Source organism: Streptomyces lasalocidi (genome assembly GCF_005280215.1).
Classification (GTDB): Bacteria; Actinomycetota; Actinomycetes; order Streptomycetales; family Streptomycetaceae; genus Streptomyces; species Streptomyces longwoodensis.
The window spans coordinates 566900-677533 of sequence record NZ_SZNQ01000001.1 but is presented as its reverse complement, the minus strand read 5'-3'; the positions used below and the strand labels follow the sequence as shown (position 1 = coordinate 677533).

The 110634-nt window shown below is 74.6% G+C and carries 108 protein-coding genes and 1 pseudogene (2 of these 109 only partly in view); 57 read left to right on the top strand and 52 right to left on the bottom strand.

Going from position 1 to position 110634, the window contains the following annotated elements; translation table 11 throughout:
- Window positions 1-299, bottom strand: partial view of a hypothetical protein gene (locus tag E4U91_RS02840; RefSeq protein WP_137305048.1) — the 5' portion only. It extends 196 nt beyond the left edge of the window; only the first 299 of its 495 coding nucleotides appear in the window; the start codon lies at window positions 297-299; its stop codon lies beyond the left edge, outside the window.
- Between the two features lie 438 nt (window positions 300-737).
- Between E4U91_RS02840 and E4U91_RS02835 the strand changes: the two genes are divergently transcribed.
- The gene (locus E4U91_RS02835; RefSeq protein WP_137305047.1) at window positions 738-1190 is read left to right on the top strand and encodes a flavodoxin family protein; all 453 of its coding nucleotides are present in this window, start codon (window positions 738-740) and stop codon (window positions 1188-1190) included.
- Window positions 1191-1235: 45 nt separating this feature from the next.
- Here the strand turns inward: E4U91_RS02835 and E4U91_RS02830 are convergent, their stop codons facing one another.
- Both E4U91_RS02830 and E4U91_RS02825 read right to left on the bottom strand, forming a co-directional pair.
- Window positions 1236-1709: a hypothetical protein gene (locus E4U91_RS02830; protein WP_137305046.1), complete on the bottom strand. Its 474-nt coding sequence runs from the start codon at window positions 1707-1709 to the stop codon at window positions 1236-1238.
- A gap of 104 nt (window positions 1710-1813) precedes the next feature.
- Window positions 1814-2950 (bottom strand): FUSC family protein, encoded by a 1137-nt coding sequence (locus E4U91_RS02825; protein ID WP_137305045.1) that lies wholly within the window; start codon window positions 2948-2950, stop codon window positions 1814-1816.
- A 157-nt stretch (window positions 2951-3107) separates the two neighbouring features.
- Between E4U91_RS02825 and E4U91_RS02820 the strand changes: the two genes are divergently transcribed.
- The 8 genes from E4U91_RS02820 (at window position 3108) to E4U91_RS37995 (ending at window position 8728) form a co-directional block, all read left to right on the top strand.
- The gene (locus tag E4U91_RS02820) at window positions 3108-3707 is read left to right on the top strand and encodes a molybdopterin-dependent oxidoreductase (protein ID WP_137305044.1); all 600 of its coding nucleotides are present in this window, start codon (window positions 3108-3110) and stop codon (window positions 3705-3707) included.
- Window positions 3707-4420 (top strand): FAD-binding oxidoreductase, encoded by a 714-nt coding sequence (locus E4U91_RS02815; protein WP_137305043.1) that lies wholly within the window; start codon window positions 3707-3709, stop codon window positions 4418-4420. The genes E4U91_RS02820 and E4U91_RS02815 overlap by 1 nt, the downstream gene beginning before the upstream one ends.
- Before the next feature lie 159 nt (window positions 4421-4579).
- Entirely contained in the window at window positions 4580-4852 is a 273-nt protein-coding gene (locus E4U91_RS02810; RefSeq protein ID WP_137305042.1) for a DUF6510 family protein, read from the top strand.
- 99 nt (window positions 4853-4951) lie between these two features.
- On the top strand, window positions 4952-6592 hold the full coding sequence (gene pgm, locus E4U91_RS02805) for a phosphoglucomutase (alpha-D-glucose-1,6-bisphosphate-dependent) (protein WP_137305041.1): 1641 nt from the start codon (window positions 4952-4954) through the stop codon (window positions 6590-6592).
- Between the two features lie 114 nt (window positions 6593-6706).
- Complete coding sequence (locus tag E4U91_RS02800; RefSeq protein WP_137305040.1) at window positions 6707-7399, top strand: nucleotidyltransferase family protein; 693 nt, start codon at window positions 6707-6709, stop codon at window positions 7397-7399.
- On the top strand, window positions 7396-7662 hold the full coding sequence (locus tag E4U91_RS02795; RefSeq protein ID WP_137305039.1) for a hypothetical protein: 267 nt from the start codon (window positions 7396-7398) through the stop codon (window positions 7660-7662). Before E4U91_RS02800 ends, E4U91_RS02795 begins: the two co-directional genes overlap by 4 nt.
- On the top strand, window positions 7659-8441 hold the full coding sequence (locus E4U91_RS02790) for a metallophosphoesterase family protein (RefSeq protein ID WP_137305038.1): 783 nt from the start codon (window positions 7659-7661) through the stop codon (window positions 8439-8441). Before E4U91_RS02795 ends, E4U91_RS02790 begins: the two co-directional genes overlap by 4 nt.
- A 116-nt stretch (window positions 8442-8557) precedes the next feature.
- Complete coding sequence (locus E4U91_RS37995) at window positions 8558-8728, top strand: hypothetical protein (protein ID WP_168218057.1); 171 nt, start codon at window positions 8558-8560, stop codon at window positions 8726-8728.
- Window positions 8729-8777: 49 nt separating this feature from the next.
- On the opposite strand, the gene E4U91_RS02785 is transcribed toward E4U91_RS37995, so the two are convergent.
- Window positions 8778-9296, bottom strand: coding sequence for a molybdenum cofactor biosysynthesis protein (locus tag E4U91_RS02785; protein WP_137305037.1), 519 nt, complete (start codon window positions 9294-9296; stop codon window positions 8778-8780).
- Between the two features lie 31 nt (window positions 9297-9327).
- Complete coding sequence (locus tag E4U91_RS02780; RefSeq protein WP_241678494.1) at window positions 9328-10023, bottom strand: hypothetical protein; 696 nt, start codon at window positions 10021-10023, stop codon at window positions 9328-9330.
- A 198-nt stretch (window positions 10024-10221) separates the two neighbouring features.
- Between E4U91_RS02780 and E4U91_RS02775 the strand changes: the two genes are divergently transcribed.
- Window positions 10222-10494 (top strand): hypothetical protein, encoded by a 273-nt coding sequence (locus tag E4U91_RS02775; protein ID WP_137305036.1) that lies wholly within the window; start codon window positions 10222-10224, stop codon window positions 10492-10494.
- A 259-nt stretch (window positions 10495-10753) separates the two neighbouring features.
- Window positions 10754-11530 (top strand): chitosanase, encoded by a 777-nt coding sequence (locus E4U91_RS02770; RefSeq protein ID WP_137310638.1) that lies wholly within the window; start codon window positions 10754-10756, stop codon window positions 11528-11530.
- 86 nt (window positions 11531-11616) lie between these two features.
- Here the strand turns inward: E4U91_RS02770 and E4U91_RS02765 are convergent, their stop codons facing one another.
- Complete coding sequence (locus E4U91_RS02765) at window positions 11617-12939, bottom strand: lipase family protein (protein ID WP_137305035.1); 1323 nt, start codon at window positions 12937-12939, stop codon at window positions 11617-11619.
- Window positions 12940-13305: 366 nt separating this feature from the next.
- Here E4U91_RS02765 and E4U91_RS02760 point away from each other — a divergent pair, with 366 nt between their 5' ends.
- Entirely contained in the window at window positions 13306-16680 is a 3375-nt protein-coding gene (locus E4U91_RS02760; protein ID WP_137305034.1) for a pyruvate carboxylase, read from the top strand.
- A gap of 78 nt (window positions 16681-16758) precedes the next feature.
- Here the strand turns inward: E4U91_RS02760 and E4U91_RS02755 are convergent, their stop codons facing one another.
- The 3 genes from E4U91_RS02755 to E4U91_RS02745 form a co-directional block, all read right to left on the bottom strand.
- On the bottom strand, window positions 16759-19308 hold the full coding sequence (locus tag E4U91_RS02755) for a discoidin domain-containing protein (protein ID WP_137310637.1): 2550 nt from the start codon (window positions 19306-19308) through the stop codon (window positions 16759-16761).
- Between the two features lie 278 nt (window positions 19309-19586).
- Complete coding sequence (locus E4U91_RS02750; protein WP_422070931.1) at window positions 19587-20645, bottom strand: DUF6745 domain-containing protein; 1059 nt, start codon at window positions 20643-20645, stop codon at window positions 19587-19589.
- 116 nt (window positions 20646-20761) lie between these two features.
- Complete coding sequence (locus E4U91_RS02745; protein ID WP_137305033.1) at window positions 20762-21088, bottom strand: hypothetical protein; 327 nt, start codon at window positions 21086-21088, stop codon at window positions 20762-20764.
- Between the two features lie 168 nt (window positions 21089-21256).
- Between E4U91_RS02745 and E4U91_RS02740 the strand changes: the two genes are divergently transcribed.
- From E4U91_RS02740 to E4U91_RS02715, 6 genes are read left to right on the top strand one after another with little or no spacing between them, the layout of a single operon-like run.
- Window positions 21257-22213 carry an STM4015 family protein gene (locus tag E4U91_RS02740; RefSeq protein ID WP_137305032.1) on the top strand — a complete coding sequence of 319 codons (957 nt, stop codon included), beginning with the start codon at window positions 21257-21259 and terminating at the stop codon, window positions 22211-22213.
- Window positions 22210-23442, top strand: coding sequence for an STM4014 family protein (locus E4U91_RS02735; protein ID WP_137305031.1), 1233 nt, complete (start codon window positions 22210-22212; stop codon window positions 23440-23442). The genes E4U91_RS02740 and E4U91_RS02735 overlap by 4 nt, the downstream gene beginning before the upstream one ends.
- A 55-nt stretch (window positions 23443-23497) precedes the next feature.
- The gene (locus E4U91_RS02730) at window positions 23498-24313 is read left to right on the top strand and encodes an STM4013/SEN3800 family hydrolase (RefSeq protein WP_137310635.1); all 816 of its coding nucleotides are present in this window, start codon (window positions 23498-23500) and stop codon (window positions 24311-24313) included.
- Window positions 24310-25725 carry an STM4012 family radical SAM protein gene (locus E4U91_RS02725; RefSeq protein WP_137305030.1) on the top strand — a complete coding sequence of 472 codons (1416 nt, stop codon included), beginning with the start codon at window positions 24310-24312 and terminating at the stop codon, window positions 25723-25725. The genes E4U91_RS02730 and E4U91_RS02725 overlap by 4 nt, the downstream gene beginning before the upstream one ends.
- 9 nt (window positions 25726-25734) lie before the next feature.
- Entirely contained in the window at window positions 25735-26628 is an 894-nt protein-coding gene (locus E4U91_RS02720) for an STM4011 family radical SAM protein (RefSeq protein WP_137305029.1), read from the top strand.
- Window positions 26625-27050, top strand: coding sequence for a hypothetical protein (locus tag E4U91_RS02715; protein ID WP_137305028.1), 426 nt, complete (start codon window positions 26625-26627; stop codon window positions 27048-27050). Before E4U91_RS02720 ends, E4U91_RS02715 begins: the two co-directional genes overlap by 4 nt.
- Window positions 27051-27204: 154 nt before the next feature.
- On the opposite strand, the gene E4U91_RS02710 is transcribed toward E4U91_RS02715, so the two are convergent.
- From E4U91_RS02710 to E4U91_RS02695, 4 genes are all read right to left on the bottom strand, one after another.
- The gene (locus tag E4U91_RS02710) at window positions 27205-28140 is read right to left on the bottom strand and encodes a GNAT family N-acetyltransferase (protein ID WP_137305027.1); all 936 of its coding nucleotides are present in this window, start codon (window positions 28138-28140) and stop codon (window positions 27205-27207) included.
- A gap of 86 nt (window positions 28141-28226) precedes the next feature.
- Window positions 28227-29654 carry a rifampin monooxygenase gene (gene rox / locus E4U91_RS02705; RefSeq protein WP_137310634.1) on the bottom strand — a complete coding sequence of 476 codons (1428 nt, stop codon included), beginning with the start codon at window positions 29652-29654 and terminating at the stop codon, window positions 28227-28229.
- A 217-nt stretch (window positions 29655-29871) separates the two neighbouring features.
- A complete protein-coding gene (locus E4U91_RS02700; protein ID WP_137305026.1) occupies window positions 29872-31050 on the bottom strand; it encodes a YihY/virulence factor BrkB family protein in 1179 nt (392 codons plus the stop codon).
- Between the two features lie 67 nt (window positions 31051-31117).
- Window positions 31118-31837 (bottom strand): FAD binding domain-containing protein, encoded by a 720-nt coding sequence (locus E4U91_RS02695; protein WP_137305025.1) that lies wholly within the window; start codon window positions 31835-31837, stop codon window positions 31118-31120.
- Window positions 31838-32171: 334 nt separating this feature from the next.
- Here E4U91_RS02695 and E4U91_RS02690 point away from each other — a divergent pair, with 334 nt between their 5' ends.
- Complete coding sequence (locus tag E4U91_RS02690) at window positions 32172-33398, top strand: aminotransferase class V-fold PLP-dependent enzyme (RefSeq protein ID WP_137305024.1); 1227 nt, start codon at window positions 32172-32174, stop codon at window positions 33396-33398.
- A 137-nt stretch (window positions 33399-33535) separates the two neighbouring features.
- Window positions 33536-35587, top strand: a complete 2052-nt coding sequence (locus E4U91_RS02685; protein WP_137305023.1) for a discoidin domain-containing protein — start codon at window positions 33536-33538, stop codon at window positions 35585-35587.
- 105 nt (window positions 35588-35692) lie between these two features.
- Here E4U91_RS02685 and E4U91_RS02680 read toward each other — a convergent pair whose 3' ends face one another.
- Window positions 35693-36019, bottom strand: coding sequence for an antibiotic biosynthesis monooxygenase family protein (locus E4U91_RS02680; protein ID WP_067228271.1), 327 nt, complete (start codon window positions 36017-36019; stop codon window positions 35693-35695).
- 224 nt (window positions 36020-36243) lie between these two features.
- Here E4U91_RS02680 and E4U91_RS02675 point away from each other — a divergent pair, with 224 nt between their 5' ends.
- Window positions 36244-37317 (top strand): NAD(+)/NADH kinase, encoded by a 1074-nt coding sequence (locus E4U91_RS02675; protein ID WP_241678492.1) that lies wholly within the window; start codon window positions 36244-36246, stop codon window positions 37315-37317.
- Between the two features lie 49 nt (window positions 37318-37366).
- On the opposite strand, the gene mgrA is transcribed toward E4U91_RS02675, so the two are convergent.
- Complete coding sequence (gene mgrA, locus E4U91_RS02670) at window positions 37367-38410, bottom strand: L-glyceraldehyde 3-phosphate reductase (RefSeq protein ID WP_067228274.1); 1044 nt, start codon at window positions 38408-38410, stop codon at window positions 37367-37369.
- A gap of 373 nt (window positions 38411-38783) precedes the next feature.
- Here mgrA and E4U91_RS02665 point away from each other — a divergent pair, with 373 nt between their 5' ends.
- Entirely contained in the window at window positions 38784-39767 is a 984-nt protein-coding gene (locus E4U91_RS02665) for a glycoside hydrolase family 11 protein (RefSeq protein ID WP_137305021.1), read from the top strand.
- Window positions 39768-39801: 34 nt separating this feature from the next.
- Complete coding sequence (locus tag E4U91_RS02660) at window positions 39802-40794, top strand: polysaccharide deacetylase family protein (protein WP_137305020.1); 993 nt, start codon at window positions 39802-39804, stop codon at window positions 40792-40794.
- A gap of 84 nt (window positions 40795-40878) precedes the next feature.
- On the opposite strand, the gene E4U91_RS02655 is transcribed toward E4U91_RS02660, so the two are convergent.
- On the bottom strand, window positions 40879-41571 hold the full coding sequence (locus E4U91_RS02655; protein ID WP_137305019.1) for a lysophospholipid acyltransferase family protein: 693 nt from the start codon (window positions 41569-41571) through the stop codon (window positions 40879-40881).
- Between the two features lie 169 nt (window positions 41572-41740).
- Between E4U91_RS02655 and E4U91_RS02650 the strand changes: the two genes are divergently transcribed.
- Complete coding sequence (locus E4U91_RS02650) at window positions 41741-42706, top strand: alpha/beta fold hydrolase (RefSeq protein WP_137305018.1); 966 nt, start codon at window positions 41741-41743, stop codon at window positions 42704-42706.
- A 117-nt stretch (window positions 42707-42823) separates the two neighbouring features.
- On the opposite strand, the gene E4U91_RS02645 is transcribed toward E4U91_RS02650, so the two are convergent.
- The gene (locus E4U91_RS02645) at window positions 42824-43639 is read right to left on the bottom strand and encodes an SAM-dependent methyltransferase (protein WP_137305017.1); all 816 of its coding nucleotides are present in this window, start codon (window positions 43637-43639) and stop codon (window positions 42824-42826) included.
- A 252-nt stretch (window positions 43640-43891) separates the two neighbouring features.
- Here E4U91_RS02645 and E4U91_RS02640 point away from each other — a divergent pair, with 252 nt between their 5' ends.
- Window positions 43892-44083 (top strand): hypothetical protein, encoded by a 192-nt coding sequence (locus tag E4U91_RS02640; protein ID WP_067228283.1) that lies wholly within the window; start codon window positions 43892-43894, stop codon window positions 44081-44083.
- Window positions 44084-44092: 9 nt separating this feature from the next.
- Here the strand turns inward: E4U91_RS02640 and E4U91_RS02635 are convergent, their stop codons facing one another.
- The gene (locus tag E4U91_RS02635) at window positions 44093-45268 is read right to left on the bottom strand and encodes a PP2C family protein-serine/threonine phosphatase (RefSeq protein WP_137310633.1); all 1176 of its coding nucleotides are present in this window, start codon (window positions 45266-45268) and stop codon (window positions 44093-44095) included.
- A gap of 217 nt (window positions 45269-45485) precedes the next feature.
- Here E4U91_RS02635 and E4U91_RS02630 point away from each other — a divergent pair, with 217 nt between their 5' ends.
- The gene (locus tag E4U91_RS02630; RefSeq protein WP_137305016.1) at window positions 45486-46964 is read left to right on the top strand and encodes a glutamate-cysteine ligase family protein; all 1479 of its coding nucleotides are present in this window, start codon (window positions 45486-45488) and stop codon (window positions 46962-46964) included.
- A gap of 24 nt (window positions 46965-46988) precedes the next feature.
- Here the strand turns inward: E4U91_RS02630 and E4U91_RS02625 are convergent, their stop codons facing one another.
- A complete protein-coding gene (locus tag E4U91_RS02625) occupies window positions 46989-48563 on the bottom strand; it encodes an outer membrane protein assembly factor BamD (RefSeq protein WP_174867741.1) in 1575 nt (524 codons plus the stop codon).
- A 136-nt stretch (window positions 48564-48699) separates the two neighbouring features.
- On the bottom strand, window positions 48700-49233 hold the full coding sequence (locus tag E4U91_RS02620; protein WP_137305015.1) for a DoxX family protein: 534 nt from the start codon (window positions 49231-49233) through the stop codon (window positions 48700-48702).
- A gap of 220 nt (window positions 49234-49453) precedes the next feature.
- On the opposite strand from E4U91_RS02620, the gene E4U91_RS02615 reads away from it, so the two are divergent.
- Window positions 49454-49921: a flavin reductase family protein gene (locus E4U91_RS02615; protein ID WP_168218237.1), complete on the top strand. Its 468-nt coding sequence runs from the start codon at window positions 49454-49456 to the stop codon at window positions 49919-49921.
- Window positions 49922-49951: 30 nt separating this feature from the next.
- Here the strand turns inward: E4U91_RS02615 and E4U91_RS02610 are convergent, their stop codons facing one another.
- Window positions 49952-50920, bottom strand: coding sequence for an alpha/beta hydrolase (locus E4U91_RS02610; RefSeq protein ID WP_137305013.1), 969 nt, complete (start codon window positions 50918-50920; stop codon window positions 49952-49954).
- A gap of 184 nt (window positions 50921-51104) precedes the next feature.
- Here E4U91_RS02610 and E4U91_RS02605 point away from each other — a divergent pair, with 184 nt between their 5' ends.
- The 7 genes from E4U91_RS02605 (at window position 51105) to E4U91_RS02575 (ending at window position 59071) form a co-directional block, all read left to right on the top strand.
- Complete coding sequence (locus tag E4U91_RS02605; RefSeq protein WP_174867740.1) at window positions 51105-51560, top strand: MarR family winged helix-turn-helix transcriptional regulator; 456 nt, start codon at window positions 51105-51107, stop codon at window positions 51558-51560.
- Between the two features lie 4 nt (window positions 51561-51564).
- The gene (locus E4U91_RS02600) at window positions 51565-52527 is read left to right on the top strand and encodes a GlxA family transcriptional regulator (RefSeq protein ID WP_137305012.1); all 963 of its coding nucleotides are present in this window, start codon (window positions 51565-51567) and stop codon (window positions 52525-52527) included.
- Between the two features lie 243 nt (window positions 52528-52770).
- Complete coding sequence (gene gap, locus E4U91_RS02595) at window positions 52771-53769, top strand: type I glyceraldehyde-3-phosphate dehydrogenase (protein WP_137305011.1); 999 nt, start codon at window positions 52771-52773, stop codon at window positions 53767-53769.
- A gap of 356 nt (window positions 53770-54125) precedes the next feature.
- Window positions 54126-55895 (top strand): helix-turn-helix domain-containing protein, encoded by a 1770-nt coding sequence (locus E4U91_RS02590; protein WP_137305010.1) that lies wholly within the window; start codon window positions 54126-54128, stop codon window positions 55893-55895.
- 194 nt (window positions 55896-56089) lie between these two features.
- A complete protein-coding gene (locus tag E4U91_RS02585; protein WP_137305009.1) occupies window positions 56090-57025 on the top strand; it encodes a hypothetical protein in 936 nt (311 codons plus the stop codon).
- A 49-nt stretch (window positions 57026-57074) separates the two neighbouring features.
- Complete coding sequence (locus E4U91_RS02580; protein ID WP_137305008.1) at window positions 57075-57446, top strand: peptidase inhibitor family I36 protein; 372 nt, start codon at window positions 57075-57077, stop codon at window positions 57444-57446.
- 242 nt (window positions 57447-57688) lie between these two features.
- On the top strand, window positions 57689-59071 hold the full coding sequence (locus E4U91_RS02575; RefSeq protein WP_137305007.1) for an alpha-lytic protease prodomain-containing protein: 1383 nt from the start codon (window positions 57689-57691) through the stop codon (window positions 59069-59071).
- Window positions 59072-59205: 134 nt separating this feature from the next.
- On the opposite strand, the gene E4U91_RS02570 is transcribed toward E4U91_RS02575, so the two are convergent.
- The 5 genes from E4U91_RS02570 to E4U91_RS02550 all read right to left on the bottom strand — a co-directional run bounded on the left by E4U91_RS02570 (window position 59206) and on the right by E4U91_RS02550 (window position 63306).
- Complete coding sequence (locus tag E4U91_RS02570; RefSeq protein ID WP_137305006.1) at window positions 59206-60291, bottom strand: serine hydrolase domain-containing protein; 1086 nt, start codon at window positions 60289-60291, stop codon at window positions 59206-59208.
- On the bottom strand, window positions 60288-61208 hold the full coding sequence (locus E4U91_RS02565) for a DUF6895 family protein (protein WP_137305005.1): 921 nt from the start codon (window positions 61206-61208) through the stop codon (window positions 60288-60290). Before E4U91_RS02565 ends, E4U91_RS02570 begins: the two co-directional genes overlap by 4 nt.
- Window positions 61205-62296, bottom strand: a complete 1092-nt coding sequence (locus E4U91_RS02560; protein ID WP_241678817.1) for a DUF6895 family protein — start codon at window positions 62294-62296, stop codon at window positions 61205-61207. Before E4U91_RS02560 ends, E4U91_RS02565 begins: the two co-directional genes overlap by 4 nt.
- An 83-nt stretch (window positions 62297-62379) precedes the next feature.
- On the bottom strand, window positions 62380-63099 hold the full coding sequence (locus E4U91_RS02555) for a hypothetical protein (RefSeq protein ID WP_137305004.1): 720 nt from the start codon (window positions 63097-63099) through the stop codon (window positions 62380-62382).
- Between the two features lie 21 nt (window positions 63100-63120).
- The gene (locus E4U91_RS02550; RefSeq protein WP_067228308.1) at window positions 63121-63306 is read right to left on the bottom strand and encodes a hypothetical protein; all 186 of its coding nucleotides are present in this window, start codon (window positions 63304-63306) and stop codon (window positions 63121-63123) included.
- Between the two features lie 357 nt (window positions 63307-63663).
- On the opposite strand from E4U91_RS02550, the gene E4U91_RS02545 reads away from it, so the two are divergent.
- Complete coding sequence (locus E4U91_RS02545; protein WP_241678490.1) at window positions 63664-65781, top strand: SpoIIE family protein phosphatase; 2118 nt, start codon at window positions 63664-63666, stop codon at window positions 65779-65781.
- Window positions 65782-65808: 27 nt separating this feature from the next.
- On the opposite strand, the gene E4U91_RS02540 is transcribed toward E4U91_RS02545, so the two are convergent.
- Both E4U91_RS02540 and E4U91_RS02535 read right to left on the bottom strand, forming a co-directional pair.
- A complete protein-coding gene (locus tag E4U91_RS02540) occupies window positions 65809-66126 on the bottom strand; it encodes a hypothetical protein (RefSeq protein WP_137305003.1) in 318 nt (105 codons plus the stop codon).
- Window positions 66127-66136: 10 nt separating this feature from the next.
- On the bottom strand, window positions 66137-66550 hold the full coding sequence (locus E4U91_RS02535; protein ID WP_137305002.1) for an SRPBCC family protein: 414 nt from the start codon (window positions 66548-66550) through the stop codon (window positions 66137-66139).
- Between the two features lie 262 nt (window positions 66551-66812).
- On the opposite strand from E4U91_RS02535, the gene E4U91_RS02525 reads away from it, so the two are divergent.
- The gene (locus E4U91_RS02525) at window positions 66813-67700 is read left to right on the top strand and encodes an oxygenase MpaB family protein (RefSeq protein WP_137305000.1); all 888 of its coding nucleotides are present in this window, start codon (window positions 66813-66815) and stop codon (window positions 67698-67700) included.
- On the opposite strand, the gene E4U91_RS02520 is transcribed toward E4U91_RS02525, so the two are convergent.
- The 3 genes from E4U91_RS02520 to E4U91_RS02510 all read right to left on the bottom strand — a co-directional run bounded on the left by E4U91_RS02520 (window position 67697) and on the right by E4U91_RS02510 (window position 70725).
- The gene (locus E4U91_RS02520; protein WP_137304999.1) at window positions 67697-68371 is read right to left on the bottom strand and encodes a DUF4232 domain-containing protein; all 675 of its coding nucleotides are present in this window, start codon (window positions 68369-68371) and stop codon (window positions 67697-67699) included. The genes E4U91_RS02525 and E4U91_RS02520 overlap by 4 nt on opposite strands.
- Window positions 68372-68527: 156 nt before the next feature.
- Window positions 68528-69055, bottom strand: a complete 528-nt coding sequence (locus tag E4U91_RS02515; RefSeq protein WP_404767389.1) for a hypothetical protein — start codon at window positions 69053-69055, stop codon at window positions 68528-68530.
- A 179-nt stretch (window positions 69056-69234) separates the two neighbouring features.
- The gene (locus tag E4U91_RS02510) at window positions 69235-70725 is read right to left on the bottom strand and encodes an FAD-binding protein (protein ID WP_137304998.1); all 1491 of its coding nucleotides are present in this window, start codon (window positions 70723-70725) and stop codon (window positions 69235-69237) included.
- A 151-nt stretch (window positions 70726-70876) separates the two neighbouring features.
- Here E4U91_RS02510 and E4U91_RS39885 point away from each other — a divergent pair.
- Window positions 70877-71224 (top strand): annotated as a pseudogene (locus E4U91_RS39885) (transposase); the annotation flags it as partial.
- Here E4U91_RS39885 and E4U91_RS02500 read toward each other — a convergent pair.
- Window positions 71225-71599: a winged helix-turn-helix transcriptional regulator gene (locus tag E4U91_RS02500; RefSeq protein WP_137304997.1), complete on the bottom strand. Its 375-nt coding sequence runs from the start codon at window positions 71597-71599 to the stop codon at window positions 71225-71227.
- Between the two features lie 74 nt (window positions 71600-71673).
- On the opposite strand from E4U91_RS02500, the gene E4U91_RS02495 reads away from it, so the two are divergent.
- Window positions 71674-72357 carry an NADPH-dependent F420 reductase gene (locus E4U91_RS02495; protein ID WP_137304996.1) on the top strand — a complete coding sequence of 228 codons (684 nt, stop codon included), beginning with the start codon at window positions 71674-71676 and terminating at the stop codon, window positions 72355-72357.
- A 5-nt stretch (window positions 72358-72362) separates the two neighbouring features.
- On the opposite strand, the gene E4U91_RS02490 is transcribed toward E4U91_RS02495, so the two are convergent.
- The gene (locus E4U91_RS02490; RefSeq protein ID WP_241678816.1) at window positions 72363-72881 is read right to left on the bottom strand and encodes a GNAT family N-acetyltransferase; all 519 of its coding nucleotides are present in this window, start codon (window positions 72879-72881) and stop codon (window positions 72363-72365) included.
- A 179-nt stretch (window positions 72882-73060) separates the two neighbouring features.
- Between E4U91_RS02490 and E4U91_RS02485 the strand changes: the two genes are divergently transcribed.
- Window positions 73061-73414, top strand: coding sequence for an STAS domain-containing protein (locus E4U91_RS02485; protein ID WP_241678489.1), 354 nt, complete (start codon window positions 73061-73063; stop codon window positions 73412-73414).
- Window positions 73414-74346, top strand: a complete 933-nt coding sequence (locus E4U91_RS02480) for an anti-sigma factor RsbA family regulatory protein (RefSeq protein ID WP_137304995.1) — start codon at window positions 73414-73416, stop codon at window positions 74344-74346. The genes E4U91_RS02485 and E4U91_RS02480 overlap by 1 nt, the downstream gene beginning before the upstream one ends.
- A gap of 129 nt (window positions 74347-74475) precedes the next feature.
- Here the strand turns inward: E4U91_RS02480 and E4U91_RS02475 are convergent, their stop codons facing one another.
- The 4 genes from E4U91_RS02475 to E4U91_RS02460 form a co-directional block, all read right to left on the bottom strand.
- The gene (locus tag E4U91_RS02475) at window positions 74476-74844 is read right to left on the bottom strand and encodes an STAS domain-containing protein (protein WP_137304994.1); all 369 of its coding nucleotides are present in this window, start codon (window positions 74842-74844) and stop codon (window positions 74476-74478) included.
- A 5-nt stretch (window positions 74845-74849) separates the two neighbouring features.
- Window positions 74850-76310, bottom strand: a complete 1461-nt coding sequence (locus E4U91_RS02470) for a PP2C family protein-serine/threonine phosphatase (RefSeq protein WP_241678488.1) — start codon at window positions 76308-76310, stop codon at window positions 74850-74852.
- Window positions 76311-76486: 176 nt separating this feature from the next.
- The gene (locus tag E4U91_RS02465) at window positions 76487-76927 is read right to left on the bottom strand and encodes an ATP-binding protein (protein ID WP_241678487.1); all 441 of its coding nucleotides are present in this window, start codon (window positions 76925-76927) and stop codon (window positions 76487-76489) included.
- 196 nt (window positions 76928-77123) lie between these two features.
- Window positions 77124-77645 carry a sigma-70 family RNA polymerase sigma factor gene (locus E4U91_RS02460; RefSeq protein WP_241678486.1) on the bottom strand — a complete coding sequence of 174 codons (522 nt, stop codon included), beginning with the start codon at window positions 77643-77645 and terminating at the stop codon, window positions 77124-77126.
- 147 nt (window positions 77646-77792) lie between these two features.
- Here E4U91_RS02460 and E4U91_RS02455 point away from each other — a divergent pair, with 147 nt between their 5' ends.
- Complete coding sequence (locus tag E4U91_RS02455) at window positions 77793-78917, top strand: MerR family transcriptional regulator (protein WP_137304992.1); 1125 nt, start codon at window positions 77793-77795, stop codon at window positions 78915-78917.
- Window positions 78918-79031: 114 nt separating this feature from the next.
- Here E4U91_RS02455 and E4U91_RS02450 read toward each other — a convergent pair whose 3' ends face one another.
- The 4 genes from E4U91_RS02450 to E4U91_RS02435 are packed head-to-tail and all read right to left on the bottom strand — an operon-like array spanning window position 79032 to window position 83966.
- The gene (locus E4U91_RS02450) at window positions 79032-80036 is read right to left on the bottom strand and encodes a DUF5914 domain-containing protein (RefSeq protein ID WP_137304991.1); all 1005 of its coding nucleotides are present in this window, start codon (window positions 80034-80036) and stop codon (window positions 79032-79034) included.
- Entirely contained in the window at window positions 80033-81037 is a 1005-nt protein-coding gene (locus tag E4U91_RS02445; RefSeq protein WP_137304990.1) for a phytoene/squalene synthase family protein, read from the bottom strand. The genes E4U91_RS02450 and E4U91_RS02445 overlap by 4 nt, the downstream gene beginning before the upstream one ends.
- Window positions 81034-82575, bottom strand: coding sequence for a phytoene desaturase family protein (gene crtI / locus E4U91_RS02440; protein ID WP_137304989.1), 1542 nt, complete (start codon window positions 82573-82575; stop codon window positions 81034-81036). Before crtI ends, E4U91_RS02445 begins: the two co-directional genes overlap by 4 nt.
- Complete coding sequence (locus E4U91_RS02435) at window positions 82572-83966, bottom strand: polyprenyl synthetase family protein (protein ID WP_137304988.1); 1395 nt, start codon at window positions 83964-83966, stop codon at window positions 82572-82574. Before E4U91_RS02435 ends, crtI begins: the two co-directional genes overlap by 4 nt.
- A gap of 322 nt (window positions 83967-84288) precedes the next feature.
- On the opposite strand from E4U91_RS02435, the gene E4U91_RS02430 reads away from it, so the two are divergent.
- Genes E4U91_RS02430 through E4U91_RS02420 form a run of 3 tightly spaced genes read left to right on the top strand, consistent with a single transcriptional unit; the run spans window position 84289 to window position 87862 of the window.
- A complete protein-coding gene (locus tag E4U91_RS02430; protein ID WP_137304987.1) occupies window positions 84289-85485 on the top strand; it encodes a lycopene cyclase family protein in 1197 nt (398 codons plus the stop codon).
- Window positions 85486-85502: 17 nt separating this feature from the next.
- Entirely contained in the window at window positions 85503-86243 is a 741-nt protein-coding gene (locus E4U91_RS02425) for a class I SAM-dependent methyltransferase (protein ID WP_137304986.1), read from the top strand.
- On the top strand, window positions 86240-87862 hold the full coding sequence (locus E4U91_RS02420) for an FAD-dependent oxidoreductase (protein WP_137304985.1): 1623 nt from the start codon (window positions 86240-86242) through the stop codon (window positions 87860-87862). Before E4U91_RS02425 ends, E4U91_RS02420 begins: the two co-directional genes overlap by 4 nt.
- A 55-nt stretch (window positions 87863-87917) precedes the next feature.
- On the opposite strand, the gene E4U91_RS02415 is transcribed toward E4U91_RS02420, so the two are convergent.
- Both E4U91_RS02415 and E4U91_RS02410 read right to left on the bottom strand, forming a co-directional pair.
- Window positions 87918-89294, bottom strand: a complete 1377-nt coding sequence (locus E4U91_RS02415) for a cryptochrome/photolyase family protein (protein ID WP_137304984.1) — start codon at window positions 89292-89294, stop codon at window positions 87918-87920.
- A 115-nt stretch (window positions 89295-89409) separates the two neighbouring features.
- Window positions 89410-89814 carry a winged helix-turn-helix transcriptional regulator gene (locus tag E4U91_RS02410; protein ID WP_137304983.1) on the bottom strand — a complete coding sequence of 135 codons (405 nt, stop codon included), beginning with the start codon at window positions 89812-89814 and terminating at the stop codon, window positions 89410-89412.
- 144 nt (window positions 89815-89958) lie between these two features.
- Here E4U91_RS02410 and E4U91_RS02405 point away from each other — a divergent pair, with 144 nt between their 5' ends.
- Window positions 89959-90846 carry an NADP-dependent oxidoreductase gene (locus E4U91_RS02405; protein ID WP_137304982.1) on the top strand — a complete coding sequence of 296 codons (888 nt, stop codon included), beginning with the start codon at window positions 89959-89961 and terminating at the stop codon, window positions 90844-90846.
- Window positions 90847-90873: 27 nt separating this feature from the next.
- Here E4U91_RS02405 and E4U91_RS02400 read toward each other — a convergent pair whose 3' ends face one another.
- Both E4U91_RS02400 and ctaD read right to left on the bottom strand, forming a co-directional pair.
- Entirely contained in the window at window positions 90874-91227 is a 354-nt protein-coding gene (locus E4U91_RS02400) for a cytochrome C oxidase subunit I (protein ID WP_174867738.1), read from the bottom strand.
- Window positions 91224-92936, bottom strand: coding sequence for an aa3-type cytochrome oxidase subunit I (gene ctaD / locus E4U91_RS02395; protein WP_137304981.1), 1713 nt, complete (start codon window positions 92934-92936; stop codon window positions 91224-91226). Before ctaD ends, E4U91_RS02400 begins: the two co-directional genes overlap by 4 nt.
- A 287-nt stretch (window positions 92937-93223) precedes the next feature.
- On the opposite strand from ctaD, the gene E4U91_RS02390 reads away from it, so the two are divergent.
- From E4U91_RS02390 to E4U91_RS02380, 4 genes are all read left to right on the top strand, one after another.
- Window positions 93224-94078 (top strand): MBL fold metallo-hydrolase, encoded by an 855-nt coding sequence (locus E4U91_RS02390; protein WP_137304980.1) that lies wholly within the window; start codon window positions 93224-93226, stop codon window positions 94076-94078.
- Between the two features lie 116 nt (window positions 94079-94194).
- Window positions 94195-94341 (top strand): hypothetical protein, encoded by a 147-nt coding sequence (locus E4U91_RS37990; protein ID WP_168218056.1) that lies wholly within the window; start codon window positions 94195-94197, stop codon window positions 94339-94341.
- 212 nt (window positions 94342-94553) lie between these two features.
- Complete coding sequence (locus tag E4U91_RS02385; protein ID WP_137304979.1) at window positions 94554-95225, top strand: DUF2278 family protein; 672 nt, start codon at window positions 94554-94556, stop codon at window positions 95223-95225.
- Window positions 95226-95408: 183 nt separating this feature from the next.
- On the top strand, window positions 95409-97121 hold the full coding sequence (locus tag E4U91_RS02380; protein ID WP_137304978.1) for a SpoIIE family protein phosphatase: 1713 nt from the start codon (window positions 95409-95411) through the stop codon (window positions 97119-97121).
- Between the two features lie 53 nt (window positions 97122-97174).
- Here the strand turns inward: E4U91_RS02380 and E4U91_RS02375 are convergent, their stop codons facing one another.
- Together E4U91_RS02375 and E4U91_RS02370 are read right to left on the bottom strand one after the other, a co-directional pair.
- Window positions 97175-98107: an amidohydrolase family protein gene (locus E4U91_RS02375; RefSeq protein ID WP_137304977.1), complete on the bottom strand. Its 933-nt coding sequence runs from the start codon at window positions 98105-98107 to the stop codon at window positions 97175-97177.
- A 55-nt stretch (window positions 98108-98162) separates the two neighbouring features.
- Window positions 98163-98603, bottom strand: a complete 441-nt coding sequence (locus E4U91_RS02370) for an OsmC family protein (protein WP_137304976.1) — start codon at window positions 98601-98603, stop codon at window positions 98163-98165.
- A gap of 70 nt (window positions 98604-98673) precedes the next feature.
- Between E4U91_RS02370 and E4U91_RS02365 the strand changes: the two genes are divergently transcribed.
- On the top strand, window positions 98674-99663 hold the full coding sequence (locus E4U91_RS02365; protein WP_137304975.1) for a GlxA family transcriptional regulator: 990 nt from the start codon (window positions 98674-98676) through the stop codon (window positions 99661-99663).
- A gap of 159 nt (window positions 99664-99822) precedes the next feature.
- The gene (locus tag E4U91_RS02360; protein WP_241678485.1) at window positions 99823-100461 is read left to right on the top strand and encodes an HD domain-containing protein; all 639 of its coding nucleotides are present in this window, start codon (window positions 99823-99825) and stop codon (window positions 100459-100461) included.
- 112 nt (window positions 100462-100573) lie between these two features.
- Here E4U91_RS02360 and E4U91_RS02355 read toward each other — a convergent pair whose 3' ends face one another.
- The 4 genes from E4U91_RS02355 to E4U91_RS02340 form a co-directional block, all read right to left on the bottom strand.
- Window positions 100574-101161 (bottom strand): Rv1733c family protein, encoded by a 588-nt coding sequence (locus tag E4U91_RS02355; protein WP_241678484.1) that lies wholly within the window; start codon window positions 101159-101161, stop codon window positions 100574-100576.
- Window positions 101162-101170: 9 nt separating this feature from the next.
- On the bottom strand, window positions 101171-101989 hold the full coding sequence (locus E4U91_RS02350; protein WP_137304973.1) for a rod shape-determining protein: 819 nt from the start codon (window positions 101987-101989) through the stop codon (window positions 101171-101173).
- Window positions 101986-102360 carry a TraR/DksA family transcriptional regulator gene (locus E4U91_RS02345; RefSeq protein ID WP_137304972.1) on the bottom strand — a complete coding sequence of 125 codons (375 nt, stop codon included), beginning with the start codon at window positions 102358-102360 and terminating at the stop codon, window positions 101986-101988. The genes E4U91_RS02350 and E4U91_RS02345 overlap by 4 nt, the downstream gene beginning before the upstream one ends.
- A gap of 70 nt (window positions 102361-102430) precedes the next feature.
- On the bottom strand, window positions 102431-102742 hold the full coding sequence (locus E4U91_RS02340; protein ID WP_137304971.1) for a TraR/DksA family transcriptional regulator: 312 nt from the start codon (window positions 102740-102742) through the stop codon (window positions 102431-102433).
- A 379-nt stretch (window positions 102743-103121) separates the two neighbouring features.
- On the opposite strand from E4U91_RS02340, the gene E4U91_RS02335 reads away from it, so the two are divergent.
- From E4U91_RS02335 to secD, 3 genes are all read left to right on the top strand, one after another.
- Window positions 103122-104075 carry a HAMP domain-containing sensor histidine kinase gene (locus E4U91_RS02335; protein WP_137304970.1) on the top strand — a complete coding sequence of 318 codons (954 nt, stop codon included), beginning with the start codon at window positions 103122-103124 and terminating at the stop codon, window positions 104073-104075.
- A gap of 2 nt (window positions 104076-104077) precedes the next feature.
- Window positions 104078-104824, top strand: coding sequence for a response regulator (locus tag E4U91_RS02330; RefSeq protein ID WP_137304969.1), 747 nt, complete (start codon window positions 104078-104080; stop codon window positions 104822-104824).
- 525 nt (window positions 104825-105349) lie between these two features.
- Window positions 105350-107554: a protein translocase subunit SecD gene (gene secD, locus E4U91_RS02325; RefSeq protein ID WP_241678483.1), complete on the top strand. Its 2205-nt coding sequence runs from the start codon at window positions 105350-105352 to the stop codon at window positions 107552-107554.
- Window positions 107555-107563: 9 nt separating this feature from the next.
- Here secD and E4U91_RS02320 read toward each other — a convergent pair whose 3' ends face one another.
- Window positions 107564-108529, bottom strand: coding sequence for a YihY/virulence factor BrkB family protein (locus E4U91_RS02320; RefSeq protein WP_137304968.1), 966 nt, complete (start codon window positions 108527-108529; stop codon window positions 107564-107566).
- A 158-nt stretch (window positions 108530-108687) separates the two neighbouring features.
- Between E4U91_RS02320 and E4U91_RS02315 the strand changes: the two genes are divergently transcribed.
- The 3 genes from E4U91_RS02315 to E4U91_RS02305 form a co-directional block, all read left to right on the top strand.
- The gene (locus tag E4U91_RS02315; protein ID WP_137304967.1) at window positions 108688-109497 is read left to right on the top strand and encodes a restriction endonuclease; all 810 of its coding nucleotides are present in this window, start codon (window positions 108688-108690) and stop codon (window positions 109495-109497) included.
- Window positions 109498-109702: 205 nt separating this feature from the next.
- Window positions 109703-110341: a hypothetical protein gene (locus tag E4U91_RS02310; protein ID WP_137304966.1), complete on the top strand. Its 639-nt coding sequence runs from the start codon at window positions 109703-109705 to the stop codon at window positions 110339-110341.
- A gap of 120 nt (window positions 110342-110461) precedes the next feature.
- Window positions 110462-110634: the start of a hypothetical protein gene (locus E4U91_RS02305; protein WP_137304965.1), read on the top strand. 262 nt of this gene lie beyond the right edge of the window; the window shows 173 of its 435 coding nt (coding positions 1-173); it begins with the start codon at window positions 110462-110464; its stop codon lies beyond the right edge, outside the window.

Here is a 110634-nt window from a genome sequence, read left to right as displayed (position 1 = left end):
CGCGCGTGCCGCACCCCCGCCCCGATCCACCGGCTGTCCGGGTCGGGCGGCAGGAAGAACCCCACCCGGTGCGCGGCGGTGTCGACCAGCGTCGGGCCCGGCACCGGCAGCGAGGGCTGCCACAGCAGGTCCAAGGTGAGCAGTCCCAGCCGGTCGGGCACGCTCAGCACGTCCCAGAACCGGCCCGCCCGCAGCAGGGCGACCCCGTTCCCCTGGTCCCAGTCGCGCTTGCAGGCCCGGGGGTCCGTCGCCGCCGCGGCCAGCCACTCCACGCCGCGCATCCACCCTGCATCGCTCATGTTCCGGCTCCGTGTGAGGTCCCTGGGGCGCGGCCGCACGCGGGCCGCGGACGATCGCCGGGTACGCGCCCCCGGCCGCTCGGCGACCCGGCATATGCATGCTGGTGGATATTTCCGGGTGGCGGAAGGGGTGGCGAGGGCTGGCGTTCTGCCCTGTTCCGTTCGGCTTTCGCCCCCGCGTTCGGTGACCGTCACCCGTGCGGGGGGCGTGCGCTGCACACGCCGGAGCCTTGTCGCGCGCACGGCGCCGGTCGCGTCCCGCGCGCCCTTGTGCCGGTCGTGCTCCGTACCCGCAGTGCGGTTGGGCTCCGTACCCGCCGTGCCGGTTGCGCCCCGCGCCCTCCGTGTCGACCGCGCCCCGCGCCCTCCGTGTCGACCGCGCCCCGCGCCCTCCGTGCCGGTTGCGTCCCGCGCCCCCGGCGGGCAGGGTTCCGTGCCGTGGCCACCTTGCTGATCGTGCATCACACGCCCTCGCCCAACTGCCAGGCGCTGTTCGAGGCGGTCGTCTCGGGCGCGACCGCGCCGGAGATCGACGGCGTGCGTGTCGAGCGGCGCGCCGCCCTGGCGGCCACCGCCTCCGACGTCCTGGCCGCCGACGGTTACCTGCTCGGCACCCCGGCGAACCTCGGCTACATGTCCGGAGCGCTCAAGCATTTCTTCGACCAGGTCTACTACCCGTGCCTGGACGCCACCCGCGGCCGTCCCTTCGGCTACTGGGTGCACGGCGGCAACGACGTCACCGGCGCCGTGCGCGGCATCGAGGCGATCACCACCGGCCTGGCCTGGCGGCGCGCCGCCGAGCCCGTCACCGCCACCGGGGAGCCGGGCAAGGCCGACACCGAGGCGTGCTGGGAGCTGGGCGCGACGCTGGCCGCCGGCCTGATGGACTGAGGGTCCCCGGACCGCCCGCTCTCCCGGCCGCTCCCGCCCGCCGGGTCAGTTCCAGAGCTGGAACGTCATCACCGGCCGGTACCCCGCGGGCCGCCCGTCGGGGTAGACCAGGGTCAGCCGCGTGTAGTGGGGCACCCCGGGATGCTTCGTCCAGGAGGCGGCGCGGTCCAGGCGTACCTTCACCGGGTACGAGCGGAAGGTGCCCGCCGCGCAGTAGGGCTTGCAGTCGTTGACCACGTTCACGCCCTGGCCCACCGCCTTGCGCGCGTTCCACTGCGACCAGTGCAGCGAGACCAGGCGGCTGTTGCCGTCGCCGCAGGCCAGGACGAAGTCCGCCGGGCGCACCCGGGCCTTGTCGAAGCAGTCGACGAGGACGGGCAGCGGCGCCTTGCGGGCCACGGCCACCGTCCGCTCGCCGGCCGCGGCGTTGCCCGGCGGGGCGGTGGCGACGCCCGCGAGGGCCGCCAGTGACAGTGCGGCGCAGGCCGCCAGGGTCGTCCTCGTCCTGTGTCCAGCCATGTCGACTCCCGGTTCCGCGATCGCGCCCCCGCGTGGCTCCCCTCTCGACGCTACGACCGCCACCCGGACCGCACCACTCGCACGGACCAACACCGGGCCGCCGATCAGCCGCCCAGCGGCACCAGCTGGTCCGCCAGGCGGCGTGCCTGGGCCAGCAGGGAACCGTAGGACGCGACGTCCTCGGGGTCGTCGGTGAGCACCCCGGGCAGCCGCACCCGCAGTTCCTCCAGCGTGCGGCGCAGCTCCTCCACGACCTGCTCCAGCCGCTCCTCGTCGCCCTGCCCGAACCGGGTCGCGCTGTACAGCCGCAGCGCTTCGGCGGTGCGGCGCAGGAACGCGGCGTAGTATCCGGCGACCGTCCGCCGGGGCCACTCCTCGCGGTGGTCGCGTTCGGTCGCCTCCAGGACGGTCCGGGTGACCCCGGCGGTGTGCACGGCGGCGTAGTCCAGCACCACCAGCGCGTCGTCGTGGCCGTCGCCCTGCGCGGCGACCGTGCGGCGCCGCGGGTTGGCCCGGGCGCTCTCCCGGCCGTGGCCGATCGCGGCGCGCGCCTGCTCGACCAGGCGACCGAGCCTCAGCGCCCGGTCGTGCCACTCGTGGGCGTCGTCGGCGCTCCACTCGCCGCGCTCCATGCCGTCGGCGACCGCGGTCAGGATGTCGTGCGCCTCGTGGGTCGCGTCCCGCAGCGAGGCGCGCGCGTCGCGCAGGTACAGCGGGGGCCGCACCAGCGCGTTCACCGCGATGCCCACCAGCGCCCCGAAGGCCGCCTCCCCGATCCGGGCCGCCGAGGTGGCCAGGCCGACCGGGCCGCCGGTCAGCACGAACAGCGCGCCGGTGGCTGCGTAGATGCCCTGGCTGCCGAGGCGCCGCCAGCTGCCCAGCAGCACGGCGACGGGCAGGACGAGCGCCAGGGCGACCGTCGGCGGCAGCACCAGGCCGACGAGGGTGGCCATGACGGTGCCCACGGCGATCGCGCCGAGCTGCTGGAGTCCGTGCGCGATCGAGCGGTACACCGTCGACTCGACCAGCACGACCGCCACCCACGGCGCGACGAACGCCACCGGCGCCTGGAGCCACCACCCCGCGACCGCCCAGGCCACCCACGCGGCCAGCGCCGCTTTGAGGGACTGCGCCACCAGGTCCCGCTCGCGTCCGGGCCCGGCCCAGGCCCGCCGCAGGGGCCCGAGGCCCGCCTCCACACGCCGTACCGTGCCGTGCGCCGCCTTCCGCGCTTGTTCCATCCGATCCATCCCGACCAAGTGCCACAGGTGGGCCGACGGATGCCTGTGTGTTCGGTCTCGACTGGTGCGTCCTGCCGCGCCGCCCGACACTGGTGGCCGAGCCCCACCGGACCCGGGGATCCGGCCCCGGGGTTCCTGAAGAGCTGGAGAGGACGTCGTGACCTCCTTCTCGCCCGGCTTCCAGGGCCGCGGCCGCCACCCGGCGGACCGGCTGCCGCCCGGCCAGTACCCGACCGAGCAGTTCCCCGTGCTGTCGGCGGGCCCGACGCCGAAGGTGCCGACCGCGACGTGGGAGTTCACGGTCACCACCGAGCGCGGCGCCATCCACCGCTGGTCGTGGGAGCAGATGATGGCGCTGCCGCAGGAGGAGACCGTCCACGACATCCACTGCGTGACCCGCTGGACGAAGTTCGACACCCACTGGCGGGGCGTCCCGCTCGACGTCTTCCTGGCGGACGTCGACACGAGCGCCGACTTCGCCGTGGTGACCAGCTACGGCGGTTACACCACCAACCTGCCGCTCCAGGACCTCCGCGACGGCCGCGCCTGGCTCGTCCACAGCTACGACGGCTACCCGCTGTCGCCGGAACACGGCGGCCCCGCCCGGCTGCTCGTGCCGCACCTGTACTTCTGGAAGTCCGCCAAGTGGGTGCGCGGGCTGCGGCTCACGCACGAGGACGAGCCCGGCTTCTGGGAGGGCGCCGGCTACCACGACCACGGCGACCCGTGGCGCGAGCAGCGCACCTGGGGGGACTGATGCGCCCGATCCCGTGGCGCCCGGCCCGGCTGCTGGAGCGCAGCCCGCAGACGCCCACCGCCCGCACCCTGGTGTTCTCCGTGCCCGGCTGGCCCGGCCACCTGCCCGGCCAGCACGTCGACGTCCGGCTCACCGCCGCCGACGGGTACCGGGCCGTGCGCAGCTACTCGCTCGCCGCGCCGGCCGACGGCGAGCGCGTCGAGCTCGGCGTGCAGTCGGTGCCCGGCGGGGAGGTCTCGCCCTACCTCGCCGACGTCCTGCCGGTGGACGCCCTCGTCGAGGTGCGCGGACCGCTCGGCAACTGGTTCGTCCGGCGGCCGGGAGCGGTCGCCCCGGTACTGCTGGTCGCCGGGGGAGCGGGCGTCGTCCCGCTGGTGTCGATGGTCCGCGCCCACCGGACGGCGGCGCCGCGCGGCCCGCTCCGGCTGCTCTACTCGGTCCGGAGCCCCGACGACCTCTGGTACCGGGAGCAGTGGGCGGACCGGCACGCCGACTTCGACCTCGCCCTGCTGTACACGCGCCTGGCGCCGCCCGGCGACCCCCGCGGACCCGCCCGGATCGCCGCGCGGGACCTCGCGCCCGCGGCCGCCGCCCTCGGGCCCGACGGCACCGCCTACGTCTGCGGGCCCACCGGGTTCGTCGAGTCGGCCGCCGACCTGCTGACCGGCCTCGGCGTGGACCCGGCCACCATTCGCACCGAACGCTTCGGCTGACCCCGCCCGCCCACGACCCGTCCCCGATCGACACGCCTGCCCCTGCGCCACACGCCCGCCCACGACCCGTCCCCGATCGACACGCCCGCCCCGCGCCACACGCCCGCACCCGACCCCGTCCACGACCGACCCCGTCCACGACCGACCCCGGGAGGACCCATGGCCGACACCGCCGCCCACCTCGACGGCAACAGCCTCGCCGGGCCGCTGTCGGAGATCCTCGCCGTCGAGCCCACCGCGGCCTGGTGGCGCTGCCCGGAGTGCGCCCGCGCGGGGCCGCTCGCCGAACTGCACGTCTACGGCCCCGAACCGGGTCTGACCGCCCGCTGCCCGGGGTGCGCGTACGTCGCGCTGCGGCTGGTCCGGGAGGACGGCTACGCATGGCTGACGCTGGGCTCGGCCGCCGGGGCCTTCCGCTTCCCGACGGCGTGATCACCGCCACGCGGGCACCCTCGCACGCGGGGGCCCCGCCGGGGAAGATGAGGGACAGAGCAGGCACACCACGGCACCACCGAAGCGGAGGACGCACCCATGCAGCACGAGCGAGCGGGCAGCCCGGCCGGCCCCGGGGACCTCGTCGACGTCTCCCGGCTGGTCACCGCGTACTACGCGCTGCACCCCGACCCCGCCGACCCCGGTCAGCGGGTCGCCTTCGGCACCTCGGGGCACCGGGGCTCGTCCCTGGCGGGCGCGTTCAACGAGGACCACATCGCCGCCACCAGCCAGGCCATCTGCGAGTACCGGGCGCAGCAGGGCACCGACGGCCCCCTCTTCCTCGGCGCCGACACCCACGCCCTGTCGGAGCCGGCCCGGGTCACCGCGCTGGAGGTGTTCGCGGCCAACGGCGTGACCGTCCTCATCGACGACGCCGACGGCTACACCCCCACCCCGGCCGTCTCGCACGCCATCCTGACCCACAACCGCGGGCGCACCTCGGGCCTCGCCGACGGCGTCGTCGTCACGCCGTCGCACAACCCGCCCGCCGACGGCGGCTTCAAGTACAACCCGCCGAGCGGCGGCCCCGCCGCCTCGGACGCCACCTCCTGGATCCAGGACCGCGCGAACCAGATCATCGAGGGCGGCCTGAAGGACGTACGGCGCCTGCCCTACGCCCGGGCCCTCGCCGCCCCCACCACCGCCCGCTACGACTTCCTCGGCACCTACGTCGCCGACCTGCCCGCCGTGCTCGACCTGGACGCGGTGCGCGCCGCCGGCGTGCGCATCGGCGCCGACCCGCTGGGCGGGGCGTCGGTCGCCTACTGGGGCCGCATCGCCGAGCAGCACGGCCTCGACCTCACCGTGGTGAACCCGTACACCGACCCCACCTGGCGGTTCATGACGCTGGACTGGGACGGCAAGATCCGCATGGACTGCTCGTCGCCGTACGCCATGGCCTCGCTGATCGAGCAGCGCGACCGCTTCCAGATCTCCACCGGCAACGACGCCGACGCCGACCGGCACGGCATCGTCACCCCGGACGCGGGGCTGATGAACCCCAACCACTACCTCGCCGTCGCCATCCAGTACCTGTACCACCACCGCGACCAGTGGCCGGCCGGCACCGGCGTCGGCAAGACGCTCGTCTCCTCCGCGATGATCGACCGGGTGGCCGCCGACCTGGGCCGGCCCCTCGTCGAGGTGCCCGTCGGGTTCAAGTGGTTCGTGGACGGGCTCGCCTCCGGCACGATCGGCTTCGGCGGCGAGGAGTCCGCCGGCGCGTCGTTCCTGCGCCGGGACGGCTCGGTGTGGACCACCGACAAGGACGGCATCCTGCTCGCCCTGCTCGCCTCGGAGATCACCGCGGTCACCGGCCGCACCCCCTCCGAGCACTACGCCGAGCTCACCTCCCGCTTCGGGGAGCCGGCGTACGCCCGCATCGACGCCCCGGCCACCCGCGAGGAGAAGGCCCTGCTCGCCAAGCTCTCGCCCGCGCAGGTCACGGCCACCTCGCTGGCCGGCGACGAGGTCACCGCGGTGCTCACCGAGGCCCCGGGCAACGGCGCCGCCATCGGCGGCATCAAGGTCACGACCGCCAACGCCTGGTTCGCGGCCCGCCCCTCCGGCACCGAGGACGTGTACAAGGTCTACGCCGAGTCCTTCCTCGGCCCCGACCACCTGGCCCGGGTGCAGGAGGAGGCCAAGGGCGTGGTCCTGGCGGCGCTGAGCGGCTGACCGGCGCCCCCGTCCGCCCCCTCGGCGCGGTGTCACGACCCGGTCGCCGGGTACCCGGACCCCTGTCAAGGCCGGTGCGACCGCCCGGCCTAACCGGCAGAAAGCGGAGGGGTCATGGCGCAGCGCGCTGAGGGGGCGGAACTGCCCCGGGGGTCGACGGCACCGGGACTGCGCCTGGCCACGGACGATCCGGAACCGGTGCCGCCCACCGGGCCCGGGCCCACGGCGCAGGAGCTGCCGCCCGACCGCACCCAGGCCATCCTGGAGGCGGCCAAGCAGATCGGCAGCCTCCTCAAGCGGGGCGGGCACCGCTTCGCCCTGGCCGGCAGCGTCGCCGTGCACGCCCTGGGCGGCCAGCGCAGGCTCCAGCACGACGCCGACTTCTGCGTCCTGCGCGAGGACGCCGACGCGGTCGCCCAGACGCTGCGCGAGGCGGGCCTGGTGGTGCGCGAACCCCCGGAGGACTGGCTGGTGAAGACCACCTGCTTCGGGCAGGACGTCGACATCATCTTCGAGCTGGCGCACCGCCCGGTGACCCCTGACCTGCTCGCCAGGGCGCACGAACTGTCGGTGGACTCGGTGCGGATGCCGGTGCTGGCGCCGACCGACCTGATGTGGAGCCTGCTCGCCGCGTTCGGGGAGCACCACTGCGACTTCGGCTCGGTGCTCCCGGTCGCCCGGGTGCTGCGCGAGAAGGTCGACTGGGACGACGTACGGGAGCGGTGCGGGCAGGAGCCGATGGCGGACGCCTTCCTGTTCCTGCTCGAACGGCTCGACATCATCGACGCGCGGAGGGAGTCCCGATGAGCACCCATGACGCGCCCGCCGAACCGCTCGACTACCGGGTCGCGCGGCTCGGCGAGGCCCTCGCCGCGGGCCCGCTCGGCGAGCTGGGCGTGCGGCTGGACGTCCGTGGCGGAACCGTCCTGGTGGAGGGCACGGTGCCGTCCGCCCGCTGCCGCGACGACGTGTGCGGCCTCGTCCGCGGCGAACTCGCGGACGTACCGGTCCACTGCGACATCCTCGTCGCGGACGCCTCCGCCCCCGACCACGCCGAGGAGGTCTCGTGATCCGCGTCGCTGCCGTCGGTGACATCCACCTGGGCCCCGACAGCAGGGGCACGCTGCGGCCGTCGTTCGAGACGCTGCCGGACTGCGCCGACCTGCTGCTGTTGGCCGGTGACCTGACCCGGCACGGCACGCCGGAGGAGGCCGAGGTGGTCGCCGCGGAGATCAAGGACCTGGGCGTCCCGGTCGTCGCCGTGCTCGGCAACCACGACCACCACGACGGCCACCCCGACGAGGTCACCGCGATCCTGCGGGAGGCGGGCGCCCACGTCCTGGAGGGCGAGAGCACGGTGCTGACCTGCGGGGACACCAAGGTCGGGGTGGCCGGCACCAAGGGCTTCGGCGGGGGCTTCGTGGGCCGCTGCGCCGGTGAGTTCGGCGAGCCGGTCATGAAGGAGTTCGTCGCCTACTCCCGGCGCTGCGCCGACGGCCTGCGCGGGGCGTTGCAGGAGCTGGCGGAGCAGGACTGCGACGTGCGGGTGGCGCTCACCCACTTCTCGCCCGTGCCGGACACCCTCGCCGGTGAACCGCTGGAGATCTTCCCCTTCCTGGGCAGCTACCTGCTCGCGGAGGCGATCGACACGGCCGGCGCCGACCTCGCCGTGCACGGCCATGCCCACGCGGGCACCGAGCACGGCATGACCACCGGCGGGGTGAAGGTGCGCAACGTGGCCCAGCCGGTGATCGGACGGGCCTTCCACGTCTACCACCTGCGTCCGCAGGAGCGGGCGGGCTCGGCGGCCGGGGCGGCCTCGACGTCGTCGGCGGGCCGACCGGGCTGAACCGGACCGACCGGACCGGCAGCGGGGCGCGGACCACGCGTGTGACCAGCGGTCCGCGCGGTACTCGCGGGGCGCACGAGACACCACGTCACACCCCGTCCCGAAGGAGTGCCGAGATGACCGTCCCCGAGGAGAACCGGCCCAGGACCGAGTCGACCGACGAGGTGCTGACGTCGGCCGAGGAGACCGAGGAGCAGGGCTCGCCGACCGAGGGTGCCTCGGGCCGCACGATGCGCGAGGCGCTCCAGGAGGCGGGGATCGAGCCCGGCGACTTCGAGGAGCACTGACCCCGCGCCCCGCACAGGGCCACGGCCCGGCGGACGGCTGGCCTCCCGGTCAGTCGCCGGCCGGGCCGTCGTCGTCGGCGGGGACGACGCGGAAGGTGGCCCCGCCCACCGTGAGGACCCCGTCCGACAGTGGGGTGCAGCGCACCCCGCCCTTGCCGCGCAGGGCGCGCTGGGCGCCCGGTCCCAGGGTGGCGTCCATCCAGGCGCAGGGGCGGGCCGGGCGGTTCACCGCGAACCGCACCGGGCCGCGGCCGCAGTCCAGTTCCACGGTGGCGCCGACCAGCGCGTCCACGTCCACGCCCCGCAGCAGGACGTTGCGGCGGGTGTGCCGCAGGTCCGCCGAGGGGGCGATGTCGCGCGGCAGGTTCTCCTCGGCCATGAGGGTCACCGACGCGTCGCGGTGCGCGGGCCGCGCGTAATAGCGGTCGCCGACCAGTCCGAGGTGGCGGCGCACCTCCACCGACTCCACGCGCTCGTCCTCCGGTCCGGCCGAGGGCCCGTCGGCCGGGCGCCCGGCGTACCGGTGCGCCGGCGAGACCAGCAGCTGCACCACCTCGACCCGGATCACGGGCCCACCCTAGACGGCGGGAGCGGGAGGCTCAGCCCTCGCCCGCGGGGGCGCGCTCCGGGCCGGTCACCTGCGTCAGCGGCGTTCCACCCGCCCACAGGCGTAATCGGGCCCCGTCGACGAGGTACGTGTGACCCTGCCGCGAGGCCCACACGACGTCCCGGTGGGAGAACGTGCCCCGGTGCACGACCAGCCGCAGCCACGGCCCGGACCGCCGCCGCGACGGGAGCCGCGCGCGGCACGCGCAGGACGTCTCCTCGTCGGGCAGGGGCTCGGCGACCGGGCGGAACACCACGTCGAGCAGCCGGCCGCGCCGGTCGCGCGCGGCGAGGTGCGGCACGGTGTGCTCCGACGGCGGCAGCACCCGCCAGCCGTCCCGGCGCAGCATCCGGGCCACCGCCACGACCAGTGCCGGGACGTCCAGTTCGGCCAGCTCGCGCGCGGTGTAGTACCCCGCGCTGCGCCGCACGCGCGTGCGGAAACGGCGGCCGGCCACGAAGGCCGTCGCGGTGACCGCGGCGAGGACGGACACCACCGCCGCCGGGCCGACGGTGCGCCAGGCGAGCGCGAGGCCCGCCGTCCCGGCGCACACGACCGCCACCAGTCCGGTGAGCGCGGGCAGCACCTGGCGCAGCCGTGGGCCGTCCCGCCCCGTCGCGCGCGTCGTGCGGCCGCTCCCGGCACGCGTCCGCCCGCCCTCCGGTCCCCGTCCGTCGCCGCCCGCCATCGGCGTCGCCCCCCGCCCCCGGACACGCCCTCGTGTGAGGACGGGATACCCATCGGCACGACGGGATGCCCCGGGAGGGCGCAATCAGGCCAAGGGTTGGCCGAAGTGAACCGGGCCTCGCCGGGGACCGCCCGTCGCGACCGCCCGTCGGGATCATCGGCCGGGCCGTTGTCAGTGGCGCGTGCGAGGCTGCTGGTCATGGACGAGACGGAGTTCATGCGCGGCCGTGTGTACGGCGCCGACCACGACGACGCGAGCCCCCGCCCGGGCCGCGCCTACGCCGAGCTCGTCGGCGGCCCGCTGGACGGCCTGCTGCTCGACGTCACCGGCCGCCCCGACGCCGTGCCCCCCGAGGTCGCGCTGACCACGGAGATAGGCCGCTACGGACCGGGCGGGCGTGCCGTCTACCGGCGTCGCCCGGCCGACGCCCGCCGCTTCGACTGGGTGGAGGACACACCGGGCGCGCCCTGACGGCCGTACCGCACCGGTGCGGGCTTGTTCGATCGTACGAACCTGTGCGCGAGGGGGTGCCACGTGTACACGTCAGCTGATAGGAAACCTTCCTGTCAGTTCGCTCGGCCGCGTCACCGGTCCACCGGTACGGGGCCGCGCGACACCGACTTGGCTCCACCCCCTCCAACCCCCCACCACCCCTGGAGAACCCGTGGTGCGCACACCCGACGACACAGCAGGACCCGCCGGCACCTCCCGTCGCACGGTCATCGCCCTGATGGGCGCCCTGGCCGCGACCCCGCTGCTCGCCTCCCCGGGCGAGGCGGCGACCCGGCCGCTCGCCGCGGTCGGCCTCGACGACCCGGCGAAGAAGGAGATCGCCATGAAGCTGGTGTCGAGCGCGGAGAACTCCTCGCTCGACTGGAAGGCGCAGTACCAGTACATCGAGGACATCGGCGACGGCCGCGGCTACACCGCTGGCATCATCGGCTTCTGTTCCGGCACCGGCGACATGCTCGACCTGGTGCAGCTCTACACCGACCGCAAGCCCGGCAACGTCCTCGCGGGCTACCTGCCCGCGCTGCGCCGGGTCGACGGCACCGACTCCCACTCCGGCCTCGACCCGAACTTCCCGCGCGACTGGCGCAGGGCCGCCCAGGACACGGCGTTCCAGCAGGCGCAGAACGACGAGCGCGACCGCGTCTACTTCAACCCGGCCGTCCGCCAGGGCAAGACCGACGGGCTGCGCGCCCTCGGCCAGTTCGCGTACTACGACGCGATCGTCATGCACGGCGACGGCGACGACCCGACCAGCTTCCGCAACATCCGCAAGCGGGCGCTGCGCAGCGCCAAGCCGCCGGCCCAGGGCGGCAACGAGACGACGTACCTCAACGCCTTCCTCGACGCCCGGGTGTGGGCGATGAAGCAGGAGGAGGCGCACAGCGACACCAGCCGCGTCGACACGGTGCAGCGGGTCTTCCTGCGCAACGGCAACCTCGACCTGAACCCGCCGCTGGACTGGAAGGTCTACGGCGACAGCTACCACATCGGCTGACCGGCCGACGCGGGAGGCGGGGCCGCCGGGGGGGCCCGCGGGGCCACTCACCCGGCGGCCCCGCCGCACGTCACGGGACCCGCACCTCAGGGCCGCAGCGGCAGCGACGCGCAGTTCGAGCCGGCCCGCTCGCCCTCGAGGCGGTCGGTGAGCCAGGAGATGGCGGCGCCCTGGTCGGTCAGCAGCGGCGTGACGTGGTTGATGATCGACCGGCCGAGGTCCGGCAGCACCACCGGCTTGTACGTCACGTCGGCGCCCTTGGCGCACCAGGCCACGGCGAGGTCGCGGGCCTGTCGGTGCGGGACCAGGTCGTCGGCGGTGCCGGTGGCCACCCGCACGGGCGAGGCCGGCTTGAGGGTGCCGATGCGCTGGTCGTCGAGGAACGCCTTCAGCCTCGGCTCGGCGGCGATGATCTCGCTCAGGGACCGCCCGTCGGTGGTCCAGGCGGTGCTGCGCGCGGAGTTGTAGGCGAGGAGCGCGTCGCCCACGCACATGGTCGACAGGTCCTTCAGCGCCGCCTTCCCGGTCGCGTTCAGGTGGGACTCGGCGATCGGCCGCAGCTCCGGGTCGGACTGCAGGAAGCCGTTGACCGACCAGCCGAGGGCGCCGGCCAGGTCGCTGCCGTCGATGGCCTTGGTGACCTCCACCAGGTCGGCCGGGGGAGCGCCGGCGTAGGTGCCGGCGAGGCGCACGTCGGGGGCGTAGGAGGGCTGGAGCTCGGCGGCGGCCGCCGTCGCCCCGCCGCCCTGGCTGTAGCCGTACAGGGCCACGGGGGAGGCGGCGGTGACGGAGCTGCCGGGCAGGGCGCGGGCCGCGCGGGCGGCGTCGAGGACGGCGTGCGCCTCGTCGACCCGGTTGACGTAGGTGTGCAGCCGGTCCGTGGTGCCGAGGCCCGCGTAGTCGGTGACGACGACCGCGATGCCGCGGGCCAGGAGGCGGTAGGCGGCCAGGTCCTCGTACCCGACGGACAGGGTCCCCGCGCCGATCACCAGCGGGTGCTCCAGGCCGAGGGAGGCGGCGCACTGGTCGCCCTGGCCCATGGTGCCGGGGGCGAGCACCACGAGCGGGCGGGGGCCGCCGCCGCGCCAGGCGGCGGACGGTTCGACGTAGGCGCCGGTGACGGCGACGGGCGCGCCGTTGGAGTCGGTGGACTTGTACATCAGCCGGGTCGCCGTGCCCGGGAGGGGCCCGTCCAGGCCCGGCAGGCTCAGCGCCAGGTGCAGGGGTTCACTGCGCACCAGGGCGCCGTCGGCCGACGGGAGGGTGTCCGGCGGGGTGTAGAAGGCCGGGATGGTGACACCGCGTGAGACGACGGCGCCGTTCTGGCCCGCGGCGGCGGGGAGGGCGGTGGTGCCCAGGCAGGCGGCGGTGGTGACGGCCGCGGCCAGGATGCGGGCAGGGGTGGGCATGGCGGGACCTCCGGAACGTGGGGAGGCCGAGCCCGCTTCTGCGGCTCGGTGACGCAACGACCCGGTGGGGCGGGGTCGTTCGCCGGTCCCGTGGGGCGGGGCCGGCGACGGCGCGCGGCACCGGGCGTCCCGGCCCGGACCGCGCACCGTTGTAGACGGAGTGTCAGGACGGTAACGGGGGCGGGGTTACCGGCGGTACTGGTCGGTAGGTTACGGTTCGGTAATGTAACCGTGCGTGAACACCGCGCGGCGCGCGGCCGTACCCGCGGACGAGGGACCCGGCGCGGTGAGTGGCCCGGCTCACATGGCACTGGCCGGGCGACACCGACACGATGGTCCCGTCACCGGCAGGCTGAAGGGATCCGCATGTTCCGCAAGGTGCTGGTCGCCAACCGAGGCGAGATCGCGATCCGGGCGTTCCGCGCCGGCTACGAGCTGGGAGCGCGCACCGTCGCGGTCTTCCCCCACGAGGACCGCAACTCGCTGCACCGGCTCAAGGCCGACGAGGCCCACGAGATCGGCGAGCCCGGACACCCGGTGCGCGCCTACCTCTCCGTCGAGGAGATCGTCGGCGCGGCCCGCCGCGCGGGCGCGGACGCCGTCTACCCGGGCTACGGGTTCCTGTCCGAGAACCCCGAACTGGCCCGCGCCTGCGCCGAGGCGGGCATCACCTTCGTCGGCCCCGACGCCGACATCCTGGAGCTCACCGGCAACAAGGCCCGCGCCGTGGCCGCCGCCCGCGCGGCCGGCGTGCCCGTGCTCGGCTCCTCGCAGCCATCCACCGACGTCGACGCACTCGTGCGCGCCGCGGACGACGTCGGCTTCCCCGTCTTCGTCAAGGCGGTCGCGGGCGGCGGCGGGCGCGGCATGCGCCGCGTCGACCGGCCCGAGCAGCTGCGCGAGTCCATCGAGGCCGCGGCCCGCGAGGCGGCCTCCGCCTTCGGCGACCCCACCGTCTTCCTGGAGAAGGCCGTCGTCGAACCCCGCCACATCGAGGTGCAGATCCTCGCCGACGGCGAGGGCAACGTCATCCACCTCTACGAACGCGACTGCTCCCTCCAGCGCCGCCACCAGAAGGTCATCGAGCTGGCGCCCGCGCCCAACCTCGACCCGGAGCTGCGCGACCGGATCTGCGCCGACGCCGTCCGCTTCGCCCGCGAGATCGGCTACCGCAACGCCGGCACCGTGGAGTTCCTGCTCGACCGCGACGGCAACCACGTCTTCATCGAGATGAACCCCCGCATCCAGGTCGAGCACACGGTCACCGAGGAGGTCACCGACGTCGACCTGGTCCAGGCCCAGCTGCGCATCGCCGCCGGGGAGACCCTCGCCGACCTCGGCCTGTCCCAGGACACCGTCACCCTGCGCGGCGCGGCCCTGCAGTGCCGCATCACCACCGAGGACCCCGCCAACGGCTTCCGCCCCGACACCGGCCGCATCAGCGCCTACCGCTCCCCGGGCGGCTCGGGCATCCGCCTCGACGGCGGAACCACCCACGCCGGTACGGAGATCAGCGCCCACTTCGACTCGATGCTGGTCAAACTGACCTGCCGGGGCCGCGACTTCCAGGCCGCGATCGGCCGCGCGCGGCGTGCCGTGGCCGAGTTCCGCATCCGCGGCGTCGCCACCAACATCCCGTTCCTCCAGGCGGTCCTGGACGACCCCGACTTCCGGGCCGGGCGGGTCACGACCTCCTTCATCGAGCAGCGCCCGCACCTGCTCACCGCCCGCTCCTCGGCCGACCGCGGCACCAAGCTGCTCACCTACCTGGCCGACGTCACCGTCAACAAGCCGCACGGCGAACGCCCCGACCTGCTCGACCCCCTGGTCAAGCTGCCCCCGCTGCCCGAGGGCGAGCCGCCCGCCGGGTCCCGGCAGCTCCTGGTCGACCTCGGCCCCGAGGGCTTCGCCCGCCGGCTGCGCGAGTCGCCCACCATTGGCGTCACCGACACCACGTTCCGCGACGCCCACCAGTCCCTGCTCGCCACCCGCGTCCGCACCAAGGACCTCCTCGCGGTGGCCCCCGTCGTCGCCCGCACGCTGCCCAACATGCTGTCCCTGGAGTGCTGGGGCGGCGCCACCTACGACGTGGCCCTGCGCTTCCTCGCCGAGGACCCCTGGGAGCGCCTGGCCGCCCTGCGCGAGGCCGTGCCCAACCTCTGTCTGCAGATGCTGCTGCGCGGCCGCAACACCGTCGGCTACACGCCGTACCCGACGGAGGTGACCGACGCCTTCGTGCAGGAGGCCGCCGCCACCGGCATCGACATCTTCCGCATCTTCGACGCCCTCAACGACGTCGACCAGATGCGCCCCGCCATCGACGCCGTCCGCGCCACCGGCACCGCCGTCGCCGAGGTCGCCCTGTGCTACACGGCCGACCTGTCCGACCCGGGGGAGCGGCTCTACACCCTCGACTACTACCTCCGCCTCGCCGAGCGGATCGTCGAGGCCGGCGCCCACGTCCTGGCCGTGAAGGACATGGCGGGCCTGCTGCGCGCCCCGGCCGCCGCGACGCTGGTCTCCGCGCTGCGCCGCGAGTTCGACCTGCCGGTGCACCTGCACACCCACGACACCGCGGGCGGCCAGCTCGCCACCTACCTGGCCGCGATCGAGGCCGGCGCCGACGCCGTGGACGGCGCCGTCGCCTCCATGGCGGGCACCACGTCCCAGCCGTCGCTGTCGGCGATCGTCGCCGCCACCGACCACTCGCCCCGCCCCACCGGCCTGGACCTGCGCGCGGTCGGCGACCTCGAGCCGTACTGGGAGAGCGTCCGCAAGGTCTACGCCCCCTTCGAGGCGGGCCTCGCCTCGCCCACCGGGCGCGTCTACCACCACGAGATCCCCGGCGGCCAGCTGTCCAACCTGCGCACCCAGGCGGTCGCGCTCGGCCTCGGCGACCGCTTCGAGGACATCGAGACCATGTACGCCGCCGCCGACCGCATCCTCGGCCGGCTGGTGAAGGTCACCCCGTCCTCGAAGGTCGTCGGCGACCTGGCCCTGCACCTGGTGGGCGCGGGCGTCACCCCCGAGGACTTCGAGGCGACCCCCGAGCGGTTCGACATCCCCGACTCGGTCATCGGCTTCCTGCGCGGCGAACTCGGCACCCCGCCCGGCGGCTGGCCCGAGCCGTTCCGCACCCGCGCGCTGCAGGGCCGCCCCGCGGCCAAGCCCGTCCAGGAACTGGGCGCCGAGGACCGCGAGGGCCTGGAGAAGGACCGCAGGGCCACCCTCAACCGGCTGCTGTTCCCCGCCCCGACACGGGAGTTCGAGACGCACCGCCACACCTACGGCGACACCGGCGTGCTCGACAGCAAGGCCTTCTTCTACGGCCTGCGCCCCGCCAAGGAGTACGCCGTCGACCTCGAGCCCGGTGTGCGCCTGCTGATCGAGCTGCAGGCCGTCGGCGAGGCCGACGAGCGCGGCATGCGCACCGTGATGGCCACGCTCAACGGCCAGTTGCGGCCCATCCAGGTCCGCGACCGGGCCGCCGCCTCCGACGTGCCCGCCACCGAGAAGGCCGACCGCGCCAACCCCGGCCACGTGGCCGCGCCGTTCGCCGGCGTGGTGACCCTCTCGGTCGCCGAGGGCGACGAGGTGGAGGCCGGCGCCACCATCGCCACCATCGAGGCGATGAAGATGGAGGCCGCCATCACGGCCCCGAGGGCGGGCCGGGTCGGCCGCCTGGCCATCACCCGCATCCAGCAGGTGGAGGGCGGCGACCTGCTCGTCGAACTGGCCTGAGGGGGCCGGGGAGGAGCCGGACACGACGAAGGGGGCGCGGGCCGAAGCCCGCGCCCCCCACCGGTCGGGGACCGGGTCCTACGGGAACGAGGTCACCTTCGACGGCACGGTGTCCGTGCCCGAGGTCGGCGCGCCCGTGTCGTTGATCACGTGCGCGTACTGACCCTTGCCGCCGAGCGAGATCACCAGCAGGTCGTGCATCTTGATGCCGGACTTCACCGGCACCTGGAAGCCGTGGTGCTGGACGATCGACGGATCGGTCGTGAAGTTGCAGTAGCTGCCGAGCCCCCACGCCTCGTGCGTGTTCACGGTGTCGGCCACCTTGTAGGCGGCGTAGCCGACGATGCCGTCGTGGGTGATGGCGGCGGCGTTGGGCACGTCGTACGCCTTCTCGTTCTGGAAGAAGATCGTCCGGCCGCGCTCACCTGCCCAGTACACGTCGTACTTGTTGAAGTGCTCGACGAACAGGCCGGTCGCGAGCACGTCGTCGCCGTTGACCCGCAGGCCGTAGTCGGCCCGGTTGGTGTCCCAGCCGACGCCGTCGCCGTGGTCCGCGCGCCACAGCCAGGTGTGGTCGATGATCACGTCGTCGCTGTTGACCACGACCGAGTTGGTGGCCTTGCCGGCGCCCGCTCCGCCGACGCGCACGAACACGTCCTGCATGGTGGTCGGGTTGGCCGCGTGGTCGGCGCTCGCGTCGGCCGGGCCGATCCGCAGCAGGGTGTCGGAGTTGACCGTGCCGGCGTCGATCAGGAAGCCGGCCAGGCGCACGCCGTCCACGTCCGCCACGTGCATCGCGTCCACGCCGCCGTCCGGCACCAGGGTGGCCAGGCCGAGACCCAGGACCACGGTGTTGGCGCGGGTGACCTCGATGGCCCGGTCCAGGTGGTACACGCCGGGCGTGAACAGCAGGTTCAGGCCCTGGGCGAGCGCCGCGTTGATGGTGCTCGCCGTCGCGCCGGGCTTGACGACGTAGAACTGGCTGAGCGGCAGCGACGTGCCGCCGCTGTTGGCCGGCCAGGACACACCGCGCGCGTTGGTGCGCTTGGCGGGCACGAACACCTTGTACTCGCTGCCGTCCAGGTACAGGAACGGCTTCTCGCGGGAGACCGGGGTGGTGTCCAGCGTGGTGTACGGGCCGCTGTCGAAGTTCGTCGCCGGGGCGCCCTGCACACCGGTGAACGTCATGTTCCACACGCCGTTGGTCCAGCCGCCGACCGAGCTGTCGCGGGTGTACCACTGCTGCTGCGAGTACGGTCCGACGGTGCCGTCGACCTTCGAGTCGGCGATGTAGCCGCCGGAGGCCCAGCCGTAGCCGTTCGGGGCGAGGTTGAGACCGCCCTGGACGTGGATGCGGCGGAACGGCGCGGCCTGGGCGACCGCCCAGCGGTCGGTGCCGTTCACGGGCCGCAGGGCCAGGTTCTCCGCCGAACGCCAGAAGTTCTGGGTGGCGTTGCCGTTGAACCAGCCCGCGTCGACGGTGACGTCACCGTTGATCTGCGTGTCGTCCGGGTTCAGGCCGAGGCCCGAGATGGAGGTGTAGAACCCGAGCTGGGCGTTGATCCCGTTGTACGTGCCCGGCTTCAGCAGGAACTGGTAGCGCCCGCTGCCGAACTGGGCCGTCTCCTGCTGGGCGAAGACCTGGTCGAACTTCTGCTGCAGGTTGGGCGTCGAGGGGTCGACCACGATGACGTTGGGCCCGAGGTCGCCGCCGCCCTGGATCGGGCCGCCGCCGTTGCCCGAGGAGCCGGTGTGCACGCCGACCTCCCACAGGGAGTAGCCGTACCCGGTGCCCCGCGCGGTGCCGTTGATCCGCACGTACCGGCCCGAGCCGCTGACGTCGTAGGACGCCTGGCCGCCGGTCCCGCCGGTCACGCTCTTGAGGGTGGTCCAGCTCTGGCCGTCGGCGGAGGCCTGGATCTGGAAGTCCTTGCCGTACGCGGCCTCCCAGTTCAGGTCGACCTTGCACACGTCCTGCACGGAGCCCAGGTCCACCTGCACCCACTGCGGGTCGGCGGGCTGGCTGGACCAGCGGGTCGCGGTGTTGCCGTCGAAGGCGGCGGAGGCGGGGGTGCCGGCGTTCTCCGTCGAGGACGCCGAAGCGGGCTTGCCCTGGGCCGCGTTGGCCGTGCCGCAGGAGGCCGTGGAGCCGCCGGCGGAGCCGTAGACCTGGAACTCCCAGAGGGAGTAGCCGTACGGCGTGGCGCGGTGCACGCCCAGCATGCGGACGTAGCGGCCCTGCCCGGAGACGGTCACGGAGTCGGTGCCGCCGTCGCCGCCGGTGACGGACTTCAGGTCGGACCAGTTCTGGCCGTCGGCCGAGATCTGCAGGACGTAGTCCTTGCCGTAGGCGGCCTCCCAGTTGAGGTCGATGCGGCTGACCGAGGCGCTCGCGCCCAGGTCGACCTGGAGCCACTGGTTGTCGGTCGCGGCCGACGACCAGCGGGTGGTGGTCGAGCCGTCCACGGCGTAGCCGGCGGGCGTGCCGGCGTTCTCGGTGGAGGAGGCCGTGGCGGTGCGGCCCTGCGACAGCAGGGCGTCCGCGGCCACGGCGGAGGGGTGGGTGGTCGGAAGGGAGATCAGCGCTGCGGTGGCGGCGAGCGCGACACCCAGCGATCTCTTTCTCAGTCTCATACGGTGTCCCTGCGGATGCGACGAGTGCGGCAAATGCGACGAACAGGGGTGTGGCAAGCACGAACGGGATCACTAGCCGGAACGGGCGGCCCCACGGCTTAGTTCACGGCTTGATTTAACTGATGACCCCAGTGTCACGGCAAGACGTCGGCAGCAGGAATCTTTGAAACGTTGACCACGGGTGCCGCGCGGCGGCGGCACCCGCGTTCAAGCTGTGGAGGTGTGGGCCCAACGCGCGGACCCCGCACGGGCGTCGGCGGCCCGGCCCCCGCTCAGGTCTGGGTCAGCGGCGCGTACACCGACGCGTCCAGGCCGAACGTCCAGGCCACGCCCTCCCGGGCGGTCCGGGTCGAGGGCGGCACCCGCAGCCAGTACGTGCGGTGTGAACCGTCCGGCTCCGGGGTGGAGTTGAGCACCTCGACCATCACGACCGGCTCGTCCCCGACCAGGTCGATCCGCCACAGCGTGCCGGTCTCGTCCGTGTGCAGCGGGCGGGCCCCGGAGTCGGCCAGGTAGCGTTCGTAGCCGTAGAACTCCAGCATCACCCGGCGCAGTTCGGCGTTCTCCTCGTCCCGGATGCGCTGCGGGGTCAGCGTCCGCAGCTCCTCCAGGAACGCCGCCGGGACCGGCATGCCGCGCCACGCGTGCAGCGCGAAGCCGTCGGGGTAGGCCAGCGCCGGGCCGTCGCCGCGGTCGAGCCGCCCGGCCTCGTCCCGGTGCAGGGCGACCGGGCGCTCGCACACCACGGCCACCTCGGGGTACGGCCACCACCAGCCCGCGGCGCGGCACACCTCGGCCAGTCCGTCGAGCGGACCCTCCCGCGTGGCGAACGCCGCCAGCCACGGCGCGTCGTGCTGCCCCAGGACCGCGTCCAGCAGCACCAGCCGGGTCTCCGCACCGTCACCGAGCTCGTCCAGCACACCCGCGCGGATCCGGTCGACCAGCGTCTGCGTGAAGTCCCACAGCCGGCCACCGGTCGCCGACCAGTGCGCCGCCCAGCCCTGCGGACCCAACTCGGCGTGCAGCCGGGCCCGCTCCCGCGCCCACGGGGTGCTGCGCACCGCCTCGCGCACACTCGGACCCGGGTCCCGCAACGCCCGCACCAGCGTCACCGCCTCGCGCGGGGACGCCGCCCACACCACCCGCTCCGGCCCCGCCAGGCCGGCCCGCCGGTACGCCAGCCGGACCCCGGCCTCGGCCCGCGCCCGATCGGCCGGCGCCGTCGAGGCGGCCCACGCGCGCCACTCGGCGACCGCGTCCAGGTCCACCGCCGTGCCGCTCCCCGGCCCCGCCGGCGATGCGTCCGGCCCCGCCGGCACCTCATCCGTCATCCCTGCCACCGCCACCGCCACCGTCTCCGTCTCCGCCACCGTCCGCGCACCCCTCATCGCCGCCACCGTCTCCCCGTCGTTCACCGACACCCGCGTCACCGTCCGCCGCTCCCGCCTCAGTCCGCCACGATCCGCACCGACCCCGGCACGTACTCGCGCTGCCGGATCACCCGGTACCAGCCCTTCGGCAGGGCGATCGCCGCGTGCTCCTCGTGCACCACCCGGCCGCCCTTGGGCAGGTGCAGCAGCATCGGCCCGAACGGCCCTGCCTCCCGCACCAGTTCGCCCGGACCGACCACCGCGTGGGCGTGGCCGGTCACCTCGCCCAGCGCCAGCACCAGCCGGCCCCGTCCGTCCCTCGCCTCCCGCGGCGCGCCCGCGACATGGGACGGAACCGCCTCGTCGGCCACGGGCACGAGCAGGACGTCTCCCTGCCGGTACATGCGTGCTCCCCTCCGGCGGCGCCCCGTGCGCCGCCCCTCACGACCGCGACAGTAGGGGCCCCCACTGACAACGCCCCCGAAGCCCGCCCCGGCCCGGGCGGTGTCAGTGCCTGTTGGTAGAACTGCGACCACACACACCGCGTCCGTCCATCCCCCGGGAGCAGCCGCATGACCATCGGTGACCACCTGCACGCCTTCCACGGGCTGCCCGCGTTCACCTTCCCCGGCCCCGAGGCGAAGGCGGAACTGCCCGCCCCCGACTCGGTGGCCTGGCGCATCACCAGCGACACCTACGACGCGGACGAGAAGTGGGTGACGGCCTTCGCCCGCTTCCTCGACGCGGTCGACACCACCGGGGTGCGCGCGCTGGTCGTCGGCGCCTGGGAGGAGGCGTACGAGGACGGCCCGTCCGCCGTCGTCGAGGCCCTGGTCGCGGCCCGGGACCGGCTGCCCGCCCTGCGCGCGCTGTTCCTCGGCGACATGGTGATGGAGGAGTGCGAGATCTCCTGGATCAACCAGACCGACGTCACCCCGCTCCTGACCGCCTTCCCCGCGCTGGAGGAGCTCGGCGTGCGCGGCGGGACGGAACTGCGCTTCCCGGCGGTCCGTCACGAGGCGCTGCGCAGGCTGACGATGGAGGCCGGCGGTCTGCCCGCCGACGTCGTACGGGGCGTCGGCGCCAGCGACCTGCCCGCCCTCGAACACCTCGACCTGTGGCTCGGCACCCCGGACTACGGCGGCGACAGCGAGGCGTCCGACCTGGAGCCGATCCTGTCCGGCGCCCGCCTGCCGCGCCTGCGCCACCTGGCCCTGCGCAACAGCGAGATGCAGGACGCCGTCGCCGCCGCCGTGGCCTCCGCGCCCGTGGTCGCCCGGCTGGAGACGCTGGACCTGTCGATGGGCGTCCTGACCGACGAGGGCGCCGCCGCGCTGCTCGGCGGCCAGCCGCTCACCCACCTGAAGAAGCTCGACCTGCACCACCACTACATCGGCGAACCCCTGCTGGAGCGGCTGCGCCGGACCCTGGAACCGGCCGGTGTCGAGCTGGACCTCGACCGCGGCGACGCCGAGGAGGACCAGGACGGCGACGGCACGGTCTGGCGCTACGTCGCCGTGGGCGAATGACCTCCGGCGGGCCGGCCACGGTGCGCTTCGCGGTGGTGGGCAACCCCGGCAACCGCCGGGTCGACCTGTTCGCCGACGCGGTGCGCGCGGCCGGCCTGCCCGGTCCCCGCGTCGTCCCCTGGGCGGACGTCCTGCGCGACGGCGGCGCCGACTTCGCGCCCGAGGAGGTCGTCCGCCTCGACTCGCCGGGGGAGGACGCCCACGTCGACCGGCTGCTGCGCGGCACCGACGAGCCGACCCGCGTCGAGGGCTCGGCCCGCTGGTACACCACGTTCACGTCCGCCCTGCGCGGACTGCGCGGCGGCCGGCGCCTGGACGACCCGGACGACCTGGCGGTGCTGTTCGACAAGCGCCGCTGCCACGCCGTCCTGGCCGCCGCCGGGGTGCCCGTCCCCGCCTCGCCCACCTCCGGTCCCGGCGCCCCGCCGGTCCGCGGCTGGGAGGACGTACGGGCGCTGATGCGCGAGCACCGCATGCCGCGGCTGTTCGTGAAGCTCGCGCACGGGTCGTCCGCGTCCGGGGTGCTCGCCGTGGAGTCGGCGGGCGGCGGCCGCATCCGGGCCACCACCTCCGTCGAACTGGCCCCGGACGGCCGCCTGTTCAACTCCCTGCGGATCCGCCGCTACACCGACGAGCGGCAGATCGCGGCCGTCGTGGACGCGCTGGCCCCGGACGGACTCCACCTGGAGCGCTGGCTGCCCAAGGCGTCCCAGCGGGGCCGCGCCGCGGACCTGCGGGTCGTCGTGGTCGACGGCCGGGCCACGCACGCCGTGGTGCGCACCAGCACCGCACCGCTGACCAACCTCCACCTCGGCGGGCGCCGCGGGGACCTGGACGAGGCCCGCGCCGCCGTGGCGTCGGCGGGCGCCCGCTGGACGGACGTCCTCGCCGTGTGCGAGCGGGCCGCGGCCTGTTTCCCGCGCACGCTGTGCGTGGGCGTGGACCTCCTCCCGGCCATCGGCTGGCGCCGGGTGGCCGTCGGCGAGGTCAACGCCTTCGGCGACCTGCTGCCCCGCCTCACCGGGCTCCCCGGCAGCGGCGCCGAGGGCCGGGACACGTACGCGGCCCAGGTCACCGCGGCACTGCGCCGTCACGGGTCGGCGAGCGCACCCGGCTCGCCGGACCCGCAGGACGCCGACGACCCGAACCGCCCGAACGACCCGCACGGCAAGCACCACCCGCTCCACCCGCACGACATCAGAACGGGATCCGCTCATGCGATCGCCTGACCCGACACCCCCGCACCACCCGCCGAGCGTCCCGCCGCCCCCGCCGCACCCGGACATGAACCAGGTCGTCGGCAGCCACGACCTGCTGCTCGTCACCCTCGACACCCTGCGCCACGACGTCGCCGCCGAACTGGCCGCCGCGGGCCGCCTGCCGAACCTCGCCCGTCACCTCCCCGGCGGCCGCTGGGAGGAGCGGCACGCCCCGGGCAGCTTCACCTACGCCTCCCACCAGGCGATCTTCGCCGGGTTCCTGCCCACCCCGGCGACCCCCGGCCCGCACCCGCGCCTGTTCGCGGCCCGCTTCGCCGGCAGCGAGACCACGGCGGACGGCACGTACGTGTACGACACCCCCGACCTGGTGAGCGGCCTCGCCGCGGCCGGCTACCACACGGTGTGCGTCGGGGGAGTGGGCTTCTTCAACCGGCAGGGCCCGCTCGGCTCGGTGCTGCCGGGCCTGTTCCAGGAGGCCCACTGGGAACCGGAGTTCGGTGTCGCCTCACCCACCTCCTTCGAGGCCCAGGTGGCCTGCGCCGAGCGCGTCGTGTGCCGACTGCCCGCCGACCGGCGCCTGTTCCTCTTCGTGAACGTCTCGGCGCTGCACCAGCCCAACTGGTTCCACCTGCCCGGCGCCACCCGCGAGGCCGGCGACACCCGCGCCTCGCACGCCGCCGCGCTGGAGTACGTCGACCGGCACATCGGCCGCCTGTTCGCCGCGGCGAGCAGCAGGCGCCGCTGCTTCGCCGTCGTCTGCTCCGACCACGGCACCGCCTACGGCGACGACGGCTACACCGGCCACCGCATCGGCCACCCGTCGGTCTGGACCGTGCCGTACGCCCACTTCTTCCTCGACGGGGAGGCGACCACCCCATGACCGCGACGGCGACCGCGACACCGGGGACGGCCACCCCGGCGTCCCCCTACCAGAGCTACGTCTACGCCTACCCGCACAAGACCGCGTACCGCCCGCTGCCCGACCGCCCGGCGCTGCGCACCCTGTGGGCGGACGAGCCCAAGGACGCGCTCTCCCTCTACCTGCACGTCCCGTTCTGCGAGGTCCGCTGCGGCTTCTGCAACCTGTTCACCCGGATCGGCGCCCCCGACGGTCTGACCACCGCCTACCTGGACGCGCTGGACCGCCAGGCGACCGCGGTCCGCGAGGCCCTGGAGTCCAGCGCGGACGGCGCGGACGGCCAGGACGGTGCGGGCGGCGCCGGCGCCCGGGGCGGCGTCCGCTTCGCGACGGCCGCGTTCGGCGGCGGCACGCCCACCTTCCTGACCGCCGCCGAGCTGACCCGGCTGTGCGACATCGCCGAGCACCGCATGGGCGCCGACCTGCGGGCGGTGCCGCTGTCCGTGGAGGCCTCGCCCGCGACGGCCACCGCCGACCGCCTCGCGGTCCTGGCCGAGCGCGGCGCCACCCGGCTGAGCCTCGGCGTGCAGAGCTTCATCGACACCGAGGCGCGCGCCGCCGTCCGCCCCCAGCGCCGGGCGGACGTGGAGGCGGCCCTCGCCCGCGTCCGCGAGGCACGCGTACCGGTGCTGAACATCGACCTCATCTACGGCATCGACGGGCAGACGGACGCCACCTGGCTCCACTCGCTGGACGCGGCCCTGGCCTGGCGGCCGGAGGAGCTGTACCTCTACCCGCTCTACGTCCGCCCCCTCACCGGCCTCGACCGCCGCCGCGGCGGCCCCGACCCGGCCTGGGACGCGCAGCGGCTGCGCCTGTACCGCGTCGGCCGCGACCACCTCCTCGCGCACGGCTACACGCAGCAGTCCATGCGCATGTTCCGCCGCGCCGACGCACCGCCCCAGGGAGCGGACGACTACGCCTGCCAGACCGACGGCATGATCGGCCTGGGCTGCGGCGCCCGTTCGTACACGGCCGGACTGCACTACTCGTTCGACTACGCCGTCGACATGCACGAGATCCGCGGCATCATCGACGACTACGTGTCCCGCCCGGCCGTCGACTTCGCCCGCGCCGAGCACGGCCGGCGGATGACCGCGGACGAGGCGCGCCGCCGGCACCTGCTGCAGTCCCTGCTGCAGGCCGAGGGCCTGGACGCCGGCGACTACCGCGCCCGCTTCGGCGCCGGCCCCGCCGACCACTTCGGCCCCGAGCTCGACCGGTTCGCCGAGCGCGGCTGGCTGGCGGACGACGGACCGGGCTCGCCGCGGCTGCGGCTCACCCCCGAGGGCCTCGCCCACTCCGACGCGATCGGCCCGGAGCTGTTCTCACCGGCGGTACGGGCCGCGATGGCCGCGTACGAACGGAAGTAGCGCCGCCCCATGGACCTGACGATCCTGTACCGCGGGCCGCTGGCCTCGTGCGACTACGACTGTCCGTACTGCCCGTTCGCCAAGCGGCGCGACAGCAGCGAGCAGTTGCGCGCGGACCGGGCCTGCCTGGACCGCTTCACCGGCTGGGCGGCCGGCCAGACCGGCGACCGCCTGTCGATCTTGTTCACCCCCTGGGGCGAGGGCCTGGTGCGGTCCTGGTACCGGCGCGCCCTGGTCGACCTGTCCCGGCTGCCGCACGTGCGGCGCGTCGCCATCCAGACCAACCTGAGCTGCCGCACCGACTGGCTCGCGGACGCCGACCCCGACACCGTTGCGCTGTGGTGCACCTACCACCCCGGCCAGACCCCCTACGACCGCTTCGTCGCCAAGTGCCGTGACCTGGCGGACCGGGGGATCCGCCACAGCGTCGGCGTCGTCGGCCTGCCCGAGCACCTCGACGCGGCCCGCCGCCTGCGCGCCGACCTGCCGGCGCACGTCTACCTCTGGGTGAACGCGGCCGAGGGCCACACCTACGACGACGCCGAGGCCGACCGGTGGACGGCCCTCGACCCGCTCTTCCCCTACAGCCGCCACCCGCACGCCAGCGCCGGGCTGCCCTGCCGCACCGGCGAGTCGGTCGTCTCCGTCGACGGCGAGGGCACGGTGCGCCGCTGCCACTTCGTGCGCACCGAGCTCGGCAACCTCTACGACGGCTCGTACCGCACGGCCCTGCGCCCGCGTCCCTGCCCCCTGGCCGTGTGCGACTGCCACATCGGCTACGTCCACCTCGAAACCCTGCCGCTGTACGACGAGTTCGCGGGCGGCGTCCTCGAACGCGTCCCCGCGCGGCCGGCCCACGGACCCACGTTTGCCGCGCCCCGCGGGGGTATGCGACTACCATGAGTGAAACGAACAACGACACGAGCAAGCAGTCCGCCGCCCGGCAGACGGCGTCCAAGACCCGCCGCACGGCGGGCAAGGCGACCGCCCCGGCCGCCCAGACGGCGAAGAAGACCGCCGACGCCGCCGGTGACGCGGCGTCAACGGCCAAGGGCGGCGCGGCGCGTGCCGCGGACGCGACGAGCGGTGTCGCCCACTCGGCCGCCGACGCCGTGGCCACGGGCCGCAAGGCCGTCATCACCGCCTCGAGTCACGTCGCGGCGACCGCCAAGACGGCCTGGACGGTGATCGCCCACCGCAAGCTGGTCGCCGCGGGCGTCGGCGCCGGCATCACCGCGCTGAGCGCCGCGTCGTACGCGCTGGGCCGCCGCTCCGGCCACCAGCCGCAGGGGCCGCTCACGCGCCTCACCAACGGCCGGATCTGACGTCCTGGCGACGACAGGCGCGCCGGGCCGCACAGCGGCGCCCGCGCCGACCCGGCCCACCGTCGCGTCCTCCCCGGCATGATGTTTTGATGCGGGGGAGGACGCGACGTCGCGTCAAATGTGGATGCACGCAAGCTTTTTGAGCCAGCGCGGCTCACGGGCGGCAGGGCAGGGCGACCTCCCACGTGTCGACCGCGTAGTGGACGGTCATCCCGTGGCGGGCGTAGAGCGCGGGCGCCCCGGTGGTGTTCGCGGTGTCCACGCCCAGCCCCACGGTGTCCCGCCCCCGCGCCGCGAACGCGGCGAACGCCTGGCGCAGCAGCAGCCCTCCGAGACCGCGCCCGCGTGCTTCGCGCAGCACGCCGACACTGCGGATCCAGCCCATCGCGGCACGGTCGTCACGGGCGATCAGGAAACCCGCGTCGCCGAGGTCGTCGGTGGTGACGATCCACACGAGCGACCAGTCGAGCCCGCCCGCGTCGATGTCGTGCAGCCAGGAGGACAGTTCGCGCGCCTGGAAGTCGAAGTGGTCGGCGAACGCGGCCTGGTACAGCGCGTGGACGCGCGCCCGGTCGGCCGGCGCGGTGCAGGCCCGGACGCGTACGCCCGACGGCGGCGGCACCGGACGGTCCCCGGCCGGGTCCAGCGGCCGCCGCAGCACGTGGTACCGCCGTACGACACCCCAGCCGCGCTCCTGGAGCAGCCGGACGTCGAGCGTGGGTCGGACGTTGAGGTGCAGGTGCACCACCGCCCGCCCGGCGCCGTTCTCCCGCGCCCTCTCCCGGGCCCGCGCCTGGAACGCGTCCAGCACGAGCTCCCCGGCCCGCTGGTGGCCGGGCAGCACGTAGTGGTCCACGTCGATGCGCTCACCCCCGGAGTCGTCCCACAACAGGCCGTAGGCCACGAGCCGTTCCGCGTCGAACGCGAGCCACGAGTCCCGCGCCAGGTCGACCTCGGGGTGCTTCAGGTCGGCCTCGACCGTGTGCAGGTCCGTCTCCGGCCGCCCGATCTCCAGCACGTCGACGGCGTTCAGCAACTCGGTCACGGCGGGGGCGTCGTCGAGCGCGGCGGGGCGCAGGGCGTAGGACATGCGGCCAGCGTCGGCCGTACGTCCTCCGCCCGCAACGCCTTTTCCCCGGGCCCGGGCCCGCTCGGTCCTGGTACCGCGGAGCGTCCTCAGCCGGTCGGCGTGCCGAACCACCGCGCCAGGGACTCCCGCAGGCCCTCCTGGTCCTCGCCCAGCCACGCCACGTGGCCGTCCGGACGCAGCAGGACCGCCGGGGTGTCCACCTCCTCGCTGACGTCGGCGACGTGGTCCACGCGGTCGGCCCAGCCGTCCACCGACAGGCGGCCCGCCTGGTCGAGGAGCAGACCGCGCCCGCGGTGCATCTCGGCGTACAGGCGGCCCCGCTTCAGCTGGACGTCCCGCATCCGCCGGCCGAGCAGATCGGGGCCCTCGCCGAAGTCGTAGCGGATCGTGAGGGCCGAGATCTTCGCGATCAGGTAGCGGTTGACCTCCTCGAAGTCCATCAGCTCGGACACCAGCCGGCGCACCGCCTGGGGACCCGGCTCGGTCGACATCAGGTGCAGCTGCGCGCGGCTGTGGTCCAGTACCGCCGTGGCCACCGGGTGGCGTTCGCCGTGGTAGGTGTCCAGCAGCCCCTCCGGTGCCCACCCGGCCACCTCGGCGGCCAGCTTCCAGCCGAGGTTGAACGCGTCCTGGATGCCGAGGTTGAGGCCCTGCCCGCCGGTCGGCGGGTGGACGTGGGCCGCGTCGCCGGCCAGCAGCACCCGGCCCACGCGGTAGCGCTCGGCCTGCCGGGTGGCGTCGCCGAAGCGGGACAGCCAGCGCGGGGAGTGCACCCCGAAGTCCATGCCGGCGACCGCGCGCAACTGCCGCTGGAACTCCTCCAGGGTCGGCGGGACCGTACGGTCCTCCGCCACCCCCTCGGCGGGCACCACCACCCGGTAGAAGCCGTCCCCGAGGGGCCCGAAGCCGAACCGCTTCTGGGTCTTGCGCACCTCGGTCATCACGCTGGTGAGCGTCTCCTGGTCCACCCCCACCTGCATCTCGCCCAGCAGTGTCTCGACCCGGCTGGGCTCGCCGGGGAAGCCCACCCCGAGCAGCTTGCGGACCGTGCTGCGGCCGCCGTCGCAGCCGACCAGGTACCGCGCCCGCAGCCGCGTGCCGTCCGACAGCTCGGCGGTGACGCCCTCGTCGTCCTGTTCGAGGCCGACCAGCGCGCAGCCGCGCCGGATCTCCGCGCCCAGTTCGACCGCGTACTCGGCCAGCAGGCGGTCGGTGACGGGCTGCGGGATCCCGAGGACGTACCCGTGCGCGGTGTCCAGCCGGTCGGGCCAGGGCTTGTCGATGCCGGCGATGAACCCGCCGACCCGGTACTGCTTGCCGTGGGCGAGGAACCGGTCGAGCAACCCGCGCTGGTCCATCACCTCGATGCTGCGCACGTGCAGGCCCAACGCGCGGACCACCGGCGTCGGCTCCGCCTCCTTGTCGAGCACCAGCACCCCCACACCGTGCAGGCGCAGCTCCGCGGCCAGCATCAGCCCGGTCGGTCCGGCACCGGCCACCATCACATCGATCATCACAAACCCCGCCATGTCCGCAGTTCCCGGTTCAGGCCGGTGATTCTGCGGCATGACGGGGCCCTTGCCGCAAGCCCCCCTGTGCGCTATAACTTGAGAGTGGCAAGGAGTGCGTGAACTCCTTGCCTTTGCTTTTTCCCCCGGATCACGCCCCGGATCACGCCACGCCCCGGATCACGCCACGCCCCGGATCACTCCGCCGGGTGCGGTGCGCGCATCACTCCGCCGGGCGCAGCTGCTCGGGGAGCGTCTCGTCCAGGCGTCGTCGGTCCTGCTCGTCCCAGGTCCGCGTGTCCCGCGGCTCGGTGTACGGCTCCGCGTCGGGCGGGAACCCCCCGGCGACGGCCCGCTGACGGGCGGTCTCCGCGTCGAACTCCAGGCCCAGCAGGATGGCGAGGTTGCTGATCCACAGCCACACCAGGAAGACGATGACGCCGGCCATGGTGCCGTAGGTCTTGTTGTACGAGGCGAAGTTGGCGACGTAGAACGCGAACCCGGCGGAGGCGATCAGCCAGACCAGCAGCGCCAGGAAGCTGCCCGGGGTGATCCACTTGAAGCCCTTGACCTTGGCGTTCGGGCTCGCCCAGTACAGGATCGCGATCATGGCGGTGACCAGGACGACCAGCACCGGCCACTTGGCGATGGACCACACGGTCAGCGCGGTGTCGCCGATGCCGAGCGCGGTGCCGGCCTGGTGGGCGATGCCGCCGGTGAACACCACGATCAGCGCGCTGACGACCGCCAGCACCATCAGGACCACCGTGAGGGCCACCCGGATCGGCAGGATCTTCCACACCGGCCGCCCCTCGGGCATGTCGTAGACGGCGTTGGCGCAGCGGATGAACGCGGCGACGTAGCCGGACGCCGACCACACCGCCAGCACCAGGCCGACGATCGCCATCACGGAGCCGGTGCCCGCGTTGCCCTGCAACTGCTCCACGGCGCGGGTGACGATGTCCCGCGCGGAACCCGGGGTGAGCTGGCGGAGGTTGTCCAGCACCTTGTCGGTGGCCGACTTGCCCGTGATGCCCAGCACCGACACGAGCACCAGCAGCGCCGGGAACAGCGACAGCACGCCGTAGTAGGTCAACGAGGCGGCCCGGTCGGTCAGTTCGTCGTCCTTGAACTCCCGCAGGGTGCCCTTGAGGACCTTGCCCCAGGAGTGGCGGGGCAGGGCGGTGGGGCTGTCGGGCGCGGCCTGCTCGACCTCCTCGTCGGGCCCGTAGCGGTCGTCGTCGGTCGCGCCGTCGCGCTCCTCGCCCGCGGCGTCGTGCCGTTGTACCTCGTCGTTCCTGGAGCGCTGCGGGGACTCCCGTTCCGCGGCAGCCCGGGGCCCGGCCGTGCGGTCGGGCGTCTCGTCGGTGTCTCTGTGTCCAAGCCTGGGGAAGCGAGCCATGCCCTGCGGGTAACCCGCGCCCGGCGGTCCACTCCCCACCGGCCGGGCGCGGGAGGTCCGTTGTCCCTCAGCGGTCGCCGGAGCGGGCCAGGACGTCCCTGACGTGGGCGTGGACCGTCTCCCGGACGCCGGAGGGGAGCGCGGCGAGCTCGGAGCGCTCCAGCGCGTCGAGGACCGGGTCCACGCCGGTGCCACAGGACACGGTCGCGCGGAGCACGTCGTACCCGTCGCGGACGGCGACGCGCAGGTGGTGTTCGCCGCCCTCGGCGTGCACCGCGCTCGCGACCACCAGGGGCGGCGGTCCGCCCGCCTCGCCGGCTGCCTTGTGGTAGCCGCTGGTGAGGGGCGCGCGCCAGCGGATGCTCAGCAGGAGCTGACGCTTCTCCACCACCTCGGCCAGGTCGGTCTCGTAGGCGCCCGACTGCTCCAGCACGGTGGCCCGGGCGTCCAGGACGAGGGCCGCGGGCAGCAGGCAGCGCAGGGTGCTGCCGACGATGTTCCCGCCGACGGTCGCCGTCCGGCGCACGGCGCCCGTGCCCACGGTGGCCGCCGCGGCGCGAAGCACCTCGGGCACCCGGTCGTCGACCTGGTGCAACCGCACGGCCGAGCCCAGCACGTCGGGCCCGATCGCCGTGGCCTGCGGCAGCTGCCGCAGGGACACCGCCTGCTCGGGGAAGCCGTCGCGCTGGAAGGTGGCCCACACGAGGGTGGCCCCGCCGATCGGGACGGCTCCCTCGGCGACGCACTCCCGCGCTTCGGACAGGGACGTGGGCAGACGCAACAACACAGCGGCAGACCTGCCTTCCCGACGGGCCCACGGCGACGCGACGCGCCCCGCGACCTCGTGATCAGTGGTGACCGGCATTGTCCCCGGCGGGCCCGGGGCGCATCCAGGGTTCACGCTCCGGCGCCGTGCGCCCCCCGGGGGAGGCGCGGCCCACGTGGGGCCCGTTCGCCCGCCCGCCCGGCGCGCCACCGCCGACCCGCCGATGCCGATCCCATCCCCCCGAGCGCGAGAGCCCCCGCCCCACGCCTCACCACCCCCATCCACCCTGGGTATCGTGACCGCGCCCCCTTCCACCGGTGCCCGCCAGTGCCCCTCCGGGCGCGTGAGGAGTGACGTGAGCCAGGCCGACGTCGTCGTCGCACCCCGTCCGCTGTCGCTGGACGACGGAAGCCCCGTCGCCCGGGCGTGGACCCTCGACCCCGGGATGCTGCACCTGAACCACGGCTCCTTCGGTGCCGTGCCCCGGGTGGCTCAGGAGCGCCAGAACGAGCTGCGGGCCGAGATGGAGCGTGCGCCGGTCGCCTGGTTCCCGGCCCTGCCCGGCCGGATCGCCGCCGCACGGGCCCGGATCGCCGACTTCCTGCGCACCGACGCCGGGGACCTGGCCCTGGTGCCCAACGCCAGCGCCGGGGCGAGCGTCGTCCACGCCGCCCTGGCCGCCCGCCCCGGCGGCGACGTGGTGGTCACCGACCACGGCTACGGCGCCGTCACGATGGGCGCGGAGCGGCTGGCCCGGCGCTGGGGCGGCCGGGTGCGCACGGCCCGCGTGCCCCTGGACGCCGACGCCCGGCAGGCGTCCGAGGCGGTGCTGGCGGAGGTGGACGAACGGGTCGCGCTCGTCGTCCTCGACCAGATCACCTCGGCGACCGCCCGCCGCCTGCCGGTGGGGGCGGTGGGCGCGGAGGCGGCCCGGCTCGGCGTGCCGTTCCTGGTCGACGGCGCCCATGCGCCCGGGCTGCTCGCCGCGCCCCTGGACGGACTGGTCTGCGACGCGTGGGTGGGCAACCTGCACAAGTGGGGCTGCGCCCCGCGCGGCACGGCGGCCCTGGTCGCGCGCGGTCCGCTGCGCGAGGAGCTGTACCCGCTGATCGACTCCTGGGGTGCCGCCGAGCCCTACCCGGACCGCTTCGACCACCAGGGCACCCTGGACGCCACCGGCTGCCTCGCCGCGCCCACGGCCCTGGACTTCGTGGAGCACACCTGGAGTTGGGACACCGCCCGGCGCTACCTGGACGAACTGGCCGAGTACGGCGCGCGGGTGGTCGCGGAGGCCTTCGAAGGGGCGGGCGCCCGGGCGGTCGACGTCGGGATGCCCGTGCCCGGCATGCGGCTGGTCCGGCTCCCCGAGGGGCTGGCCGCCACCCGCCTGGAGGCGGACGCGCTGCGCGACCGGGCGACCGCCGAGCTGGGCGCGGAGGCCGCGTTCACCAGCTTCGCGGGCGTCGGCTACCTTCGCCTGTCGGCCCACGTCTACAACACCCCCGAGGACTACGAGCGGTTCGCCGAGCGGTGCGTGCCGGTGGTCCGTCGCTGGGCGCGCGAGGCGCCGACCGGGCTGTAACCCCTCGTAACACCCAACTGCGGCACGGCTCTTGACGGGGGAGCGGGCCAGTGGTGATCCTGCGTCAGCAATGTTGCGCTGGTCATGACAATCATGGGGGTCGACCGCGCCATCCCGCCGACCGAGGGACGTGGACCGTGACAGACGCCCGACGCCCGCACACCGTGGTCTTCGCACTGCTGCTCCTCGTCCTCGCCGTCACCTTCGGCCCGGCACCGGCCACCGCCGCCGGAGCCGACGACGCCTGGTGGCTGCCCACCGCACGCCCCGACCCGGACTCGCAGATCGGCGTCACCGGCGAGCCGTTCCGGGGCACGACGCCGGGCGGCGAGGTGCGCGGGTTCGTCGACGCGCACGACCACCTGTTCTCCAACGAGGCGTTCGGCGGCCGGCTGATCTGCGGCAAGGTGTTCTCCGAGGCGGGCGTCGCCGACGCCCTGAAGGACTGCCCCGAGCACTACCCCGACGGCACGCTCGCGGTCTTCGACTACATCACCCACGGCGGCGACGGCCGGCACGACCCGGTCGGCTGGCCGACGTTCAAGGACTGGCCCGCCTACGACTCGATGACCCACCAGGCCAACTACTACGCCTGGGTGGAGCGGGCCTGGCGCGGCGGCCAGCGGGTCCTCGTCAACGACCTCGTGACCAACGGCGTGATCTGCTCGGTCTACTTCTTCAAGGACCGCAGCTGCGACGAGATGACCTCGATCCGGCTCCAGGCGAAGCTGACGTACGACCTCCAGGCGTACGTCGACCGGATGTACGGCGGCACCGGCAAGGGCTGGTTCCGCGTCGTCACCGACAGCGCGCAGGCCCGCCAGGTGATCGAACAGGGCAAACTCGCCGTGGTCCTGGGCGTGGAGACGTCCGAACCGTTCGGCTGCAAGCAGGTGCTGGACCTCCCGCAGTGCAGCAAGGCGGACATCGACAAGGGCTTGGACGAGCTCTACGCGCTGGGCGTGCGCAGCATGTTCCTGTGCCACAAGTTCGACAACGCGCTGTGCGGCGTCCGCTTCGACGAGGGCGGCCTCGGAACGGCCATCAACGTCGGGCAGTTCCTGTCGACCGGCACCTTCTGGAAGACGGAGAAGTGCACCGGCCCGCAGCACGACAACCCCATCGGCACCCAGCCGTCCGCCGCGGAGGCCGACCTGCCGGCGGGCACCTCGGTCCCGCGGTACGACAGTGACGCGCAGTGCAACACCCGCGGGCTCACCGCCCTGGGCGAGTACGCGGTGCACGGCATGATGCAGCGCAAGATGATGCTGGAGATCGACCACATGAGCGTCAAGGCCGTCGGCCGCGCGCTCGACATCTTCGAGTCCGCGCGCTACCCCGGCGTGCTCTCCTCGCACAGCTGGATGGACATGGACTGGACCGAGCGGGTGTACCGCCTCGGCGGCTTCGTCGCCCAGTACATGCACGGCTCGGAGGGCTTCGTCGCCGAGGCCGCCCGCACCAAGGCGCTGCGCGACCGCTACGGCGTGGGCTACGGCTACGGCACCGACTTCAACGGCGTCGGCTCCCACCCCGCCCCGCGCGGCGCCGACGCCCCGCGCCGGGTGACGTACCCCTTCCGCAGCGTCGACGGGGGCTCGGTCCTCGACCGGCAGGTCACCGGCGAGCGCACCTGGGACGTCAACACCGACGGCGGCGCCCACGCCGGCCTGATCCCCGACTGGATCGAGGACATCCGTCAGGTCGGCGGCCAGGACGTGGCCGCCGACCTGTTCCGCGGCGCCGAGTCCTACCTCGGCACCTGGGGCGCGACGGAACACCACCAGGCGGCGGTGAACCTCGCCGACGGCGCGACGGCGACCGCCAGTTCGACCGAGTGGAACCCGTTCACCAGCTACGCGCCCGGCCGGGCGGTGGACGGCAACCGGGACACCCGCTGGGCCGCCGACTGGAGCGACGACCAGTGGCTGACCGCCGACCTCGGCGCCACCCACCGGGTGGGCCGGGTCACCCTCGACTGGGAGCGGGCGTACGCCAGGTCGTACCGCGTCGAGCTGTCCACGGACGGCACCACCTGGCGGACCGTCTGGTCCACCACGACGGGCGACGGCGGCCTGGACACGGCCACCTTCGCCGGCACCCCGGCCCGCTGGGTGCGCGTCCACGGGGTGCAGCGCGGCACGAACTGGGGTTACTCGCTGTACGAGATGACCGTCCACAGCGACTGAACCGCCCTGCCGGGAGGGGCTCCGGTTCCCCCCCGCCCGGCCCGACGGCGGCCGTCGGCACCGGCTGGAGGAGCCGGGCCCCGGCCGCCGCCCGGCCGCACGTGGTCAGCCCGCCTTCGGTGCCGCCTGCTGGACCACCTCGAAGGACCAGACGGTGGAGTCCGAAGCGGCCGGGCGCGGGCGCTCGCCGCCCTCGCCGCCGCCGCGGTGCGCCGCCTGCATGGGGCCGGACATCCAGTTCCGGAAGTCCTCCTCGCTGCGCCAGCGGGTGTACACCAGGTACTGGTCCGTGCCCTCCACCGGCCGCAGCAGCTCGAACCACTCGAACCCGTCCTGCGACTCCACGACGCCGGCCCGGGACGCGAACCGCTTCTCCAGCACCTCCCGCTGCTCCTCCGGAACGGTCAGCACATTGATCTTCACGACGGACACGTGGACACCTCTCGCCGGTCGGGGTCCGGCCCGCACGTCCTGCCGCCGGGCCGCATGCGATCAGTCTGCTACACGGCGGGGCGCGCACCGCGGGCGGACGGCACCGGACGCGCGTCCACCCGTCGGCCCCGTCCCGGTGATCCGCCGGGGCGGGGCGGGCAGAGATGAACGGCGACGTGACGGGCACCCGCGCACCGACACGACGAGCGGCCCGGGAGGCAGCGGTGGCAGTGAACAGGCTCGGCCTGGTCGTGCACGGCGGACGGCCGGAGGCCGTACAGGCGGCCGACGTGGTGCGCGCCTGGTGCGCGCGGTACGGCGTCCAGTGCACCGACATCGACGTGTGGCACGACGGAGGGCGGCGCAGCGCCCGCGAGGAGGTCGCCGCCGCGGGCGATCCCGACCTCGTCGTCACGCTGGGCGGCGACGGCACGTTCCTGCGCGGGGCGCGACTGGCCGCCGAGAACGACGCGCTGGTCCTCGGGGTCGACCTGGGCCGGGTCGGGTTCCTGACCGAGGTGTCGGCCGCCTCGGTGCGCGAGGCGCTGGACGCGGTGCGCGAGGACCGGTTCGAACCGGACACCCGGATGCTCCTCACGCTGCGCGCCTCGCGCCGCCTGGAGATGCCGCCGGACGTCGAGTCGCTGATGCGCTACGGGCGCGGCCCGCTGCTGCCGCCGCCCGCCGTGCGCACCGACTGCGCGGTGGACGACGAGTGGGGCGTCCCGCTGCACGTCACCGCCCTCAACGACGTCGTCCTGGAGAAACTGGCCCGCGACCGCCAGGTGTCGGTCGGCGTCTACGTCTCGGGCCGGCTGCTCGCGTCGTACTCCGCCGACGCGCTGCTGGTGGCCACGCCGACCGGCTCGACCGCCTACAGCTTCGCCGCCGGCGGTCCCGTGGTCTCGCCGCGCGCGGAGGCCCTCGTCTTCACACCGGTCGCCCCGCACATGACGTTCAACCGGTCGGTGGTCACCGCCCCCGACGAGCCGGTCGGCCTGCGCGTCCTCGAACGCTCCGGCCGGGCGGCCGTCAGCATCGACGGCCAGGTGCGGGGCGTCCTGGAGCCGGGCGACTGGATCGGCGTCTACGCCGCCCAGCGCCGGCTGCGGGCGGTGCGCCTGGGCCCCATGGACTTCTACGGCCGCCTGCGCGACCGCATGAACCTCACGGACGCCCCGGCGGCGGTCGCCGACGGCACCCCCACCCCCTTCTGGTCGGTGACCACCCCGCCGCCGGGGGACATGGCCCACCTGAGCCTGGTCACGGCACCGGACGGCGCCGCACCGCAGGACTGAGCGCGGGGAGGAGGCGAGGCGCGCCCCGCGGCGCCGGCGTGCCGACGCGTCAGCCGAGGTTGCCCAGCCGGGCGTCGCGCCACAGGTCGACGCCGCCGTCGGTGGCGTGCTGGTCGATCTCGGCGAGTTCCTCGGCGGTGAAGTCGAGGCGGTCCAGGGCGGCCACGTTCTGCTCCAGCTGCTCGGTCCTCGACGCGCCGATGACCAGCGAGGTGACGCGCGGGTCGCGCAGCGCCCAGGCCAGTGCCATCTGCGCCAGGGTCTGGCCCCGGCGGGCGGCGATGTCGTTGAGGGCGTTCAGCCGGCCGCGCATCTCGTCGGTCAGCCACGCCGGGTCCAGCGACGTGCCCCGCGCGGCCCGCGAGCCCTCGGGGATGCCGTCGAGGTAGCGCCCGGTCAGCAGACCCTGGGCGAGCGCGGTGAACCCGATGACGCCGAAGCCCTCCTCCTGGGCGACGTCGAGCAGCCCCTCCGTCTCGATCCAGCGGTTGAGCATGCTGTACGACGGCTGGTGGATGAGCAGGGGCGTGCCGAGGTCGCGGAGGATCGCGGCGGCCTCCCGGGTGCGCTCGGCGTCGTAGGAGGAGATGCCGACGTACAGGGCCTTGCCCTGGCGGACCGCGGTGTCGAGCGCGCCCATCGTCTCCTCCAGCGGCGTGCTCGCGTCGAGCCGGTGGGAGTAGAAGATGTCGACGTAGTCGAGGCCCGTCCGGCGCAGCGACTGGTCCAGCGAGGCGAGCAGGTACTTGCGGGACCCGCCGCCCTGGCCGTACGGACCGGGCCACATGTCCCAGCCGGCCTTCGTGGAGATCACCAGCTCGTCCCGGTACGGCGCCAGGTCCCGCCGGAGCAGACGGCCGAAGTTGCTCTCGGCGGCGCCGTAGGGCGGGCCGTAGTTGTTCGCCAGGTCGTGGTGGGTGATCCCGAGGTCGAAGGCGCGCAGGGCGATCTCGCGCTGGGTCTCGAAGGCGCGGTCGTCGCCGAAGTTGTGCCAGTAGCCGAGGGACAGGACCGGCAGGTCCAGCCCTGAGCGTCCGGTGCGCCGGTAACGCATGGGGCCGTCGTAGCGCTCGGGGTTCGCCACGTGGTTCATCGGGTGGTCTCCGGGGTGGTGCGGGGGCGGGATGCCCACCTTGCTCCGACGTGATCGGGAAGTCCAACCCTTCCCGCGGATCACATTCAGCGGTGTCGTTTCTGAATGGTCAGGGACGGATTCTCCGGAATTGTTTCCGAAACATTCGAGATTTGAGGGAAGGTAAATGATCTGCTCTTCACTGCACTCGTCGAAGGATATCGCTCAGCAGGGTCGTGTGTGCCCATTGAGCTGCGCATTCTCTGTTCGCGGCGGACTTCCAGCACGGCGAATCTTTCGAAACAAGTACCGAAAGTGTTGACAGTTGTCAGGGCCAGACCAACACTGTTCGCCGTCAAGGCCCCGCACGCCTTCACCTGGAAGGACCACGTCCATGCGCCTACTCCTGATGTTCAGGAGCGCTTGCGTCATGGTGCTCGCAGCCGTCGTGGCGTTCGTCGCGCCGGGTACCGCCGGCGCCGACACCGTCATCACGACGAACCAGACGGGCACGAACAACGGCTACTACTACTCGTTCTGGACCGACGGCGGCGGCCGCGTCTCCATGAACCTCGGCTCCGGGGGCAACTACAGCACCTCCTGGAGCAACAGCGGCAACTTCGTCGCCGGCAAGGGCTGGAGCAACGGCGGCCGTCGCGCGGTCACCTACTCGGGCACCTTCAACCCGTCCGGCAACGCCTACCTGGCGCTGTACGGATGGACCTCGAACCCGCTCGTCGAGTACTACATCGTCGACAACTGGGGCACCTACCGGCCCACCGGCACGTTCATGGGCACCGTCACCAGCGACGGGGGGACGTACGACATCTACAGGACGACCCGGTACAACGCCCCGTCCGTCGAGGGCACCCGCACCTTCGACCAGTACTGGAGCGTCCGGCAGACCCGGCGCACCGGCGGGACCATCACCACGGGCAACCACTTCGACGCCTGGGCCCGCGCCGGCATGAACCTCGGCAGCTTCAACTACTACATGATCCTCGCGACGGAGGGCTACCAGAGCAGCGGCAGCTCCAACATCACGGTCGGCGGCACCGATTCGGGCGGCGGCGGCGGTGGTGGAGGTGGAGGTGGCGGCGGCACCGGCACCGGCACCTGCTCGGCGACCCTGTCGGCGGGTCAGCAGTGGAGCGACCGGTACAACCTCAACGTCGCGGTCTCGGGCTCCAGCAACTGGACCGTGACGATGAACGTCCCCTCCCCGGCGAAGGTGCTGTCCACCTGGAACGTCAGCGCCAGCTACCCGAGCAGCCAGCAGCTGGTCGCCAAACCCAACGGCAGCGGCAACACCTGGGGCGTGACGATCCAGCACAACGGCAACTACACCTGGCCCACCGTCTCCTGCAGCGCGAGCTGACCCCCCCCGACCCCCGGCCGAAGGAACCCTTCCCATGGCACGCAGACAGCGCACCGCGCTGCGCACCCTGCTCTCCACGCTCGCCGCGGCCGCCCTGGCCGCCGCGGGCACCCTCACCGTCGGCGCGGCCCCCTCGCAGGCCGCCACCTGCAACGGGTACGTCGGCCTCACCTTCGACGACGGCCCGTCCAGCACCACCCAGTCCCTGCTCAACGCCCTCAAGCAGAACGGCCTGCGGGCCACGATGTTCAACGAGGGGCAGTACGCCGCCGCCAACCCGTCCCTGGTGCGGGCCCAGGTCGACGCCGGGATGTGGGTGGGCAACCACAGCTACACGCACCCGCACCTGACCCAGCTCGGCCAGGCGCAGATCGACTCCGAGATCTCCCGGACCCAGCAGGCCATCGCCAACGCGGGCGGCGGCACGCCGAAGCTGTTCCGCCCGCCGTACGGCGAGACCAACGCGACGCTGAAGTCCGTCGAGGCGAAGTACGGCCTGACAGAGATCATCTGGGACGTCGACTCGCAGGACTGGAACGGCGCGAGCACCGACGCCATCGTGCAGGCCGCCGGCCGGCTCACCAACGGCCAGGTGATCCTCATGCACGACTGGCCGGCCAACACCATCGCCGCCATCCCGCGCATCGCCCAGGGACTGGCCGCCCACGGCCTGTGCGCGGGGATGATCTCCCCGCAGACCGGCCGCGCGGTGGCCCCCGACGGCGGCTCGGGCGGCGGCGGTGGCGGCGGTGGCGGTACCGGCACGTGCACGGCGACCCTGTCGGCGGGGCAGCAGTGGAGCGACCGGTACAACCTCAACGTCGCGGTCTCGGGTTCCAGCAACTGGACCGTGACGATGAACGTCCCGTCCCCGGCGAAGGTGCTGTCCACCTGGAACGTGAGCACCAGCTTCCCGAGCAGTCAGGTGCTGGTGGCGAAGCCCAACGGCAGCGGCAACACCTGGGGCGTGACGATCCAGCACAACGGCAACTGGACCTGGCCCACCGTCTCCTGCAGCGCGAGCTGACCGACCGGTGCGGCGGTCACCGCCGCCGCACCCCGACCACCGGGGCGGCACGGACGAGGGGTCCGTGCCGCCCCGCGCGCGTGCTCAGCGGCACGCGCCCGTCGAGGGCCCGGCTCCGGGCGCCGCCGCGGCGGGCTCGCCGAGCGCCGCGGCGGCCGTGCGCCAGGCCTGCGTCACCGCGGCCCGCGCCTGCCCCGTGCGCGCCCGCCGGTCGCCGGCCAGGACGACCGGGCGCCCCGCGTGCACGTGCAGCCGCGGCCGGCGCAGCGGTGCGGTGACCAGCCCCGCCACCTGCTTGACCGTCCCGCCGGACGTGATGCGCCGGGCGCCCGCCTGTCCGACCGGGACCACCGGCGCCCCCGTGCGTTCGGTGAGCCGGGCCAGTCCGCTGCGGAAGGCGCGCGGTGCCTCCTCGGCGGCGTCCCCGCGGACGGGCAGGCCGCCCTCGGCGTAGATCAGGACCAGCCGGCCCCGCTCCAGCGCCCGGGCGGCGAGGTCGAGGGCGTGCGCGGCGCGGCGGTCGCGGCGGTGGACGGGGATGTGCTCCTCCCGGGACAGCAGCCGGCCCAGCAGCGGCACCCGCCACAGTCCGGCCGTCGCCATCACGACGGGCCGCACGTCCAGCCGGTGCAGGGCCGCGAGCACCACCGCGGGGTCGGCGAGCGAGGTGTGGTTGGCGACGACGACGCTGCCCGGCGCGAACGCGGCGTCGGCGTCCGTGGTGACGGTCAGGCGGCCGGCGGCCGGGGTGAGCGCGTCGGCGAGACGGCTGAGCATGTGGTTCTCCCGTTCCCTGTCCTGGTGCCCCCATCGTCGCCGGGGGCGGCCGGACGGGCCTGAGTACCCGTACTCAACCGGCCGCCGCCAGGCGGGAGATCCGTGAAGTCGAGGGTGGTCGGGCCGGGCAGACCGTGACGACACGCGCGGGGCAGCCGTTGAACCACGCATGAGCACAGCCCGACACACGGTCGCCGCCCCGCCGCTGCCCCGCCCCGGACAGGACCACGGACCCGGCGCCGGGCCCGAGCGCCCGGCGGCCGCGCAGGAGCACTGGCTGGAGTACGAGGGTTTCCGGTACGTCTGCCGCGTGGCGACGTCCCCCGCGCCGGTCACCGAACCGCTGGTGGTGATCGGCGGCATGATGCAGGACCGCAACTCCTGGACCACGCACGAGCGGCCGCTGCGCGCGCATGCCTCCGTGGTCACGGTCGAGCTGCCCGGCTTCGGCGCGGCCGACCCGCTGCCCGCCGAGTACGGCTACGACTTCCTCGCCGCGGCCCTCGGCCACCTGTTGACCGAGCTGGACACCGGCCCGGTCAACCTGCTCGGCACCTGCTATGGCGGCGCGGTCGCGCTGCGCTGCGCCCAGCGGTACCCGCAGCACGTGGCCCGGCTGATGCTGGGCGCGATGACGGGCGAACTGCCCGCGTCCTACCTGGAAATGATCCCCGAGTGGCGCAGGCTGGTCGCCGAGGACCGGCGCGGGGAACTCGCCGACAGCCTGCTGTCCACGTTCGTCGTGGCGCCCGACAGCCGCATCCACCGCCACGCGGCCGTGTGGCGGATGCTGAACCACCAGTTCCGCACGCAGACCCCGGACGACCTCGCGAAGGCCTGCGATCACAACGCCCGTATGGAGCGGCACGCCTGGCGCCGTCCCGGGGTCCCGGCGGTGCCGACCCTGGTGTACACGGGCGAGCACGACCACCTGACCACACCCGCCCAGGGGCTGCGGCTCGCCCGTGAACTGCGGGCGCCGTTCGCGACCCTGCGCGACGCCGACCACATGTTCCCGCTGGAGCAGGTCGCCGCCCACGTCGACCTCATCCGCAGCTTCTGCGGCGACCACCCCCTGACGGGGCTGCCGTACCTCGGCGCGCTGGAGTACCCCGAGGGCCAGGACCCCCTCTGACGCCCAGGGCGGCGCCGCCGCCCGCGCGGTGACGAGGCGTCCGGCCGGGCCGTGACGGCGCGACGCCCCCGCACCCGGGTGGGCGCGGGGGCGTCGGGACGCGGGCGGGACCGCGGGTCAGGGCTTGCGGGCGAGTCCGCCGTGCTCGGCGACGACCCCCGGGACGGGGGAGCCGGGGTCCGGGCGCCACTGGGTGACCGGGACCACGCCGGGCTCGACCAGCTCCAGGCCGTCGAAGAACGAGGCGATCTGCTCGACCGTGCGCAGGTTGTACGGCACCGCGCCGCTCCGGTTGTAGCCCTCCTGGGCCTCCTCGAAGACCGGGTCGATGCCCAGGGAGCCGTCGTTGACCATGAGGTAGCTGCCCGACGGGAGGGCGCCCACCAGCCGGTCCACGATCGAGCGCGCCTGCTCGTAGTCGGCCACGTGGCCCAGGATGTTGCTGAGGATCAGCGCCGTGGGGCGGCTGAGGTCCAGCGTCCTGGCGGCGGACTCCAGGATGACGTCCGGCTCGGTCACGTCGGCGTCGATGTACGCGGTCGCGCCCTCCTTGGAGGAGTACAGCAGGGCACGGGCGTGGGCCAGGACCATCGGGTCGTTGTCGACGTAGACGATCCGCGACTCGGGGGCGAGCCCCTGGGCGACCTCGTGGGTGTTCTCGGCGGTCGGCAGCCCCGTGCCGACGTCGAGGAACTGACGGATGCCGGCCTCCTCGACCAGGTGGGTGATGGTGCGACGGAGGAAGGCCCGGCTGCTGCGCGCGATGGTGACGATGCCGGGGAAGACCTCGGTGTACGCGTCGCCGGCCTCCTCGTCCACCGGGTAGTTGTCCTTCCCGCCCAGCCAGTAGTTCCAGATACGGGCGGAGTGCGGCACCGACGTGTCGATCTTCTGGTGCGTCGCGGTGCCGGGCGTCGTCGCGGGGTCGGTCATGAGTCGTGTCCGTCTTTCGGCCGAGGCTGGATCCTTGCCTGCCCAACCTACTGGCGAACACCGCGGTCCCACACATCAGTTCGCCTTTCCGGCGGGTCGCCCGGCATCCGTCCGGGGCTGGCGTGCCGGGCCCGTGGGGCCGGGCGGTAGCCTTGCGGGGCAGTCGCGTTGACAGTCCACCAGGTCCGACGGCTCCCGCGGTGCCTCGCGGACGCCGCCCCGGTCCCCGTCCCTACCGAAGGCCCGTCACCCTTGTTCAGCCAGACCCCGATCTACGACCGTCTCGTCACCGAACGCGGTGACATCCCCACCCAGGTCCGCGCCGAGGCGGAACGGATCCAGCGCGAGCTCGGCCGCATCATGGCCGCCCCGCTGTCCGCCGGTCTGCCCGCACAGCAGTCGCTGCCGCCCGCCCGCGGGTTCCTCCCCTTCGGCACCCTGTAGCGCCCCGGGTCACGTCCGGGGCGGCTGCCACTCGACCATGACGATCGTCGCGTCGTCGCGCAGCCGGCTGGTCTCCACGTCGAGGATCGAGTGGATCAGCCGCCGCAGCGTCTCGGACGCCAACTCCCCGGCCGCGGTCGCCCGGATGACGTAGTCGGCGAACCGCTGGAGCCCGAACAGCTCGCCGTCGCGGGTGCGGGCCTCGGTGACCCCGTCGGTGTAGAACAGCACCCGGTCGCCGGGCTGGAGCGGCGCCTCGTGCACCTGCCGCGGGCGGTCGGTCAGCAGGGACGGCAGACCGAGCGGGGGGTCGGGCTCCCGCTCCAGCGCGTCCTCGATCAGCCGCTGGTCGCGGATCAGCAACGGCGCCGGGTGCCCGCAGTTGCTCCACCGCAGCACCCCCGTGGCGAGGTCGATCTCGGCCAGCACCGCCGTGCAGAACTGGTCCGGCAGCCACTCCGTCAGCGCCTCGTCGACGCTGGACACCAGCTCCGGCAGCTCGGTGCCGCACCGCCGGGCGTTGCGGCACGCCGCCAGCGACACCGCGCTGGTCAGCCCGGAGGCCAGGTCGTGGCCCATGGCGTCCAGCACGGTCGCGTGCAGCGTCGTCTCGGTCAGCGCGTGGTCGAAGGCGTCCCCGCCGAGCTCGTACGCCGGCTCCAGCACCGCCGTCGACACCACCGTGCCGTCGCCGATGGTCCGCGGCGGCAGGAACGCCCGCAGCATCTCGGCGGGCAGCCGCATCGGTTCGGTGCGGGCACGCCGTACGTAGGTGTCCTTGAACGCGCGCCGTGAGGTGACCATCATCGCCACCAGGGTGGCCAGCGCCCGGCCGCGGCTCAGCGCGCCCGCGGTGAGGGTGGGGGTGTGCACCGCGAGCACCCCGAGCCGCTCGGCCCCGTCCACCAGGGGGAACCACGCGGTCAGCGTCCCCGCCTCGGACGACTCCACCCGCAGCGACTGCGTGCGGTACGCCCACCCCGCCAGCGACTCGTCGACGGGCAGCGAGGACGTCACGTCCGTGAGCGGCACCAGGTGGCGCTGCTGGATGTCGACCAGGTAGGCCACGGCGTGCGGCAGCCCGAGGGCCCGGGTGCAGCGGGCCAGGGCGGTGGCGAGGCCGACGGTCCGGTTGGCGGGGTCGGCCAGGAACTCCTGGAGCAGGTCGTCACCGGTCTCCGGCATCACCACACGGACTCGCCTCCTTCGGCAGCGCGCGCCACGGCGGTCGGGGGACCGCTGCGCAGCAGTCTCACACCGGGCCGGGGCCGCCGCAGTGCGGACGCCTCCCTGCCGGGTGACCCCGGGCCCGCGCGCCACCGGTGGCGGTCCCGCCTGGTCGGGGTGGCCCGCCGGTGCGAGGCTGGAGGGACAGGGGCCCCAGGAGGAGCCGGGAGAGCCGATGGGACGAGACGTTCCGGCGCTGGTCTTCACCCGTGAGGACCGCCGCCGGTACCGGATCAAGATGCAGGAGTGCCTCGACGCCTTCGCGCAGATGCTGCGCGAGGCACGCTTCGACGCGGCACGCCCGCAGGTGGGCCTGGAGATCGAGCTGAACCTGGTCGACGACCGGGGCGAGCCCGCGATGCGCAACGTCGACGTGCTGGAGGCCATCGCCGACCCCGCCTGGTCCACCGAGCTGGGCCGGTTCAACCTGGAGATCAACGTTCCGCCCCGCCGGCTCGTCGCGGGCGGCCCCGACGCCTGGGAATCGGAGATCCGCGCCGCGCTCAACCACGCCGACGACCGCGCCCGGTCGGTCGGCAGCCACCTGATCATGATCGGCATCCTGCCGACGCTGCGCCAGCAGGACGTCGGCGAGGGGGCGCTGTCGGAGAACGCCCGCTACCGCCTGCTCAACGACCAGGTCTTCGCGGCCCGCGGCGAGGACCTGCTGATCGAGGTGGACGGGGAGGACCGGCTGCGCACCTACGCGGACACCATCACCCCCGAGGCCGCGTGCACCAGCACCCAGTTCCACCTCCAGGTCTCCCCGCAGGAGTTCGCCCCCTACTGGAACGCCGCCCAGGCGATCGCCGGGGTGCAGGTGGCGCTCGCCGCCAACGCGCCGTTCCTGTTCGGCAAGGAGCTGTGGCACGAGACCCGGATCCCGCTCTTCGAACAGGCCACCGACACCCGGCCGCAGGAGATCAAGGTGCAGGGCGTGCGGCCCCGGGTCTGGTTCGGCGAACGCTGGATCAACAGCGTCTTCGACCTCTTCGAGGAGAACGTCCGGTACTTCCCCGCGCTGCTGCCGCTGTGCGACGACCAGAACCCCGGGGAGACCCTGGAGCGCGGGGACGTCCCGGAGCTGTCCGAGCTGACCCTGCACAACGGCACCATCTACCGCTGGAACCGGCCGGTCTACGCGATCGCCCACGACAAGCCCCACGTGCGGGTGGAGAACCGGGTGCTGCCGGCCGGCCCCACCGTCGCCGACACCCTCGCCAACGGCGCCTTCTACTACGGCCTGACCCGCGCGCTGGTCGAGGAGGACCGCCCGGTGTGGTCGCGGATGTCCTTCTCCGCCGCCGAGGACAACCTGCACGCGGCCGCCCGCCACGGCATCGACGCCCGCCTGTACTGGCCCGGCACCGGCGAGGTCCCGGCGAACGAGCTGGTGCTGCGCCGCCTGCTGCCGCTCGCCCACCAGGGCCTGGAGCGTTCCGGCATGGACGAGGCGTGGCGCGAGCCGCTGCTCGGCATCATCGAGCAGCGGTGCGTCACGGCCCGCAACGGCGCGGTGTGGCAGAAGGAGATGGTCCACCACATCGAGTCCCGCGCCCACTGCGGCCGTCACGAGGCGCTGCGCCGCATGACCGAGCAGTACATCGCCTACATGCACCTCAACGCCCCGGTGCACACCTGGCCCGTCGAGTGAGGCCGGCCGGCGGGCCCGCGCCGGTCAGTTGCCGCTCCCGAGCGTCTGCGTGGTGTAGGCGCACTCCGTGTAGACGTAGCCGGGGGACAGCTTCGCGGTGTCGGACGCGGGGGTGGCGGAACCGGCGCCGTTCGGCTTGTGCAGGAAGTAGACGGTGCCGGCCGGCAGGCTGATCGTGCGCTGCGGGTAGGAGCGGCCGCCCTGGCACGGCTTGAACGTCGGCGAGAGCGTGGAGCCCAGGGAGTACGCGGTGCAGCCCGGGCAGCCCTTCAGGGTGAAGCTGCCGGTGACGGGGCCGGTGTAGAGGACGGTGACCGGATCGGGGCTGTCATTGCGGACGGTGACGGCGATGCCGCCGCCGCTGCGCGTGGTGGGCAGCCGCTTCCCCGCGGCCGGCACGGTCTGCGCGATCTCGGCGGCGATCGCGATCTTCTGGGCCAGGGCCCGGTTCCGGTGCTTCGGGTTCGCCTTCACGAAGTCGTCCATCGTGCTCTGTGCGGCCTCGAAGTCACCGTCGCGGTACTGGTCGACGCCGCAGGCGTACGTCCCCGAGTCCGCCGAGGCCGTCGCCCGCCGGGCCTCCGCGCCGAGCGCGTCGCCGGTGTCCGCGCCGCCCGCCGTGATGCCCTCGATGTCCGTCCCGAGCGCGCGCAGCCGGTCGATCGCCCCGCACGGGTCCGTGCCGCCGAGGCCGGCGGCCGCCCGGGTGACCGCGGCCGCGACGGCGGGCCGCACCTGGGCCGCCTGCTCCGACTGCGGGAACGTGGTGAGCAGTTGCCCGAACTGCTGCGGCCAGGTGGACTGTCCGCCGCTCAGCCCGCTCGAGGCGCACGCGTACAGCGACGCGGCCAGCCGGTCGTCGGGCCAGGACGCCAGCTCGCCCAGGCGGGTCCTCGGCATGTGTCCGGGCACCGTGCGCAGGTAGGTGAGCGGCGCGACCGCGTCGCAGTACTGCCCCTGGGCGTAGGGGGCGCCGACGGTCGTGTAGTACGTCCGCATCCGGGCCGGCACCTGACGGGCGGCCCGGGAGCCGGGGTGCGCGGCGCTGAGGTCCTCGTAGGCCGCGAGGGCCCGCCGGTAGTCGGACTCCCCGCTGCCGAACGCCTTCTGGCCGGCCGCGGCGACCAGCCGGTCGGCCCGCTCCAGCCGGTCGAGCAGCATCTGCTGGACGGCCTCGTCGCGGGCGCTGTCGTACCACACCACGCCGCCGGCCGGCACGGCGAGCAGCACCAGGCCGAGGGCGAGCGCGAGCGGCGCCGGGCCGGGGCCCGACAGCCGGGTGCGCAGACCGACGCGCGCGCCGTGCGCCGCCGCGGCGAGCAGGAACAGGGCGTACAGCACGAGCGCGGCCACCGGGACACCGCCCGGGTCGGCGGGCAGCGCCACGAACAGCAGGACCCCGGTGGCGAGCCAGCACAGCGCCACGAGCGCCCAGCGCCGCACCACCGCGTACCCGAGCCCCAGGCCGCCGAGGTTGAGCACCGCTACGGCGAGGGCCCGGACGGGGTCGGCCGGCGCCGGTGGCGGCGCCGAGGGCATCGGTGGGACGAAAGGCTGGCCGTACGTGCCGTCATACATGCCGGACCGACCCTCGGACATGGCTGGCTCCCCCCGTAACTACGCCCGCACGCCGCAGACTTGGCAGTGTACGGGCACCCGCGCGCGGGCGACAGGGAGTCCGGGGCGCGCGGGTGGGCGGGGGGAGGGCGCGACCGCCGTGCGGTCGGCGGTGCGGTCAGCCCGGCAGCTTGGCGCGGGCCGCGCCCACGGCGGCCGCGGGACGCGCGGTGGCCCGCACCGACCGCTGGACCAGCCGCGCCTCGCGGCGGACGCTCCGCGCCGCGTGCCGGCCGCGCCACGCCAGGGACGGGTTGCCGCCCGTGTCCGCGGCCGCGATGAGCAGGCCGCCCAGCATCGAGAGGTTCTTCAGGAAGTGCAGGCGCTGCTGGGTGCGCTCCTCGGCGTCCTCCGCCTCCCAGAACCGGTGGGCCGCCCAGGTGGTGGGCACCAGGGTCGCGGCGAGGGCCAGCGCCGCCACCCGCGGGACCCGGCCGGTCGCCAGCAGCAGTCCGCCCGCGACCTGCACGGCCCCGGTCAGGCGTACGACGTCCTCGGTCCGGTCGGGCAGCGCCGTCACCTGGTCGGTGACGGGGCGGACGACGGGCTCGGCGACCGGCGAGACCTGCTCGGGGGCGCGCAGGGACTGCAGGCCGCCGGACACGAACATCGAGGCCAGCAGAGGACGACCGACCAGGCGCAACAAAGTCATGGGCCTTCTCCAGAGGGTTGACCGGATGGTGATGGAGCGTGGCCACCGGGTTCCCCGTCCGCGGACGGGCCAATCGGCGCCGCGCCCGGCACGCCGTCCGCCCGGACGGCCGGGTGAGGGGCGCGGGATGCGGGGCACGTGTGTGCCAGCAGCCGCAGCAGTGCGGACCGACGACGTGGACGGGAGTGGGGGCGTGGCGGAAGCCGATGCCGATGCGTTCATGCACCGGCTGGATCCGGAGATGTGTGTGGTCACCGCGGCGGCGGGGGAGGAGCGGTCGGGATGCCTGGTGGGCTTCTCGTCGCAGTGCTCCCTGCGGCCGGTGCGGTTCGTGGTGTGGCTGTCCAAGGCGAACCACACCTTCGGCGTGGCCCGGGACGCCGACGTCCTCGCGGTGCACCTGCTCGGCCGTGACCAGCACGGACTGGCGGAGCTCTTCGGCGGGGAGACGGGCGACGAGGTGGACAAGTTCGCCGGTGTGCGGTGGAAGACCGGGCACGGCGGGGCGGTCGTCCTGCCGGACGCGGCCGCGTGGTTCGTCGGCGAGGTCGTGCAGCGCGTCGACGGCGGTGACCACCTGGGGTTCGTGCTCGACCCGGTGCAGTGGGACACCGGTGACCGGGCGGGCGGCCCACTGCTGCGCCTGGGTGACGCCCACGACATCGACCCCGGTCACCCCGCGGAATGACGGGGCGGCCGGGGCCGGGGGCCGGTCGGGTCAGGCGGTGTGCAGCGCGCCGCGCAGGACGGTCACGGCCTGGGTGATGGCGGCGTCGGCGGCGTGGGTCTCGCGCAGGGCGTTGAGCATCACGAAGTCGTGGATGACGCCCTGGTAGCGGACGGCGGTGACGGGGACACCGGCCTGGCGCAGCTTGTTGGCGTACGCCTCGCCCTCGTCGCGCAGCACGTCGGCCTCGCCGGTGACGACCAGGGCCGGGGGCAGCCCGGTGAGCTGCTCGACGGTGGCGCGCAGCGGGGAGGCGGTGATCTGCGCGCGCTCGGCCTCGTCGGTCGTGTACTGGTCCCAGAACCACTGCATGGCGTCGCGGCGCAGGAAGTAGCCGGTGGCGAACTGGTGGTAGGACGGGGTGTCGAAGCTCGCGTCGGTGACCGGGTAGAACAGCACCTGCTGGACCAGCGGCACGTCGCCGCGCTCCTTGGCCATGAGGGTGAGGGCGGCGGTCATGTTGCCGCCGACCGAGTCACCGGCGACCGCGAGGCGGCCGGCGTCCAGGCCGTTGGCGGCGCCCTCGCGCACGATCCACTGGGCGACGGTGTAGTTCTGCTCGATGGCGACCGGGTAGCGGGCCTCGGGGGAGAGGTCGTACTCGGGGAAGACCACGGCGGCGTGCGCGCCGACGGCGAGTTCGCGGACCAGGCGGTCGTGGGTGTGGGCGTTGCCGAAGACCCAGCCGGCGCCGTGGATGTACAGCACGACCGGGAGGGTGCCGGTGGCGCCGGCGGGCCTGACGATGCGGGCGCGCACGCTGCCGGTGGGACCGCCGGCGACGGTGATCCACTCCTCGTCGACCTCGGGCTCGGCGATGTCGCCGGACTGCACCTCGTCGACCGCCTTGCGGCCCTCGACGGGTCCCAGGTCGAACAGGTACGGCGGGTTGGCGGTCGCCTCGGCGAACGCCTGGGCGGCGGGTTCGAGCACGGGGCGGGGAGCGGTGCTGTCGGTCATGGCGATCTCCTCGGATCGGTGCCGCGGGCGAGCTCGGCCGACGGGGGTCCCGGCGGGAGCGGCGACAGCAATAAAGTAGCGTGCGATTAGATCGTGCGCAACTAAAGTTCGGGCGATAGAATCGGGAGCACCCCGACGTTAGAGTGGCGACCCCCCGTGAACCGTCCGTGAACAGGAGCCAGCCATGAACCCAGTGCCGTCCGACCCGGCCGAGGGCTCGCTGCTCCTGGACGACCAGCTCTGCTTCGCCCTGTACGCGGCCTCCCGGGCGGTCATCGCCCGCTACCGCCCCCTGCTCGACGAACTGGGGCTGACCTACCCGCAGTACCTGGTGCTGCTGGTGCTCTGGGAGCAGGACGAGATCTCCGTGCGGGAGCTGGGCGCCGCCCTGCAACTGGAGTCCAGCACCCTCTCCCCGCTGCTCAAGCGCCTCGAGGCGCACGGTCTGCTGCGCCGGGAGCGCCGCAGCGACGACGAGCGGTCCGTCGCCATCCGGCTCACCGGCACCGGCGCCGCACTGCGCGAACGGGCCCGGGCCGTACCGCTCGCCATCGGCGACGCCATGGGCCTGACCCGCGAACAGGACGCCCTGGCCAAGCAGTTGCTGCGCCTGCTCACTGAGAACGTCACCACCCGCTGACCCCGTGCCCGCGCCGTCCCCCCGCCTCCGCCGCGTCGCCGTCCTCGTCCTCGACGGCGCCAAGCCCCTGGACGTCGGCATCCCCGCCCAGGTGTTCACGACCCGCGCGAGCATGCCGTACGAGGTCCGCGTCTGCGGCGCGGCGCCCGGCCTGGTGACCGGCGGCGACGGGCTCGCCTACCACGTGGCCCACGGCCTGGACGCGCTCGCCTGGGCCGACGTGGTCTTCATCCCCGGCCACCGCTTCCCCGACCGCGACGACCCGCCGCCCGCCGTGGTCGACGCGCTGTGCGCCGCCCACCGGCGCGGCGCGCGCCTCGCCGCCATCTCCACCGGCGCCTTCACCCTCGCCGCCACCGGTCTCCTCGACGCCCGGCGCGCCACCACCCACTGGCACTACACCCGGGCCCTCGCGGCGAAGTACCCGCGCGTCAACGTCGACGAGAACGTGCTGTTCGTCGACGAGGGCAGTGTGCTGACGTCGGCGGGCGCCGCCTCGGGCATCGACCTGTGCCTGCACATCCTGCGCGGCGACCTGGGCGTCGCCGCCTCCAACCACGCCGCCCGGCGCCTGGTCGCGGCCCCCTACCGCAGCGGCGGCCAGGCGCAGTACGTGCCGCGCAGCGTGCCCGAACCGCTCGGCGAGCGGTTCGCCGCGACCCGCGAGTGGGCCCTGCGCCGCCTCGGCGAACCCCTCACGCTGGAGGCGCTGGCCGAGCACGCGGCGGTCTCGCCGCGCACGTTCTCCCGGCGCTTCGTGGAGGACACCGGCTACACGCCCATGCAGTGGGTGATGCGCGCCCGCATCGACGCGGCCCGCGAGCTGCTGGAGCGCTCGCAGCTCGGCGTCGAGCAGATCGCCACCGACGTCGGCCTCGGCACCGGCGCCAACCTGCGCCTGCACTTCCGGCGCATTCTCGGCACCACGCCCAGCGAGTACCGGAGCACCTTCACCCGCGGCGAATGACCCGGCCGCACCACCCGGCCGGCACCTCCCGCACCACCACCGACCAGGACTTCCCGCCGCGGCACCGACGTCCGGCTCCCCCGGGGGAGCCGCGCGGGGACACCGGCCGGCCACCCCGCCGTGCCCGCGTCGCCGCCCGCCCGTCACCCCTGGCGCGATCCTTGCGAACCATGGCGATCGCGCCGCTGGCCCGCCCGCGCGGCCCGCGCGAACCTGGTGGGGAACCGAAGGGACACCACACTCATGACGCGTATCGCCATCAACGGATTCGGCCGCATCGGACGCAACGTGCTGCGCGCCCTGCTGGAGCGCGACAGCGCCCTGGAGGTCGTCGCGGTCAACGACCTCACCGAGCCCGCCGCCCTCGCCCGGCTGCTGGCCTTCGACTCCACCGCCGGCCGCCTGGGCCGCCCGGTCACCGTCGACGGGGACACCCTCGTCGTCGACGGCCGCCGCATCCGCGTCCTCGCCGAGCGCGAGCCGGCCCAGCTGCCCTGGGCCGAGCTGGAGGTCGACCTGGTGCTCGAGGCCACCGGCCGCTTCACCGCCGCCAAGGCCGCACGCGCCCACCTCGACGCCGGCGCGCGCAAGGTGCTCGTCAGCGCGCCCTCGGACGGCGCCGACGTCACGCTCGCGTACGGCGTGAACACCGACACCTACGACCCGGACGTGCACACGGTCGTCTCCAACGCCTCCTGCACCACCAACGCGCTGGCCCCGCTCGCCGCGGTGCTCGACGAACTCGCGGGCATCGAGCACGGGTTCATGACCACCGTGCACGCGTACACCCAGGAGCAGAACCTCCAGGACGGCCCGCACCGCGACCCGCGCCGCGCCCGCGCCGCCGGCGTCAACATCGTGCCGACCACGACCGGCGCCGCCAAGGCGATCGGCCTCGTGCTGCCGAACCTCGACGGCAAGCTGTCCGGTGACTCGATCCGCGTGCCGGTCCCGGTCGGCTCGATCGTCGAGCTCAACACGACCGTCTCGCGCGACGTGACCCGCGAGGACGTGCTGGCGGCCTACCGCACCGCGGCCGAGGGGCCGCTCGCCGGCGTCCTCGAGTACTCCGAGGACCCGCTGGTGTCGTCGGACATCACCGGCAACCCCGCCTCCTCCATCTTCGACTCGGCCCTCACCCGGGTCGACGGCCGCCACGTCAAGGTCGTCGCCTGGTACGACAACGAGTGGGGCTTCTCGAACCGCGTGATCGACACGCTGGAGCTCCTCGCCGCCGGCTGAGCGACGAAGGCGGCTGCGCGCCGCCCACGAGGTGCCCACGGCTCCGTTCCCCCTCAGGGGAGCGGAGCCGTGCCGCGTCCGCCGCCCTCTCCCGCCGGTCGTCACCTCACCGCCGTCGTCGTACGGGCATACCGGCGCACCCGTGGGGCCGTCCCGTGGGTGAACGGCCGTCGGGCCGGTCCGGGCGGCCGACCGCCCGGACCCCCGGCGGTGAGTCGGCCCGGTCGGGCGGGGATGACCGACCCGCCCCCGGCGACAACGGGGAGCGAGGCGTGCGAGTGACAGGACACGAACGGGGATCACGGGGACGGCGCGCGGGACGGCCGGAGCGCGCACTGGACCCCCAGGCCGGGCCGGTGGCCCGGTTCGCGTGGGAGCTGCGGCAGTTGCGCACCCACGCGGGCGCGCCCAGCTACCGGGTGCTGGCCCAGCGCGCCCACTACGCCGCCAGCACCCTGGCGGAGGCGACGAAGGGCAGCCGGCTGCCCACCCTCGACGTCGCGATGGCCCTCGCCGAGGCGTGCGGCGGCGACCGCGAGGAGTGGGCGGCCCGCTGGCACGCCGCGGCCGCCCGCGGCCGGGCCGAGGCACGGCACGCCCGGGGGACGCCGCAACCGGCGCGGCCTGCGGCACCGCGGTGCCCGTACCCGGGGCCGCGGCCCTTCACCGCGGACGACGCGCCGTACTTCTTCGGCCGCGAGGAGCCGCTCCGCCGCCTGGCCCGGCTGGTGGCCACGGGGGAGACCCCCGGCCCGGTGCTGCTGACCGGCCCCTCGGGCAGCGGCAGGACCTCCCTGCTGCACGCGGGCCTGCTGCCCGCCCTCGGCCCGGACTGGCACCACCTCGCCCTCCCGGCGTCCCGCGATCCCCTTGCCGAACTCGCGCAAGCGGTTGGGGCGTTGAGCGGTGAGGCGCAACCCGGGTCGCTGCGCGCGGAGTTCGGCCACGACCCCGGGGCGCTGTGCCGGGCGCTGGGCGGGCTGCTGCGGAGCCGGCCGCCGGGCACCCGGGTGCTGGTGACCGTCGACGCGCTGGACGACGTCTTCGCCCGCACCGTCCCCGCCGCCGAGCGCGACGCCTTCCTGGCCCAGCTCGCCCACGCCGCGGGGGCCGGTGACGACCGCCTGCGCGTCGTCGTCGCGCTGCGGTCCGGCGCCCGCCTCCCGGGCCCGTGGGCCGAGGGCGCGGCCCGGCTGCCGCTGGAGCCCCTGGGCGCCGAGGAAGTGCGCCGGGCCGTGCTGGGCCCCGCCGAGGCGGCCGGGCTCACGGTCGAACCCGCCCTGCTGGACGCCCTCGTGACGGACCTGGCCGGGCGACCCGGCGCCCCGGCCCTCCTGGCGGCGGCCCTGCACCGCGCCTGGGCGCGGCGCACCGGCGACGTGCTCCGGCTGTCCGGCCACCTCGCCGCCGGGGACGCCGGCGCCACGGTGACCGGGGGAGCCGAGCGGGTGTACGACGCCGCCCCACCGGACGAACGGCGGCTCCTGCGCGCCCTGTTCCTCCGCCTGACCGCCCCGGGCGACGGCGCCGACGACGCCCCGCGCCGTGTCCACCGGGACGAACTGCGCGGTCTGGCACCGCGCGACGACCTCGACCGGCTCCTCGGCGAGCTGGCCGCCGCCCGCGTCGTCGTCCTCGACGAGGACACGGTCGAGCCCGCGCACCCGGCCCTGGTCACCGCCTGGCCGAGGCTGCGTCACTGGCTGACCGACGACCGCGACGGCCTGCGCACCCACCGCCGCCTGACCGGGGCCACCGCCCACTGGTGCGCGTCGGACCGCCACCCGGGCGCGCTGTACCGGGGCGCGCGACTGGCCGCCGCCCAATCCTGGGCGCGGCGGCACCCGGACGACCTCAGCACCCGCGAGCGCGCCTTCGTCACCGCCTCGCGCGCGGCCGAGCGCCGCCGCCGGTGGGCCGTGGCCCTGCTCGTGGCCGTCGCGAGCGTACTGGCCGCACTGGCCGGAGCCCTGGCACTGCACGCCCTCCTCACCGACCACGACACGACGAACGGCCGCCGGGGCGGGTCCCGCACCATGACCGGCACCACCTCCCACGCGGCCCACCGGGCGCCGGTCCGGCCGGCCCCGGACAACACCCCCGCCGGAACACGACAACCCCGCTGACCGGCGCCGACGCATTGTCGGGTTGTCCAGGCCCCGCCGAGGAGGCTTTCGGACAACTCCCCGGCACCCTTCGCTGGAACCACCGCACCCCGGCCGGCCGGTCCCGCCGCCGACCGGGGGGCGCGTGCCCCCCACCCCTCCGACACCTACGACATCCCGCTCCGCCCTTCGACACCCGTGAAGGAGCACCGACCATGGGCCGCACCAAGCGCGCGCTGGGCACCACGGCCGTCACGGCGGCCGTCCTGCTGCTGGGCGCCTGCGACGCCACGCCGTCCGCGCCCGCCGACCCCGCTCCGGCGGGCGCCCCGCTGTCGGCCGCCCGGAAGGCGACCCTGCACCGCGCGGAGGAACGCCTGGTCCACCGCTGCATGCACGACCAGGGCTGGACCTACCGGGAGACGCCTCCTGACGACCGGGCGGCCGACGACCGGGGCGCCGGACGCAGCTTCCCGTACCTCGTGACCGACGTCGCGTGGGCCGAGGAGTACGGCTACGGCGACGCCTTCACCCCGGCCACCGGCACCACCCCCGACGACGGGGACCGCGCGGCACCCACCCGGACGGGACGGGCCGCCCCGGCGCGTCCCTCGGCCGACTGGACGCGCGCCCTCTACGGCACGGGCCGCCAGGTGTCGGTGGAGCTGCCCGGTGGCGGCCGGCTCAGCACCAGCGACCGCGGCTGCCTCGCCTCCGCGCGCAAGGCCCTCTACGGGGACCTCGCCCGCTGGTTCCCGGCGCGGAGGGTCTCGGACAACATCGACGTCTTCGTCCGCCAGCACGTGCGCGCCGACGACGACTTCGCGGCCGGCGTCGCCGCCTGGAGCCGGTGTGCGCGCACCCACGGGCACGACGTCGCCTCACCCGGCGCGCTGCGCGCGGAACTCGGCCGGCGCAAACCGGGCGGCACACCGGCCGAGGCACACGCACGGGAGGTCCGCACGGCCGTCGTCGAGGCGACCTGTGCCCGGTCCTCCGGTCTGACCCGCATCCTGCGGCAGCGGGAGGCGTACTGGCGCCCCCGCGTCCGTGACCGGTTCCGCGAGGAACTCGACGAGCTGGTCCGCCTGGAGCGGGCGGCGCTGCCGCGGGCGGCCACCGTCCTGCGCACTCCCGCCCCCACGCCCTGACGGACCTGGCACCACCCTCACCGCACACCTTCACGAAGGAGAACCGACCATGCGACGAGCCCTTCTCGGAACGGTCGCGGCGGCGGCACTGGCGGCGGCCGGCGTGCTGCTCCCCGCCTCCACCGCGTCCGCCGCCCTCGGCGACTGCCCCCAGGGCCAGTTCTGCGTCTGGGACGACGACGACTACTCCGGCGCCCGGATGGGCTGGGGCGGCAACGACCCCAACTGGCACGACGACGGCTGGGGCGACCGGGCCGACTCCCTCTACAACAACGGCACACCCGCCACGTACGACGACGTCCGCGTGTACATGGACGTCAACTACGTCAACGAGGACCTCTGCGTCGTCCGCGGCGACTACTACGACTGGGGCATGAACGACAACGACTACTCCTCGCACCAGTGGACCGCGTCCTGCTGACCGGCTGATCCGCCCGCGCGCGGGCGAGCGGGCCGCCGGACACCCGTTCCGGCGGCCCGCTCCGCCGTGCGCGGCACCGCCCGCGCGGCCCGCGGAGCACGCCCCGCGCGAACTACTGCACATGCCCCGCCCGGCGTACCCCGAAGGAACCAAAACGGCGCGCACCCCGTCATCGTCCGCGCCCGCGTGGCTAGGCCTGTGGCCTGACGAACCGCTCACCGCACCCCAAGGAGGTACGCCGAATGGCAGGCAGACGTCGTGCGGTCGCCCACAGAGCCGCCCTGGCGGCAGTCGGTACGCTCGCGCTCACCGCGCTCCACCCTTCCGCGTCGGCCGAGCCGGCCGCACCGCCGCACGACCGCGGCCCCCTGCCCACCGCCGCCCGGACCGTCGGCGCCGACACCCCGTCGACCGAGGTGCTCCGCGCCATGCAGCGCGACCTGCGCCTGACGGCGCGCCAGGCGCGCACCCGCCTGGTCAACGAGGCCGAGGCCGGCACCCGGGCCGGCGTCCTGCACAACGCCCTGGGCAAACGTTTCGCCGGTGCCTGGGTCAAGGGCGCGACGTCCGCCGACCTCACCGTGGCGACCACCGACCGCGCGGACGTGCCCGCCATCGAGGCGCAGGGCGCCAAGGCCGTGGTCGTCCGCTGGAACCTCGACGAGCTGCGCGCCGTGCAGAAGAAGCTCGACACGGCCGCCCAGCGCGTCGACGCCGCCGCCACGCCCGTGTGGTACGTCGACGTCCGCTCCAACCGCGTCGTCGTCCAGGCCACCACGCGCGCGGCCGCCGCCGCGTTCGTCGAGGCGGCCGGCGCCCCGGGCGACCACACGGCCGTCCGCGTGTCCGCCCAGCGCCCCCGCCTTTTCGCGGACATCGTCGGCGGCGACGCCTACTACATCGACGACCTGGCGCGGTGCTCCATCGGCTTCTCCATCACCAAGTCCGACGAGCAGGGCTTCGTCAGCGCCGGGCACTGCGGACAGGCCGGCTCCACGACCAAGGGCTCCGACCAGACCGACCAGGGCGTCTTCCAGGCCTCCACGTTCCCCGGCGAGGACATGTCCTGGGTCTCCACCAACGAGAACTGGACCGCCACGCCCTACGTGAAGGGCGACGGCGGGACACTGGTGCCGGTCGAGGGCTCCGTCGAAGCGGTCGTCGGCGCGGCGGTGTGCCGCTCCGGCTCCACCACCGGCTGGCACTGCGGCACCATCCAGCAGCGCGACACGACCGTCGACTACGCCGAGGGCACCGTCAACGGGCTCACCCAGACCGACGTGTGCGCCGAGCCCGGCGACTCCGGCGGCTCCTACATCAGCGGGTCCGAGGCGCAGGGCGTCACGTCGGGCGGCTCGGGCGACTGCACGTCCGGCGGCACCACGTTCTTCCAGCCGGTCAACCCGATCCTCGACGCCTACGGCCTCACCCTGAGGACCACCGGGGAGACGACCGCCGTCCCGGCCGACAACAGCGGCGCGGCCGACGGCTGGAGCACCGGCAAGGTCTACCGGGTGGGCACCACGGTGACCCACGGCCAGGTCCGCTACCGCTGCCTGCAGACCCACCAGGCGCAGAACGCGTGGGCGCCCGACGTCACCCCGGCCCTCTGGCAGCGCCTCTGACGAGACGCCGGCACGGCCCGGGCGCGCGGTGACACCACCTGCGCGCCCGGGCGCACCGGCACGTCGGCGGGCCGGCCCGGGGCCCCCCGCCCCGCCGGGGGGCCGCCGGGGGCCCGCCTGCCGCACGGCGCCGCTCACAGGTCCGCCAGCAGCCCGTACGCCGTGGCGACGAACGGGTCACGGGCGCGGAACCGGCGCGTGCACACCGCCACCAAGGCCGTCCCGACGTCCGGCCGGAAGCCCAGGAACGCCTGCTGGCCGAGGGTCGCGCCGCTGTGGAAGTACATCGGCCCGCCGCCGGCCGGGTGCCGGAACCAGCTCACCGTGTGCTCCTCCAGGTGCCCCCGGCCGCGCCGCAGCACCGGCCGGCGCACCGACCGCAGCGCGCCCGCCAACGGCGTGCCGCCGGGCCGCAGGTGGGCCTCCAGGAACGTGAGCAGGTCGTGCGGGGTGGAGCGGACCGCGCCGGCCGCCTGGAAGCCGCCCGCGTCGAAGGCGGGCGTCGGCGTCACCCCGTCCTTGCGCCGGCCCGTGGCGTCGAGGTCCGTGTCCCCGGGGCGCAGCGCGGTGCCGGTCAGCCCCAGCGGGCCGAGGAGGTGCTCGGCGACCAGGTCCTCCCAGGGCACTCCGGTGGCCGCGCCCAGCACGTGGCCGAGGACGGCGAAACCGAAGTTGGAGTAGTGCCAGTGCGTCCCGGGCTCGCGCCGCGGGCGGTACCGCAGGAACGCCTCGACGACCCGCTCGGCCGGGTAGCGGGAGTAGGGATTGGTGGTCCAGGCGGTCAGGCCCCGGCGGTAGAAGTCCCTCGGCAGTCCGGGCAGTCCGGCGGTGTGCGTCACGAGGTGCGCCGGCGTGGCGCGGGACGCGTGCGGGACGTTCTCCGGCGACAGCAGGAGCACGGCCCGCTCGCCGCCGGTGAGGACCCCGCGCCGGATCAGCTCGGTCAGCAGCAGCCCCGTGAACGACTTGGTCGCCGACCCGATCTCGTAGCGCAGGTCCTGCCGGGGCAGCGCCGGGGGAGGGGCGGTGCCGCCGCACCGCACCAGCCGTCGCCCGTGCCGGGACAGCGCGAAGACGACGTCGGGGGCGTCGGCCGCCTCCACGGCCTCCGTCAGCCGCTCCGCGAGCGCCCCTTCGTCGGGTACGGCGTGGTCGCCGGGCGGCGGGGCGGGCTCCGGGTCGTGGTCCTGGCCAGGCCACAGGACCGTGCGGCCGCTCATGACGCGTGCGCCAGGTCGCTCAGGGCCCTGGACGTGGCCAGCGTGGAGGCGAAGGCCGCGACCAGCGTGGGGTGGTAGACGACGTCGAACAGGTCGCGGGCGTCGTCCGTGGCGGGCATGTCGCGCACCGCGGGCATGGCGCCGTCCGGCTGCTGCGCCCCGGCGAATGCCTCCCAGGCGGCCTCGTCGAAGGTGGGCCGGGGCAGGCAGGCGTCGACGACGAGCAGTTCCCCCAGCAGGTCCCAGTGGCGCAGGTCGCGCCAGTCGTCGAGCCACACGGGCAGCCAGGCCGCGAGGTAGTCGGCCAGGCGGGCGGGCAGCCCGTCCGGGTCCTCGCCCCAGCGGGTGAGGTGGAAGACGGTGTGCGTCACGTCGTAGGCGATGTGCCCCTCCACCGTCCACGGTTCGGGCGTGCGCGCCAGCCAGGTCGCCGCCAGCGCCTCCTGCTCGTGGGGGCGCGGCGTGAGCCCGGCCCGGCGCTGGAACGCGGACAGGCCGAGCCGTCGGTTCGGCTTCGTCTCCAGGGCGGCCCAGCTGTCCAGACGGTGGTTGAGCAGGGCGTGGCGCTCCAGCTCGGGCAGGCTGTACCCCAGTTCCCTGAACGGCAGGTACACCTCCCAGGGGATCGGTGAGAGCGGCTCCGTGCGCTGGCCGCGCAGCAGCATCCGGCCGCCGTCCAGGACCTCCCGCCAGGCGTGGTCCAGCAGCCCGCGCGCCAGCTGGGCCTGGCGCGACCCGGCGACGCCCTCGCGGAACAGCACCGAGCAGATCACGCCGAGCTCGCCGACCGGCTTGAACCGCTCCAGGAAGCCGACCTCGGGGTCCACGTCGGGCTCCAGCCGGAAGCCGTCCCGGTGCGCCCACAGCCACTCCAGGGCGCGCGCGCCCACCGTGTGCACGAGGCGTGTGTCGGTCATCCGGTCCCTCCCGTCGTCGGCGTTGTCGGCGTCTTCACCGGGGCGTCACGTCGGCCGCCGTACGCCCGCGGCACGCCCGCGTCGTCCCAGCGGGCGAGGGTCAGCCCGGCGGCGAAGGCGGCCATGAGGGTGGAGTGGTAGCAGAGGCGGAAGCCCGACGCGCCGCATGCCGACGCGCCGTCACGCGGCGGGACGGTCTCCTCGTGCGGGACCTCCGCCGCGACCCGGCCGTCCTCCTCGGGCAGGGCACCCGAGGCGTACTGCACCCCGGCGATCCGCACCCAGGCCCCGGCCAGCTCCGCCTCGAACGTGGCGTCGGTCCCGGCCGCCGGCACGCCCGCCGCCACGGCGGCCACCTCGCAGGCGAGGTCCCACAGACCGCCCTCCAGGCACGTCACGAGCCACGCCGGCGCCCAGTGCGCCAGGTGCTCGGCCACCGCGGGGGGCAGGTCCGGGCCGCCGCGGCCCCAGTCGGTCAGGTGGAACACGACGTGGGTGAGCGCGTAGCCGGAGGCCCGCTCGAACGTCCAGGGCTCCGGCAGCCCGCCCAGCCAGGTCCGCGCGAGGAGCGCCGGCTCGTCGTCGTCCCGGCGGAGCCCGATCTGCCGCTCGGCGCACAGCACGCCCAGGCGGCGGGTCGGGAGCTGCTCGGTGAGCCGCCAGCCACGGGTCGCGGCCACGGTGGCCGCCGCCCGTTCGTAGCCGGGGTGGCGCAGTCCGGCCGAGGCGAAGGCGGCGTACACCTCCAGCGGGTACGTGGCGAACGGCTCCGCCCGCTGCACCTCGCAGAACAGCGCGCCCTCCCCGGTCTGCCGCCAGGCGAAGGCGAGCAGGTCGCGCACGCACGCGTGGAGCGGGTCCGACGGGGACGTGCGGACGGACAGGGTGGCGCACACCTGGGCCAGTTCGCCCAGCGGCTTCCAGCTGCCGTCGACCCGGCCGTCCCGCGCCAGGGCGTCGTCCCCGAGCGCGAAGTGGGCACGGTTGCGGGAGAGCCAGCCGAGCGCGGCCCCCTGGACGGCCCTGACGGTGTGCCGTACGTCCGCCCGGGCGGTCTCCTGCACGCCCGGCGCGGCGTTCTGCCGCATCTGGGCCGGGGCGGCCCCCCGTACGTCCGACGGGGCGGCCTCCCGTGGATCCGCCGGTGCGGTCCGCCGCTCGTCCGCCGCGGTCACACGGTCACCCCGCTGCCGATCAGCCGCGCGGCGCGCACCTGGAGCAGCACGCGGGCGTCGTCGCCGCCCATGAGTTCGACGAAGTCCAGTCCGGCCGGCAGGCCGAGGGTGTGCGGCACGTCCGGCAGCACCGCGAGCCAGCGGCCCGCGCCGGCCGCCTGGTACCAGTCCCTGCGCCGGACCGCGCGCACGAAGCCCCGGGCGACGTCCAGGGTGCGGCCCCGGGCGACGCGGGCGAGCGCGCAGTCCTCACCGGGCAGTGCCAGCGGGGCCAGGACCGCGAGGTGGTGGGTGAGCGACGGCCAGGGCGCACCCGTCAGCCAGGAGGCGTCGGGTTCCCGGCCGGGCTCGGGGACCCGCCCGGACGCCGGGGCGGACCCGGACGGCCCGGTCACCCGGTACAGCGCGCGGCCGAGGGCCCAGTGGCTCCACGCCACCGTGGGCGCGGCCGTCGCGGGCGGCGGGTAGGCGTCGAACGCCCGCTGCGCCAGGTCGAGTTCGAGGGGGCCGGGCGGGGTGCCGTCCAGGACGCCCGGCAGGAGCAGGTCGGCCCCGAGGACCCGGGCCGCCGCGAGGTCGAGGTCGCCCGTCGGCCGGAGCGGTGCGTCCAGGGGCTCGCGCGAGGGGTGGCCCCCGCCCCGAAGGGCGGAGGCCACTCCCGAAGCGAGGTCCTGCACCGCGCCCTGCAGGAGGGCGGAAGTACCTGACTGCTTCATGGGGTCGCTCCCGTCAACCGGTCAACCCTTCTTCGGGCGCGGTGTCGGCGGCGACAGGAGTGCGGAGCCCCCGCCGGACACGACGGCGAGCGCGGCGCATTCCCTGCTGTCCCGGTAGACGCCGTCCGCCTCGGCGGGGTCGAGTACCGCCTCGAGGTCGACGTCGCGGATGCGGACTTCTTCGACGGTCTTCTCTGCGGAAGCCATACCAACCATCTCCCTGTAATTGAGCTGCGGTTGGGCTCACTCTTTAAGTGTCCGATTGCGACCGGATAATGCAGAGAATTCGGAATTGCCGGAGATTACTTGTTCAATGTCCCCACGACGTTATTGCTGCTCGCCGTAATTGCTGCGCCATGCGGAAATCAACATGCGGAACCGTGCGCGGTGCGGGCCCGGACCGCCGCCACGACCCGGCCGTCGGTCCCGGCGGCGACGACGGTGTGCCCGTGCCCCCGCACAGGCGTAGCGTCGCCGTATGGACGGTGCCGGGTACGGCAGAGCAGCGGCGCGCGACCGCCGGCGGTGCCGCGCGACCCCCGGCCGTCCGGCGGGAGGCTTCCCGTGACCGGCTCGGCCGACCGGGCCGGCGGGAGCCCGGAGCTGGACGCGGCGCTCGCGGAGACGGTCCGCCGTACCGGGGCGTCCATCGGCGCCCTGTACCTGCTCTCCCCGGACGAGCAGATGCTCTGCATCGACGCCCTGTGCGGGGCCCCGGCCGAGTTCGCCGCGCCCTGGGCCCGGGTGCGCGTCAACTCGCCGGCCCCGGTGGCCCACGCGGCCCGGGAGGACCGCCTGATCTGGCTGGGCGACCAGGAGGAACTGGCGCGCCGGTACCCGCGCACCGCGCTGGCCCTGCCGTACCCGCTCGCCATGGCGGCCGCCCCGGTCACCGGCGTGCGGCGCTGGGGGACGCTGCTGCTGATGTGGCCGGCCACCCGCCCGCCGTACATGACCGCCCGCGAGCGCGGCAACATCGCGTCCAGCTGCCGCCGCCTGGCCCGCCTGCTGGAGGAGGCCCTCGAGCGCGGCCGGGCCCCGGTGTGCGACGGCGGCCCCCGGGTCGTCCCCGTCGCCGACGAACGGCGGTCGGTGGGCCCGGCGATGGCCGCGGCCGACTTCGCCGAACGGCTGCCCGGCGGCAGCTGCGCCCTCGACCTGGAGGGCCGCTTCACCTACGTCACCTCGGGGGCCGCGGACCTCCTGGGCCTCGGCGCCGAGCAACTGCTGGGCACGCTGCCCTGGCAGTCCCTGCGCTGGCTCGACGACCCCACCTACGAGGACCGCTACCGGGCCACGGTGCTCAGCCGGGAGCCCGTGTCGTTCACCGCCTGCCGCCCGCCGGGCCAGTGGCTGGACTTCCACCTCTACCCGGACGCCAGCGGCATCAGCGTCCGGATCGTGCCCAGCGGCACGGTGCAACCGCCCGTCCCCGCGGCGCCCCTCCGGTCCGGTCGCGCCGTCACACCCGCCCGTGCGGGCCGGCTGTACCAGCTGACGCACCTGGCGGCCGCGCTGACCGAGGTCGTCGGCGTGCAGGACGTCATAGATCTGGTCGCCGACCAGATCATGCCCGCGTTCGACGCCCAGGGCCTGGTGCTGTCCTCCGCGGACGCCGGCCGGCTGCGCATCATGGGGCACCGCGGCTACGGCCGGCGCTCCGTCGAACGGCTCGACGGACTGCCCCTGGACACCACCTTCACCCCGGCCGGCCGCGCCCTCGCCAGCGGCATCCCGGCCTTCTTCCACGACGCGGAGGAGATGCGGCGCATCTACCCCGACGCCCCGCAGGTCAGCGGCAAACAGGCCTGGGCCTTCCTGCCGCTGATCATCTCCGGCCGGCCGGTCGGCATCTGTGTGCTCTCCTACGACCGGCCGCACGACTTCCCGGCCGAGGAGCGCGCCGTCATGACCTCACTGGCGGGCCTGGTCGCCCAGGCGCTGGACCGGGCCCGCCTGTACGACACCAAGCACGCGCTCGCCCATGGGCTGCAGCAGGCGCTCCTGCCCCCGGCCCTGCCGCAGTTCGCCGGCCTGCGGGTCGCCGCCCGCTACCTGCCCGCCACCCGCGGCATGGACATCGGCGGCGACTTCTACGACCTGATCCGGCTCGCAGACGGTGCCGCCGCGGCCGTGATCGGCGACGTGCAGGGCCACAACGTCGCCGCCGCCGCGCTCATGGGCCAGGTCCGCACCGCCGTCCACGCGCACGCGACCGCGGGCACCACACCCGACCAGGTCCTCTTCCGCACCAACCGGCTGCTCACGGACCTCGGATCCGACCTGTTCACCAGCTGTCTGTACGCCCATGTCGACGTTCCCCGGGGACGCGTCGCGCTCGCCGGGGCCGGTCACCCGCCGCCCGTGCTGCGCCTTCCCGACGGCACCGCGCGGGCCGTGCCCCTGCGGCCCGGGCCGCTGCTGGGCATCGACCCGGTCGCGGACTTCCCCGTCACCGACCTCGCGCTCGTCCCGGGCGCGACCCTGGTCTTCTACACCGACGGCCTCGTCGAGACTCCCGGCACCGACCTGGAGGACTCCATCACGGCGCTCGCCCGCCACCTCGCCGACGCCGAGGACGGGGACCTGGACCGCCTCGTCGACGTCCTGCTGAGCCGGACCAGCACGACCGCCCAGCGCACCGACGACATCGCGCTCCTGCTGCTGCACCGGGAGGGCTGACCGGCACGCCGGTCAGCCCTCCCGAGGTCAAGGCCGGGGGTTGGTCCGGTGCCACGCCGGCCGCGCGTCGCTCCCGCGGCGCCCCGCGACCGAGGCGCACCGCGGGCACTGGCGCTGCACCCGGTCCGCCGCGCCGCCCGACTCGGGGAAGGTGTCCGTCCAGGTGACGCCCGCGAAGCGGACCAGCCGGGAGCGGCTCAGGGACAGCCCGCAGACCGTCTCGTTGCGCCCCGGCTCCCACGCGTGCACCTCCCCGGCGGGCAGCCGGCGGCGGCCCTCCTCCTCGTCCGTCCACTGCCCGGAGGCAGCGACGGCGTACGACCTGCTGCGTCCCTTGCTCCTCACGCTCCGCACCTCACCCGGCCGCGCCGTCGACCCGCAGCCGCACCTGTTCCTCCAGGCGCCGCAGGCTGGTGTCCAGGGCGACGCCAACGGCGTCCTCGCCGGGATCGTGGGCGTCGTCGAAGAACGACAGGTGCACGATCACCTCGCTGGCGCCGCTGTCCACCCCGGCGACCTGGAGCCACCCGGTGTAGCCGCCCCGCTCGCGGGTGCCCCACTCGATCCGCATCTGGTCGGGCCGGGACCGCAGGGTGGCGGAGGTGTCCTCGTCCGTGCGGTCCTCGTGCACCGTGACCGACGGCGGGTCCTCGGCCCGCACGTGCAGCGCGTCGGGCAGCCAGGTGTCCATCTGCTCGACCTGGGCCGCCTGGTCGAACACCTGCTCGGGCTGGGCGGACATCGTGCGGGAGCGCTCGTACTCGCTCATCGCGTCACCGTCCTCGGATCGGGGAGACGTACAGCGCACGCGTGCCCGAGCCGGCCCGACGCAATCTTCTTACCGCGCCCCGCCGCCCCGCGCCCCGCCGCCCCGCGCCCCGCCGCCCCGCGCCCCGCCGCCCCGCGCCCCGCCGCCCCGCGCCCGGCGCCCCCCGCCCCGCGCCCCACCGCCCGGCGCCAGGTGTCGGGCCGACGGCAGCGGGGCAGACGGTAGGACGGGGGGACGACGGGGAAGAGAGGCCGCAGCGCTCATGAATCTCCTGCCGCCGGGCGCGTCGACGGTGCGTGACCGGATCGGTGCCGCGATCTTCACCCGGGTGGCCGGCCCGGACGGCCCCCGCAACCGCGCCCGCATCCACGGCACCCCCGGCCCGCGCTGGTTCGGCCCCGACCGTCCCGTCCGGCGGGTCCACGGGGACGCGTCGATGTTCATCGGCGGGCTGTCCGCGCTGCTGCTCCAGTCGCTGCACCCCCTCGCCATGGCGGCGGTCGCCGCCCACTCCGGCTTCCGCGGCGACCCCTGGGGGCGGCTGCAGCGCACCAGCACCTTCCTCGCCGTCACCACCTACGGCCCCGCCGACAGCGCACGGGCCGCCTGCGAGCGGGTCAGCGCGGTGCATGGGACGGTCCGGGGCACCACCGCCGACGGCCTGCCCTACGCCGCGTCCGACCCGCACCTGCTCTGCTGGGTCCACGTCGCCGAGGTCGACACGTTCCTGCGCGCCCACCAGCGCTACGGCGCGCACCCCCTGGACGACGAGGGCTGCGACGGCTACGTCGCCGACATGGCGCGCATCGCCCGCGAGCTCGGCATCCCGGACCCGCCGACCGACCGGGCCGGACTCGCCGAGCGCCTGGCCGCCTACCGCGGCGAACTGCGGGCCACGGCCGAGGCGCGCAGCACGGCCCGCTACCTCCTCCTCAACCCGCCCGTGCCCCTCGTCGCCCGGCTGCCTTACGGCGCCCTCGCCGCCGGCGCGGTCTCCCTGCTGCCCGACTGGGCCTCCCGCGAGCTGCGGCTGCCGCGGCTGCCCGTCGCGGAGGACCTGTGCGTCCGCCCCCTCGGCACGGCCGTGACCGCGGGCCTGCGCTGGGTCCTCTCGCCCACGCGCGCGGCCGTGGGGGAGACGGAGAGCTAGAGACTGAGGGCGTCCTCCGCGTTGTCCACCCAGGGGGTCACGGAGTTCGCCGTGGGGGAGACGTACAGGCCCGGTGTGGAGGCGGTCAGCGGCTTCTGCTCCAGGTCGGACTCGGTGTCCATGGTCAGCGCGATCGAGCCCACCGTCTTGCCCGTGCCGTCGTGGGCGCCGCCCAGGAGACCGGCGTACGCGGACTCGCCCGGCCCGAGCCGCAGCGCGTCCTCGATGCCGGGGGCCTCGCCGCGCTGCGTGGCCTGCCCGTCCAGGTCGCCGAACGTCACGACCGGGTGGCCGAGGGCCCGGCACGCCTTGCCGCTCTTGTTGGTGATCTTCAGCAGGTAGCTGCTGGTGGTGGGCTCCGCCAGGTGCGCGGAGAACGTCACGTCGTACGTGCTGCACGGGAAGACGTCGTAGTCGGCATCCGTCGCCGACGCCGAGGGACCCGAGGCGGGCGCCGACGCCGAGGGAGCCGAGGGGGCCGGCGGGGTGCTGGAGGCCGACGGGGCCTTCGGCGGGGCGGCGGGCGTCGACGGCGTCCCGGACGCCGTGGCGCCGGCGGGCGGTGTGGCGCTCCCCGTGTCCGCGGCGCCGTCCTCGGACGGACCGCAGGCGGACAGGGCGAAGGCGGAGACGGCGGCGAGGACGACGGCGGCGGTGCGAACGGTGCTCATGGTGTGCTTCCCCCGGGGCGAGCGGCGCGTGTTCGCGCCGGACTGGGCACCAGCGTCCTCCGGGTTCTTCACAGCCCGGTGACAGGATCTCGCCGAGTCCATCACCGTTCGGCGCCCGCGGCCGCCGCCGTCGTCACCGGCCGCGGCGGCCGTGGGTCAGCAGCCGCCGCAGTTGTAGTACAGGACGTCCCAATGGTTGCCCTCGTCGGCGTAGACGTTGCCCGAGCCCGACTGCCATTGCGGGGCGCCGTCCCCGCGCACCCCGATGTAGGTGAAGGTGTTCTTGATGTAGTTGGTGACGCAGGTGGACTTGCCGTAGTCGAGCTTGTAGCCGTTCCAGTGCGAGTACGTCCCCGAGGCGTGGCCGGTCTCGGTCCCGCCGGTGATGTTCAGGGCGCACCCGGTGGCCCGCTTCAGGGTCTGGGCGCCCTGGGCGGTGGCGAGGTTGAGCTGCTCGAACGACGTACAGGTGGAGTTGTAGCGGTCCGAGCAGTTGCCGGACGACGACCAGGTGATGCCGACCTCGCGGAACATCGAGGTCGCGGTGGCGTGACTGATCTTGGTGACGGCGAACGCCTCGCCGGCTCCGCCGATCACGACGGCACCGGGTGCGACGACGAGGGCGAGAGCGGTCAGGACCGATCGGGTCCGGACGCTGCGCAAGACCTTCAAGAGGGTCTTCACGGGGGATCCTCCCTGCGGTGAGTCAGACGACCTGTGGGGCGACCGTGCAGGTGGTGCGCGACGATGATGCCCGAGTTCTACGCGCGTCCGCCAGAGTCCGGCACACGGCGGTCGGCAGGCCGGCCGCGGGCGGACCCGGGACGGTGCCCCGGATCCCCCGGATTCCCGTTCCGTCCGGCTCAGAAGATGCCCTGACCCGGGGTCAGGATGCCGTGCGGGTCGTACGTCCGCTTGGCGGCGGCCAGTTGCGGCCAAGCGGAGCCGAACTGGGTGCGCCAGTCGGCCCGGTCGAAGGGGACGCAGCCCACCGGGTACTGCGTGCCGCCCACCGCGGCGGCGGCCTCGTAGGCGGCGCGGTTCGTGGCCAGCGCGCGCCCTACGGCCGCGGTGTCGTCGGGCGGGACGGCGCCGAGGACGTCGAAGAGGTACGGCACCGGGTCGTCGGGCGTGCGGAACAGCGGGCTGGTGAGCCGGTCGCGCCGGATCGGGTAGAGCTGGATGACGCCGGGTCCCAGCGTGGCCGGCGTCAGGGCGTCCAGTACGGGCGCGCTCAGCTCGGCGGCGTGGTCGCCCGGGAGCAACAGGTTGAGCCAGGGGTGCGCGAACGTCCAGGCGCCCGACTCCTTGAGGGCGGCGACGGCGGGCGCGATCCGGTCCAGGAAGGCGTAGTAGTCCAGGTCGGCGATCTGCGCACGGGCCGGGTCGTGCCGCAGTCCGCGCAGGAGCGCGGCGTCATCGGGCTCGGGACCGGCCGGCGGGCCGTAGGCGACGACCTCCATCATGTACGTCCGGAACATCCCCCGGGCGTCCGCGAAGACCTGCCCCCCGACGTAGTCGAAGCGGTCCTCCTCGACGAGGGCCCGCTGGTCCTCGACGTACGTCCCCAGGTCGTCGTAGGTCAACAGGTAGTGGCGCACGGTCCGGGGCGCCCGCACCAGGCGCAGCGTGGCCTCGACGATGATGCCGCACTGCCCGAGGCCCGCCAGGACGGCGTGGAAGAGGTCGGGGCGCCGGGTGGGGGAGCAGCGGACCGGCTCGCCCGCCCCGGTGACGACCCGCAGGGCGGTGACGTTGTCCACCTGCACGCCGTACCGGTGCGCCTGGCCCCCGATGCCGCCGACCGACAGCGTGCCGCCGACGGAGAGTTCGAGGTAGTCGGTGAAGACCGGCGGGGTCAGGCCGTGCGCGAGGGTCGCCCGGACGACGTCGCTCCACCTGGCGCCCGCGCCGACGGTGACCGTGGCGCTGTCCGGGGCGAGCGCGCCGATCGCGGCCAGCGGGGCCGTCTCGACGACCAGTCCGCCGCGGACCTGCGCCTGCCCGGACGGCGAGTGTCCCTGGCCGCGCGCGGCGACCGGGATGCCCTGCCGGGCGCAGAAGCGGACCATGGCGGCGACGTCGCGGACGGAGCCCGGCCGCAGCACGGCGAGCGGGCGCCGGTGCACGAGGTGGCCGTAGTCGTCGGAGGCGGCCGTCAGCGAGGCGTCGTCCGTGACGAGCGTCCCGTCCAGCCGGGGCGTCCCCCTGAGACCGGCGGTCCGCGCCTCGCCGGACGCGGACCGGCTCCGGGTGCCGGCGTCGAACCCGACGACCGTCGCCCCGGCGACGGTGAGCCCGCGCAGGACGGTGCGTCTGGACGGGCCGGGTCTGCTGAACGGTGTGCGGGACATGCGCACAACTCCCCCCTAGGAGTGTCGAATGGGCCGGCCGACCGCGCCCTGGATCCAGCGTCGCGGCGTGGCAGCCGAGCGAAGTCCTAGTGTCTGCAGGACATCGCGTGCGCTGCCAGGGGGCTGCCGCGTCCGCTGAGACCTCGCAAAGGTGACTCGGGCGAAGCCGTGGGAAGTCGACGACGAGTTGTGGGCGGTGATCGAGCCGGTACTTCCCGAGGTCGAGCGGCGGACACGGCATCCGGGACGCAAGCGGCATCCGGATCGGCTGGTGTTCCAGGGCATCCTGTTCGTACTGCACACCGGGATCGCCTGGGAGATCGCCCGCCGCGGTACTGAGCACGGCTCCGGCCTGGGCACCCAACGCTGGGTCGTCGAGCGCGCGTTCGCCCATCTGCACTGGTTCCGCCGTCTGCGGATCCGCTGGGAGATCCGCGATGACATCCACGAAGCCTTCGTCACCCTTGGATGCGTACTCATCTGCTGGCGGCGCCTGCGCTCACTTCGAGGAGGACTCGATGGTGGCGGTGCAGTTGGCTTCCTGCGCGGTCAAGAGCTCATCGCCATGCTCGAAGGCCCATGCTCCGACAGCGTCAACAGGGCCCAGCAAAGTGCGCCCCAGGGTGGTGAGTTGGTACTCAACGCGCGGTGGTGCTCCGGGGTGTGCCTGCCGGTCCACCAGTCCGTTGGACTGCAAGCGTCGCAGCGTCTGGGTGAGGACCTTGGAGCTGATTCCCCCGATCTGTCGTCGTAGTTCGACCGGGCGTCTGGGACCGTCGCGCAGCGCCCAGAGCACGACGGCGTTCCAGGTGTTGGAGAGGAGGTCGAAGGCCAGGCGGGCACGGCAGTCGGCGAGGAAAGCGTCGGTCGTCACGTACCAAATGGTGCCCGACAGGCCCTCTAGCGTCGTTGCGAACGGTCCAAGCAGGTCCTGGGAGGGAATGCGTGATGAGAATCGGCGTACTGGGCACGGGCAACATGGCGGATGCGCTCGCCACCCACTGGGTGCGGGCCGGGCACGACGTGGCCATCGGAGGACGGGACGTGCACAAGGCACAGCGGCTCGCGACGCGCCTCGGAGGCAGCGCGAAGCCTGCCAGTCTGCGTGCGGCGGCCGAGTTCGGCCAGGTGGTACTGGCCGCGCTGCCCTTCGGCGCGGGGACGAGCGTGGCGCGGGAACTGCGGACGGCCCTGGACACCAAGGTGCTGATCGACTGCTCCAATCCGGTCGGTCCGGGCTTCCGGCTACTGACACAGAGCGGCCTCTCGGCCGCGCAGCAACTGGCCGCGGCGGCACCGGGAACGCATGTGGTCAAGGCGTTCAATCTCTGCCACGAGGACGTGTGGCGCATGTCGCCGCCCATCTTCGATGGGCGGCCACTGGCCGTTCCGGTCTGCGGAGACGACGAAACGGCCCTCGCGCTCGTACACCAATTGGTGCGGCATGCCGGCTGCGAACCCGTGGCCGGCGGTGGTCTCGAACGAGCGGGACTCCTGGAAGCGACCGCCGCGCTCTTCATCGGGCTCTGGGTCGGCGAGGGAGCCGATGCCCAAGCAATCGCACCCCCGCTGGCCTACGCCGCCGGACCAAGACACGAGGAATCAGAAGAGACCGAGGGGGCTTTTCGTTAGGAGTTCTAAGTGAGTTCCTTCCGCATGAGCGTGCACATCGTCTCGTAGCGGCGCAAGGACCCATCAGGGGCTTGCTCGTCCCACGAGTCCGGCCGACGGTCGTACGCGACGTAACCCAGCCTTTCGTACAACGCACGTGCCCGGGGGTTGTTTTCCTCCACAGCGAGCTCTGCCTGCCTCAGGCCGCGGTTCCGGATGCGCAGTTCCGCGGCTGCAACAAGGAACGTGCCGATCCCGCACGACTGCAATGCGGGGTGGACTGCCAGCTGCCACAAAGTGCCGACCCCCTCTTTGACTTGGTAGTCGACACCGCCTTTCGCCACCGGGATGTCCGTTGCGGGACAGACCGCGAGGTAGTCGACCTCGCCGGACCGGACACGTTCCAACTGCTCTGCGACGTTGGCCAGGTGGTGGTCGGACCCTGCCCACTGACACGACGTCAGGTCCGCATGCACCAGATCACGGGCTGACAGCTTCAACACAACGCTGACCATCTCCAGCACCTCCGGCGAGCCAGCATCCATGCCGATCAAGCAGGGAGCAAAGCCATTTGCCCTGCCCGCACTCCTGGATCACGGGCCACTGCTGCTGAAGCGATCAGGGAGCGAGTGCAGCCGCCTGGATACACTCCCTGCTGGGAGGAGCTTTTCCGCTGCCTGGGCCGGGTCGGTCGGCGGGCGGCTTGATATGAAGGAGCCCGAGAGTGGATGCCCCGCACGCGGTGGGCGGGTCCGCACCGGCGGAGTCCGGGCGGGCCGCGTTGGAGGTGAGCCTGTTGCGCGGTCGTGCCGGGATACGCGCCCGCGGTGAGATCAATGGCGTCACTCGCCCGTCTTGGGAGCAGGCCCTGTCCGAGCTGGCCCGGCGGCATGCGGGCGTGTCGTACGTGGAGCTGTCGGACGTGGCGTTCGTCGACGTGGCCGGGGTGACAGCGCTGGCGGTCACTGCCATGAACCTGCCCGACGGTAGGGTGGTGGTCGAAAATCCCCCGCCGCAGCTGCCGCGGGTCCTGGAGATGTTCTGGCCGGGCCTGGACCGGATCGAGGTGGCTCTGTGATGAGCACGGTGACCACTCAGGGGGCGTTCCTGCACCCCGCCCTGTTCTACCGAACTGAGCAGGAGTACATGCGGCAGACGGTGTTCTTCCTGCGCGAGGGTCTGACCAGGGGCGAGCCGATGGCCGTCGCGGTGCCCGGTCCCCACCTGGAGCTGATCAGGTCAGGGCTGGGCGGGGACGCCGAGGGCATCCTGTTCCTGGACATGACCGAGGCCGGCCGCAACCCGGGACGAATCATCCCCAAGGTGCTGCGCGGATTCGCCGACGCCCACCCGAAGGAACGAGTGCGGATCATCGGCGAGCCGATCTGGGCCGGCCGCAGCGCGGTGGAGTACCCGGCGTGCGCGCAGCACGAGGCGCTGATCAACGCCGCGTTCGAGGGCCGTGCGGTGACGATCCTGTGCCCCTACGACGAGTGGCGGCTGGACCCGCACGTGATCGCCGATGCGCGGGTCACCCACCCGACCTTCATCAGCGGGGAGGGCCGTGAGTCGGTCAGCCCCACGTACGACTGGCAGGCGGTCGTCGATCGGTACAACCAGGAGTTGGCGCCGGTACCGGACGCCGCAGCCTTCTCCTACGGTGCTGATGAGCTTCCGTCGGTCCGCCGGTTCGCTCTGGCTCAGGCGAAGCGGCTCGGCCTGGCCGGGGACCGGCTGATGGATGTGGAGCTGGCGGTCGCGGAGCTGACGACCAACAGCGTGGTCCACGGCGGAGGCCGCGGGACACTCGCCGTCTGGGCCGAGCAGGGGCAGTTGGTGTGCGAGGTCCGCGATGCGGGCCGACTGACCGATCCACTGGCCGGCCGCCGCCCCCCGGAGCACGGCCGACCGGGGGGCCGGGGCCTGCTGCTGGTCCACTACGTGGCCGACCTCGTACGGCTGCACACCGGCGACGACGGCACGACTGTGCGCTTCTACCTCAGCTTGTGACGTTCCTGGACGGGGCGGGGCGGGGCGGGGCAGGGCGGGAGGCGTGGACGGGTCCGCTTGCCTCGGCGAAGACCCACCGGCTCTCCCCGCTCCAGCACTGGCGGCGCGAGAGGCGGGCGAAGGCGCGGTTCAGACGGCGTCGGGGGCACCCTGGTGGGCGCTGAGCGCATCGGCGGTGCTCGGGTAATGGGGCAGCAGGCTGTCCACTCCGGTGAGGGTGAGCATGCGCATCAGCCGGTCGGGGACGGCGGCCAGGGCCAGGGAGCCGCCCGCTTCCTGGGCGCCGTGCCAGATGCCGATCAGTGCGCCGAGGCCGGCGGAATCACAGAAACTCACACCCGACAGATCCAGGATCAAGTGGTGGTCGCCCTGGTCGATCAGCGCCAGCACGCGGGTGCGGAAGCCGGGTGCGGTATGCAGGTCGATCTCGCCGGAAACGCTGGCGACCGCTGCGGGACCGGGGGTGGCGGTCAGGGTCAGCTCGATGTCGTCGGCCATGGCGGTCAGTGCTCCTCGCCGGCGGGCGCGGCGGTGGTGTGGGCGGTGAATCCGGCCCCTGTCGCAGCGACGGGCCGGTCAGGAGCGGGAACCGACAGAGCCAGCAGGGCGACGTCGTCACTCGCGCCCTCGGGCAGGGCGTCCAGCAGACCGACGGTGTCCTGGACCAACTGCGCCGCCCCGCACAAGGCCGGACGAGCGCTGAGGAAGGCCGTCAGGCCCTCGTCACCGAGCATGGTGCCGGTGCTGGTCTGGGCCTCGGTCAGACCGTCGGTGTAGAGGAGCAGGGCCTGGCCCGGGGCGAGGTGAAGGGTGGTGGACGCGAAGCGGGCGCCGGGGAAGGCGCCGATGAGCATGCCGCCCTGGGGACGGACCGCTGCCACCCGCGTGTGCGGGGCGGCCCCGGCTTCGGGCGGGGCGGGGCTGAGGTGGTAGGCCGGGGGGTGCCCACCGGTGGCCAGCGCCACGGTGAAGCCCCCGGCCGGATCGGGGGCGAGGGTGGCGAAGAAGGCTGTGCAGAACCGGCTGCCTGCCCACACATCGGTCAGCAGGGCGCTGTTCAGGGCCCCGAGTACCGCGACGGGATCGTCCGTGTGCTGGGCCGAGGCCCGCAGGGTGTAGCGGACGAGGGAGGTGATGGTGGCCGCCTCGGCGCCCTTGCCGCACACGTCCCCCAGGAACAGTCCCCACTTCCCGGCGGACAGGGGGAACACGTCATAGAAGTCGCCACCCACGTCGTGCACGGACGCGGTGTGATAGTGACAGGCCAGCTCCAGGCCGGGCACGGTCGGCAGCGCCGGCGGCAACAAGGTGCGCTGCAAGGTGGAGGCGAAAGAGGCGATCGCCGCCTTGTCCCTCTCCGCCTGCTCCCGGGCCGCCCGCTCGGCCTCGGCGGACTGCTGCTCCTGGCGCACGGTGCGCAGCGCGGACAGGCGCAGCTCCATCTCGTCCATCACGATCGCGGCCAAGTCGGTCAGCGTGGCGGTCTGTTCGGAGGTGATGGAGCGGGGCTTGGTGTCCAGGACGTTGACCGTGCCCAGCTTGTGCCCGTCCGTCGTGGTGATCGGCGCGGCGGCGTAGAACCGCACGCCGAGCGGCCCGGTGACCAGCGGGTTGCCGCAGGCGACGTCGTCGAGCAGGGTGTCGGGAATGACCAGCGCATCGTCCCGCAGGACCGCGGAGCCGCACAGGCCCGGGTCCCGCCCGATCTCGCTGACACCGTCCAGGCCGTGCGCGGCCTTGAACCAGATCCGGTCCTCGTCCACGATCGTCACCGTCGCCACAGGGACGTCGAACAGGCGGGCTGCCAGCGCAGCCACCCGGTCGAACGCGCCGTCGGGCGGGGTGTCGAGGATGTCGTAACGGCGCACCGCCTCCATCCGGCCGACCTCGGCGACCTCATCGGGCACCAGATGCAGGCGCTTGTCAGCAGCGCCGCCCTCGGATGCCGAAGCCTGTTCGGGCATCGGCCTTCCACCTCCTTGACCTTCCGCAGCCACCGATCGTGGCGCGGGGCAGTGGGAAGCCTACGGGGGAACGCGTGGGCGGAGGCCATCGGGTGGCACCGCACAGGATCAGGTCTTCGCGCGAGCGCTGCACCTGGGACGGTCCACGCCGCCACCGCCTCATAACGCGGCCGAGGTCACGCCAGGGGGATGCAGGCGTGGACGCGTTTGCCGCCCGGTACGCGCTCTGCTCGGAACCGTGAACACAGGGCCGCCACGATTTCGATGCCGTGGCCGCCGATGCGGTGGGGGTCGCGGGGCAGGCGTGTGGGGAGCTGAGCGCTGGTGTCCCAGACGGTCACCTCCACTTCGTGCTGGGTGCAGGTGAGGTCGAGCAGCCGGGGACCGCCGTCGTGACGTGCGGCGTTGGTGATCAGCTCACTGACGACGAGCATGACGTCGCCGGCGGTCCGGTCCGACAGCACGCCGGTGCGGCGGGAGATGTCCGCCAGGAAGTCATGGGTGAGATCGCGGGCGATCCCGATGCTGTCGGGGGTGTTGTCGTAGTCGGCACGCCGGTGCAGCAGGACACCCGGCCTGGCGGGCAGAGGAACGTCGATGAAGGGATGGTCGCTCACCGGCGTCTCCTCACCCATCTCGTCCGCGGAGTGTGATCACTGCCGAGTACGTGTACCCCGCAAGGGCTGCTTTGCCACCCGGAGGCGGTGAACGTCCTGACTGCGACCGCATCACACCATCCCCAGTGACCCATGATCTAGGCACCGGATCCGGTGCGGCGGGCTTATGACAGCAGTCGCATCGATTCCGCGCGCCTCACGCCGCGAGCAGGTCGTCCTCCCGGAGGGAGTCGCGCAGGCGCTCCAGGCCGCGGCGCGCGTGGCTCTTGACCGTGCCCAGCGGCCAGCCCGTGACCCGGGCGATCTGGGTCTGGGTCAGGTCCTGGTAGAAGGCCAGCCGCAGCACCTGCTGCTGCGGTGCGGTGAGCCCGTCCAGGGCCCGCCCGACGACCACGCGGTCGAGCGCCGCCTCGGGGTCACTCCCGGCCGGGGCGTGCCGGGCCGACGGCAACCGGGCCGCCGCCGCAGTCAGTTCGGCCCGGCGCGCGCGGGCCGTCAGCGCGTCCGCCACCGTGCGGCGCGTGATGCCCACCAGCCAGGCGGCGTACGACCCGCGCTCCGGGGCGTACCCGGCGCGGCCGCGCCAGGCGGCGGCGAACACCTGCTGGGTCACGTCCTCCGCGTCCCGCGGATCCCCGAGGGACTGCCGGGCCAGCCCGTACACGAGCCCCGCCCACCGCTGGTGCAGCACGGCCCAGTCGTCGGTCAACCGGTCCACGTCGACGCCTCCTCTGCGGAACACCCTCCGGGCCACTGCCCCCGGTGTGCCGTCCAGCCTGGGCCGCGCGAGACGGCGAAACAACTTGCACCGATTGTGCGTCGTATAAGCTGGAGGGAGCGTGAGGACCTGAGGAGGGAGACCGCGATGGCCGTCTTGGACGAGCCGGAGGCCACGGCCGACGCGGCGGGGCTGACCACGGGCGCGGTCGCCCGGCGGCTCGGCGTCTCGCCGACCACCCTGCGGTCCTGGGACCGCCGCTACGGCCTCGGACCCGCGGTGCGCGCGGAGGGCCGGCACCGCCGCTGGAGCCCCGCGGACATCGCCATGGTGGAGGACATGTGCCGCCTGACCTCCGCCGGGGCGCCCCCCGCCGAGGCGGCCCGGGTGGCCCGCCTGCGCCACCACCCGACCACCCCGACGACCGACCCCGCGTCTCCCCGTGCGTCCGCGCCCCCGGCCCCGCCCCGGGCCGATGGCGATGTCGATGGCGAGGCGGAGGACGCCGCCGACCCCGGAGCCACCGATCCCCGACCCGAACCCGGCCCCCGGCCCCCCGCCCGGCGCGGCGGTGCCGGTGGCGGGCTGCCGCTGGGCGGCGACGTCCGGCAGGAGTGCCGGGGCCTCGCCCGGGCCGCGGTGCGCCTGGACGCCCCGGAGCTGGAGCAGCGCCTGCTCGACGCGGTCGACCGGCACGGCCTCGTGGTGGCCTGGGAGGAGGTCATGGTGCCGACGCTGCGCGCGGTCGGCCGCAAGTGGGAATCGTCCGGCGACCGGTACGTGGAGGTCGAGCACCTGCTCTCCTGGCACATCTCCAGCACCCTGCGCGGCGTGCCCTTCCTCTTCCCGCGCCGGGACCCGGTGACGGGGGCGGCGCCCGTCGTGCTGGCCTGCACACCGGGCGAGCAGCACTCGCTGCCGCTGGAGGTGCTGACCGCGGCCCTGGCCGAGCGGGGGCTGCCGACGCGGACCCTCGGCGCCGCGGTGCCGACGGAGGCCCTCCTGGCGTGCGTGCGGCGCACCGGCCCGGCCGCCGTGGTGCTGTGGGCGCAGACCCGTTCCACCGCGTCCCTGCCGCTGGCCCGGCACGTCGCCGGCCTGGAGTGGGGCGCCGCGGGCGCCCGCAGGCGGCCCACGGTGTTGCCCGCCGGCCCCGGCTGGGACCGGCGGGCGTCGGCCGGCTTCCCGCGCTGCTCGGGGCTGCGCGAGGCGGTGGACACGCTCGGCCGCCTCTGCGAGGACGGTGCGCGTCCCCCCGCCCGCGGCCACTGAGCGGGCCCGCCCCACTTCACCCGGGAAGCATGCCGCTCAGCTCAAGAAGCGTCCCGCTCCACCCGTCAAGCGTCCCGCTCCACCCGGAAAGCCTCAGCCCGGGAAGCGCCCCGCTCAGCCCGGAAAGCGTCCGGTGGAGCGCAGCTCCCAGCGCCGTTCCGCGTACGCCAGGTCGTCGCGCCACAGCCGGGCGGCGGCCGCGCGGATGAAGGGCCGCAGCGCCGGAGCCGCGCGCCGGGCCGCCGCGAAGCCGCGCCGCTCGGAGCCGGCGACCACGGCTTCCACCACTGCCGTGCGCGGCCGGCCCCGGGCGTCCCGCCCTAGCGGGGTGGCGTGGGTCTCCACCACCGAGCCCCGTCCCTCACCCTCCGTGATCCGCATCAGCACCGTGCGCGGACCCGGGGCGGTGAACTCGGCACGTACCGGCACGACGAGCCGGCCGGCGACCTTGAACGACACGTCCACCGTGAAGGAGTCGTCCTCGTCGGCGCGGCCCGGCGCCCGCACCACGGTCAGGTCGACGAACGAGTACGGGTGGAACCAGGCCCCGTGCCAGGGGTCCAGGCGGTTGGCCACCACGTCCTCCGGCTCGCACACGCCCACCGTGGTGTACACGGCGGACAGCGCGTCGGCCGCCGCCGGACGCGTCGGCACCAGGGGCGCGTCGGTCGGCGCCTCGCCGCCGCTCCCGTCCAGCCGCACCCAGAGCAGCACCCCGTCGTCGTGGGCCGGCCATGGCTCCCACCCGGCGAACGGGCGCCCGTCCAGGGCCAGTCCGTGCCAGTGGCACACCAGGCTGCCGCAGCGCACCGGGCTGTCCCGCAGCGGCGCGCCCAGGTGCGGGCAGGCCCCGGGCCCGGCGACCGGCCACCCCTCGGCGTCCCGCCACAGCACCACTTCCCGTCCGGCGACCGTGCGCCCGAGCGGCCGGTCGGGACGCAGGTCCCGGGAGGCGCCGACGACGTACCAGTTGCCGGTGGGCCGGGCCTGTGCCCGCTTCAGGGCCTGCGCGATCAGCGCGGGCTTGGCGTCGCGCCAGGTCGGCTGCTGCCGTTCCCAGCGCACCGGCGCGCGCCGCAGCCGCAGCGGGGGCCGGTACCGTCCGGGCCGGGGAGTCACGCGACCTCCTGGTACGCGCGGTCCGCCGGGGCCGCCTGCACGGGGGCGCCGGGGGAGCGGCGGTCCGCCAGCCGGGCCGCGGCGACCCGGACCAGCCCGTCGGCCGCGACCAGGGCCCTGCGCCGGCGCGGCACCACCGAGCGCCGGTGCAGGACGGCGTACCCGTCGGCGGCGACGGCGTCGAGGATGCCGCCGTACAGGACGAACGCCGTGCGGATGCACGGCCGCGACACAGGGCTGAGCATGGCGATGCCCGGCGCGGCCCGCCGGTACGCGGCCCGGGTCAGGGACGCGAACTCCCGCAGCGCCGCGGTGATGTGGCCGTCGGTGCGGCCGGTGTCGCGGCAGTGCCGCAGTCGCCCGCGGTCGACGCCGTGCGCGGCCAGCAGGTCCTCGGGCACGTAGACCCGGCCGCGGTCGAGGTCCTCGCCCACGTCCCGCAGGAAGTTGGTCAGCTGGAAGGCGACGCCCAGCTCGGCCGCGTGGGGTGCCGCCTCCTCGCGGGGCGTGACCGTGCCCAGCACCGGCAGCATCTGCAGGCCGATCACCGCCGCGGAGCCGTGCATGTAGCCGCGCAGGTCGTCGTAGGTGGCGTAGGAGCCGACCGTCAGGTCGCTGCGCATGGAGGCGAGGAAGTCGGTGAAGAGGCCGTGGTCGATCGCGTGGCGGCGGGCGGTGTCGGCCAGCGCGCGGGCCACCGGGTGGGCCTCGCGCGGGCCGGGCCCGTCGTGGGCGAGGGTGCGGGCGAGGTCGTCACCCAGCCGGTCCAGGGCGCGGGCCCGCTCGTCGTCGGGTGCTCCGTCGAGCGCGTCCACGATGTCGTCGGCCCAGCGGGCGAAGCCGTACAGCGCGTGCACGGCGGGGCGCCGGTCCGGGGTGAGCAGGCGGGTGGCGAGGAAGTAGGTCCGCCCGTGGCGGGCGTTGAGTTCGCGGCTGCGCAGGTAGGCGGTGCGCAGCTCGGGGTCGGTGACGCCCGCGGCGTCCAGTTCTCGGGTCGTCACGACCGGGCTCCTTCGGCGAGGGGGATCGTGCGCGGGCGCCGGGCCGCGGCCGTGCGGTCCGCCCCGGTGATGCGGGCGGCGGCCAGCTTCCCGGACAGCAGGACCGGCGGTACGCCGACGCCTGGGGTGGTGCCGCAGCCGGCCAGCACAGCATTTGCGGTGCCGCGCACGAGGTTGCGGGGGCGGAACGGCCCGGTCTGGGCGAACGTGTGGGCGGCGGAGAACGGCGTCCCCGCGGCGAGGCCCTGCCCCGTCCAGTCCGCCGGGGTCACCAGGCACTCCTCCTCGATCGACTCGGCGATGCCGGTCAGCCCGCGCCGGTCCAGCTCGCGCAGCAGGCCGTCGCGGTAGCGCGGTCCGAGGTCCTGCCACTGCGCCGCCCCCGGGCCGATCCCGGTGTGCGGGCAGGGCGCGAGGACGTAGTGCAGGTGCCGGCCGGGCGGGGCCAGCGAGGGGTCGGTGGCGGTGGGCCGGGTGATCAGCAGCGAGGGGTCGCTCATCAGCTCCCCGGTGCGGGTCAGCTCGTCGAAGGTGCGCCGCCATGCGTGGCCGAACGAGATCGTGTGGTGGGCCAGTTCGGGCCAGGTGCGGTCGCAGCCCGCGTGCAGGATGACGGCCGACGGCGCGTGCCGCAGCCCGAGGGGACGGCGCGGGGCGCGGCCCAGGAGCCGGTAGGTCACCGGCAGGTCGGGGGTGAGGACCACGGCGTCGCAGGGGATGCGCTGGTCCTCGGTGACCACGGCGGTGATCCGCCCGCCCGAGCGCTCCAGCCGGGTCACCGTCTGCCCGTGGTGGAAGGTCGCGCCGGCCGCGGCCGCCACGTCGGCCATCGCCTGCGGCAGGGCGTGCATCCCGCCGCGCGGGAAGTACACCCCGGCGACGGTGTCCATGTACGCGATCACCATGTACGCGGCCAGGGCCCGCTCGGGGGGCACGCCTGCGTACAGCGCCTGGAAGGTGAACACCCGCCGCAGCCGCTCGTCCTTCAGGTACTTGCCCACCCCGGCCTCCCAGCGGCCGAACCCGCCGAGGGCGGCCAGCCGGGCGAGGTCCGGGGTGAGCAGCTGCCACGGCGAGTCGAAGTCCGCGTCGAGGAAACGGCCGCGCTCCGCCCGGTACAGCCGGGTGAGCCGCTCGCGCAGCCGCCGGTAGCCGGCCGCCTCCGCGGGCCCGGCGAACCGGGTGACCTCCTCGGCCATGGCGTCGCCGTCGGTGTGCACGTCGAGCGACGTCCCGTCGGCGAACCGGGCCCGGTACGCCGGGTCGAGCGGGATCAGGTCGACGTGGTCGCGCAGCGCGGTGCCCACCGCGGCGAACGCCTCGTCGGCGATCTCGGGCATGGTCAGCACGGTCGGCCCGGTGTCGATGGAGTAGCCGCCGCGCACGAGCCGGCCGGCCCGGCCGCCGGGCAGCGCGTCCCGCTCCACGACGGTCACCCGGCGGCCCGCGCCGAGCAGGTGGAGGGCGGCCGACAGCCCGGCCAGACCCGCGCCGACGACCACGACGTGATCGGTGGGGCCCTGGACGGTGCGGGTCATCGCGCCACCTCCGGTACGGCGACGGGGAGGGAGCCCGCGGGTGCGGCCCCCGTGGGCGGTGCGGGGGTGGACGTCGGCGCGGGCGCCGGGCGGTGTCCCGGTGCCGCCGTCCCGTCCCGCGGCCCGCTGATCTCGGTCAGCAGCTCGCGCAGGGCGGCCGCCGCCCGCGGCTGCGGCAGCTCCAACAGGGCCACGTGCCGCAGGGCCCGCCGGGACAACCGCGCGATCCGCGTCTCCACGGCGTCCCGCGCACCGGTCGCGACCACCACCTCCCGCACCCGGTCGAGCCCGGCCCCGGTCAGGTCGACCCGGCCCACGGCGGCGTCCAGCACCTCCAGCGCGTGCCGGTCCCCGGTCCCGGCGGCCCGCGCCCGGGTGAGGGCCATCAGGTACGTCGGCTTGCCCTCCCGCACGTCGCCGCCGGACGGCTTGCCCGTCACGCCCGGGTCGGCGAACAGGTCGTCCAGGTCGTCCCGCAGCTGGAAGGCGAGCCCGGCGCAGCGCCCGGCCCGGCACAGCGCCCGTGCGACGGACGCCTCGGCGCCCGCGAGGACGGCGCCCAGCTCCACGGGCCGCTCGACCGTGTACAGCGCGCTCTTGAGGCAGGCGGCGCGCACCGCGCGGGCGACGGTGTGCGCGGCGGTCGCCTGCCCCTGCACGTCCAGGTACTGCCCGGCGACCATCTCGGTCCGCGTGGTCCTCCACACCTCGTGCGCGCGCCGCGCGGCACCCGGGGGCAGGTCCGCGCCGTCCGCCAGCAGCTCCGCCACCGTGTCGTCGGCCCAGGCCAGGGCCAGGTCGCCGGCCAGCACGGCGGCGGACTCGCCGAGCCGTCGGGCGGTGGCGGGCGCGCCGTCGCCGTACTGCGCGGCGACGGCCGTGTGCAGCGCGGGCCTGCCCCGCCGCGTGGCCGCCGCGTCCATCACGTCGTCGTGGACGAGGGCGCACGTCTGGAGCAGTTCGAGGGCCGCCGCGGCGCGCAGCGCCGCCCGCACCTGCGCCCGGTCCGCGCCGCCGCAGGCGCGCAGCGACCACCACAGCAGCCGGGGCCGCAGCCGGCGCCCGCCGCGCAGGGTGAAGTCCGCGACGCGCTCGGCGACGTCCCGGGCGAACAGGGGATCCAGCACCCGGGCGTCGTCCACCCGGGTGGCGAGCAGCCGGGCGAGGGTCGCGCCGACCGCGCCGGCCACGTCCGCGTCCACGGCCGCCGGGTCGTCGGACAGGAGGCCGTCGAGGAGGCCGGGACCCCCGAAGGAGCCGCCCGCGCCGCTCGGCGCGGAGTACCGGGAAGACGGGTGCGCGGGCTCGCGGGCCTGCTGCGAAGTGGCTCCGGCACCGGGCGGTTCGTCCGGCCGGGCCGTGTGCCGGACGGTCGCCTGGGTGAAACGCATCGCGGATCCTCTCGCCCGTGGTGGGTGTGTCCGTGGTCCGGGTACGGCTGTCGTGTGCGGTGGGCCGCAACGCCGTCTCGTACGAGTCATTCCGCGCGGGAGGCGTGACCGGATGCGCCGTTCGGGCACAAGCGGTGCCGCCGGGCGGACCGCTCACCCGCCGGACGGCCGCACGACACGCACCGCGGTGCATCCGCGCGGCACGGTCGGCCGGAAACACTGGGCGGCACGACGCCCCCGCACGGGACGGCGCCGGCCGGAGAGCCGTATCCGGGAAGCCCGCCGCCGGCGGGGGCGAGAGCTGGGCGAGGGAGCTGCGGGCGTGGATCTGGAGACCGACGTCGCCGTGGTCGGGGCGGGCGCCGCGGGACTGTCGCTGGTGCTCAACCTGGCGCGGCCCCCGGTGGGGGTGCGCCCGCTGGACACCGTGCTGCTGACCGCCCCGCCCGGCCCGGCGCGCGCCGCGCCGCGCACCTGGTGCTTCTGGGAGCGGGGCGCGGGCCCGTACGACGAGGCGCTGACCGCCCGCTGGGAGCACCTGCGCGTGCGCGCCCCCGACGGCACGGTCGTCACCCGGACGATCGCGCCGCTGACGTACAAGATGCTGTCGTCCGACGCGTTCGAGACCCTGGTCGCCGACGAGATCGCGGTCAGCGGCCGGGCGCGGCGCGTGCAGGCGGCCGTCGAGCGGATCGAGCCGGTGCCGGACGGCGCCCGCGTGCACGGGCGGCTGCCCGACGGCGGCCCCGTCACGGTCCGCGCCCGCTGGGTCTTCGACTCCCGCCCCCTGCCGTCCCTGCCACCCGCGCGCACCACGCTGCTCCAGCACTTCCGCGGCTGGTTCGTCCGGACGCGGACGCCGGTCTTCGACCCGGACGCGGTGGAACTGATGGACTTCCGCACCCCGCAGCCGGCCCACGGGCTGTCCTTCGGCTACGTGCTGCCGGTCGGCCCGTGCGAGGCACTGGTCGAGTACACGGAGTTCTCCCGGCAGGTCCTGCCCGGCGGGCAGTACGACCGCGTCCTGCGCCGGTACGTGGAGGACGTGGTCGGTCTGGACGACTACCGGGTCAGCGCCACCGAGCACGGGGTGATCCCCATGACGGACGCCGTCTTCCCCCGGCAGTGCGCCCCGCACGTCTTCCGCATCGGCGCCTCGGCCGGGGCCACCCGGCCCTCGACCGGCTACACCTTCAGCGCCGTGCAGCGGCAGACCCGCGCCGTGGCCGACGCCCTGCACGCCGGCCGCCGGCCGCTGCCGCCCCGCCCGCACTCCGCGCGGGCCCGGCTGATGGACGCCGTCCTGCTGCACGCCCTGGACAGCGGGCGGGTCGACGGCCCCGCGTTCTTCAGCAGGCTCTTCGCGCGCGTGCCGCCGGTGCGGCTGCTGCGCTTCCTCGACGGCGCCACCAGCCTGCCCGAGGACCTCGCCGTCGGCGCGCACGTGCCCACCGCCGCGATGCTCACCTCCGCCCTCCGCCTGCCCTTCACCCCGCGCCGGACCCGTCCGGCCGCCTGACCCCGGAGCCCGAACCCATGCCGCTCCTGCGCGACGCCCGTCTCGCCGACGCCTTCGACCACGCCGCCCGCAGCTACGACACCCTCGTCGCGGCCAACCCCGGCTACCACGCCCACCTGCGCCGCTCCGTCCGGCGGCTCGGCCTGCCCCGGCACGGCACCAGGCTGCGCGTCCTCGACCTCGGCTGCGGCACCGGGGCGTCCACCGCCGCCCTGGCCGCCGTCCTGCCCGGCGCGCAGATCACCGCCGTCGACGCGAGCGAGGGCATGCTGCGCCGTGCCGCGCTCCGCCCGTGGTCGGCGTCCGTGCGCTTCGTCCACGCCCCCGTGGAGCGCCTCGCGGAGGCCGGGGTCAGCGGCCCGTTCGACGCCGTCTTCGCCGCGTACCTGCTGCGCAACACCGCCGACCCGGACGCCGTGCTGAGCGCCGCCCGCCGCATGCTCGCCCCGCACGGCCGGCTCGCCGTGCACGAGTACGCGCTCAGCGGGCACCCCGCGCACCGGGCGGTGTGGAACGCGGTGTGCGGCGGACTGGTCGTCCCCGTCGCCACGCTGCTCGGCGACGGCCCCCTCTACCGGCACCTGTGGCACAGCGTGCTCGCCTTCGACACCGCCGGCGCCCTCGCCCGTCGGGTGGCGGCGGCCGGGTTCGAACGGGTGCGCGTGCTGCCTCTGCCGGGCTGGCAGGCCGGCATCACCCACACCGTGGTGGCGCGCCGCGCCCCCGACACCCGCCGGACGGGAGCCGACCCGCGATGACCTCCCACCCCGAGCCCTCGCGCCCCCTGCCCTCCCGCCCCGGCCCCTCCCGCCCGGGCCGCGACCGGCTGGCGCGCCTGCTGCCCGCCGCACCCGGCGCCGACCGCGCCGACCCGCCGACCGCCCCGAGCGTCGCCGTCGTGGGCGGCGGCATCGCCGGGCTCACGGCCGCCACCGCGCTGGCCGAGCGCGGCGTACGCGTCACGCTGTACGAGAGCGAGGCGGTGCTCGGCGGCCGGCTCGCGGGCTGGCCGACGCGGCTCGCCGACGGCAGCACGGCCACCATGAGCCGGGGCTTCCACGCGTTCTTCCGGCAGTACTACAACCTGCGCGCCCTGCTGCGCCGCACCGACCCCGGCCTCTCCCGCCTGACCGGCCTGCCCGACTACCCCCTGCGGCACTCCGCCGGCGGACAGGACGGCTTCCGGCGCGTGCCCCGCACACCGCCGCTGAGCGCCCTCGGCTTCGTCGCGCTGAGCCCGTCGTTCGGAGTGCGCGACCTGGCCCGGATGAACGTCCGCGCGGCGCTGCCCCTGCTCGACGTGCGCGTGCCCGGCGTGTACGAGCGGCTGGACGGGACCAGCGCCCACGACTTCCTGGAGGCGATCCGCTTCCCCCCGGCGGCACGGCACCTGGCCTTCGAGGTCTTCTCGCGGAGCTTCTTCGCCGACCCGCGCCTGCTGTCGGCCGCCGAGATGGCGCTGATGTTCCACATCTACTTCCTCGGCTCGGCCGAGGGCCTGCTGTTCGACGTGCCGTCCGAGCCCTTCCCGCAGGCCCTGTGGGACCCGCTGGCCGCGCATCTGACCGGCCTCGGGGCGTGCCTGCTGACGTCCAGCCCGGTCGAGGCCGTCACACCGGACCGCCCCGGAGCCGGAACGGGGTCCCGAGGGTCCGACGGCTCCGCGGGGTTCACCGTGGCCACCCGCACCGCCGAGGACCACCACGACGCCGTCGTCCTCGCCCTGGACCCGGGCGCCCTGCGCGACCTCGTGCAGCGCTCCGACGGCCTCGGTGACCCGGCGTGGCGCGAGCGCCTGGCCCGGCTGCGCACCGCGCCGCCGTTCCTCGTCACCCGGCTGTGGCTGGACCGGCCGGTCCGCGCCGACCGGCCCGGCTTCCTCGGCACCAGCGGCTACGGCCCCCTGGACAACGTCAGCGTCCTGGACCGCTGGGAGGGCGAGGCCGCCCGCTGGGCCGCCCGCACCGGCGGCTCCGTCCTCGAACTGCACGCCTACGCCCTGCCCGGCGCCGGCGACCGGGAGGCCCGGCAGAAGGAACTCGTCGCCGAACTGCACCGCGTCTACCCCGAGACGGGCCCCGCCCGGGTGGTGGACGTCCGCCACGAGTGGCGCGCGGACTGCCCGCTGTTCCCCGTCGGCGGCTACGACGACCGGCCCGCCGTGCGCACGTCCACCCCGGGCCTCGTCCTGGCGGGCGACGCCGTCCGCACCGGTCTGCCGGTGGCGCTCATGGAGCGGGCCGCCACCAGTGGCTTCCTCGCCGCCAACGCCCTCCTGCACGGCTGGGGCCTGCGCGGGCACCCGCTGTGGACCGTGCCCGACGGGGGCCGCACGGCAGCGCTGCGGTGGGCGGCCCGCGCGGCGGGCGGGACGTGAGACGACCGCGCGGGGTGGGCGCCCGACCGGCGCCCGCCCCGCGAGCCCCGGCGCCTCAGCGCGCCCGCTCGCGGGCCTGCCGGAACCGGTACAGCCCCGCCGACAGCTCCACCACCGGTTCCGGGTAGTCCAGCGCGGCCCGCTCCGGGCCGGCCAGCTTCCATGGCTCGTGGACGGCCGGCGCGCCGACCCCGGCCAGCTCCGGCACCCACCGCCGCACGTACGCGCCGTCGGGGTCGTACCGCTTGGCCTGGGTGACCGGGTTGAGGACCCGGTTGGGCCGGGTGTCGGTGCCCGTGCCGGCCACCCACTGCCAGTTGAGCTGGTTGTTGGCCACGTCCCCGTCGACCAGCCAGTGCAGGAAGTGGGCTGCGCCGATGCGCCAGTCGACGTACAGGGTCTTGGCGAGGAAGCTCGCGGTGAGCAGCCGGGCCCGGTTGTGCATCCAGCCCTCGTGGCGCAGCTGCCGCATCGCGGCGTCGATCACCGGATAGCCGGTCCGCCCCGTCTCCCACGCCTCGATGTCGGCCGCGGCGGTGCGCCGCGAGCGCCAGCTGTCGCGTTTGGTGCGGTAGTCCGCGCGGGCCGCGCCGGGGCGGGCGGCCAGGACCTGGCGGTGGAAGTCGCGCCAGGCGAGCTGCCGGACCAGGGCGTCGGCGCCCGGGCCGCCCTGCTTACGGGCGCGGTGGACCAGCTCCACCGGGGACAGCGTGCCGAAGTGCAGGTGCGGGGAGAACCGCGAGGTGGTGTCGGCGGCCAGGTCGTCCCGCGTGTCGTCGTAGGCGTCCAGCCCTTTGCGCCAGTAGGCCGTCAGTCGCCTGCGGGCCGCGCCCTCCCCGCCGGCCATGAGGGCGGGCGAGACACCGCCGACGTCACCGCGCGCGGGCAGCGGCTCGCCCGTCACGTGCCCGGGCACGCTCACCCGGCGCGGAGGCGGGGCGACCGGGCGCAGCACCAGCCGGTCCCACTGGCGGAAGTACGGGGTGAACACGGCGAAGTGGTCCGCTGAGGCGGGCGTCACCGTGCCCGGGGGCACCGCCACGGTCACGGCGTCGTGCACGAACAGGCGGCGGCCGTCCGCCTCCAGCGCCCGCCGCAGCCGCTCCTCGCGGCGGGCGGCGAAGGCGGTGTGGCCGGCAGCCATGTGGATCTCGTCGGCGTCCGCCTCGCTCACCACCCGGCACACCTCCTCGACCAGGTCGCCCGAGCGCACCACGAGCCGCCCGCCGCGCTCGCGCAGCGAGGCGTCCAGGTCGGCCAGGCAGTCGGCGAGGAACGCGCGCCGGTTGGGCGGGTCGAACCCGGCCGCCGTCACGGCCTGGTCGCGCACGAAGAGCGGCACCACCGTGTCCGAGGCGTCCAGCGCGGCCCGCAGCGGCGGATGGTCGTGCAGCCGCAGATCGGCGGTGAACAGGACGACCGAGACGTGCATGGCTTCGACTCTCCTCCGGTGACGGCGCTGTCCGATGAGGACGGCGGATACTTCCCCCGTCACGCCGCGCACGGATGCGGTCGGCCCGTACGGGTCCGTCACTTCACCCGGACGGTCACTCGTCGGCGAGCGCGTCGTACCGTTCCCGGGCCGCGTGGACCTCGTCGAAGTGGGTCTCCGCCCAGTCCTTCACCGCCGTCAGCAGGTGGGCGAGGCTGTGGCCCAGGCGGGTCAGCTCGTAGTCGACGCGGACCGGCACGGACGGCGTCACCGTCCGCGTGAGGAGCCCGTCGCGCTCCAGGGAGCGCAGGGTCTGGGTGAGCATCTTGGGGCTGACCCCGGCGATCCTGCGGGCGAGGTCGCTGTAGCGCATCGGACCGGGGGCGAGGGCGGAGACCACGAGGCTGACCCACTTGTCGCTGATGCGGTCCAGGAGCTGGTTGGTGGGGCAGCTGCGGATGAACGCGTCGTACGCGACGCGGGCCTGCTCGCGCTTCTGGGCCGCGGTCAGGGTGGCCATGGCACTCACCTCCGGGGGACGTACGCACCTTCGGGTAACTACTTACCCGTGGAGAGTAGCTCTTCGTAGGGTCGTGGGTGGTCGGGGGCGGCCGCCGAAGGAGCGGCCGGGCCCTCAAGTCCCCTCATCCTCAGGAGAGTTGTGATGCGTGCTGCCGTGGTGCGGTCCTTCGGCGGGCCGGAGTCGGTGGAGGTCGTGGAGAGCGAGCTGCCCGAGCCGGCCGCCCGCCAGGTACGGATCAAGGTGGCCGCGGCGGCGGTCAACCCGGTCGACGCCGGGGTGCGGGCCGGGGCGTTCGGCGGTGCGGGCAAGCAGATCGGGCTCGGCTGGGACGTCGCCGGCACCGTGGACGCGACCGGCGTGGCCACCGCGTGGAGCCCGGGCGACCGGGTCGTGGCGCTGGACCACGGCATGGTGAAGGCGGTGGGCACGCACGCGGAGTACGTCGTGGTGGACGCCGACGCGGTCGCGACGGCGCCGACGACGGTGGACGCCGTGCACGCGGCCACGCTCCCGCTGAACGCGCTGACCGCCGCCCAGGCCCTCGACCTGCTGGAGCTCGAGGAGGGCCGGTCGCTGCTGGTCACGGGCGCGGCGGGCGCGGTCGGCGGCTTCGCCGTCCAGCTCGCCGCCCGGCGCGGGGTGGCCGTGACCGGCCTGGCCCGGGCCGCCGACGAGGACCTCGTACGCTCCCTCGGCGCGACCCCGGCGGCCGGTGAGCCGTCCGGGGGCGACTTCGACGCCGTGCTGGACGCGGCGGTGCTCGGCGAGCGCGCCCTGCGGTGGGTGCGGGACGGCGGCGCGTACGTCGGCGTCATCCCGCAGGCCCAGCCCGCCCCGGCGCGCGGGGTGCGCACCTCGGCGGTCGAGGTCGCCGCGGACGGGGCCCGGCTGGCGGAGCTGGTCCGGCTGGTGGACGAGGGCGCCCTGACCCTGCGGGTCGCCGGGACGTACGCCCTCGACGACGCGGCCGAGGCCCACGCGCGCCTCGCCGGGGGAGGGGTGCGCGGCCGGATCGTGCTGGTGCCCTGAGCGGGTGCGGGGGGCCGCCCGCGCGGGTCACAGGAGCAGGTAGAGACCGGTCACCGTGGTCAGGCCGGCGCAGACCGCCAGCACCCAGGCCACACAGCGCCGCCGCAGCGTGCGGTACCGGTGCTCGTACTCGGCGCGCAGCGAGTGGCACCGGGCCACGACGCGCTCCAGGTCGTCCCGGGCCCGCTGGAGGCTGTCGGTCACGTAGTGCTGCTCGATCTGCTCCCGCTGGCCCGTCGTCAGCCAGTCGAGCTGCTCGGCGAAGGCCCGGGCGCGGGTCTCGGCCTCCGCCACCCGGGCCTGCCACAGGAGGTACCCCTCGACCTCGTTGGCGAGGTCGCCCGGCTGGCTGTCGGCGGCCTGTCCCGGCAGGCCGTTCACTGGATCCTCGTGTCGGCCTGCCGGGGTCCGTGCGCCGCGGCCTCGGCCATCGCGATGTCGGGGTGGTGCAGGTCGAACGCCGGGGACTCACTGCGGATGCGCGGCAGCGTGGCGAAGTTGTGCCGCGGCGGCGGGCAGGAGGTCGCCCACTCCAGCGAGCGGCCGTAGCCCCACGGGTCGTCGACGCCGACCGGCTTGCCGTACTTGGCCGTCTTCCACACGTTGTAGAGGAACGGGAGCATGGACAGGCCCAGCAGGAAGGAGGCGATCGTCGAGATCGTGTTCAGGGCGGTGAAGCCGTCGGCCGCCAGGTAGTCGGCGTACCGGCGGGGCATGCCCTCGGCGCCCAGCCAGTGCTGGACCAGGAAGGTGCCGTGGAAGCCGACGAACAGCGTCCAGAATGTGACCTTCCCCAGCCGCTCGTCCAGCAGCTTGCCGGTGAACTTCGGCCACCAGAAGTGGAAGCCCGCGAACATCGCGAAGACGACCGTACCGAAGACGACGTAGTGGAAGTGCGCCACCACGAAGTAGGAGTCGGACACGTGGAAGTCCATCGGCGGCGAGGCCAGGATGACCCCGGTCAGACCACCGAAGAGGAACGTCACCAGGAAGCCCGCGGCCCACAGCATCGGCGTCTCGAAGGACAGCGAGCCCTTCCACATCGTGCCGATCCAGTTGAAGAACTTCACACCGGTCGGGACCGCGATGAGGAACGTCATGAAGGAGAAGAACGGCAGCAGCACGCCACCGGTGACGTACATGTGGTGCGCCCACACGGTGACCGACAGCCCGGCGATCGCGATGGTGGCCGCGACCAGGCCCATGTAGCCGAAGATCGGCTTGCGGGAGAAGACCGGGATGATCTCGGTGACGATGCCGAAGAACGGCAAGGCGATGATGTACACCTCCGGATGGCCGAAGAACCAGAAGAGGTGTTGCCAGAGCAACGGGCCGCCGTTGGCCGCGTCGTAGATGTGCGCCCCGAACTTGCGGTCCGCCATCAGGGCGAACAGCGCGGCCGCCAGGACCGGGAAGGCCAGCAGCACCAGGACGGCGGTCAGCAGCACGTTCCAGGTGAAGATCGGCATGCGGAACATCGTCATGCCCGGTGCGCGCATGCAGATGATCGTGGTGATGAAGTTGACCGCGCCGAGGATCGTTCCGAACCCCGAGAAGGCCAGGCCCATCACCCACAGGTCGCCCCCGACGCCCACCGTGCGCTCGGCGCTCGACAGGGGTGAGTAGGCGAACCAGCCGAAGTCGGCCGCGCCGTTGGGCGTCAGGAACCCGCCGACCGCGATGAGCGAGCCGAACAGGTACAGCCAGTAGGCGAACATGTTCAGCCGCGGGAACGCCACGTCGGGCGCGCCGATCTGCAGCGGCATGATCCAGTTGGTGAAGCCGGCGAACAGCGGCGTCGCGAACATCAGCAGCATGATCGTGCCGTGCATCGTGAACGCCTGGTTGTACTGCTCGTTCGAGATGATCTGGATGCCCGGCCGCGCCAGCTCGGCGCGCATGACCAGCGCCAGCACGCCACCCAGCAGGAAGAACGCGAACGACGTGGTGAGGTAGAGCGTTCCGATGGTCTTGTGGTCGGTGGTGGTCAGCCACTTGACCACCACGCTGCCGGGCTTGCGGGCCTTGACCGGCAGCTCGCTCTCGTAGGTGTCGGGGGCCGGCCCGTGCGGGTCGTTGAGAATGCTCACAGGTCGTGTGTCTTTCGGTGCTCGCGGTATGCCGGTGCCATGGCGTCGGTCACAGGCCATCTTCGCGATGTGCAACGACGGCCGACTCCCGCAGCGTTCGACACGCGGCCGATCGGCTGACGCGGTCACCCGAGTGGAGTACCGGGTGCCCTGACGGCCCGTCGGACCGGCCGTCGTGAGGACTGACCCGGCCCGGTCCGGGTACCCCGGCCCGCACCAGGGGCGCCCGCCGTCACGCACCGCGGACCCGCGCCCCGGCCCTGCGACCAGGCGAAGGGCGGGTGACCATGTCAGGAACCCCGGTCGGCCCCACGGACGACGCACTCGACCTGCACTTCATCGGCAACGCGACCGTCCTGCTGCGCTACGGTCCGCTGACCCTGCTCACCGATCCCAACTTCCTGCACCGCGGCCAGTACGCCCACCTCGGCTACGGCCTGGTGAGCCGGCGGCTGACCGAGCCGGCCCTCGCGCCGCAGGACCTGCCCCGCCTCGACGGGATCGTGCTGTCCCACCTGCACGGCGACCACTGGGACCGGCAGGCCCGCCGGCACCTCGACCACGCAACCCCGGTCGTGACGACGCCGCACGCCGCGCGCCGCCTCAAGGTGTTCCAGGGCTTCGAGCGCACGGCCGGTCTGCGCACCTGGCGGGGCCTGACCCTGGAGCACGGCGGTGTCCAGGCCCGGATCACGGCCCTGCCCGGGCGGCACGCCGGTCAGCGGGTGCTGCGCGGGCTGCTGCCGCCGGTGATGGGCAGCATGCTGGAGTTCGGCCCGGCCGGCCGGCCGCCCCGGCTGCGGCTGTACCTGTCGGGCGACACGCTGGTGTACGACGGCCTCGACGAGATCGCCCGGCGCTTCCCGGCCGCCGACCTGGCCGTGCTGCACCTGGGCGGCACCACCCTGCCGGGCGGGTTCGTCGTCACCATGGACGGGGCGCAGGGCGCGGAGCTGTCCCGCCGGCTGGCTCCCCGGGCCGTGCTGCCCGTGCACTATCACGACTACACGGTGATGCGGTCGCCGCTGTCGGACTTCCTGGCCGAGGCGGAGCGGCTGGGGCTCGGCGACCGGATCGTGCACTGCCCCCACGGAGGGCGGGCGCGCCTGACGGCGGCCGACGGAGCGGTCGCCCTGGCGTGAGGCCCCCGCCCGGGCGGGGCCGACGGGCCGGCAGGGCTGGACCGGCCGTCCCCGGGTACCCGGACCCCACGGCGCCCGGCGCGAAGCCGGGTGTCCCAGAGGGGAAGGAGTCACGCGTGTCCGCAGTGCTCGAGAGGATCAAGCGCTTCGCGAAGAGCCCGCAGGGGCGTCGCACGATCGACCAGGTACGCCGTACCGCGGCCGACCCGCGCCGTCGCGCCCAGGCCCAGCAGCTCCTGGGCAAACTGCGCACCCGCCGCTGACGTGACCGGGGTGCCGCCGCCGGTCCCACCGTGCGGCGGCACCCCGCTCCGCGTCCGGGCCGTCGTGCGCTGAGGTCAGGCGCCCTCGGTCCCGGTGCCGTCCGTCTCCGTCCCTGCCGCGTCGGCGGAGTCCGTCCCGGCCGATCACCACCGCTCCGTACCGTGCGTCACCACTGCGAGACGCCGCGTGGTCGCGGTGGTTCACTGGCGCCATGCCTTTCGACCACTACGGCGTGCTCGCGGGGACCCTGCACGGACACCGCCGCGACGAGCCGGACGACCAGGGCCGGTGGTTCCACGTCAAGCTGGAGGTGGACGCGCCCGACGGCCGCTACCACTGTGCCGTCGACGTCGACAGCCACCAGTCCAGCGTGGGCGTGCGCTTCAAGACCCTCACCCTGGACGCCGCCGCCCTCCAACCGGCCGTGTCCCTGCCCCCGGGCTACCACGAACTGGACGGCGGACCGGACTCCGGCGCCCTCGACTTCCTGCGCCACCCGGCGCTGGTGGACCACTCCGGCGTCCTGTTCGAGCGGCGCCCGCCGTCCTGCCTGACGGACCTGCTCGACCTGTTCGGCTCCCGGCCCTGGCACGCGGGCAGCAACCTCGACGCGGCGACCGCGCTGGAGGGCGTCCTCGTCCTCGGGCAGCGCATCCTGGTCTTCGGGGAGCCGTTCGACAACCGCCCCCGCGGCGACGTCGGCGTGCACAACGTGCACCAGAACCAGGGGGACCCGGCCGGCTCCCAGTGGTGGCCGGAGAACGGCGTCTGGCAGGATGGCGCGATCGTCACCCACCGTCCCGACGGCCGCTACGACGTCTTCCTGACCAGGTTCTCCAGTCAGGCCGACCGCACGGACGGCGCGGGACACCCGCTCGCCTGAGCGGGTCCCTCCCGTGGTGGCGGCCGTCACCCCGGTCACCGCGGCCCCACGCGTTGCCCGGGCGCTTTCGGGGAACCCGACAGCGTTCGGTTTTCGGTAGCGGCCGGACGACGAGCGAGGAACGGCACGGCGACCCCCGGCAGCGGGCCGGGCGCGCCGGCCGGAGACAGAGGAGGCCGAGCCATGTCAGGCCCGGAGGGAACCGAGACCGCCCCGCCGTCGGGCGGCTCCGTGCTGCCCGCCGATCTCACCCGAGCCCTGCACGCGATCCGGTCGGGTGCGTACCTGGTGGACGAGCTGGGCTGCATCCTTGCGGTCAACGCGGTCGCGGAGGGGTTCCTCGGCAGGTCCGCGGCGGACCTGCTCGGCCACGACGCCCACGACCTGCTGCACTGCGACGCCCACGGCCACCCGCTGCCGCGCAGCCAGTGCGCGATGCGGAAGGCGTTCCACGCCGGACGCGCGGCGCAGGCCCGGCACTCCTACTTCCTGGGCGGCGACGGCACCGTGCTGCCGGTCTCCTGGACGATCACGCCGTGCGACATCGGGAGCGAGGGGACGGCCACGCTCGTCCTCTTCCACACCCCCGACGCACCCGCCGACGACGGCGGGCCCGACGGGCCGAGGACCATAGCGCTGTCGGAGCTGGAGCGGCTGGCCCTGCTGGCCGAGACCACCGGCCGGCTGACCTCCACCCTGGACGTGGACGAGGCCCTGCGCAGACTCGTCGAGCTGGTCGTTCCCCGGCTGGCGGACTGGGTCGTCATCGACCTGATCACCGAGCGCGACGAGGTGTGGCGGCACACCGTGGTCCACGCCGAGGGCGACGCCCTGGTCGAGCTCGAGGAACTGAAGGGCCCCATGCCTCCGGTGCCCGCCGAATCCCCGATGCCCCTGTCCCGCGCGCTGCGCGGGGCGGCCTCCACCCTGGCCGCGCCCCGGACCTACCAGCGGGAGCCCGACTCCGGCATCGCCGTCGAACAGCGGCGCCTGTTCGACCACACCGGCATGCACTCCGCGGCGATCGCCCCGATCCGCAGCACCCGGGAGGTGCTGGGCGCCCTCACCCTGGGCCGGACCGAGAACCCGGTGGAGTTCACCACCGACGACCTGCCGCTGCTGGAGGACATCGCCCGGCGTGCCGGTCTGGCGCTGGACAACGCGCGCCTCTACCAGCGCCAGCGCAAGGTCGCCGAGACCATGCAGAACCACCTGCTGCCGCAGATGCCGGGCGTCCCGGACCTGCAGATGACGGTCCGCTACCTGCCCGCGCCCGACGCCTCGCAGGTCGGCGGCGACTGGTACGACGCCTTCCCGCTGTCCGACGGGTCCACCGCCCTGGCCATCGGCGACGTCGTCGGCCACGACCTGGAGGCCGCGGCCGGCATGGCGCAGGTGCGCAACATGCTCCGCGCCTACGCCTGGTCGCAGCAGGAGCCGCCCAGCCGCATCGTGGAGCGCTTGGACGCGGCGATCCAGCACATCACCGACGTCTCGATGGCCACCCTGATCTACGGCCGGCTCCAGCAGGCGGACGACGGCGGCTGGCGACTGTCGTGGACGAACGCCGGCCATCCGCCGCCGCTGCTGGTCAGCCGCGACGGAGTGACCACGTACCTCACGGACGGCCACGGCATCCTGCTGGGCACCGGCGCGGGCAAGGGCCGCCCCGACGCCACGGTGGCCCTCCCGCCCGGCTCGACCCTGATCCTCTACACCGACGGCCTCATCGAGGCGACGGGCCGCACCCTGGACACCGGCATGCAGCTGCTCCGCAAGCACGCCGCGGCCCTGATCCACCGCCCCCTCCCGGCCTTCACCGACCACCTCCTGCGCCGGGTGCGCTCCCCCCGCAACGACGACGACGTGGCCCTCCTGGCGTTGCGCACGCCGTGAGCCGACGGGGGCGCGGGCGCGTCACGGCGGCGGTCCGCCGGGCGCCCGGTGCCTCACACGCCGAACAGCCGTGCCCCGTTGTCGTGGCACACCGCGCGGAGCCAGGCGTCACCCAGGTCCAGGCGCTCCAGTGCCTCGAGCTGGTGGAGGTACGGGTAGGGGATGTTCGGGAAGTCCGTGCCCAGCAGGACGCGGTCGGCGAGGCCGGCGAGCCGGGGCAGGGTGCGGTGGGGGAACGGGGCCATGCGCTCGGCGAAGTCGGTGAACGTCATCGTCGTGTCCAGCCGGACCTGCTCGTACCGTTCCGCGAGGTCCAGGAAGTCCTCGTACTCGGGCATCCCCATGTGCGCCACGATCAGGCGCAGCCGCGGGTGGCGGGCCAGGACGCGGGCGATCGGCCCGGGCCCGGTGTGCTTGCCGGGGGCCGGTCCGGAGCCGCAGTGGATCACCACGGGGATCCCGGCCTCGGCCAGCAGGCCCCAGGCGCCGTCGAGGAGATCGTCGGCCGGGTCGTACGCGCCCACCTGCACGTGGGCCTTGAACACCCGGGCGCCCGCCGCCACGGCCTCGCCGACGTACGCCCGCACGTCCGGCTCGGGGAACAGGGTGGCGGTGTGCAGGCAGCCGGGGGTGCGGCGGGCGAAGTCGACGGCCCAGTCGTTCAGCCAGCGGGCCATGCCGGGCTTGTGCGGGTAGAGCATCGCCGTGAAGGCACGGACGCCGAAGTCCCGCAGCAGCGCGGCCCGCTGTTCCTCCTCGGCCCGGTAGGTGATCGGCCACTCGATGCCGCCGGTGAGCGGGCCCAGCGCGTCGAAGTAGGCCCACACCTTGCGCAGGACGCGTTCGGGCATGAAGTGTGTGTGCACGTCGACCAGGCCGGGCAGCCCGAGCCGGGTCCAGAAGCGGCGGACCCCGTCGGCTTCGGGGCCGGCGGACCCCGGGGGACCGGCCTGGTCTTCGGCGGGGGCGCTGCGGTGATCGCTCATGGCGTCCACGATCGACCGGGGGGACGGGGCCGGTCCAGTCCCTTGTCAAAGAGGTTCAGCCCTCTTCGATCTCCGTGGCGACCGGAGTGCCCGTCTCCACCGTGCGGCTGACCGTGCAGAGCCGGTCGTGGGAGCTCTTCACCGCCCTCGGCAGGATCGCCCGGGCCCGCTCGGCACCCTCGCCGTCCGGGAACGCCACGTGGAAGGACACCCGCAGGTCGGTGAGCCGGTTGCCCAGCTCGTCGGTGATCTTGTGGCCGGTCACCGTCACGCGGAACGCGTCCGGCTCGGCGTGCCGGCTGGTGGCGACGTCCACGTCGACCGCCGTGCAGCCCCCGAGCGCGGCGAGCAGCAGTTCGACCGGGGTGAACTCGGATTCCGCGTCCGGACCGGAGGCGGTGCCGAAGGAGATCGTGCCGCCGCGGGCGTTCGTCGCGACGAAGTGGCCGGTGCTGGTGCGCTCGACCGTGACGGAGCGCAGGGAGGTGTCGGTCATGCCGAGACAGTAATGCGCAGGGAGGAAGATGTGGGGTGAGGCAGCACGCGGACGGCACCGGGGTGAGCACATGGCGGCGAAGGGACACAGCGTCGGCGTACTGGCGTTCGACGGCATGAAGATGCTGGACCTCACCGGTCCCGCGGAGGTCTTCAGCGAGGCCAACCGGTTCGGCGCCGACTACCGCCTGACCGTCGTCTCGGTCGGCGGGAAACCCGTCTCCTCGTCGATCGGCATGCGCGTCCCGGTCGACGCCGACGTGGCCGACGCGCCCGCCTTCGACACCCTGCTGGTGGTGGGGGGCGACCGGCTGCCCGAGGCGCCCGTCGAGCCCGGGCTCACCGCCGCCACCGCCGAACTCGCCGCCCGGTCCGGCCGGGTCGCGGCCATCTGCACCGGCGCCTTCCTGCTGGGCGCCGCGGGCCTGCTCGACGGCAGGCGCGCCACGACGCACTGGCAGCACACGGCGCTGCTGGCCCGCCGCCACCCCCGGGCCCGGGTCGAACCGGACGCCATCTTCGTCAGGGACGGCACCACCTACACCTCCGCCGGCGTCACCGCGGGCATCGACCTCGCGCTGGCCCTCCTGGAAGAGGAACACGGCCCGGACCTCACCCGCCGCGTCGCCCGATCGCTGGTGGTCTACATGCAACGGCCCGGCGGCCAGTCCCAGTTCTCGCCCTCCCTCCAGGGACCCGCCCCGCGCACGCCCGTCCTGCGGCTCGTCCAGGACGCCGTCCAGGCGGACCCGACGGGGGAGCACAGCCTGGACACCCTCGCCGCGGCCGTCCGGGTCAGCCCCCGGCACCTGACCCGGATGTTCCGCACGGAACTCGGCACCACCCCCATGAAGTACGTCGAACTGCTCCGCTTCGACATCGCCAAGGCCCTCCTCGACGCCGGGCACAACGCCACCGAGGCCGCCGCCCGGGCCGGCTTCCCCAGCTACGAGAGCCTCCGCCGGGCCTTCGCCCGCCACCTGGGCATCTCCCCGACCAAGTACCAGCACCGTTTCGCGACGACCGGGACGGGCTCCCGCACCCCCGCTCCACCGCACTGACCGGTGCGTCGCGGCCCGGGACCGGCGGCCGGGCACCCCGCGGCGGCCATGGCCGTTTCCGTGGGCTTCCTGGCCGTCGGAGCGCGGCCCCCGGACGGCCGGCGAGGGGAAGGTGGAGGCACCGAAGGCAGCCGTCCCCCACCCCCTGAGGAGAGCGTCATGAGCGAAGAGATCGCCGGTGTGGCCGTTCCGGACAGCGCACTGGCGCGGGCCGCGACCGAGCTGGTCCGCGAGACCACCCCGCCCCTGATCTTCCACCACTCCCGCCGCGTGTACCTGTTCGGCAGCCTCCAGGCGCAGGCGCTGGGCCTCACCCCGGACCCGGAACTGCTCTACGTTGCCGCGCTGTTCCACGACACCGGTCTGGTGCCCCCGTACCACAGCGACGACCAGCGCTTCGAGATGGACGGCGCCGACCAGGCCCGCGCGTTCCTGCTGGGCCACGGGTACTCCGAGGGCGACGCCGACACCGTGTGGACGGCCGTCGCCCTGCACACCACCCCCGAAGTGCCCTACAAGCTGGCCCCCGAGATCGCCGCGACCACGGCGGGCGTGGAGACCGACGTGCTCGGCCTGCACCTGGGCCGGATCCCGCAGGCCCGGATCGACGAGGTCACCGCGGCCCACCCCCGTCCCGACTTCAAGCGGCAGATCCTCCAGGCGTTCACCGACGGGTTCAAGCACCGCCCGGACACCACGTTCGGCACGGTGAACGCCGACGTCCTGGAGCACTTCGTCCCCGGCTTCCGCCGCACCGACTTCGTCGACGTCATTCAGAACTCGGCCTGGCCCGAGTGAGCCGTGCCCGGCATCAGCCCGGCCGGAAGCCGGAATGAGCCGTGCCCGCAGCTCTGCCCGGCCCGGGTGAGCCGTCCCCACAGCTCCGCCCGGCCCGGGTGAGCCGTCCCGCTCAGGGCGACGTCGTCCAGCGGGGCGCCGTCTCCGTCCAGGCGGCGTCCCACGCGGCGAGGTTGCGTCGCTCCAGGACGCGCGCCGCGACGCCGTACGCGGCCGCCGCCGCCCCCTGCACGGCGAGGGCACCGAGCACGGCCCAGCCCATCGCCCGGCTGCGGACCTGGCCGGCGTCCAGCGGCGGCCCGGTGAGCTTGCCGTCGGGGCCGGCCCAGACGTGGACCGTGCTGCCCTTCGGCAGCCCGGGTCGGACGTCGGTCGTGGCGGTGCGCGCGGTGCCCCCGGGGTCGGTGAAGCCGACCTCGGTCGGGTAACGGGTCCTCCTCTCCTCGGCGGAGCCCGGCTCCGGGTGCCCGCGGGCGTCCTCCAGCAGCACGGCGGGCGTGTGCTGCCGGGCGGCCGCCTGCTGCTGCGCGAGGCGGGCGTAGTGGCGGTGGGCGGTGTCACCGGCCCAGAACATGGCGGCGGGCGTCGTCGCCAGCGCGGCCAGGAACAGGCCGAGGCCGAGCCACGCCTGGAACAGGTCGGCGCGGCGGCGCAGCAGATTGCGCCGCAGCCGCCAGAACAGGACCATGTCGCCGGACATCCGTCCCTCCTAACGCGCCACCGGAGGCACCGGCCCCGCCGCCGACGGGTGGGTGTGCGCCGCCTCCAGCAGCCTCGCCGCGCCCCGGACCGCCGCCGTGTGCGGCGCCGGAACCACCCGCACCGGCGCGGGCAGCCGCCCGGTGAGCCGGTACGTGATCTCGGGGCGCAGGGCGCCCCCGCCGGCCAGCAGGAGCCCGCGCCCCACGGCCTCGGCGCACAGGGAGCCGCGGTCCTGGCGCAGCATCGCCGTCAGCATCGTGGCGACCGCCTCGGTGATCTGCTGCGCCGTGACCGTGTCGCCGAGGTCGCCGGTGCCCAGGGCCACGCGGCGGGCGTCGGTGACGGCCCCCTCGCACAGCAGCACCACCTCCGTCAGGTGCGCGCCGATGTCCACGACCAGCAGCGGCCGGGACAGATCGGCGTCGGCGGCCAGGGCGACGGCCCGGGCGCCGGGTACCGTCAGCACGTTCCCCGGCCCCAGCGCCCCGACCACGGCCCGCGCCCGCGTCCGGAAGGCCACGGCGTCCAGCGCGGGCGCCGCCACGACGACCAGCGGACGGGCGCCGCGGGGCAGCCGGTCGCCGAGCACCCGCCGCAGCATCCGCGCGCACCCGGCGACGTCGACGATGGCACCCCGCCGCACCGGGTACAGCGCGCCGTCCTCGGCGAAGGTCACCGTGGGCACGTCCACCACCACGCCCCGGCCGGCGATCCACGCCCGCGTGCGGGCACTGCCCAGGTCCAGGGCCACACCGCAGCACCGGCGGCACGCGGGCCACGGCCGGTGGCGTCCCGCCGGGCGGGGGAGGAGCGCGTCGCCGCTCACGGGGCCGTCTCCCTGACCTGCTGGCAGCGGGCGCAGTAGCGGGCCTGCGGCACGATCATCAGGCGCTCCCGCTCGACCGGGCGTCGGCACAGGTGGCAGGCGCCGTAGGAGCCCTCGGCCATGCGCCGCAGGGCCGCCTCCACGTCGGTGAGGACCATGCGGGCCGAGGCGGCGAGCTCGACCTGCACCTCGATCTGCGCGGCGGCCTGCCGCGGGCGCCGCGCCCCGGCGTGCGAGGTCACGGGCCGGGCCAGGCGGCGCAGTTGCTCCCGGCGGAACAAGCGCTGTTCGTGCAGGTCCTCGCGCAGCGCGGCGAGGTCCTCGGCCGACAGGTGCGCGGAGCCGTGGTCGATGGTGTGGCGGATCACCACTTCACCCCTTCGAGGGCAGGGCGGAGGAGGGGCCGGACAGGGGGGCCGGGCACGACGGGTGCGGCGGCGGTCAGGCGGCGAGGCGCCGGCAGGTGACGCAGTGGCGGGTGTACGGCAGGATCTCCAGCCGCTCCGCCGGGATCGGCTTGGCGCAGCCCGCGCACGTCCCGTAGGTGCCGTCGTCGATGCGGGCGAACGCCTGGTCGATCTCCTTGAGCACCTGCTCCATCGCGGTCCGCTGCGCGGACAGCAGGTGGTCGTCGGCGTTCGGTGCCGCCTCGTCGAGGGCCTGCAACTGCGCCAGGCGGGCGGTACGGGCGTGTTCGAGGCGCTGCCGGGCGTGGTGCGGGTGGGGCTCGGCGCGGGTGGCATCGAGCGTCATGGTCGGTCCTCTTCTCAGTGGTTTGCGTCGGTTCTCGTCGGTTCTCGTGGTGTACGTCGGTGCTCGCCGCATCTCGTCGGACACGGCACGTGCGGCACCGCCTCCGGTGACGGGGGAGGCGCCGTGTCCCCACCCTCGCCGGACCCGCCGCGCGGGCCCATCGGGCGCGGGCCCCATTTGTGACGGGGCCGGGCACCCATGGGGTGGCGCCCGCCCCGGAAATGGGGTCCGGGCCCCATCGACGCCGCCCCCGCGCCGGGAGAGGCTGGCCACGGGCTCACCCACGCACCGCGGACACCGACCGCGACCGCGGCCGGCCGGGCGGCGCGAGGCCGACGGGGAGCCGTACCGACACCCGGGAAGAGGAGGCGCACAGCCGGTGTCCTTGTTCTGGCGGATCTTCGTGCTCAACGCCGTGGTGCTGGGCACGGCCACGGCGCTGCTGCTGTGGGCTCCGGTCACCGTGTCCGTGCCCGTCCTGCTCACCGAGGCGGTCATCCTGCTCGGCGGCCTGGCCGTCATGCTGGTGGCCAACGCCGTGCTGCTGCGCCTGGGCCTCGCCCCGCTCGACCGGCTCACCCGGCTGATGACCACGGTGGACCTGCTGCGCCCCGGCCAGCGGCTGCCCGCCTCCGGCGGCGGCGAGGTCACCGAGCTGATCCGCACCTTCAACGCCATGCTCGAACGGCTGGAGCACGAGCGGGCCACCAGCAGCGCCCGCGCCCTGCTGGCCCAGGAGGCCGAACGCCGCCGCATCGCCCAGGAGCTGCACGACGAGGTCGGCCAGACCATGACCGCGATCCTGCTGGGCCTCAAGCGCGCGGCGGACGAGGCGCCCGAGGGCCTGCGCCGCCAGCTGTGCGAGGTGCAGGAGATCACCCGGGAGAGCCTGGACGAGGTGCGCCACCTGGTGCGCCGGCTGCGGCCGGGGGTGCTGGACGACCTGGGTCTGGTCAGCGCGCTCACCTCGCTCACCGAGGACTTCGCCACCCACACCGGCCTGCGGGTCGCCCGCCGCTTCGCCACCGACCTGCCCGCCCTCGCCCCGGAGACGGAGCTGGTGCTCTACCGCGTCGCCCAGGAGTCGCTGACCAACGCGGCCCGCCACGCGGACGCCGAACAGGTCACCGTCGGCCTGCGCCACGACGACGGCAGCATCGTCCTCACGGTCGTCGACGACGGCTGCGGCATCACCGTCCCGCGCGAGGGCGCCGGCATCCGCGGCATGCGCGAACGCGCCCTGCTCGCGGGCGGCCGCCTCGAGATCTCCGCCGCACCGCGGACCGGCACCCAGGTGCAGCTCACCGCACCCGTCTCCGGAAGGCTGCCCTGACCATGCACGACGCACCCACGACCGCCCGGGCGCACCCGGCACCGCGCACCGGCCCGGGCGACACGGCCCCGCACGGCGTGCCGGCCCCCCGCGCCGGGGCGCAGCGCGTCCGCATCCTGCTCGCCGACGACCACGCCCTGGTCCGCCGCGGCGTACGGCTCATCCTCGACCAGGAACCCGACCTCCAGGTGATCGCCGAGGCCGGTGACGGCGCCGAGGCCGTCGACAGGGCCCGCACCCACGACCTCGACCTGGCCGTCCTCGACATCACCATGCCCCGCCTGACGGGGCTCCAGGCGGCCCGCGAACTGGCGGCCGTCCGGCCCGGCCTGCGGATCCTGATGCTCACCATGCACGACAACGAGCAGTACTTCTTCCAGGCGCTCAAGGCCGGCGCCTGCGGGTACGTCCTGAAGTCCGTCGCCGACCGGGACCTGGTCGCCGCCTGCCGCGCCGCCATGCGCGACGAGCCGTTCCTGTACCCCGGCGCGGTCACCGCGCTGATCCGCACCTACCTGGACCGGACCCACCACGCCGAGGAGGCCCCGGACCGGATCCTCACGCCCCGCGAGGAGGAGGTCCTCAAGCTGGTGGCCGAGGGGCACTCCTCCAAGGAGATCGCCGGGCTGCTGTTCATCAGCGTCAAGACCGTCCAGCGGCACCGCGCCAACCTGCTGCACAAGCTCGGCCTGCGGGACCGCCTGGAACTCACCCGGTACGCCATCCGTGCCGGCCTGATCGAACCCTGACGCCGCGGTGGCCGGGACGCGGGTGAGCGCACGGGGGCTCCTGGCCGCCGTCGTCTGGGTGCTGCTCGCGGCCCTCGGCGTCACCGCGCCGACCGCCCCGGCACCGTCCACGACGACGGCCGGGCCGACGACCGCCGGCTCCGCCCACCGCCCCCACGCCGACGCGTACGACGGCCACGACGCCGCCCGCGCCGCCCCCGTGGCGACCCGTCACGAAGCACAGCGCGACCAGCCCACCCCGCCACGCCCCGCCCCGGCCGCCGGCACCGCGGACCCGGCCGTGGCCCCACCCGGCCCGGCCCGGCGGACGCCGCCGGGCGTCGAGCACCCCGTCCCGCAGCGACCGCACCACGCCCGCGATCGCGGTCGAGCACCCCCGTCCCCTCCGGCACCTGACCACCCCTGTCCACTCCTGTCTGCCGGAGATCCCCGTTGCACCCGTCCCACCCTTCCCGTTCCCGTCGGCGTTCCCGATCCCGTTCCCGTCCCCGTGCCGCACGGCTGAGGGCCCTGCTCGCCCTCGCCGTGCTCGCCGTCTCGCTGTACGTCGCCGTCGCCGTGCCCGTCCGCCTCGGACTGGACCTGCGCGGCGGGACCCAGATCGTGCTGGAGACCCGTTCCACCGCCACCATCGAAGCCGACCGCGAGGCCACCGACCGCACGCTGGAGGTGCTGCGCGGCCGCATCGACGCGCTCGGCGTCGCCGAACCGAGCCTCGTCCGCTCCGGGGAGCGACGGATCATCGTCGAACTGCCCGGCGTGCAGGACCCGGAGCGGGCCGCCGACGTCCTGGGCCGCACCGCGCAGCTCACCTTCCACCCCGTCCTCGGCACCACGCAGGACACGGCGGGCGGGACGCCCGTGGCCCGGGAGCGGGTCCTGCCCGACGAGTCCGGCACCGCGCTGCGCCTCGGACCGGCCGCGCTGACCGGCGCACACGTCGAGGAGGCCGCCGCACGCTTCGACCAGCAGGGCGGCGCGGGCTGGCACGTGACCGTCGACTTCGCGGGCGCCGGCCGCGCCGGCTGGGCCAAGCTGACCGGCGAGGCGGCCTGTCACCCGGCGGGTGCGCCCGCGCGGCGGCTGGCGATCGTCCTCGACGACAAGGTCATCTCCTCCCCGCAGGTCGACCCCTCCGTCGGCTGCGCGACCGGCATCCGGGACGGCGCCACCCGCATCACCGGCTCCTTCGGCGCGGCACAGGCCCGCGAACTGTCCCTGCTGATCAACGGCGGCGCCCTGCCGGTGCCCGTCGAGACGGTGGAACAGCGCACCGTCGGCCCGACCCTGGGCGCCGAGGCCATCACCGCGAGCGCCTGGGCGGCGGTCGTCGGCACGGCCCTGACCGCGCTGTTCATCATGGTCGTCTACCGGCTGATGGGCGTCCTCGCCACCGTCGCGCTGCTCTGCTACGGCCTCGTCTCCTACGCCGCCCTGGCCGCCCTCGGCGCCACCCTCACCCTCCCCGGACTGGCCGGGTTCGTCCTGGCGATCGGCATGGCCGTCGACGCCAACGTGCTGGTCTTCGAGCGGGCCCGGGAGGAGTACGCGGCCCGCAGGCACCCCAGCACCCGCTCGGCCCTGTCCGCCGGGTTCCGCAACGCCTTCAGCGCGATCGCCGACTCCAACGTCACCACGCTGATCGCGGCCGGCCTGCTGTTCTTCCTCGCGTCCGGACCGGTGCGCGGGTTCGGCGTCACCCTCGGCATCGGCGTCCTGGCCTCCATGTTCAGCGCGCTCGTCGTCACCCGGGTCCTCGCCGAGTTCGCCGCGGGCCGCGCCGCGGTGCACCGTCGCCCGGGGCTGACCGGGATCGCGACCACGGGCGCCGTGCGCGAGCGCCTCACCCGCCGCGACCCCCAGCTGATGCGCCGGCCGCGCCGCTGGCTGGCCGTGTCCGCCGCCGCGCTGGTCCTCGCCGGGTCGGGGATCGCGCTGCGGGGCGTGCAGTTCGGCGTGGAGTTCACCGGCGGCCGGCTCCTGGAGTACGCGACCACCGCGCCCGTCGACACGGACCGGGTCCGGTCCGCCCTCGCCGACGCCGGGCTCCCGCGCGCCGTCGTGCAGGCTTCCGGCGACAGCGGCCTGACCGTGCGCACCGATCCGCTGACCCGGGACGAGGAGGCCGGGGTCACCCGCGCCGTGCGGGACCTCGCCGGCGGGGCGGACCAGGTGCGGGACGAACTGATCGGCCCGAGTCTCGGCGCCGAGCTGCGCCGGGGCGCCCTGATCGCCCTCGCCGTGGCTCTCGGCGCACAACTGGTGTACCTCGCCGCACGCTTCCGCTGGGTGCTGGGCAGCGCCGCGGTCGTCGCGCTCGCCCACGACACGGTGATCCTCGTCGGTGTCTTCGCCTGGCTGGGCAAGCCCGTCGACGGGGTGTTCCTGGCGGCCCTGCTCACCGTCATCGGCTACTCGGTCAACGACTCCGTCGTGCTGTTCGACCGGGTCAGGGAACTCGTGCGCCGGGCGCCGAAGGCACCCCTGGCCGACACGGTGAACCGGGCGGTCCTGCAGACGCTCCCGCGTACCGTGAACACGGGGATCGGCGCCGCGTTCATCCTCACGGCGCTCGCCGTGCTCGGCGGGTCGTCACTGGGGGACTTCGCGCTGGCGCTGCTCGTCGGCCTCGCCGTCGGCACGTACTCCTCGGTCCTGACGGCGGCGCCGGTGGCCCTCGAACTCGACCGGCGCACCCGCACCGGGGCCACCTGGCCGCGCCGCTCCTGACCGGCCCCGTCAGTCCCCGGGCCCAGGGTCGGGGCGTACGGCCTCCTCGATCCCGGCCCGGGCCGCCTCCAGCTGCGCGGCGAAGGCCACGCCCAGGAACAGCGCGATGCCGGTGACGTTGGCCCACAGCAGCAGGGCGACGAACGCGGTGAGCGGACCGTACACGGCGCCGAACGCGGAGCTGCGGCCGACGTACAGGGCCAGCAGCAGCGTCGCCCCGACCCACAGCACCAGGTGCACGGCGCTGCCGAAGGCGAGCCAGGTGTAGCCGGGCTGCCGACGGCGCGGCGACCACCGGAAGATCACGGCCGAGGCCAGCCAGGCGAGCAGCAGCCCCACCGGGATCTCCAGGGCCCGCCACCAGCGGGGCCCGGAGTCACCCCCGCCCGAGGTGGCCGCCACCGCGTCGCCGACGGCGTCCCCGGCGACCAGCACCATGAAGCCGAGCACCATGGGCAGGCCCGCCGCGACCGCCAGGACCAGCGCGCGGGCGTACTTGCGCGGGAAGGGACGGTCGCGCTCGATGCCGTAGATGCGGTTGGCGCCCCGCTCCACCTGGCCCATCGCGGAGGCGAGGTTCAGCAGGGCGAAGCCGAAGCCCAGCCACAGCGCCAGGGTGCTCCAGACGCCGCCGTGGGCGCTGTCGCGGGTCTCGGCGAACGCGTCGTCCAGGATGTCGGCGCCGGCCCCGGGCACGATCGCGCCCAGGCTCCGCTCGATCACCCGCCCCACCCACTCGGTGTGCACGGACGTCGCGAGCCCGACGAGGGCCAGGGTGAACGGCACCAGGCCGACCACGATCTGGAAGCCGAGGGCGCGGGCGTTGGTGAAGCCGTCGGCGTAGCGGAACCGACTGAACGAGTCCACCAGCAGGCGCATCCCGCCGTAGTGCCGCAGGGCGGTCAGCGCCTCGTCGCCGGAGAGCTCCTCCCCGATCATGTCCCGGGTCTGCGGGACGTGGACCGCGGTTCCCATCGCCCTCGCGCTCCTTCCGTTCGCGTCCCGGCCCCCTGCGGGCCCCTGCTCGACCGACTGCCCGCAAACGGCCCCTTCACCGCCGGGCGTTGAAGTTTTCGATCTTGGGCAGACGGGATGACGCACGTGTCCGCGCCGCTTCCGGGAGGTACCACCCGATGACCCTGCCCGTCCGTCCCACGGGACCGGAGCGCGAGCGGCGCTTCGACCTGCGCGTCACGGCCGCCTTCTTCGTGCTGCTCGCGCTGCTCCTCGTGCTGGGCGCAACCGTCGCGCGGGCCATGGCGAGCGCGTTCGAGCAGCGGCCCGCATGGATCCTCGCACTGGCCGGCGTGGGCGTCGCCGTCATGGTGCGGTGGGTGCGCCGCCGCCGCACGCTCTCCGCGTCCCGGCTCGCGCGGCAGGCCACCGAGACGCTGGAACAGGCGGCGCGCACGGCCGTGGACGCCCTGGACGCGCCGTCCCCGGCGCCGGTCCTGGTGGGAGCGGGCGGCGGCGTCCTGACGGAGCCGTGCCCGGTGGTGGAGCCGATGGTCGAGGCGACGGCGACGGCGACGGAGGCGGAGGCGGAACCCTGCCCGGCCGAGGACCCCTACGAGTTCGAGGAGGAGATAGCCGCCCTGTGCACCCGCGACGGCTGCACCGGGGCCGAGGTCGTGGGCGGCGCCGGGGACCTGGGCGCCGACGTGGTGGCGTGGACGCCCGACGGCCGCCGACTCGTCATCCAGTGCAAGCGGTACTGCGAGGGGAACAAGGTCGGCTCCCAGGACCTCCAGCGCTTCGGCGGCACCTGCTTCACCGTCCACGAGGCGGACCTGGCGGTCGTCGTCACGACCAGCGACTTCACCCTGCCCGCCCTGGAGTACGCGGAGCAGTGCGGCATCCTGTGCGTCGGCGAGGACGCCCTGCGCGGCTGGATGGCGGGCACGGCGGCCGCCCCCTGGCAGGTCCACCCCGCTGCGGGCTGACCGGCGACGAGCGCCGCGGCGGGCCGCGCCCCACCCGAACGGTCCACCCGCACCCGGCACGACCACCCGGCTCACCGCCCCGGCTCGCAGCCCGGCGCGCACGGGCCGACGATGGGCCCACGATCCCCGTGCCACCCACGGGGCGGGCCCCGTGCCACCCACGGGTGTCGACGAGCCCCACGGTCCCCCCACAGCGAGGAAGCCCATGCCCTCCCATCGCCGGATCCGCTCGCGCGGCGCGCAGGCGCGCCCCCTGACCCTCCTGGCCCTGACCTGCTCCCTGCTGGCGACCGGCGCCCTCACCGGTTGCAGCGACGACAGCGGCGGCTCCTCGGCGTCCACGGCCACCGTCGCGCCCAGCGCCCGCGTCTCCGCCTCCTTCAGCGGCGAGCTGCCCTCCGCGATCGCCTCCTCGGCCGCGTCCAAGATCGCGTCGGCGCGCGCGTCCGCCTCGGCGGCCGTCTCCTCGGTGTCGGCACGTGCCTCGGAGTTCGAGGCGTCCGTATCGGCCGAGTTCGAGCGCAGGTCCACGGCGGCGAAGAAGGCGCTCCAGGGCGTCGAGGGCCAGGGGAACGCGATGTCCGAGGTCACCATGAGCGGTTTGGCACGGGCGGACACCGGCGGTGTGCTCGCGGTCCTCGTCCGGATCACGAACGGCACGGACAGCAAGGCGTCCTACGCCGTGCGGATCGACTTCGAGGACGCCCAGCACAAGGTCGTCGAGACGCGCTACACCGGCGCGGAGGACCTCGCCCCGGGCAAGCGGGAGCAGCCGATCGTCTTCAGCCACGAGCCCGCCGAGCCCCGGCTGACCCCGCGCCTGGCACAGGCCCAGCGCTACTGACGGCCCCGGCGCGTCACCCGGTGGAACCCCCTGACGAGCACCGCGGAGGCCTGTGGCAAGGTGTGCCGACGACCGGGAGGAACCTCTCGCCGGTCAGGCACGACCTCAGGAGCATCACAAGTGAACGCGAAGCGCCGTCGGCTGTTCTTGGCCGCCCTCGACCCCCTGCTGGAGCCCGGGGAGCGGGTGGAGGTGACGACCATCGTGAACCTGAGCTCCGTCTCGGTGCGCAGGACGGCGGCGTTCGCGGCGGCCTCGGCCCTCATGAGCGCGGGCGCCATGGCGGTGGTCCC

Excerpts from the sequence above, each read along its gene's own strand:
- E4U91_RS02830 (WP_137305046.1), bottom strand. The coding sequence starts at position 1,709 with ATGGCTGGACACAGGACGAGGACGACCCTGGCGGCCTGCGCCGCACTG.
- E4U91_RS02825 (WP_137305045.1), bottom strand. The coding sequence starts at position 2,950 with ATGGAACAAGCGCGGAAGGCGGCGCACGGCACGGTACGGCGTGTGGAG.
- E4U91_RS02815 (WP_137305043.1), top strand. The coding sequence starts at position 3,707 with ATGCGCCCGATCCCGTGGCGCCCGGCCCGGCTGCTGGAGCGCAGCCCG.
- E4U91_RS02810 (WP_137305042.1), top strand. The coding sequence starts at position 4,580 with ATGGCCGACACCGCCGCCCACCTCGACGGCAACAGCCTCGCCGGGCCG.
- pgm (WP_137305041.1), top strand. The coding sequence starts at position 4,952 with ATGCAGCACGAGCGAGCGGGCAGCCCGGCCGGCCCCGGGGACCTCGTC.
- E4U91_RS02800 (WP_137305040.1), top strand. The coding sequence starts at position 6,707 with ATGGCGCAGCGCGCTGAGGGGGCGGAACTGCCCCGGGGGTCGACGGCA.
- E4U91_RS02795 (WP_137305039.1), top strand. The coding sequence starts at position 7,396 with ATGAGCACCCATGACGCGCCCGCCGAACCGCTCGACTACCGGGTCGCG.
- E4U91_RS37995 (WP_168218057.1), top strand. The coding sequence starts at position 8,558 with ATGACCGTCCCCGAGGAGAACCGGCCCAGGACCGAGTCGACCGACGAG.
- E4U91_RS02780 (WP_241678494.1), bottom strand. The coding sequence starts at position 10,023 with ATGGCGGGCGGCGACGGACGGGGACCGGAGGGCGGGCGGACGCGTGCC.
- E4U91_RS02775 (WP_137305036.1), top strand. The coding sequence starts at position 10,222 with ATGGACGAGACGGAGTTCATGCGCGGCCGTGTGTACGGCGCCGACCAC.
- E4U91_RS02770 (WP_137310638.1), top strand. The coding sequence starts at position 10,754 with ATGGGCGCCCTGGCCGCGACCCCGCTGCTCGCCTCCCCGGGCGAGGCG.
- E4U91_RS02765 (WP_137305035.1), bottom strand. The coding sequence starts at position 12,939 with ATGCCCACCCCTGCCCGCATCCTGGCCGCGGCCGTCACCACCGCCGCC.
- E4U91_RS02760 (WP_137305034.1), top strand. The coding sequence starts at position 13,306 with ATGTTCCGCAAGGTGCTGGTCGCCAACCGAGGCGAGATCGCGATCCGG.
- E4U91_RS02750 (WP_422070931.1), bottom strand. The coding sequence starts at position 20,645 with ATGACGGATGAGGTGCCGGCGGGGCCGGACGCATCGCCGGCGGGGCCG.
- E4U91_RS02745 (WP_137305033.1), bottom strand. The coding sequence starts at position 21,088 with ATGTACCGGCAGGGAGACGTCCTGCTCGTGCCCGTGGCCGACGAGGCG.
- E4U91_RS02740 (WP_137305032.1), top strand. The coding sequence starts at position 21,257 with ATGACCATCGGTGACCACCTGCACGCCTTCCACGGGCTGCCCGCGTTC.
- E4U91_RS02735 (WP_137305031.1), top strand. The coding sequence starts at position 22,210 with ATGACCTCCGGCGGGCCGGCCACGGTGCGCTTCGCGGTGGTGGGCAAC.
- E4U91_RS02730 (WP_137310635.1), top strand. The coding sequence starts at position 23,498 with ATGAACCAGGTCGTCGGCAGCCACGACCTGCTGCTCGTCACCCTCGAC.
- E4U91_RS02725 (WP_137305030.1), top strand. The coding sequence starts at position 24,310 with ATGACCGCGACGGCGACCGCGACACCGGGGACGGCCACCCCGGCGTCC.
- E4U91_RS02720 (WP_137305029.1), top strand. The coding sequence starts at position 25,735 with ATGGACCTGACGATCCTGTACCGCGGGCCGCTGGCCTCGTGCGACTAC.
- E4U91_RS02715 (WP_137305028.1), top strand. The coding sequence starts at position 26,625 with ATGAGTGAAACGAACAACGACACGAGCAAGCAGTCCGCCGCCCGGCAG.
- E4U91_RS02710 (WP_137305027.1), bottom strand. The coding sequence starts at position 28,140 with ATGTCCTACGCCCTGCGCCCCGCCGCGCTCGACGACGCCCCCGCCGTG.
- rox (WP_137310634.1), bottom strand. The coding sequence starts at position 29,654 with ATGATCGATGTGATGGTGGCCGGTGCCGGACCGACCGGGCTGATGCTG.
- E4U91_RS02700 (WP_137305026.1), bottom strand. The coding sequence starts at position 31,050 with ATGGCTCGCTTCCCCAGGCTTGGACACAGAGACACCGACGAGACGCCC.
- mgrA (WP_067228274.1), bottom strand. The coding sequence starts at position 38,410 with ATGAACCACGTGGCGAACCCCGAGCGCTACGACGGCCCCATGCGTTAC.
- E4U91_RS02665 (WP_137305021.1), top strand. The coding sequence starts at position 38,784 with ATGCGCCTACTCCTGATGTTCAGGAGCGCTTGCGTCATGGTGCTCGCA.
- E4U91_RS02660 (WP_137305020.1), top strand. The coding sequence starts at position 39,802 with ATGGCACGCAGACAGCGCACCGCGCTGCGCACCCTGCTCTCCACGCTC.
- E4U91_RS02655 (WP_137305019.1), bottom strand. The coding sequence starts at position 41,571 with ATGCTCAGCCGTCTCGCCGACGCGCTCACCCCGGCCGCCGGCCGCCTG.
- E4U91_RS02650 (WP_137305018.1), top strand. The coding sequence starts at position 41,741 with ATGAGCACAGCCCGACACACGGTCGCCGCCCCGCCGCTGCCCCGCCCC.
- E4U91_RS02645 (WP_137305017.1), bottom strand. The coding sequence starts at position 43,639 with ATGACCGACCCCGCGACGACGCCCGGCACCGCGACGCACCAGAAGATC.
- E4U91_RS02635 (WP_137310633.1), bottom strand. The coding sequence starts at position 45,268 with ATGCCGGAGACCGGTGACGACCTGCTCCAGGAGTTCCTGGCCGACCCC.
- E4U91_RS02630 (WP_137305016.1), top strand. The coding sequence starts at position 45,486 with ATGGGACGAGACGTTCCGGCGCTGGTCTTCACCCGTGAGGACCGCCGC.
- E4U91_RS02625 (WP_174867741.1), bottom strand. The coding sequence starts at position 48,563 with ATGTCCGAGGGTCGGTCCGGCATGTATGACGGCACGTACGGCCAGCCT.
- E4U91_RS02620 (WP_137305015.1), bottom strand. The coding sequence starts at position 49,233 with ATGACTTTGTTGCGCCTGGTCGGTCGTCCTCTGCTGGCCTCGATGTTC.
- E4U91_RS02615 (WP_168218237.1), top strand. The coding sequence starts at position 49,454 with ATGCACCGGCTGGATCCGGAGATGTGTGTGGTCACCGCGGCGGCGGGG.
- E4U91_RS02610 (WP_137305013.1), bottom strand. The coding sequence starts at position 50,920 with ATGACCGACAGCACCGCTCCCCGCCCCGTGCTCGAACCCGCCGCCCAG.
- E4U91_RS02605 (WP_174867740.1), top strand. The coding sequence starts at position 51,105 with ATGAACCCAGTGCCGTCCGACCCGGCCGAGGGCTCGCTGCTCCTGGAC.
- gap (WP_137305011.1), top strand. The coding sequence starts at position 52,771 with ATGACGCGTATCGCCATCAACGGATTCGGCCGCATCGGACGCAACGTG.
- E4U91_RS02585 (WP_137305009.1), top strand. The coding sequence starts at position 56,090 with ATGGGCCGCACCAAGCGCGCGCTGGGCACCACGGCCGTCACGGCGGCC.
- E4U91_RS02580 (WP_137305008.1), top strand. The coding sequence starts at position 57,075 with ATGCGACGAGCCCTTCTCGGAACGGTCGCGGCGGCGGCACTGGCGGCG.
- E4U91_RS02575 (WP_137305007.1), top strand. The coding sequence starts at position 57,689 with ATGGCAGGCAGACGTCGTGCGGTCGCCCACAGAGCCGCCCTGGCGGCA.
- E4U91_RS02570 (WP_137305006.1), bottom strand. The coding sequence starts at position 60,291 with ATGAGCGGCCGCACGGTCCTGTGGCCTGGCCAGGACCACGACCCGGAG.
- E4U91_RS02565 (WP_137305005.1), bottom strand. The coding sequence starts at position 61,208 with ATGACCGACACACGCCTCGTGCACACGGTGGGCGCGCGCGCCCTGGAG.
- E4U91_RS02560 (WP_241678817.1), bottom strand. The coding sequence starts at position 62,296 with ATGCGGCAGAACGCCGCGCCGGGCGTGCAGGAGACCGCCCGGGCGGAC.
- E4U91_RS02555 (WP_137305004.1), bottom strand. The coding sequence starts at position 63,099 with ATGAAGCAGTCAGGTACTTCCGCCCTCCTGCAGGGCGCGGTGCAGGAC.
- E4U91_RS02550 (WP_067228308.1), bottom strand. The coding sequence starts at position 63,306 with ATGGCTTCCGCAGAGAAGACCGTCGAAGAAGTCCGCATCCGCGACGTC.
- E4U91_RS02535 (WP_137305002.1), bottom strand. The coding sequence starts at position 66,550 with ATGAGCGAGTACGAGCGCTCCCGCACGATGTCCGCCCAGCCCGAGCAG.
- E4U91_RS02525 (WP_137305000.1), top strand. The coding sequence starts at position 66,813 with ATGAATCTCCTGCCGCCGGGCGCGTCGACGGTGCGTGACCGGATCGGT.
- E4U91_RS02520 (WP_137304999.1), bottom strand. The coding sequence starts at position 68,371 with ATGAGCACCGTTCGCACCGCCGCCGTCGTCCTCGCCGCCGTCTCCGCC.
- E4U91_RS02510 (WP_137304998.1), bottom strand. The coding sequence starts at position 70,725 with ATGTCCCGCACACCGTTCAGCAGACCCGGCCCGTCCAGACGCACCGTC.
- E4U91_RS02495 (WP_137304996.1), top strand. The coding sequence starts at position 71,674 with ATGAGAATCGGCGTACTGGGCACGGGCAACATGGCGGATGCGCTCGCC.
- E4U91_RS02490 (WP_241678816.1), bottom strand. The coding sequence starts at position 72,881 with ATGGATGCTGGCTCGCCGGAGGTGCTGGAGATGGTCAGCGTTGTGTTG.
- E4U91_RS02480 (WP_137304995.1), top strand. The coding sequence starts at position 73,414 with ATGAGCACGGTGACCACTCAGGGGGCGTTCCTGCACCCCGCCCTGTTC.
- E4U91_RS02475 (WP_137304994.1), bottom strand. The coding sequence starts at position 74,844 with ATGGCCGACGACATCGAGCTGACCCTGACCGCCACCCCCGGTCCCGCA.
- E4U91_RS02470 (WP_241678488.1), bottom strand. The coding sequence starts at position 76,310 with ATGCCCGAACAGGCTTCGGCATCCGAGGGCGGCGCTGCTGACAAGCGC.
- E4U91_RS02455 (WP_137304992.1), top strand. The coding sequence starts at position 77,793 with ATGGCCGTCTTGGACGAGCCGGAGGCCACGGCCGACGCGGCGGGGCTG.
- crtI (WP_137304989.1), bottom strand. The coding sequence starts at position 82,575 with ATGACCCGCACCGTCCAGGGCCCCACCGATCACGTCGTGGTCGTCGGC.
- E4U91_RS02435 (WP_137304988.1), bottom strand. The coding sequence starts at position 83,966 with ATGCGTTTCACCCAGGCGACCGTCCGGCACACGGCCCGGCCGGACGAA.
- E4U91_RS02425 (WP_137304986.1), top strand. The coding sequence starts at position 85,503 with ATGCCGCTCCTGCGCGACGCCCGTCTCGCCGACGCCTTCGACCACGCC.
- E4U91_RS02420 (WP_137304985.1), top strand. The coding sequence starts at position 86,240 with ATGACCTCCCACCCCGAGCCCTCGCGCCCCCTGCCCTCCCGCCCCGGC.
- E4U91_RS02415 (WP_137304984.1), bottom strand. The coding sequence starts at position 89,294 with ATGCACGTCTCGGTCGTCCTGTTCACCGCCGATCTGCGGCTGCACGAC.
- E4U91_RS02410 (WP_137304983.1), bottom strand. The coding sequence starts at position 89,814 with ATGGCCACCCTGACCGCGGCCCAGAAGCGCGAGCAGGCCCGCGTCGCG.
- E4U91_RS02405 (WP_137304982.1), top strand. The coding sequence starts at position 89,959 with ATGCGTGCTGCCGTGGTGCGGTCCTTCGGCGGGCCGGAGTCGGTGGAG.
- E4U91_RS02390 (WP_137304980.1), top strand. The coding sequence starts at position 93,224 with ATGTCAGGAACCCCGGTCGGCCCCACGGACGACGCACTCGACCTGCAC.
- E4U91_RS02385 (WP_137304979.1), top strand. The coding sequence starts at position 94,554 with ATGCCTTTCGACCACTACGGCGTGCTCGCGGGGACCCTGCACGGACAC.
- E4U91_RS02380 (WP_137304978.1), top strand. The coding sequence starts at position 95,409 with ATGTCAGGCCCGGAGGGAACCGAGACCGCCCCGCCGTCGGGCGGCTCC.
- E4U91_RS02375 (WP_137304977.1), bottom strand. The coding sequence starts at position 98,107 with ATGAGCGATCACCGCAGCGCCCCCGCCGAAGACCAGGCCGGTCCCCCG.
- E4U91_RS02370 (WP_137304976.1), bottom strand. The coding sequence starts at position 98,603 with ATGACCGACACCTCCCTGCGCTCCGTCACGGTCGAGCGCACCAGCACC.
- E4U91_RS02365 (WP_137304975.1), top strand. The coding sequence starts at position 98,674 with ATGGCGGCGAAGGGACACAGCGTCGGCGTACTGGCGTTCGACGGCATG.
- E4U91_RS02360 (WP_241678485.1), top strand. The coding sequence starts at position 99,823 with ATGAGCGAAGAGATCGCCGGTGTGGCCGTTCCGGACAGCGCACTGGCG.
- E4U91_RS02355 (WP_241678484.1), bottom strand. The coding sequence starts at position 101,161 with ATGTCCGGCGACATGGTCCTGTTCTGGCGGCTGCGGCGCAATCTGCTG.
- E4U91_RS02340 (WP_137304971.1), bottom strand. The coding sequence starts at position 102,742 with ATGACGCTCGATGCCACCCGCGCCGAGCCCCACCCGCACCACGCCCGG.
- E4U91_RS02330 (WP_137304969.1), top strand. The coding sequence starts at position 104,078 with ATGCACGACGCACCCACGACCGCCCGGGCGCACCCGGCACCGCGCACC.
- E4U91_RS02320 (WP_137304968.1), bottom strand. The coding sequence starts at position 108,529 with ATGGGAACCGCGGTCCACGTCCCGCAGACCCGGGACATGATCGGGGAG.
- E4U91_RS02315 (WP_137304967.1), top strand. The coding sequence starts at position 108,688 with ATGACCCTGCCCGTCCGTCCCACGGGACCGGAGCGCGAGCGGCGCTTC.
- E4U91_RS02310 (WP_137304966.1), top strand. The coding sequence starts at position 109,703 with ATGCCCTCCCATCGCCGGATCCGCTCGCGCGGCGCGCAGGCGCGCCCC.